The 114446-nt window shown below is 68.8% G+C and carries 107 protein-coding genes, 1 tRNA gene and 1 pseudogene (1 of these 109 running past the window's edge); 66 read left to right on the forward strand and 43 right to left on the reverse strand.

Annotated features, from left to right (window positions below):
* From QRN27_RS18385 to QRN27_RS16175, 3 genes are all read left to right on the forward strand, one after another.
* Nucleotides 1–224, forward strand: a 224-nt coding sequence (locus QRN27_RS18385; RefSeq protein ID WP_502929538.1) for an HNH endonuclease signature motif containing protein, incomplete at its 5' end; no start/stop codon positions are given.
* Nucleotides 225–584: 360 nt separating this feature from the next.
* Nucleotides 585–1316 (forward strand): TetR/AcrR family transcriptional regulator, encoded by a 732-nt coding sequence (locus tag QRN27_RS16170; protein ID WP_285043126.1) that lies wholly within the window; start codon nt 585–587, stop codon nt 1314–1316.
* Between the two features lie 66 nt (nt 1317–1382).
* Complete coding sequence (locus QRN27_RS16175; RefSeq protein ID WP_056005325.1) at nt 1383–1898, forward strand: CarD family transcriptional regulator; 516 nt, start codon at nt 1383–1385, stop codon at nt 1896–1898.
* Between the two features lie 115 nt (nt 1899–2013).
* On the opposite strand, the gene QRN27_RS16180 is transcribed toward QRN27_RS16175, so the two are convergent.
* Nucleotides 2014–2409, reverse strand: coding sequence for a hypothetical protein (locus tag QRN27_RS16180; RefSeq protein WP_285043127.1), 396 nt, complete (start codon nt 2407–2409; stop codon nt 2014–2016).
* 67 nt (nt 2410–2476) lie between these two features.
* Here QRN27_RS16180 and QRN27_RS16185 point away from each other — a divergent pair, with 67 nt between their 5' ends.
* A complete protein-coding gene (locus tag QRN27_RS16185; RefSeq protein ID WP_285043128.1) occupies nt 2477–3316 on the forward strand; it encodes a siderophore-interacting protein in 840 nt (279 codons plus the stop codon).
* Nucleotides 3317–3335: 19 nt separating this feature from the next.
* Here the strand turns inward: QRN27_RS16185 and QRN27_RS16190 are convergent, their stop codons facing one another.
* Nucleotides 3336–4334 (reverse strand): NAD(+)/NADH kinase, encoded by a 999-nt coding sequence (locus tag QRN27_RS16190; RefSeq protein WP_285043129.1) that lies wholly within the window; start codon nt 4332–4334, stop codon nt 3336–3338.
* A gap of 159 nt (nt 4335–4493) precedes the next feature.
* Here QRN27_RS16190 and QRN27_RS16195 point away from each other — a divergent pair, with 159 nt between their 5' ends.
* Nucleotides 4494–5267: an alpha/beta hydrolase gene (locus QRN27_RS16195; RefSeq protein ID WP_502929539.1), complete on the forward strand. Its 774-nt coding sequence runs from the start codon at nt 4494–4496 to the stop codon at nt 5265–5267.
* Nucleotides 5268–5312: 45 nt separating this feature from the next.
* Here the strand turns inward: QRN27_RS16195 and QRN27_RS16200 are convergent, their stop codons facing one another.
* Nucleotides 5313–5774 (reverse strand): DUF3817 domain-containing protein, encoded by a 462-nt coding sequence (locus tag QRN27_RS16200; protein WP_285043130.1) that lies wholly within the window; start codon nt 5772–5774, stop codon nt 5313–5315.
* 197 nt (nt 5775–5971) lie between these two features.
* Here QRN27_RS16200 and QRN27_RS16205 point away from each other — a divergent pair, with 197 nt between their 5' ends.
* Entirely contained in the window at nt 5972–7021 is a 1050-nt protein-coding gene (locus tag QRN27_RS16205; protein WP_285043131.1) for an LLM class flavin-dependent oxidoreductase, read from the forward strand.
* 28 nt (nt 7022–7049) lie between these two features.
* Here the strand turns inward: QRN27_RS16205 and QRN27_RS16210 are convergent, their stop codons facing one another.
* A complete protein-coding gene (locus QRN27_RS16210) occupies nt 7050–8273 on the reverse strand; it encodes a sensor histidine kinase (protein ID WP_285043132.1) in 1224 nt (407 codons plus the stop codon).
* Nucleotides 8274–8376: 103 nt separating this feature from the next.
* Between QRN27_RS16210 and QRN27_RS16215 the strand changes: the two genes are divergently transcribed.
* A complete protein-coding gene (locus tag QRN27_RS16215) occupies nt 8377–9111 on the forward strand; it encodes a LuxR C-terminal-related transcriptional regulator (RefSeq protein WP_285043133.1) in 735 nt (244 codons plus the stop codon).
* Between the two features lie 18 nt (nt 9112–9129).
* Here QRN27_RS16215 and QRN27_RS16220 read toward each other — a convergent pair whose 3' ends face one another.
* On the reverse strand, nt 9130–11574 hold the full coding sequence (locus QRN27_RS16220; protein ID WP_285043134.1) for an ATP-dependent DNA ligase: 2445 nt from the start codon (nt 11572–11574) through the stop codon (nt 9130–9132).
* A gap of 112 nt (nt 11575–11686) precedes the next feature.
* Here QRN27_RS16220 and ku point away from each other — a divergent pair, with 112 nt between their 5' ends.
* Together ku and QRN27_RS16230 are read left to right on the forward strand one after the other, a co-directional pair.
* Nucleotides 11687–12658: a non-homologous end joining protein Ku gene (gene ku, locus QRN27_RS16225; RefSeq protein WP_285043135.1), complete on the forward strand. Its 972-nt coding sequence runs from the start codon at nt 11687–11689 to the stop codon at nt 12656–12658.
* Between the two features lie 130 nt (nt 12659–12788).
* The gene (locus tag QRN27_RS16230; protein ID WP_285043136.1) at nt 12789–14972 is read left to right on the forward strand and encodes a RecQ family ATP-dependent DNA helicase; all 2184 of its coding nucleotides are present in this window, start codon (nt 12789–12791) and stop codon (nt 14970–14972) included.
* Nucleotides 14973–14978: 6 nt separating this feature from the next.
* On the opposite strand, the gene QRN27_RS16235 is transcribed toward QRN27_RS16230, so the two are convergent.
* From QRN27_RS16235 to QRN27_RS16265, 7 genes are all read right to left on the reverse strand, one after another.
* On the reverse strand, nt 14979–16481 hold the full coding sequence (locus QRN27_RS16235) for an MFS transporter (RefSeq protein ID WP_285043137.1): 1503 nt from the start codon (nt 16479–16481) through the stop codon (nt 14979–14981).
* A gap of 115 nt (nt 16482–16596) precedes the next feature.
* A complete protein-coding gene (locus QRN27_RS16240; protein WP_285043138.1) occupies nt 16597–17385 on the reverse strand; it encodes an ABC transporter ATP-binding protein in 789 nt (262 codons plus the stop codon).
* Nucleotides 17382–18203: an ATP-binding cassette domain-containing protein gene (locus tag QRN27_RS16245; protein ID WP_285043139.1), complete on the reverse strand. Its 822-nt coding sequence runs from the start codon at nt 18201–18203 to the stop codon at nt 17382–17384. Before QRN27_RS16245 ends, QRN27_RS16240 begins: the two co-directional genes overlap by 4 nt.
* Nucleotides 18200–19069, reverse strand: a complete 870-nt coding sequence (locus QRN27_RS16250) for an ABC transporter permease (protein ID WP_285043140.1) — start codon at nt 19067–19069, stop codon at nt 18200–18202. Before QRN27_RS16250 ends, QRN27_RS16245 begins: the two co-directional genes overlap by 4 nt.
* The gene (locus QRN27_RS16255) at nt 19066–20034 is read right to left on the reverse strand and encodes an ABC transporter permease (RefSeq protein ID WP_285043141.1); all 969 of its coding nucleotides are present in this window, start codon (nt 20032–20034) and stop codon (nt 19066–19068) included. The genes QRN27_RS16250 and QRN27_RS16255 overlap by 4 nt, the downstream gene beginning before the upstream one ends.
* Before the next feature lie 61 nt (nt 20035–20095).
* Entirely contained in the window at nt 20096–21589 is a 1494-nt protein-coding gene (locus tag QRN27_RS16260; RefSeq protein ID WP_285043142.1) for an ABC transporter substrate-binding protein, read from the reverse strand.
* 73 nt (nt 21590–21662) lie between these two features.
* Nucleotides 21663–22427 (reverse strand): DUF1684 domain-containing protein, encoded by a 765-nt coding sequence (locus tag QRN27_RS16265; protein WP_285043143.1) that lies wholly within the window; start codon nt 22425–22427, stop codon nt 21663–21665.
* A 126-nt stretch (nt 22428–22553) separates the two neighbouring features.
* Here QRN27_RS16265 and QRN27_RS16270 point away from each other — a divergent pair, with 126 nt between their 5' ends.
* Complete coding sequence (locus QRN27_RS16270) at nt 22554–23018, forward strand: GNAT family N-acetyltransferase (RefSeq protein WP_194670137.1); 465 nt, start codon at nt 22554–22556, stop codon at nt 23016–23018.
* Here the strand turns inward: QRN27_RS16270 and QRN27_RS16275 are convergent.
* From QRN27_RS16275 to QRN27_RS16285, 3 genes are all read right to left on the reverse strand, one after another.
* Nucleotides 23015–23761: a GTP pyrophosphokinase gene (locus QRN27_RS16275; RefSeq protein WP_285043144.1), complete on the reverse strand. Its 747-nt coding sequence runs from the start codon at nt 23759–23761 to the stop codon at nt 23015–23017. The two genes, QRN27_RS16270 and QRN27_RS16275, sit on opposite strands and share 4 nt — an antisense overlap.
* A 111-nt stretch (nt 23762–23872) precedes the next feature.
* A complete protein-coding gene (locus tag QRN27_RS16280; RefSeq protein WP_194670135.1) occupies nt 23873–24328 on the reverse strand; it encodes a VanZ family protein in 456 nt (151 codons plus the stop codon).
* 96 nt (nt 24329–24424) lie between these two features.
* Nucleotides 24425–24796 carry an RNA-binding S4 domain-containing protein gene (locus QRN27_RS16285; protein WP_194670134.1) on the reverse strand — a complete coding sequence of 124 codons (372 nt, stop codon included), beginning with the start codon at nt 24794–24796 and terminating at the stop codon, nt 24425–24427.
* 38 nt (nt 24797–24834) lie between these two features.
* Between QRN27_RS16285 and QRN27_RS16290 the strand changes: the two genes are divergently transcribed.
* The 5 genes and pseudogenes from QRN27_RS16290 to QRN27_RS16310 all read left to right on the forward strand — a co-directional run bounded on the left by QRN27_RS16290 (nt 24835) and on the right by QRN27_RS16310 (nt 27502).
* The gene (locus QRN27_RS16290; RefSeq protein ID WP_285043145.1) at nt 24835–24957 is read left to right on the forward strand and encodes a hypothetical protein; all 123 of its coding nucleotides are present in this window, start codon (nt 24835–24837) and stop codon (nt 24955–24957) included.
* 18 nt (nt 24958–24975) lie between these two features.
* Nucleotides 24976–25533 (forward strand): annotated as a pseudogene (locus tag QRN27_RS16295) (CDP-alcohol phosphatidyltransferase family protein); the annotation flags it as partial.
* The gene (locus QRN27_RS16300; RefSeq protein WP_285043147.1) at nt 25526–26047 is read left to right on the forward strand and encodes an FHA domain-containing protein; all 522 of its coding nucleotides are present in this window, start codon (nt 25526–25528) and stop codon (nt 26045–26047) included. The pseudogene QRN27_RS16295 and the gene QRN27_RS16300, both read left to right, overlap by 8 nt.
* On the forward strand, nt 26047–26751 hold the full coding sequence (gene ftsR / locus QRN27_RS16305) for a transcriptional regulator FtsR (RefSeq protein ID WP_285043148.1): 705 nt from the start codon (nt 26047–26049) through the stop codon (nt 26749–26751). Before QRN27_RS16300 ends, ftsR begins: the two co-directional genes overlap by 1 nt.
* Before the next feature lie 202 nt (nt 26752–26953).
* Nucleotides 26954–27502, forward strand: coding sequence for a MerR family transcriptional regulator (locus QRN27_RS16310; RefSeq protein ID WP_056005382.1), 549 nt, complete (start codon nt 26954–26956; stop codon nt 27500–27502).
* Between the two features lie 246 nt (nt 27503–27748).
* Here QRN27_RS16310 and QRN27_RS16315 read toward each other — a convergent pair whose 3' ends face one another.
* Nucleotides 27749–28615 (reverse strand): ParA family protein, encoded by an 867-nt coding sequence (locus tag QRN27_RS16315; RefSeq protein ID WP_082455728.1) that lies wholly within the window; start codon nt 28613–28615, stop codon nt 27749–27751.
* A gap of 73 nt (nt 28616–28688) precedes the next feature.
* Here QRN27_RS16315 and QRN27_RS16320 point away from each other — a divergent pair, with 73 nt between their 5' ends.
* Entirely contained in the window at nt 28689–32096 is a 3408-nt protein-coding gene (locus QRN27_RS16320; protein WP_285043149.1) for a pyruvate carboxylase, read from the forward strand.
* 93 nt (nt 32097–32189) lie between these two features.
* Nucleotides 32190–32681, forward strand: coding sequence for a peptide deformylase (locus QRN27_RS16325; RefSeq protein WP_056005388.1), 492 nt, complete (start codon nt 32190–32192; stop codon nt 32679–32681).
* A gap of 75 nt (nt 32682–32756) precedes the next feature.
* Here QRN27_RS16325 and QRN27_RS16330 read toward each other — a convergent pair whose 3' ends face one another.
* Nucleotides 32757–34586 (reverse strand): AMP-dependent synthetase/ligase, encoded by a 1830-nt coding sequence (locus QRN27_RS16330; RefSeq protein WP_285043150.1) that lies wholly within the window; start codon nt 34584–34586, stop codon nt 32757–32759.
* A gap of 186 nt (nt 34587–34772) precedes the next feature.
* Between QRN27_RS16330 and QRN27_RS16335 the strand changes: the two genes are divergently transcribed.
* The 3 genes from QRN27_RS16335 to QRN27_RS16345 all read left to right on the forward strand — a co-directional run bounded on the left by QRN27_RS16335 (nt 34773) and on the right by QRN27_RS16345 (nt 37902).
* Nucleotides 34773–35726 carry an ROK family protein gene (locus tag QRN27_RS16335; protein ID WP_285043151.1) on the forward strand — a complete coding sequence of 318 codons (954 nt, stop codon included), beginning with the start codon at nt 34773–34775 and terminating at the stop codon, nt 35724–35726.
* 26 nt (nt 35727–35752) lie between these two features.
* Complete coding sequence (locus tag QRN27_RS16340) at nt 35753–36436, forward strand: lysophospholipid acyltransferase family protein (RefSeq protein WP_056005397.1); 684 nt, start codon at nt 35753–35755, stop codon at nt 36434–36436.
* Nucleotides 36437–36555: 119 nt separating this feature from the next.
* Complete coding sequence (locus tag QRN27_RS16345; RefSeq protein WP_056005400.1) at nt 36556–37902, forward strand: class II 3-deoxy-7-phosphoheptulonate synthase; 1347 nt, start codon at nt 36556–36558, stop codon at nt 37900–37902.
* Nucleotides 37903–37994: 92 nt separating this feature from the next.
* Here QRN27_RS16345 and pknB read toward each other — a convergent pair whose 3' ends face one another.
* A complete protein-coding gene (gene pknB / locus QRN27_RS16350) occupies nt 37995–39941 on the reverse strand; it encodes a Stk1 family PASTA domain-containing Ser/Thr kinase (protein ID WP_285043152.1) in 1947 nt (648 codons plus the stop codon).
* A 167-nt stretch (nt 39942–40108) separates the two neighbouring features.
* Between pknB and QRN27_RS16355 the strand changes: the two genes are divergently transcribed.
* Nucleotides 40109–40450 carry an Rv2175c family DNA-binding protein gene (locus QRN27_RS16355; RefSeq protein WP_285043153.1) on the forward strand — a complete coding sequence of 114 codons (342 nt, stop codon included), beginning with the start codon at nt 40109–40111 and terminating at the stop codon, nt 40448–40450.
* 50 nt (nt 40451–40500) lie between these two features.
* Here QRN27_RS16355 and QRN27_RS16360 read toward each other — a convergent pair whose 3' ends face one another.
* Complete coding sequence (locus QRN27_RS16360) at nt 40501–41601, reverse strand: polyprenyl synthetase family protein (RefSeq protein WP_285043154.1); 1101 nt, start codon at nt 41599–41601, stop codon at nt 40501–40503.
* A 75-nt stretch (nt 41602–41676) separates the two neighbouring features.
* Between QRN27_RS16360 and QRN27_RS16365 the strand changes: the two genes are divergently transcribed.
* From QRN27_RS16365 to QRN27_RS16480, 24 genes are all read left to right on the forward strand, one after another.
* Complete coding sequence (locus QRN27_RS16365) at nt 41677–42054, forward strand: SCO2097 family morphological protein (RefSeq protein WP_056005410.1); 378 nt, start codon at nt 41677–41679, stop codon at nt 42052–42054.
* A 324-nt stretch (nt 42055–42378) separates the two neighbouring features.
* Nucleotides 42379–42810: a division/cell wall cluster transcriptional repressor MraZ gene (gene mraZ / locus QRN27_RS16370; protein ID WP_056005413.1), complete on the forward strand. Its 432-nt coding sequence runs from the start codon at nt 42379–42381 to the stop codon at nt 42808–42810.
* A 139-nt stretch (nt 42811–42949) separates the two neighbouring features.
* Entirely contained in the window at nt 42950–43903 is a 954-nt protein-coding gene (rsmH, locus tag QRN27_RS16375; RefSeq protein WP_285043155.1) for a 16S rRNA (cytosine(1402)-N(4))-methyltransferase RsmH, read from the forward strand.
* Entirely contained in the window at nt 43900–44493 is a 594-nt protein-coding gene (gene ftsL, locus QRN27_RS16380; RefSeq protein WP_194670125.1) for a cell division protein FtsL, read from the forward strand. Before rsmH ends, ftsL begins: the two co-directional genes overlap by 4 nt.
* Before the next feature lie 73 nt (nt 44494–44566).
* The gene (locus QRN27_RS16385; protein ID WP_285043156.1) at nt 44567–46339 is read left to right on the forward strand and encodes a peptidoglycan D,D-transpeptidase FtsI family protein; all 1773 of its coding nucleotides are present in this window, start codon (nt 44567–44569) and stop codon (nt 46337–46339) included.
* Between the two features lie 26 nt (nt 46340–46365).
* Nucleotides 46366–47913, forward strand: a complete 1548-nt coding sequence (locus QRN27_RS16390; protein ID WP_285043157.1) for a Mur ligase family protein — start codon at nt 46366–46368, stop codon at nt 47911–47913.
* Nucleotides 47910–49316, forward strand: a complete 1407-nt coding sequence (locus tag QRN27_RS16395; RefSeq protein ID WP_285043158.1) for a UDP-N-acetylmuramoyl-tripeptide--D-alanyl-D-alanine ligase — start codon at nt 47910–47912, stop codon at nt 49314–49316. Before QRN27_RS16390 ends, QRN27_RS16395 begins: the two co-directional genes overlap by 4 nt.
* Nucleotides 49313–50410, forward strand: a complete 1098-nt coding sequence (mraY, locus tag QRN27_RS16400; RefSeq protein ID WP_285043159.1) for a phospho-N-acetylmuramoyl-pentapeptide-transferase — start codon at nt 49313–49315, stop codon at nt 50408–50410. The genes QRN27_RS16395 and mraY overlap by 4 nt, the downstream gene beginning before the upstream one ends.
* Nucleotides 50407–51918, forward strand: a complete 1512-nt coding sequence (murD, locus tag QRN27_RS16405) for a UDP-N-acetylmuramoyl-L-alanine--D-glutamate ligase (RefSeq protein ID WP_285043160.1) — start codon at nt 50407–50409, stop codon at nt 51916–51918. The genes mraY and murD overlap by 4 nt, the downstream gene beginning before the upstream one ends.
* A 91-nt stretch (nt 51919–52009) precedes the next feature.
* Nucleotides 52010–53203, forward strand: a complete 1194-nt coding sequence (gene ftsW, locus QRN27_RS16410; RefSeq protein WP_285043161.1) for a putative lipid II flippase FtsW — start codon at nt 52010–52012, stop codon at nt 53201–53203.
* Complete coding sequence (locus tag QRN27_RS16415) at nt 53200–54297, forward strand: UDP-N-acetylglucosamine--N-acetylmuramyl-(pentapeptide) pyrophosphoryl-undecaprenol N-acetylglucosamine transferase (protein WP_285043162.1); 1098 nt, start codon at nt 53200–53202, stop codon at nt 54295–54297. Before ftsW ends, QRN27_RS16415 begins: the two co-directional genes overlap by 4 nt.
* A gap of 27 nt (nt 54298–54324) precedes the next feature.
* Nucleotides 54325–55737: a UDP-N-acetylmuramate--L-alanine ligase gene (gene murC / locus QRN27_RS16420; RefSeq protein ID WP_285043163.1), complete on the forward strand. Its 1413-nt coding sequence runs from the start codon at nt 54325–54327 to the stop codon at nt 55735–55737.
* A 10-nt stretch (nt 55738–55747) separates the two neighbouring features.
* The gene (locus QRN27_RS16425) at nt 55748–56815 is read left to right on the forward strand and encodes a cell division protein FtsQ/DivIB (protein WP_285043164.1); all 1068 of its coding nucleotides are present in this window, start codon (nt 55748–55750) and stop codon (nt 56813–56815) included.
* Between the two features lie 157 nt (nt 56816–56972).
* Complete coding sequence (gene ftsZ / locus QRN27_RS16430) at nt 56973–58226, forward strand: cell division protein FtsZ (RefSeq protein WP_285043165.1); 1254 nt, start codon at nt 56973–56975, stop codon at nt 58224–58226.
* A gap of 5 nt (nt 58227–58231) precedes the next feature.
* A complete protein-coding gene (locus QRN27_RS16435) occupies nt 58232–58942 on the forward strand; it encodes a YggS family pyridoxal phosphate-dependent enzyme (protein ID WP_502929543.1) in 711 nt (236 codons plus the stop codon).
* A 44-nt stretch (nt 58943–58986) separates the two neighbouring features.
* On the forward strand, nt 58987–59502 hold the full coding sequence (locus QRN27_RS16440) for a cell division protein SepF (RefSeq protein WP_285043167.1): 516 nt from the start codon (nt 58987–58989) through the stop codon (nt 59500–59502).
* 7 nt (nt 59503–59509) lie between these two features.
* Nucleotides 59510–59806, forward strand: a complete 297-nt coding sequence (locus QRN27_RS16445; protein ID WP_056005447.1) for a YggT family protein — start codon at nt 59510–59512, stop codon at nt 59804–59806.
* 175 nt (nt 59807–59981) lie between these two features.
* A complete protein-coding gene (locus QRN27_RS16450; protein WP_285043168.1) occupies nt 59982–60623 on the forward strand; it encodes a DivIVA domain-containing protein in 642 nt (213 codons plus the stop codon).
* Nucleotides 60583–61263: a signal peptidase II gene (lspA, locus tag QRN27_RS16455; RefSeq protein WP_350224105.1), complete on the forward strand. Its 681-nt coding sequence runs from the start codon at nt 60583–60585 to the stop codon at nt 61261–61263. The genes QRN27_RS16450 and lspA overlap by 41 nt, the downstream gene beginning before the upstream one ends.
* Nucleotides 61260–62183 (forward strand): RluA family pseudouridine synthase, encoded by a 924-nt coding sequence (locus tag QRN27_RS16460; RefSeq protein WP_285043170.1) that lies wholly within the window; start codon nt 61260–61262, stop codon nt 62181–62183. Before lspA ends, QRN27_RS16460 begins: the two co-directional genes overlap by 4 nt.
* A gap of 133 nt (nt 62184–62316) precedes the next feature.
* Nucleotides 62317–65835 (forward strand): DNA polymerase III subunit alpha, encoded by a 3519-nt coding sequence (gene dnaE, locus QRN27_RS16465; protein ID WP_194670110.1) that lies wholly within the window; start codon nt 62317–62319, stop codon nt 65833–65835.
* A gap of 60 nt (nt 65836–65895) precedes the next feature.
* Nucleotides 65896–67266 (forward strand): histidinol dehydrogenase, encoded by a 1371-nt coding sequence (gene hisD, locus QRN27_RS16470; RefSeq protein WP_285043171.1) that lies wholly within the window; start codon nt 65896–65898, stop codon nt 67264–67266.
* Entirely contained in the window at nt 67266–67754 is a 489-nt protein-coding gene (nrdR, locus tag QRN27_RS16475; protein ID WP_285043172.1) for a transcriptional regulator NrdR, read from the forward strand. Before hisD ends, nrdR begins: the two co-directional genes overlap by 1 nt.
* Nucleotides 67755–67757: 3 nt before the next feature.
* Entirely contained in the window at nt 67758–68795 is a 1038-nt protein-coding gene (locus QRN27_RS16480; protein WP_285043173.1) for a quinone-dependent dihydroorotate dehydrogenase, read from the forward strand.
* A gap of 68 nt (nt 68796–68863) precedes the next feature.
* Here the strand turns inward: QRN27_RS16480 and QRN27_RS16485 are convergent, their stop codons facing one another.
* On the reverse strand, nt 68864–69463 hold the full coding sequence (locus QRN27_RS16485) for a DUF3043 domain-containing protein (protein WP_056005465.1): 600 nt from the start codon (nt 69461–69463) through the stop codon (nt 68864–68866).
* 43 nt (nt 69464–69506) lie between these two features.
* Between QRN27_RS16485 and QRN27_RS16490 the strand changes: the two genes are divergently transcribed.
* The 6 genes from QRN27_RS16490 to QRN27_RS16515 all read left to right on the forward strand — a co-directional run bounded on the left by QRN27_RS16490 (nt 69507) and on the right by QRN27_RS16515 (nt 75093).
* Nucleotides 69507–70949: a dipeptidase gene (locus tag QRN27_RS16490; RefSeq protein ID WP_285043174.1), complete on the forward strand. Its 1443-nt coding sequence runs from the start codon at nt 69507–69509 to the stop codon at nt 70947–70949.
* Between the two features lie 109 nt (nt 70950–71058).
* Complete coding sequence (gene erpA, locus QRN27_RS16495; RefSeq protein WP_056005471.1) at nt 71059–71424, forward strand: iron-sulfur cluster insertion protein ErpA; 366 nt, start codon at nt 71059–71061, stop codon at nt 71422–71424.
* Between the two features lie 162 nt (nt 71425–71586).
* Complete coding sequence (ctaC, locus tag QRN27_RS16500) at nt 71587–72489, forward strand: aa3-type cytochrome oxidase subunit II (protein WP_056005474.1); 903 nt, start codon at nt 71587–71589, stop codon at nt 72487–72489.
* The gene (gene ctaD, locus QRN27_RS16505) at nt 72486–74213 is read left to right on the forward strand and encodes an aa3-type cytochrome oxidase subunit I (RefSeq protein ID WP_285043175.1); all 1728 of its coding nucleotides are present in this window, start codon (nt 72486–72488) and stop codon (nt 74211–74213) included. The genes ctaC and ctaD overlap by 4 nt, the downstream gene beginning before the upstream one ends.
* Nucleotides 74214–74218: 5 nt before the next feature.
* Entirely contained in the window at nt 74219–74641 is a 423-nt protein-coding gene (locus QRN27_RS16510; protein ID WP_194670102.1) for a cytochrome c oxidase subunit 4, read from the forward strand.
* A complete protein-coding gene (locus QRN27_RS16515; protein WP_285043176.1) occupies nt 74641–75093 on the forward strand; it encodes a GNAT family N-acetyltransferase in 453 nt (150 codons plus the stop codon). The genes QRN27_RS16510 and QRN27_RS16515 overlap by 1 nt, the downstream gene beginning before the upstream one ends.
* Nucleotides 75094–75866: 773 nt before the next feature.
* Here the strand turns inward: QRN27_RS16515 and qcrB are convergent.
* Genes qcrB through ctaE form a run of 4 tightly spaced genes read right to left on the reverse strand, consistent with a single transcriptional unit; the run spans nt 75867 to nt 80151 of the window.
* Nucleotides 75867–77501 (reverse strand): cytochrome bc1 complex cytochrome b subunit, encoded by a 1635-nt coding sequence (qcrB, locus tag QRN27_RS16520; RefSeq protein WP_285043177.1) that lies wholly within the window; start codon nt 77499–77501, stop codon nt 75867–75869.
* Nucleotides 77498–78583 (reverse strand): cytochrome bc1 complex Rieske iron-sulfur subunit, encoded by a 1086-nt coding sequence (gene qcrA / locus QRN27_RS16525; protein ID WP_285043178.1) that lies wholly within the window; start codon nt 78581–78583, stop codon nt 77498–77500. Before qcrA ends, qcrB begins: the two co-directional genes overlap by 4 nt.
* A 35-nt stretch (nt 78584–78618) precedes the next feature.
* Nucleotides 78619–79464 (reverse strand): cytochrome bc1 complex diheme cytochrome c subunit, encoded by an 846-nt coding sequence (qcrC, locus tag QRN27_RS16530; protein ID WP_285043179.1) that lies wholly within the window; start codon nt 79462–79464, stop codon nt 78619–78621.
* Nucleotides 79465–79482: 18 nt separating this feature from the next.
* Nucleotides 79483–80151 (reverse strand): aa3-type cytochrome oxidase subunit III, encoded by a 669-nt coding sequence (gene ctaE / locus QRN27_RS16535; protein WP_082455740.1) that lies wholly within the window; start codon nt 80149–80151, stop codon nt 79483–79485.
* A gap of 143 nt (nt 80152–80294) precedes the next feature.
* Between ctaE and trpD the strand changes: the two genes are divergently transcribed.
* The 5 genes from trpD (at nt 80295) to QRN27_RS16560 (ending at nt 84144) form a co-directional block, all read left to right on the forward strand.
* Nucleotides 80295–81356, forward strand: a complete 1062-nt coding sequence (gene trpD / locus QRN27_RS16540; RefSeq protein WP_285043180.1) for an anthranilate phosphoribosyltransferase — start codon at nt 80295–80297, stop codon at nt 81354–81356.
* Nucleotides 81357–81474: 118 nt separating this feature from the next.
* A complete protein-coding gene (gene dhaK, locus QRN27_RS16545; protein ID WP_285043181.1) occupies nt 81475–82476 on the forward strand; it encodes a dihydroxyacetone kinase subunit DhaK in 1002 nt (333 codons plus the stop codon).
* 4 nt (nt 82477–82480) lie between these two features.
* Nucleotides 82481–83125, forward strand: coding sequence for a dihydroxyacetone kinase subunit DhaL (gene dhaL / locus QRN27_RS16550; protein ID WP_285043182.1), 645 nt, complete (start codon nt 82481–82483; stop codon nt 83123–83125).
* A complete protein-coding gene (dhaM, locus tag QRN27_RS16555) occupies nt 83122–83829 on the forward strand; it encodes a dihydroxyacetone kinase phosphoryl donor subunit DhaM (RefSeq protein WP_285043183.1) in 708 nt (235 codons plus the stop codon). Before dhaL ends, dhaM begins: the two co-directional genes overlap by 4 nt.
* 90 nt (nt 83830–83919) lie before the next feature.
* The gene (locus QRN27_RS16560) at nt 83920–84144 is read left to right on the forward strand and encodes a hypothetical protein (protein WP_285043184.1); all 225 of its coding nucleotides are present in this window, start codon (nt 83920–83922) and stop codon (nt 84142–84144) included.
* A 23-nt stretch (nt 84145–84167) separates the two neighbouring features.
* Here the strand turns inward: QRN27_RS16560 and QRN27_RS16565 are convergent, their stop codons facing one another.
* Together QRN27_RS16565 and QRN27_RS16570 are read right to left on the reverse strand one after the other, a co-directional pair.
* Complete coding sequence (locus tag QRN27_RS16565) at nt 84168–84746, reverse strand: TetR/AcrR family transcriptional regulator (RefSeq protein WP_285043185.1); 579 nt, start codon at nt 84744–84746, stop codon at nt 84168–84170.
* 275 nt (nt 84747–85021) lie between these two features.
* Entirely contained in the window at nt 85022–87394 is a 2373-nt protein-coding gene (locus tag QRN27_RS16570; protein WP_285043186.1) for an ATP-binding cassette domain-containing protein, read from the reverse strand.
* Between the two features lie 171 nt (nt 87395–87565).
* Here QRN27_RS16570 and QRN27_RS16575 point away from each other — a divergent pair, with 171 nt between their 5' ends.
* Entirely contained in the window at nt 87566–88159 is a 594-nt protein-coding gene (locus QRN27_RS16575) for an HdeD family acid-resistance protein (RefSeq protein ID WP_285043187.1), read from the forward strand.
* Nucleotides 88160–88228: 69 nt separating this feature from the next.
* Here QRN27_RS16575 and QRN27_RS16580 read toward each other — a convergent pair whose 3' ends face one another.
* Nucleotides 88229–88993 (reverse strand): SDR family oxidoreductase, encoded by a 765-nt coding sequence (locus QRN27_RS16580; protein ID WP_285043188.1) that lies wholly within the window; start codon nt 88991–88993, stop codon nt 88229–88231.
* A 195-nt stretch (nt 88994–89188) separates the two neighbouring features.
* Here QRN27_RS16580 and QRN27_RS16585 point away from each other — a divergent pair, with 195 nt between their 5' ends.
* From QRN27_RS16585 to QRN27_RS16600, 4 genes are all read left to right on the forward strand, one after another.
* The gene (locus tag QRN27_RS16585; RefSeq protein ID WP_285043189.1) at nt 89189–89686 is read left to right on the forward strand and encodes an NfeD family protein; all 498 of its coding nucleotides are present in this window, start codon (nt 89189–89191) and stop codon (nt 89684–89686) included.
* Nucleotides 89683–90708, forward strand: a complete 1026-nt coding sequence (locus QRN27_RS16590) for an SPFH domain-containing protein (RefSeq protein WP_285043190.1) — start codon at nt 89683–89685, stop codon at nt 90706–90708. The genes QRN27_RS16585 and QRN27_RS16590 overlap by 4 nt, the downstream gene beginning before the upstream one ends.
* A gap of 13 nt (nt 90709–90721) precedes the next feature.
* Complete coding sequence (locus tag QRN27_RS16595) at nt 90722–91498, forward strand: glycerophosphodiester phosphodiesterase family protein (RefSeq protein WP_285043191.1); 777 nt, start codon at nt 90722–90724, stop codon at nt 91496–91498.
* Nucleotides 91499–91633: 135 nt separating this feature from the next.
* Entirely contained in the window at nt 91634–91996 is a 363-nt protein-coding gene (locus QRN27_RS16600; RefSeq protein WP_056005533.1) for an RNA polymerase-binding protein RbpA, read from the forward strand.
* An 87-nt stretch (nt 91997–92083) separates the two neighbouring features.
* Here QRN27_RS16600 and lnt read toward each other — a convergent pair whose 3' ends face one another.
* From lnt to QRN27_RS16645, 9 genes are all read right to left on the reverse strand, one after another.
* On the reverse strand, nt 92084–93643 hold the full coding sequence (gene lnt, locus QRN27_RS16605) for an apolipoprotein N-acyltransferase (protein ID WP_285043192.1): 1560 nt from the start codon (nt 93641–93643) through the stop codon (nt 92084–92086).
* An 8-nt stretch (nt 93644–93651) separates the two neighbouring features.
* Nucleotides 93652–96072 carry a DEAD/DEAH box helicase gene (locus tag QRN27_RS16610; protein ID WP_285043193.1) on the reverse strand — a complete coding sequence of 807 codons (2421 nt, stop codon included), beginning with the start codon at nt 96070–96072 and terminating at the stop codon, nt 93652–93654.
* Nucleotides 96069–96830, reverse strand: a complete 762-nt coding sequence (tatC, locus tag QRN27_RS16615; RefSeq protein ID WP_285043267.1) for a twin-arginine translocase subunit TatC — start codon at nt 96828–96830, stop codon at nt 96069–96071. Before tatC ends, QRN27_RS16610 begins: the two co-directional genes overlap by 4 nt.
* 138 nt (nt 96831–96968) lie before the next feature.
* The gene (gene tatA, locus QRN27_RS16620) at nt 96969–97238 is read right to left on the reverse strand and encodes a Sec-independent protein translocase subunit TatA (protein ID WP_056005540.1); all 270 of its coding nucleotides are present in this window, start codon (nt 97236–97238) and stop codon (nt 96969–96971) included.
* 81 nt (nt 97239–97319) lie between these two features.
* On the reverse strand, nt 97320–98330 hold the full coding sequence (locus QRN27_RS16625; protein ID WP_285043194.1) for a helix-turn-helix transcriptional regulator: 1011 nt from the start codon (nt 98328–98330) through the stop codon (nt 97320–97322).
* Nucleotides 98323–99363: a helix-turn-helix transcriptional regulator gene (locus QRN27_RS16630; RefSeq protein WP_285043195.1), complete on the reverse strand. Its 1041-nt coding sequence runs from the start codon at nt 99361–99363 to the stop codon at nt 98323–98325. The genes QRN27_RS16625 and QRN27_RS16630 overlap by 8 nt, the downstream gene beginning before the upstream one ends.
* 80 nt (nt 99364–99443) lie before the next feature.
* On the reverse strand, nt 99444–100400 hold the full coding sequence (locus QRN27_RS16635; RefSeq protein WP_285043196.1) for an FKBP-type peptidyl-prolyl cis-trans isomerase: 957 nt from the start codon (nt 100398–100400) through the stop codon (nt 99444–99446).
* A 71-nt stretch (nt 100401–100471) separates the two neighbouring features.
* Nucleotides 100472–101536: a tRNA (adenine-N1)-methyltransferase gene (locus QRN27_RS16640; RefSeq protein WP_285043197.1), complete on the reverse strand. Its 1065-nt coding sequence runs from the start codon at nt 101534–101536 to the stop codon at nt 100472–100474.
* Nucleotides 101533–102237 carry an HAD family hydrolase gene (locus QRN27_RS16645; RefSeq protein ID WP_285043198.1) on the reverse strand — a complete coding sequence of 235 codons (705 nt, stop codon included), beginning with the start codon at nt 102235–102237 and terminating at the stop codon, nt 101533–101535. The genes QRN27_RS16640 and QRN27_RS16645 overlap by 4 nt, the downstream gene beginning before the upstream one ends.
* An 81-nt stretch (nt 102238–102318) precedes the next feature.
* On the opposite strand from QRN27_RS16645, the gene QRN27_RS16650 reads away from it, so the two are divergent.
* Nucleotides 102319–103245 (forward strand): PAC2 family protein, encoded by a 927-nt coding sequence (locus QRN27_RS16650; protein WP_285043199.1) that lies wholly within the window; start codon nt 102319–102321, stop codon nt 103243–103245.
* A gap of 43 nt (nt 103246–103288) precedes the next feature.
* On the opposite strand, the gene mshC is transcribed toward QRN27_RS16650, so the two are convergent.
* The 3 genes from mshC to QRN27_RS16665 form a co-directional block, all read right to left on the reverse strand.
* Nucleotides 103289–104527 carry a cysteine--1-D-myo-inosityl 2-amino-2-deoxy-alpha-D-glucopyranoside ligase gene (gene mshC, locus QRN27_RS16655; protein WP_285043200.1) on the reverse strand — a complete coding sequence of 413 codons (1239 nt, stop codon included), beginning with the start codon at nt 104525–104527 and terminating at the stop codon, nt 103289–103291.
* On the reverse strand, nt 104524–105348 hold the full coding sequence (locus tag QRN27_RS16660; RefSeq protein WP_285043201.1) for an undecaprenyl-diphosphate phosphatase: 825 nt from the start codon (nt 105346–105348) through the stop codon (nt 104524–104526). Before QRN27_RS16660 ends, mshC begins: the two co-directional genes overlap by 4 nt.
* A 135-nt stretch (nt 105349–105483) precedes the next feature.
* On the reverse strand, nt 105484–106803 hold the full coding sequence (locus QRN27_RS16665; RefSeq protein WP_285043202.1) for a M20/M25/M40 family metallo-hydrolase: 1320 nt from the start codon (nt 106801–106803) through the stop codon (nt 105484–105486).
* 171 nt (nt 106804–106974) lie between these two features.
* On the opposite strand from QRN27_RS16665, the gene QRN27_RS16670 reads away from it, so the two are divergent.
* Nucleotides 106975–107058 (forward strand) — tRNA-Leu (locus QRN27_RS16670).
* 127 nt (nt 107059–107185) lie between these two features.
* On the opposite strand, the gene QRN27_RS16675 is transcribed toward QRN27_RS16670, so the two are convergent.
* Complete coding sequence (locus tag QRN27_RS16675) at nt 107186–109003, reverse strand: DEAD/DEAH box helicase (protein ID WP_285043203.1); 1818 nt, start codon at nt 109001–109003, stop codon at nt 107186–107188.
* A 147-nt stretch (nt 109004–109150) separates the two neighbouring features.
* On the opposite strand from QRN27_RS16675, the gene QRN27_RS16680 reads away from it, so the two are divergent.
* Nucleotides 109151–109960 (forward strand): SGNH/GDSL hydrolase family protein, encoded by an 810-nt coding sequence (locus tag QRN27_RS16680; RefSeq protein ID WP_285043204.1) that lies wholly within the window; start codon nt 109151–109153, stop codon nt 109958–109960.
* A gap of 33 nt (nt 109961–109993) precedes the next feature.
* Here QRN27_RS16680 and QRN27_RS16685 read toward each other — a convergent pair whose 3' ends face one another.
* Both QRN27_RS16685 and QRN27_RS16690 read right to left on the reverse strand, forming a co-directional pair.
* Complete coding sequence (locus QRN27_RS16685) at nt 109994–111238, reverse strand: D-alanyl-D-alanine carboxypeptidase family protein (protein ID WP_285043205.1); 1245 nt, start codon at nt 111236–111238, stop codon at nt 109994–109996.
* Between the two features lie 82 nt (nt 111239–111320).
* Nucleotides 111321–112124: a TrmH family RNA methyltransferase gene (locus QRN27_RS16690; RefSeq protein ID WP_285043206.1), complete on the reverse strand. Its 804-nt coding sequence runs from the start codon at nt 112122–112124 to the stop codon at nt 111321–111323.
* A gap of 138 nt (nt 112125–112262) precedes the next feature.
* On the opposite strand from QRN27_RS16690, the gene QRN27_RS16695 reads away from it, so the two are divergent.
* On the forward strand, nt 112263–113165 hold the full coding sequence (locus QRN27_RS16695; RefSeq protein WP_285043207.1) for a Sir2 family NAD-dependent protein deacetylase: 903 nt from the start codon (nt 112263–112265) through the stop codon (nt 113163–113165).
* A gap of 3 nt (nt 113166–113168) precedes the next feature.
* Here QRN27_RS16695 and QRN27_RS16700 read toward each other — a convergent pair whose 3' ends face one another.
* Complete coding sequence (locus tag QRN27_RS16700; RefSeq protein WP_285043208.1) at nt 113169–114071, reverse strand: alpha/beta fold hydrolase; 903 nt, start codon at nt 114069–114071, stop codon at nt 113169–113171.
* Nucleotides 114072–114174: 103 nt separating this feature from the next.
* Between QRN27_RS16700 and QRN27_RS16705 the strand changes: the two genes are divergently transcribed.
* A protein-coding gene (locus QRN27_RS16705; protein WP_285043209.1) for a 3'-5' exonuclease crosses the window boundary here: on the forward strand, nt 114175–114446 show its 5' end (the start). It continues 502 nt past the right edge of the window; only the first 272 of its 774 coding nucleotides appear in the window; its start codon is at nt 114175–114177; its stop codon lies off the right edge, out of view.

The following is a 114446-nucleotide window of genomic DNA, read 5'->3' on the forward strand; positions in this document are numbered from 1 at the left end:
CCGGCTGCGGGAGGCGAGCCCGAGCCTGCGACCTGGACCATTCGGTCGCCTGGCAAGATGGCGGAACGACAGAAGTCGGGAATCTCGCCTGCCTCTGCCGACACCATCACCGCATGAAGCACCTCCCAGGATGGAACCTCGACCACGGGCCCGGCGGAGTCCTCGACTGGACGACACCCGACGGGAAGCGCCACCGAACCGAGCCGGACCCTGCGCCGTTCTAACCTCCGATGGCCCTTGAGCTGCGCCGAACTGAGCCTGTCGAAGTGTCGAAGGGTTCCTCGTGGGCACTTCGACAAGCTCAGTGACCGGAAGAAGTGTGTCCGGAACGCTCGGGTCCCTGGGCCTGTCGAAGGGTTCCTCGTGGGCACTTCGACAAGCTCAGTGACCGGAAGAAGTGTGCCCGGAACGCTTCGGTCCCTGAGCCTGTCGAAGGGTTCATGGTGGGTACCTCGACAAACTCGGTGACCGGGCTGGGTATGTTCGCAATGCCTCGGCCCCCGAGCGTGTCGAAGGGCGACGCGCTCGGGCCGTCATCTGCCGTCTCGGACAGCTGTCCGAGAAGTCGTGGTATACTGATCTGAATGCCTCGCACATCAGGAGTTCCCGCCCTCGGTGTCGAGCAGTCCACCACGCAGCGTCCCGCTCCGCCCTCGCGCGTCGAGCGCTTCGCTCCAGTCCTCCGAGTGACGGGCGATCCCCGTGCCGAGCGCACGAGGCAGACGATCTTCGACGCCGTGGCCACCATTCTGGCCAGCCGGCCGGAACGCGTGTCCGTCGGCGACATCGTCCGGGTCGCCGGCATCAGCCGCAGCTCGTTCTACGCCCACTTCTCCAGCCTCGACGACCTCACCGCCGCCTACCTTCGTGTGCAGTTCGCCGGCCTTGCCGCGTCCGGTGCCTCGGTACGTTCCGTGGGGGACTCGCTCGGCAGCGCGGAACGTGCCCGCGAAGCCTATCGACGCCTCGTCGCCCAGCTGCTCGAAGATGCGCCGCTGTACTCGAGCGTGCTCGAACTCCCCGTCGCCCGCAGCGCCTTCGACGACCTCGTCGGCGAGCACGCCGACCACCTCATCGGCTCGTTGCTCGAGCGCACCGAGGTTCCGGTCGGCATCCCGGCGGGACTGGTGTCCGCCTACGTCGCCGGCGGCACGCTCTCCCTCGTCGACGGCTGGCGCCGCGGCCGCATCGACGTCTCGGACGACGAGCTGGTCGAGGCCCTGGTGGCGCTGCTGCCGGCCTGGCTGCTCGAGCAACGACCCACCGGTGCGTCGCCTCCTGCGCCCGCACCCACCCCCGAACCATCCGGCAGCTAAGCGCGCCGGAGCACGACGACGCCGGTGCGAGAGCGCCGGTGACGACCTGAGAAGAGAAGAGGAACCATGCAGTTCATCGTTGGAGAGACCCTGGTCTACCCGCACCACGGAGCGGTCACCATCACCGAGTTGTCGAAGGTGACGATCAAGGGTGTCGAGCAGGACGTCATGACGCTTCGCGTGCACACGTCCGAGCTCACCATCAAGCTGCCGATCGCGAACGCCGACCTCGTCGGTGTCCGCGACGTCATCGACCACGACGGCGTCCAGGCCGTCTACGGCGTCCTGCGCGAGCCGTTCGTCGAGGAGCCCGGCAACTGGTCGCGTCGGTACAAGGCCAACCAGGAGAAGATGGCGAGCGGAAACGTCCACCGCGTCGGCGAGGTCGTCCGCGACCTGTGGCGCCGCGACCAGGACAGCGGTGTGTCCGCCGGTGAGAAGCGCATGCTGCAGAAGGCCCGCCAGGTGCTCGTCTCCGAGCTGGCCCTCGCCCAGGCGATGACCGACGAAGAGGCCTCCGCCGGCCTCGACGAGGTGCTCGCCTCCTCGATCGCGACGCCAGAGGCCGTCGCAGCCAAGTAACGCGGTTCCAGCAGAGCGCCCCGCCGGTTCGGTGGGGCGCTCTGCTGCGTCACGGGTCGGACGACGACGCGGGTGCTCCGTCCGTGCGGAGAACGCCGCGCTCGGTGACCTCGGGTCAGTTGCCGCCGCCGGAGACGATCGCCAGGACACCGACGATCGCGATGGCGACGATCGGACCGAACGACAAGACCGTCTTGGTGATGGTCCAGGCGCGGTTCTCGCGCTCGGGCGCCGGCAGCTCAGCCGTCGAGACGTACACCGGAGCCTGCTCGCTGTCGCCGGAGGCGGCACCGGTCAGTTGGAGGACCCGCGAGTCGTCCCAGGCCCGGCCGTCGAAGTGGACCTGGCGTTCGTCATCGGTCGGGTGGGGATACCAGCCGGTGGCTTCCGTCTGTGCCGGCTTGTCCCGCTGGAACCGCAACACCCGGGAATCGCCCCAGGCCTCACCGTCGAAGTGGAGTTCCTTCGTCGGGTCGTCGGGGTTCGGGTACCAGCCTGCGGTCGTAGCCATTGATCCAGTATGACAGCGGGATCCGCCCTGCCGAGACCGAGCGATCGACGGCAGAATGGAGACAATCATGACGACGACACCTGCACCTCGAGCCCCACGCCCGCAGACGATCCTCGAGGTGGTCCGAACCGCCTGGGTCACCCCGCACCTGGTGCGCCTCACCCTCGGCGGACCCGGATTCGCCGATTTCCAGCCCAAGGATGCCACCGACAGCTACGTGAAGCTGTACTTCGCGAAACCCGAGCTCGGCCTGGAACCGCCGTACGACCTCGCCGCGCTGCGAACGACCCTCGCGCCCGAGGACCTCCCGGTCACCCGCACGTACACCGTGCGGCGGGTGGACAGTGCAGCGCGCACCATCGACATCGACTTCGTCGTGCACGGCGACGAGGGATTGGCCGGCCCGTGGGCGGCTGCAGCCCAGCTGGGGGACCGCGTCGTTTTCGCCGGTCCGGGCGGTGCCTATCGCCCCGATCCGTCCGCCGACTGGCACCTGTTCGCCGGAGACGAGTCCGCGGTTCCGGCGATCGCCGCGGCACTCGAGGTCTTGCCCGCTGAGGCGACGGGGCTCGCGTTCGTCGAGATCGGCGGCCGCGACGACCTCATCGAGCTCGACCGCCCGGCGGGTGTGCAGCTCATCTGGGTCGGGCGCGCCGCTCGCGACGAGTCGACGGCGTCCCTGTTGGCGACCGCCATCGCCGGTCACCCCTGGCCCGCCGGGCGCGTCCAGGTGTTCGCGCACGGGGAGCGGGAGTCGATGAAGGCCCTCCGCGAGTTGTTCCTCACCCAGCGCGGCCTCGACCGATCGCAGCTCTCGCTCTCCGGGTACTGGGCATACGGCCGGACCGAGGACCGTTTCCAGGCGGAGAAGCGCGAACCGATCGGGGTCGTCCTGCCGACCTCGTGACGCCGGTTCCGGCTGATCGTCAGTGCGACGGGTCGGCCGGTTTGCTCCTCGACCTCCGGACGCGAGACGGCCGTTCGACCCTCGCACGGATGTCGGGTGGGACGAGGTCGAGCAGTTGATCGCGTCGGAGCGGCAGATCGAGGAGGCTGAGCTTCATCCTGCCCTTGCGTGAATGTCGGCTCGGATCGAGTCGGACGACGTTCGCCGCGTCGCGGACCAGCCGGACGGAGACGACCGCGCCGCCCGCGACGTCCGCCAGCACCTGGCCGTCGATCTCCACCGCGGCCTGCTTCGTCGCCGCGCCGATCGAGAACTGCAGGCGTTCTGCCGGGCCGAGGATGAAGGAGCGGTCGATGCCGGACATCGGCGCCACCGGCGTGACGACGGTTGCCGCCACGGCAGGGGAGAGGACCGGTCCGCCAGCCGCGTAGTTGTAGGCGGTGGAACCGGTCGGGGTGGCGACGACGATCGCATCGGCCTTGAAGTACCCGTACGCGGTCCCGTCCACCGCGAGGTCCGCCATGACGACGCCAGTACCGGGCCGGCGCGCGATGGAGATGTCGTTGAACGCCAGGAGGTGGGTGACGTCGTCACCGGTGGTGATCGTGACCTCGAGACCGTGGTGCGGCTCGAGCGAGAACTCGTGGTCGCTGACCCGCTGGAGGGCCGCCGACAGCGCGCTCGGCTCGACCTCCACGAGGAAGCCGACGTTGCCGTAGTTGACGCCGAGCACCGGTGCCGACCTGCCGGCGAGCAGGCGCATCGCGCCGAGCATCGTGCCGTCGCCACCCATCGCCACGGCGACGTCCACCGACGAGGCGAAGGCGTCCTCGTCGAGCAGCTCGACGTCGTCGCCGAGGCGGTTCGCCTCCGCGCGGAGGCCGACGAGGCGGGCGCCATGCTCGAGTTGCCAGGCGCGGAGGATGCGGACGGAGTCGTCGATGTTCTTCGTGGGGTGGGTGATGAGGCCGATCGTCATCGACGGCCCGGCCGGGTGCTTCGTGCGAGTGGTGGTCACCCGACGAGCATAGGCCGACCGCCTGACAGCCGGACCGGGAGGTGCGGCGGCTGTGGAAGGCACCTGTCCATGCGTCCTGCGGCGCTCGTTCGACGTTTGGGATACTGGAGGGCACCGTCCACCGTGACCCTCGCGGGACGAGGTGCGCGGAGGAACCACATGAGCGACACCGGCGGACACATCGGACGACCACGGCGAACTGGGCGGCTGAAGGCCACGCTGCTCGGCGTGCTCGCTGCGCTCGTCGTCCTGATGCTCGGATTCGTGGTGTGGACGCAGATCGTGATGCCCGGAACCCGCTCCGCAGCGCTCGAGGTGTGGGAGGACCCGGCCGTCTCCGTCACCGACGTCGGCGACGCCATCGTGCTCGCACCGACGGCCGACGCCGAGGTTGAGGCCTCGGGGACGGGGCTCGTCTTCATCCCCGGGGCGAAGGTCGACCCGTACGCCTACCTCCGCAAGCTGTCCGGTGTGGTCGAGGAGGCGGGGGCGACGGTCGTGATCACGAAGCCGACGCTGAACCTGGCCTTCTTCGATCAGCGGTCCCTGGAGACCTTCACGGCGGCGGCTCCCGATGTCGACACCTGGTTCGTCGGCGGCCATTCCCTCGGTGGGGTGCGGGCCTGCCAGCTCGCGGAGGACCCGGCGGTGGCCGGACTCGTGCTGTTCGGCAGCTACTGCGCGAACGATCTCTCGGAGGCTTCGCTCGCGGTGCTGAGTCTCTCGGGCAGCGACGACGGTCTGAGCACGCCGGAGAAGGTCGCCGACGCACGCGTCCGCCTGCCTGCCGACGCGACGATGGTCGAGATCGACGGTGCGAACCACGCCAGCTTCGGCGACTACGGCGTGCAGCCCGGCGACGGCGAGGCGACGATCTCGAGCGACACCGCGCGAGCGGCGATCACCCGCGAGTTGGTCCGGCTGCTCGGCTGATCCAGTCCCCGGGATCAAGCTCGTGCGTCACCGGTCCGATGGTGTTCAGGCCTTCGGGACCGGAGACCCGACGACGAGGAGCGCGGTGAACACAGCGACGACCGCGAAGCCGCCGACGACCAGGAGCAAAACGGGGTGGCGGACGAGCCAACGGGTCGTGCGGTCGAGCACCCGCTGGTCCCGGGGGTCTGAGCCGGCCTCGCGTCGCCAGGCGCCGTCGAGTCGACCCGTGCGATGCGCCCAGACGTCGAACGGGATGGTGGCGTAGGGCACGACGGCGCTCACGAGACCGATGAGGATCGTTCCGACGCTCCAGCGTTGGTTGATCCCGATGAGGAGCACGGTCGCGCCGTAGACGAGGAACACGAAACCGTGCAGTGCCCCGCCGATGCTGACGCCGAGCTCGGTCGTCTTGGTGCCGTATTTGAGGATCATCCCGACGATGAGGAGGGTCCAGGTGATCGCCTCGGCGATCGCGATCAGGCGGAAGAGGCGGCGCGGCGACACAGGGGCTCCAAGGCTCGGGGTGCAGGTCCTCCAGCTTGTCAGGGACGGCTGGGAGGGTCCTCCCAGGGACCGTCACGTTCTGGCACCCTGGAGTCGTCGGGAATAGTCGCCACACGGACGAGGTTCACCGATGTGTATGCAAACGTATACAACCGTCGCGATCGCCCGCGGCGAGCCACACGACGTTGGAGAGCCCCATGACCACATCCCTCGAGTTCGGCATCGACACCTTCGGTGACGTGACGGTCGACGCCGACGGCACGCCGTTGTCGCAGGCCCAAGTCCTCCGGAACGTCGTCGAGCAGGGGGTGCACGCCGAGGCGGTCGGCCTCGACTTCATCGGCGTGGGGGAGCACCACCGGGAGGACTTCGCCGTCTCCTCACCCGAGGTCGTGCTGGCGGCGATCGCCGCGAGGACCGAGCGCATCCGCCTCGGATCGGCCGTCACGGTGCTGAGTTCCGACGACCCGGTCCGGGTCTACCAGCGGTTCGCCACGCTCGACGGCATCTCCGGCGGACGCGCTGAGGCCATCCTCGGGCGCGGTTCCTTCACCGAGTCCTTCCCGCTGTTCGGGTACGAGCTCTCGCAGTACGAGGAGCTCTTCGAGGAGAAGCTGGAACTCTTCGTCGCGATCCGCGAGCAGGAGCCGGTCACGTGGTCGGGGAAGACGCGTGCACCGTTGCGCGAACAGTCGGTCTACCCCCGGGTCGAGCACGGCAAGCTGAAGACCTGGGTCGGTGTCGGCGGGAGCCCGGAGTCCGTCGTCAGGACGGCTCGCTACGGACTCCCGATGATGCTCGCGGTCATCGGCGGCGGGCCGCTCCGGTTCGCGCCGTTCGTCGACCTGTACCACCGCGCGCTCGCCCAGTTCCAGCTGCCGACGCAGCCGGTCGGGATGCACTCGCCGGCCCACATCGCCGAGACCGACGAACTCGCGCAGGAGCAGCTGTGGCCCCACTACCGGGCGATGATGGACCGGATCGGTCGCGAGCGCGGGTGGAGCCCGATGACGCGTGGCCACTTCGAGCAGGAGGCCGGTCCGGAGGGTGCGCTGTTCGTCGGCTCCCCGGAGACCGTCGCGCGCAAGGTGGCGACCGCGGTCGACGGCCTCGGGCTGTCGCGAGTCGACCTGAAGATCAGCAACGGTTCCCTGTCGCACGAGCACCTCATGGACAGCATCGGGCTGTACGGCTCCGAGGTTGTCCCGCGCGTGCGTGAGCTCCTGGCGGACAGCTCGGCCGCCTGATCCGTTCGGATATCGCGCCCCGGCCGCCTCAGCGGACGGCCGGGACGCGGTAGGGCATGCTCAGCCGGAGGACTGCGCCGCCCTCGGGCGCGTCGCCCGGCGCCGAGCTGACCCGGAGGGCCCCGCCGAACGCTGCTGCGCGGCGATCCAGCTGGAGGAGACCGCCGGCCGGTTCCGCTCCGTCAAGAAGCCCGGTGCCGTTGTCGATCACCCGCAGCTCGACGGTCCCGCTCGCCACCGGAGCACCATCGTCCTGCGACGCCGGCCTCGCGATCCGCAGCTCCACGACGAGCCGGTCCGCCGCACCGTGGGTCAGCGCGTTCGTCACCCCTTCTTCAAGCGTCCGCACGACCACGGCCCGTTCCGCCGTTGTGAACACGTTGTCGATCGGGTCGTCGAGGAGCCGGAACTCCGGCGAGACGTCGAGGGTGGTGGTGATCGACGGCGGCAGGCGCTGCAGAATGGCTCGGATGCTCGGTGCGATGCCGACCTCGAGCAGTGGTGGGGACAGCAAGCGGCTGAGCTCTCGGACGTCCCGTTCGCGCACGGTGTGGAGGTCCTCGCCGAGTGACCGCAGGCGTCGGGTCGCGTCGGTGACGGCTGCCGCGCCGTCGCGTTCGAGCGCGGCGGTGACGGATGCGAGCTGCGCGCTGATCAGCACGAGGTGCTGCTGGAGGGTGCCGTGCAGACCTTCTGCGACCTCGCGCTTCACGCGGAGCTCCTCGCTCTGCAGCGACTGGAGGGCGACGTCGGCGCGGTGGCGTTGGTCGGCGTGGGCGCGTTCCTCTTCGCGTGCGCGACGCCGGGCCGCGCTCAGACTGAACCCGAAGGTGGCGCACACGGCGAGGGCGATCGCCGTGGTCCCCGTCTCGACGAGGACGGTCTGCAGGCTCGGATCGCGGTAGACGCCGAGGAGGATCTGGAGGCCGCTGCGCAGCAGGCCGGTCGCCAAGGCGACGAGGAGGACGCCCGCGAGCACCTTCGGGCGCCACCACTCGTGGAGGGAGGGACCCCATCTCGACCAGAGCAGGAGCGCGAGGACGATGATCGCAGCGCTCAGGGAGACGAGGTTGGCGGTGACGCGCTCCACGAGCATGCCGCGGGTGCCGCCGGGCGCGACCCAGGTGTAGATGTACACGCTCTGGAACGAGACGGCGAGTCCGAAGACCGCAGCCATGGCCCCGCTGGCGGTGATGAAGGCCCGACTGTCGCGCCAGCGTTCGGCGCGGGCGGTGAGGGCCTCCTGGGTCATGGCTCCATTCTGACCTGCCGGGCGGCGCGGCGGGCGCATCTTCCGGCGGAAGTCGGGAGCTTCCCCCTCGGGCCACGGGCCGTCAATCCGGGATACTCGGACCATGCACCACCAGCCGCAGTCCGACCGCTCGTCCGGCACCGTCCCCGTGGTGGGCGGGGCGACGCTCGACGTCGCGCCGCCCGCCCCACTCCGGGTCGGTGTCGTCGAGGACCAACCGCTGCTCGGCGGGATGCTCGCCGATCTGCTCCGGGGGACGCCGGGAGTGACGTTCGTCGGTCATGCCGCCACCGTCGCCGAGGCTCGCAGGACGTTCCTCCCCGGGACGGTCGACGTCCTGACGATGGACATCGAGCTGCCGGACGGCAACGGGGTGAGTCTCGGCGTCTCCCTGCGTCGCGCCCAGCCGGGTCTCGGGATCGTCCTGCTGTCGGCCTACGACCTGATGGACATGCTCCTCGAGATGCCGGCAGACGTCAGAGACGGCTGGAGCTACCTCTCGAAGACCTCGTCGCTCACCCGCGACGTCCTCCTCGAGGCCATCCGCGTGTCGGCGCGCGGCGAGACCATGTTGGACCCCGAGCTCATCGACCGGGCGCGGCCCCGTGCGGGTTCGAGCCTCGAGTCGCTCACCGATCGCCAGTACGCCGTCCTCCAACTGCTGGCGACCGGTCGCTCGAACACGGGGATCGCTTCCCGGCTCGGGATCGCCGAGAAGTCCGTGCAGAACCATCTCACAGCGATCTACGCCGCGCTCGGGATCGAACACGACGCCGCGAGCAACCCGCGGGTGTCCGCCGTGCTCGCGCTCCTCGCCGAGTCAGGACGACTCGCCTGAGCCGGTGCGGTCGACCGCTCACCGGCCCCGATCCGGCACCTCGAGGTCGTCCACGGTGCGGTCAGGACGCCAGCCGCGCCAGACCGGGTGCCTGAACCGGCCGTCGGGGGTCCATTCGCTGAACCGCACCTCACCGATGAGGACGGGATCCAGCCAGTTGGCGTCAGCTGCATCGGCCGGCGGCACGCCCACGAGCGACGTCGACGAGCGCGCCAACCGCTCGAACCGCACGGCGGTCGCGGCGAGCTCCCGGTCGGTGAACCCGCTGCCGACCCGCCCGGCGTAGTGCAGGCGGCCGTCGGGCCCGGGCACGCCGAGGAGGAGCGATCCGATCCCACCTGCGCGCCCACCACGCCCCGGTCGCCAGCCCGCGACGACGACCTCCTCCGCCCGCTCGTGCTTGAACTTCATCCACGTGCTGCTGCGTCGCCCCGGCCGGTAGCGACCGTCGAGTTCCTTCGCGACCACCCCCTCGAGTCGCAGCGCCCGACTCACCTCGAGTGCATCGTCGAGGGAACCGTCGATGCGCGGTGGAACCTGCACGACCACTCCGGAGGTGACGGTCTCCTCGAGGAGTTCGCGCCGCTCTCGGTAGGGCAGTCCCGTCCGGTCCTCGTCGTCGAGGGCGAGGAGGTCGAAGAGCAACAGCCGGACCGGCGTCAGTCGACGCTCCCGATCGACGTCGCGGTCCGACGTCAACTGCATACGTCGCTGCAACAGCGAGAAGTCGGGACGGCCGTCGGGCCCTGACGCGACGATCTCGCCGTCGAGGACGACGTTGCGCTCCCCGAACGACGCCCCGAGCTCCTCCACCACCTCGGGGTAGGCCGCAGTTAGGTCGTTGCCGTTGCGGCTCGACAACCGCACCCGCCCGCTTGCGCCGTCGATGCTCGCGATCGCACGGATCCCGTCCCACTTCATTTCGAACGCCCACGACCCGTCGTCGACGACCTCACCGGGAGCGGCCGGGCTCGCGAGCATCGGGGCGGGTACCTCGCGGGAACGCGCCACTGGCGGGGCCGGCGGGTCTCCCGGGGCGCGCATCCGATGGATGAGCCAGGAGGGTGCGTCCCGCCCCGAGCCGCCGGTGGTCCGGATGAGCGCGAACCGTGCCGGGCGCTCCAACGGGCCACCCGCCCGGCCGTGCAGGGTCGCGATGACCTCGTCGTCCCGCCACTTCTCCAGCTCGTAGGTGCCCGCGTCCCAGATCGTCACCTCGCCCGCCCCGTACTCCCCGGCCGGGATGGTGCCCTCGAAGCTCCCGTACTCCAGGGGATGGTCCTCGGTGCGGACGGCCAGGCGGTTGCTGCTCGGATCCGTCGGGACGCCCTTCGGCAACGCCCAGGACACGAGCACCCCGTCATGTTCGAGCCGGAAGTCGTGATGCAGCTTGCGCGCCTCATGCCGCTGGATGACGAACGACGGCGCCGTCCCCGCAGCAGACGGCGGCGGGGACGCCTCCGGAACCGGCTCCGGCGTCTTGGAGGCATCGCGTTTCCGCCGGTACTCCGACAGCCGATCCTCGTGCTCCGACGGTCTGATCGTGATCGACGGACGCGGATCGCCGAGCACCGCCAGCGGATCGACGTCGTCGGCCAGCCGTTCGAGCACCGCCGGGAACTCCAACTGGGAGAGCTCGGGATCGTCGAGCTCGTCCCACGACCGCGGCGCCGCGACCGTCGGACGCAACCGCCCCCGCAGGGAGAACGGGGCGATCGTCGTCTTCGACCCGTTGTTCTGGCTCCAGTCGACGAACACCTTGCCCCTTCGCCGATCCTTCGCCATCTCGCTCACCACCAACGTCGGCGCATCCGCCGCGAGCGCCCGGGCGAGTTCATGCGCCACGAGCGACACCTCGTCCGAACGCTGCCGACCGTCCAATGCCGCATAGAGGTGGATCCCCTTACTGCCACTCGTCACCGGGACCGGTTCAAGCCCCATGTCGACCAACACCGCGCGTGCCATCCGAGCGACCCCGGCGCACTCGGCGAGCGACACCCCCTCGCCGGGGTCGAGGTCGAGCACGAGCCGGTCGGGCGGACGGCGCTCGCCGGACCGGTCGAAGCGCCACTGCGGCACGTGCAGTTCGAGCGCGCCGAGCTGTGCCAGCCAGGTGAGCGTCGCGAGGTCGTCGACGACCGGGTACTCGTTCGTGTGATCGCTGTGCTCGATGGGGAGACGCTGCACCCAGTCCGGAGCCGACGCACCCAGGTCCTTCTGGAAGAAGCCGGACTCCGGCGCTTCGGCCGTCCCGACCCCGTGCACCCAGCGTTTCCGGGTCACCGGCCGGTCGGCGACGTGCGGCAACAGGTGCGGAGCGACGGCCGCGTAATACGCGAGGACCTCCGCCTTCGTCGTGCCGGTCGAGGGGTAGAGGACCTTGTCGAGATGGGTGAGCTGGATGCGCCGACCGTCGACCGTCACCCACTGCGCCCGCGCGCCGCCGGAGCTCGTCCTCGCCATGGCGTTCAGCCTGCCGTCCGAGCCCGTCAAGGGCTAGCCCTTGACGCCGATCCGGGTGTCTACTGGTGCGATCGACGGCGTGGGCCGGCCCACCGAACGGACAGGAGAGATCATGCGCGCGATCTGGAAGGGCGCCGTCACATTCGGTCTCGTCAACGTCCCGGTGAAGGTGTACAGCGCGACGGAGGACCACGACCTCTCGCTGCATCAGGTGCACGACGCCGACGGCGGGCGTATCCGGTACCAGCGCAAGTGCGAGGTCTGCGGCAAGGTCGTCAGCTACGACCACATCGACAAAGCCTTCCAGGACGGCGAGCAGACGGTGGTCCTCACCGCCGACGACCTCGCGTCGCTCCCCGAGGAACGCAGTCGCGAGATCGAAGTCGTGGAGTTCGTGCCGAGCGACGACCTCGACCCGATCATGTTCGACCGCAGTTACTTCCTGGAACCCGACTCCTCCTCCTCGAAGGCCTACGTCCTGCTCCGGCGGACGCTCGAGGAGACCGACCGCACGGCGATCGTGCGGTTCGCCCTCCGCCAGAAGACGCGGCTCGGCGCCCTCCGGGTGCGCGAGGACGTCATCCTGCTACAGACCCTGCTCTGGGAGGACGAGGTCCGCGAGGTGCGGTTCCCGGCCCTCGAGGAACGCGTCCGGATCTCCGCCAAGGAACTCGAGATGTCCGAGGCGCTCGTCGAATCCTTCTCGTCCCGCTTCCGCCCGGACGCGTTCGTCGACGAATACCAGGCACAGCTCCGGAAGCTCATCGAGGCGAAACTCGAGCAGGGCGACGCCCTCGACACCGCCGCCACCTTCGGCGAGCAGCCCGAGCCCGACGACGACAAGGGCGCCGAGCCGATCGACCTCATGGAGGTGCTGCAGCGCAGCATCGACCGGCAGCGAGGCGGGAAGGCCCCGAAGGCCGCCACCGGGGCCAGTGGATCCTCGAAAGCCGACTCGTCAAAGAGCACGCCGTCGAAGAGCACGACCCCGAAGCGCAGCGCCTCGAAGCGCAGCACGACGAAGGCCGGATCGTCGAAGGACGAACCGTCGTCGACCCCGGCCAAACGCAAGAAGAGCGCCTGATCCACCTCCCGCCGGTCGGGCCCACGCGACCTTCGGGGAACCCTCCTCCACAGCGACCACCCACCAGCCGACCCACCCACCATCTCCACCGCAGCGACCCGCCGTCGGCGGCTCCTGACAGACTTGCCCCATGTCCGACGTCAGCGCGCCAGCCCTCACCCACCACGAAGCCGCCACCACCGGGTCGGTCGCCGAAGCGACGGCGGCGCTCGCCGCACTGACGGGCGTTCCGGGGGCCCGATTCCACGACGGCCAGCTCGAGGCGATCCTCGCCCTCGTCGACGAGCACCGTCGCACCCTCGTGGTGCAGCGCACCGGTTGGGGCAAGTCGGCCGTGTACTTCATCGCGACGGCGCTGCTCCGTCGGCGCGGCGCCGGGCCCACGCTGCTCGTCTCCCCGTTGCTCGCCCTCATGCGCGACCAGGTGGCTGCAGCGGCGCGCGCCGGTGTGCGGGCGGTCGCCATCAACTCGGCGAATGCGCACGAATGGGACGACGTCCGCGCGCAGCTCGACGCCGACGAGGTCGATGTGCTGCTCGTGTCGCCCGAGCGGCTCAACAATCCGCGCTTCCGCGACGAGCAGCTTCCGACGCTCGTCGCCCGGACCGGCATGCTGGTGGTCGACGAGGCCCACTGCATCTCCGACTGGGGTCACGACTTCCGTCCTGACTACCGGCGGCTGGCCGAACTGATCGGTCGTCTGCCGGTGGAGGTCCCGGTCCTGGCGACGACCGCGACGGCCAACGCCCGCGTCGTCCGCGACATCGCCGAGCAGCTCACCGCGCCGGCCGCTTCCGGCTCCACGGCGGCAGAGGTCCTGACCATCCGCGGTTCCCTCGCGCGGGCGTCCCTCCGGCTCGGCGTGCTCCGGCTTCCAGAGTCCAGAGACCGCCTCACCTGGCTGCTCAGCCACCTGGACGGACTCACGGGGTCCGGCATCATCTACACCCTCACCGTCTCCGCCGCGGAGGACACCGCGCGGCTGCTGCGCGAGGCCGGTCACGAGGTGCGGGCGTACACGGGCCGGACCGACCCCGACGAACGTGAGGAGTCCGAGCGGCTCCTCAAGGAGAACCGGCTGAAGGCCCTCGTGGCGACGAGTGCGCTCGGGATGGGCTTCGACAAGCCCGACCTCGGGTTCGTCGTGCATCTCGGCGCGCCGTCATCGCCGGTCGCGTACTACCAGCAGGTCGGGCGTGCCGGGCGCGCGACCGAGCACGCCGACGTCCTCCTGCTGCCCGGCGCGGAGGACGAGGAGATCTGGCAGTACTTCGCGACGGCGTCGATGCCGGACGAGGCTCGGGCCACGGCCGTCCTCGACGCGCTCGACGACCGACCGCGGTCGACACCGGCACTCGAAGCACTCGTCAACCTGCGCCGGACCCCGCTGGAACTCCTGCTCAAGGTGCTCGACGTCGACGGCGCCGTGCAGCGGGTCGCCGGGGGATGGGTGTCCACGGGTGAGCCGTGGGTGTACGACCGCGAACGGTACCGCCGGATCGCCGAGGCGAGGGTCGCGGAACAGCAGGCGATGCTCGCCTACGAGCGGGGCGAGGAGTGCCGGATGCTCGTGCTCCAGCGCGAACTCGACGACGCGACCGCCGAACCCTGCGGACGGTGCGATCGCTGCGCGGGTGCCTGGTTCCCCACCGAGCTCGACAGCGCGGCGGCCGCCTCGGCGTCCGAGGCGCTCGGGCGGGTCGGTGTCGAGCTCGAACCTCGAGCGCAGTGGCCCACGGGCGCAGGCAAGCTCGGCGTCACCAGCGACGGAGCACCGGTCAGCGGTCGCATCTCGCTCGAGGACCGTCTGGAACCGGGACGGGCGCTCGCGCGCTTGACCGATCTCGGCTGGGGCGGCGTCCTCCGTGAACTCTTCGCCGCCGGCGCGACGGACGCGCCCGCGTCCCGTGCGGTGATCGACGCGAGCGTCCGGGTGCTCGCCAACTGGCCGTGGGCGAAGCGGCCGGCCGCGGTCGTGAGCGTCCCCTCACGATCACGTCCGCAACTCGTCGACTCGGTCGCCCGGGGTATCGCCTCGCTCGGACGACTGCCCTACCTCGGTGAACTGGACCTCGTCGGCGACGGGCCTCGCGGTGGGCCCGGCGGGAACAGCGCCTATCGCCTCGCCGGGGTCTGGGACGCGTTCAGCGTCGGTGCCGAACTCCGTGCACAGTTGGCGACGCTCGAGGGTGCGCCGGTGTTGCTCGTCGACGACCGGGCGGACAGCCGGTGGACGCTCACCGTCGCCGGACGAGCGCTCCGGCTCGCGGGCTCCGGCCCGGTCCTCCCGTTCGCCCTCGGCATCGTGGGCTGAGCCCCGTCACCCCTCGTGGAGGCTCGACCGCGTGTCCTTCGCGAGGTGCTTCGGTAGCAGGAGGGTGCAGACGAGGCCGACCACGGCGGCCGCCGCGCAGATCGCGAAGCTCAGCCGGAACGCGTCGGTGCTCGGTGTCGTAACGGCCCCGTCCGTGACCACCTGCGACGCCAGGATGGCCCCGATGACCGCGCTGGCGATCGTGGAGCCCAGGGTTCGCATGACGGAGTTGAGGCCGTTGGACGCCGCCGTCTCGCTCGGCGGGACGGCGCCCATGATCAGCGTCGGCATCGCCGCGTACGCGAAGCCCACCCCGAAACCGACCGCGGTCGCCGTGAGGACCGTGTGCCAGACCTCCGTCATGAGCCCGATTGCGACCGCGTACCCGATCGCGATGATCGCGATGCCGATGAGCAGGCTCAGCCGCGCACCCTTCGCGGCCGTCAGCCGGGCGGCGACCGGCGACATCGCCCACATGATCAGACCGCTGGGCATGAGGCAGAGGCTCGCGATGAGCATGTCCTGCCCGAGCCCGACCCCAGTGCCCACCGGTGCTTCGAGGATGCCGGGGAGGACCACGGTGCTGCCGAAGAAGGCGAATCCGACGGTGATCGACGCGAGGTTCGTGAAGAGCACCGTCCGGCGTGCGGCGATCCGCAGATCCACGAGCGGGCTCGAGGAACGCACTTCGAACCAACCCCAGAGGAGCAGGACGACGACCCCGCCGATCAGGCACGCGAGCGTCCCGACGCTCGTCCAGCCCCACTCGTTGCCCTTCGAGACGGCGAGGAGGATCGGCACGAGCCCGGCAGCGAGTCCGATCGCCCCGATCCAGTCGAAACCGCCCTCGCTCCGCAGCGTGCTCACGGGGACGAAGCGAGCCACGAGCAGGAATCCGACGAGTCCGAGCGCACCGGCCACCCAGAAGAGCACGTGCCAGTCCAGGAACTGTGAGATGACGGCGGAGATCGGCAGGCCGACGGCTCCACCGATGCCGAGCGTGGCGCTCACGAGGGCGACCGCCGGACCGAGCCGCTTCGCATGGAGCACGTCGCGCAGGATGCTGATGCCGAGCGGGATCACGCCCATCGCCATGCCCTGCAGGGCGCGAGCGACGATCAGGGGCACGATCGTGGACGAGAACGCGGCCAGCACCGAACCGGCCATCATGATCCCGAGCAGGATCAGGACCATCCGGCGCTTCCCGTAGAGGTCACCGAGACGACCGGAGATCGGCGTCGCCACCGCAGCGGAGAGCAGCGTGGCCGTCACGACCCACATGCTGTCCGAGGCGTGCACACCGAGGATCGTCGGGAGGGAGGGCACGAGCGGGGTGACGAGCGTCATCATGAACGCCGCGACGAGACCGGTGAACGCCAGACTGGCCACGACCGCCCGCTCGGGCAGCGGCTTGCTGAGTGCAGCGCGCTCCTCGTCGCTCAGCCACGGTCGCTCCTGCGACTCCGGTCCGTCGTCATGGTCGTCGGGCTGCGCTGAATCCTGCGTCACGGGTCCTGTTCCTGTGGAGAGTGGATGCGGCTGGAGCCACTCGGAGTCGAACGCCCGCGCGCGGCCTGGCATTCCCGTCTCCCGGAACCGATGGTCCTCCGGGGTCGACCGCGACTCAGCGGGGCAGTCGGGGGATCGCCGCGACGAGCTGCCGGGTGTACGCCTCGGCCGGCTGGTGGAGGACCTGAGCGGTGGCGCCGGCCTCGACGACGCGCCCGTCGCGGAGGACGAGGGTGCGCTCGCACAGGGCCGCGACCGTGCCGAGGTCGTGCGACACCATGACGAGTGCGAGACCGTTCGAGGCGCGCAACTCGGCGAGCAACTCGATGATCTGGATCCGGGTGCTCATGTCCAGGGCACTCACCGGCTCGTCGGCCAGGAGGAGTCGGGGGTTCGGGACGATCGCACGGGCGATGGCGATCCGTTGACGTTGGCCACCGGAGAACTCGTGCGGGTAGCGGGACGCGGCCTCGGGCGGAAGACCGACGGCTTCGAGCGCGTCGGCGGCTCGGTTCGCGGCCTGTTCCGCCGAAGCCAGCCGCAGGGAGCGGAGCGGCTCCGCCACGGTCCGCCCCACGCGCTGGCGTGGGTCGAGGGAGGAGTACGGATCCTGGAAGACCGCCTGCACCGACGCCCGGAAGGTCCGGACGCGGGCCTTGTCCCGCGGATCGAGGGTGCTGCCGTCGAATCGGACGGACCCGGTGGTCGGGCGGTCGAGCCCGAGCAGGAGCCGGAGGAGGGTGCTCTTCCCGGCGCCGGACTGGCCGACGACGCCGACCGCCTCACCGGTGCCGACGGACAGCGAGACGTCGTCGAGCGCGTCTTGGCCGCCGCGGTACCGGAAGCCGACCGCGTCGAGTTCCAGGATCGGCGCAGCGGCATCCGAAGTGGGTCCGTCGATCATCGCGGGTCCTCCAATGCGTCGTCGATCGCGCGGGCGCTCGCGACGAGACGTCGCGTGTCCTCGTGCTGCGGGTCCGTCAGCACCTGCGCGACCGGGCCTCGCTCGACGGCTCGGCCCGAGCTCAACACGATCACCTCGTCGACCATGGTCGACACCACGGCGAGATCGTGACTGATGAACAACAGCGCCATGCCGCGTTCGCGGACGAGCCGGTCGAGGAGCGAGAGCACCTCGGCCTGCACGGTCACGTCGAGCGCGGTGGTCGGCTCGTCGGCGATCAGGAGCTGCGGTCGTCCGGCGAGGGCGATGGCGATGGCGACCCGCTGTCGCTGGCCACCGGACAACTCGTGCGGGTACGACCCGGCGATGCGGGCCGTGTCGGTGAGCGAGACCTCGGTGAGCGCCGCATCCACGGCGTGCCGGAGCTGGTCCCGCCGGAGCCCGTGGTGACGGCGGAGTGGTTCGGCCAGCTGAGCGCCGACGCGCATGAGCGGGTCCAGGGCGGTCAGCGGCTCCTGGAAGACGAGGCCGGCCACCCGGCCGCGGAGGGGACGCAGCGAGCGGTCCGTGGCGCCGACGACCTGCGTGCCGGCCAGCTCGATGCTGCCGCTCGCGGTGAGCTGGTCGTCGAGCAACCCGATCGCGGCGAGGGAGGTCAACGACTTGCCGGACCCGGAGCCGCCGATGAGACCGAGTCGGTCGCCGGCGGCGATCATGAGGTCGAGGCCGTCGACCAGTGGTCGCTCGGTGGCGTGCGATGCTCCGCGCCGCGTACCACGGGTGATGGTCAGGCCGGTGATGTCGAGCAGGGCCGTCATGCGCTGCGCCTCCTCGTCGGATCGCCGAGATCGCGCAGACCGTCCGCGATGAAGTTCACGCCGACGACGAGCATGACCACCGCGACACCGGGCGCGACCGCTCCGATCGGTGCCGTCGTGACCGTGGCCTGTGCCTCTTGGAGCAGTCGTCCCCAGGACGCGTTCGGTGGTGGGGCTCCGAGGCCGAGGTAGGACAGGCTCGCCTCCGCGAGGACGGCGATGCCGAACTGCAGGGCGAGGTTGACGCTCAGCGTCGGCCAGATGTTCGGCAGCACGTGCTGGCCGATGATGCCGGGCCAGCTCGTCCCGGCGGTGCGCGCGGCGACGACGTACTGCTCGCCGAGGACGCGTTTCGTGAGGATCCTGGTCAGCCTGGCGACGATGGCCGACATGGCGAGCCCGATCGCGACGATGGCGGTGCCGAGCGAAGCGCCCTGGGCGGCGACGATCAGCATGGCCAACAGCAGGACGGGGAAGGCGATCACGACGTCGAGGGCGGCGGAGATCGTGTCGTCCAGCCAGGCGGCCGCGAACGCCGCGGCGAGACCGACGGCGATCCCGATGACCGCGCCGACCGCGACGGCCCCCGCCCCCGTGACGAGCGCGATGCGGGCACCGATCATGAGTTGGGTGAAGAGGTCCCGTCCCAGCTTGTCCGTGCCGAGCCAGTGCGTACCGCTCGGTCCTTCGAGACGGCCGCCTGCCGTGTCCGTCGGCGCGAAGGGCGTCCAGAAGAGGGAGACGAGCGCCAGCGCGGCGATGACCCCGACGAGGACCAGCCCGACCGTGAGGGTCACGGAGCGTCCGCGGCGTCTCCCGCCCTGCTCGGGGGTGGGGATGGCCGTTCGGGCGTCGATGGCGCTCATCGGAGCCCGCTCCCGGCGATGGAGGTGCGCAGGCGCGGGTCGATGAGGCGCTGGGCGATGTCGGCCAGGAACCCGGTCACGAGGACGACGAGGGTGGAGACGAGGAGGATGCCCTGGATGTTCGGGTAGTCGTGCTGCTGGATCGCCGTGAGGAGCATCGACCCGAGCCCCGGCAGGCTGAAGACGCTCTCGACCACGACGGCCCCGAGGAACGTGGTCGCGAGTTCGATCCCGAGGATCGCGACGACGGGGACGGCCGCGTTGCGGACGCCGTGTCGGAGGAGCGCCTCGCCGAGTCCGGCACCCTGCGCCCGGGCGGAACGCAGGAAGTCGCTCCCGAGCACGTCGAGCGTGGCGGAGCGGACGTACCTGGTGATGGACGCGCTCATGACGATGGCGATGGTGATGACCGGGAGCGCCAGACTCGTGAGCGCCGCCGCCGGGTCTGCCCAGTCGTCGCGCGGGAACCCGCCGGACGGGAACAGACGGAGCGTGACCGCGAACACGCTGACGAGCAGGATGCCGACCCAGAACACCGGCACGGCGATGCCGAACTGGGACAACCCCGACAGGGCGATGCCGTACCACCGATCGGCTCGGAGTGCGGCGATGACGCCCGCCAGGCTGGCGAGCACGACGGCGAGGAGGAAGGCGAGGAGTGTCAGCGGGACGGTGACCTGCAGGCGCGAGGCGATCTCGGGGCCCACGGGGAGACTGCTCACGAAGGACGAACCGAGGTCGAAGGTGAGGACACCACTGAACCAGGCCAGGAACTGCTCGCCGACCGGTCGATCGGCTCCCACCTGTGCGCGTGCCGCCTCGATCTGCTCCTGCGTGGCGTTCACCGAGAGCAGGGCGTTCGAGGGGTCACCCGGCAGCAACCGGAGCAGCACGAACAACACGGTCATGGCGACGAGGAACGACACCACCAAGAACGCGGATCGACGCAACAGGTAGGGGAGCATGGTGGACCTCAGCGTAGCGAGGCCGGGCCGACCGGGCGGTCCCGGTCGGCCTCGGCGACGACTACTTCCGGACGATGTCCGCCACGAAGAACTGCGAGTTCAGGCCGTTCACGCCGTATCCCGACACGTCACTCGCGGCGACGACGATCTGGGGGTAGAGGTACAGCCAGACGCTTGCTGCGTCCTCGGCGATCTGCTCGTTGACGAGCTTGAGCTTCGCCGTCTGCTCGTCCGTCGTGGTCGCCTGCTCCGCCTCGGAGACCCACTGCGTCACCTCAGGGTTGTCGTAGCCCCAGTAGAAGTCGGGGTTGCCGTACCAGACGACGTCGCGGTCGTTGACGTGCTCCTGGAGCGTCGCCTGGAAGTCGCGCTCCTTGAACACCTTCGAGTACCACTCGTCCGCGCTGATCGTGTTGATCTCCACGGTGATGCCGACCTTCGCGAGTTCGCTCTGCAGGAACTCCGCGACGGCCGGGTGCGGGTCGTAGCTCGGCGTGTCGAGCGTGAACGTGAAGCCGTCGGCCAGACCCGCCTCGGCGAGCTGCTGCTTGGCGAGCTCGGGGTCGTAGGGGTTCACCTGCGTGAGGTCCTCGTACCACGGGTCCGTCGGCGGGACCATGGACCCGATGAGCGTGCCGTAGTCACCCCAGATCGACGACAGGAGTTTCTTCGTGTCGATCGCGGAGTACACGGCCTTCCGGACGAGGGCCTGGTCGAACGGCGCGACGCGGTCGTTGAACGCCAGGAGTTCCTTGGTGGTGGAGTCGCCGTCGGACACCGTGTAGTCGGCGTTGTCGGTGAACTGCGTCAGCTGGTCGGGGCTCTGCACACTCGTGATGATGTCGATCTGCTTCGTCACGAGGGCGTTGCTCAGCGCGGTCGCGTCGGTGAAGTAGGTGAAGACGACTTCCGCGTTCTTGGCGGGATCCCCCCAGTAGCCGTCCCAACGCTCGAGGCTCAGGGTGCTGCCGCGCTTCCACTCGCCGAGCGTGTACGGGCCGGTGCCGTCCTCGGAGGTCTTCAGGTCCTTCGCGGCGTCGTTCACGATCCAGACGTAGCTCAGGTTGTACAGGAAGGAGATGGAGCGCTCGGAGAGGGTCACGACGACGGTGCGGTCGTCGGGGGTGGCGATGTCGGAGACCACGGCGAAGCTGCTCTTCCGGGCCGACTGCGAGTCCTCGGCGGTCACGGCTTCGATGCTCGACTTGACGTCGGCCGAGGTGAGCGGGTCGCCGGAGTGGAAGGTGACGCCGTCCTGGAGGGTGAAGGTGTAGGTGAGGCCGTCGTCGCTCACGGTGCTGTCTGCGGCGAGCACGGGTTCGACGTCGCCGTCGTCCGTCAGGCGGTAGAGCCCCTCGTACACGTTGCCGGTGAGCGCTTCGGTGACGCCCTGACCGCCGCCGCCGGTGTTGCTGAGGTTCTGCGGCTCGTAGAGGGAGCCGACGGCGATGGTCGCGTCGTCACCCGTCGCGGAGCTGCTGCTGCCGCCGGCACAGCCCGCCAGTGCGACGGCAGTGGCGACGGACAGGGCGACGAGCCCGATGGTTCTCTTCACGGATACTCCTGTGGTGTGGGGGTGGTGGTGATGCGGGAGGTGCAGCTGGTGGGGTGGGGCGTCGTGCCGTCGGTCAGACGGCGTAGAGGTCGAAGCCGTCGCGGAACCGGACGAGGCGTTCCCCGGCGCGGACCTCCTCGGCGAACCGGTTCTGCGCCGGCGGCATCGGACAGTTGTACTGCACCGAGAAGCCGCACGGCGGCACGAAGGCTCGGTTGAAGTCGAGGACGACCTCGCCCGCGGTGCCGAACCCGCCGTCGTCGGTCCGCTCGACGAACAGGAACCGGCCTGCGCCGTAGGTGCCGGTCTCTCCGTCGAGGCCGTTCGTCGCGTCGCCGAACACGAGGAGGAGGGTTCCGCCGTCGTCGAAGGCGCTCATCGTGTAGGTCGTCCCGTCCCTCGTGAACGTGATGTCGCCCGGGACGACCAGCTCGCGCGAGCCGCCGTTGTCGCGGATGTGCTCGAAGGGGACGGTCCGCGAACCGTCGACCGGCGTGAAGTGGGCCGTCTGCACCCAGGAGGGGTCGTACGGGAAGACGGGGACGTCGACGAACGCCTCGACGGCCGGGGCTGCGGCGTCCCACCTGCGGATGCCGACCTCGTCCGCGCCCGTTTCGAGGTGGGTGCGGCGGAGGGTCGTCACGGTGACCCCGTCCGGCTGTTCGGCCGCGATGGCCGCCGCAGCCTCGTCGAGGGTGGCCGGGGTCTCGTCGGGGAGCCAGCGGGTCTCCACGAGGGCGAGGTTGCCGAGCGGTGCCGTCACGGCGGCGCGACGGTCCTTCCGCCAGGCGTCGTGCTCGGCGGGCGCGTCGTGGTGCGGTGCGGTGTCGATCGGCATGTCTCGATTCTCCGGATGACGACGGGCGGGTCCCAATCGTGTGTCCTTCGGAGTCCAGCACGGTTCGGGTGTGAAGTATTCCCGTCACGGACCGAGGACGCCGCGGCCGTCTGGGAGGATGTCCTCATGAACGCCACGCTCGTCCGCATGCCAGCCGATCGACTGCGGGGGTGGATGCTCGCGGCGAACGCGCAGTACCGCCTCGAGCGCATCGAGGCGGGGGAGACGGAGGCTGAGGCGACGGCGAAGGCGGCGCAGTCCCTTGCGGAGACGTTCCCCGCCGGTCGCCTCCAGGTCGGCCATCTCGTCTTCGAGGTCGTCCTCGAGGAGACGGCGGTCGGCGTCCTCTGGATCGGACCGCGCAGCACGAGCCACCCGGATGAGTGGTGGATCTGGGACGTGGAGATCGACGAGCCATTCCGCGGACGAGGGCTCGGCCGGGAGGCCATGCAGCTTGCCGAGACGGCGGCCAAGGAACAGGGGGCGAAGACGCTCGGGCTGAACGTGTTCGGGTTCAACCGCATCGCACGAGGACTCTACGAGTCCCTCGGGTACGAGACGATGGCCGTGCAGATGCGGAAGGCGCTCTAGCGGGTCTCGAGCCCGTCGATGAGTTCGGTCATGACGCGGTCGGCGAGTGACGGCGGCCTCGGGTGTCCGTCGCGAGTGGTCTGCGGGCCGGTCGCGCTGTCGAGGGCGAGGACCTCGCCGTGGAGGTGCTCCATCTTCGCGTCCAGCCGTGAGGCCGCCTCCGCGGCGTGCTTGAGCTCCGCGAGCAGGGTGTCGGGAACGGCTTTGTCGTACTTGTAGTAGATCTTGTGCTCGAGGCTGGCCCAGAAGTCCATCGCGATCGTCCGGAACTGGATCTCGACCGGGACCTGGACGACACCGTCCGACATGAACACGGGCACCTCGACGATGGCGTGGAGACTCTGGTAGCCGTTCGGCTTGGGGTTCGCGATGTAGTCCTTGACCTTCACGACCGTGATGTCCTGCTGGCTGGTGAGCAGCTCGAACACCTTGTAGGTGTCGGAGATGAAGCTGCAGGTCACGCGGATCCCGGCGATGTCCGTGATGTGTTCGCGGATGTCGTCAATGTCCTGTCCGTACTGCTTCCGCTCGATCTTCCCGATGATGCTCTCGGGCGATTTCAACCGCGAGCTGATGTGCTCGATGGGGTTGTAGTCGTGGATCTGCGTGAACTCCTCCTTGAGGATGTTCAGCTTCGTCGTGATCTCGTCGATGCCGAACTTGTACAGCATCATGAACCGCGTGAACTCGTCCTTGAGCCGTTTCAGCTCTTCGAGGTTCCCCGACGACGATGGTCCACTCATGGCTTGCACTCCAGCTCGGTATCCGACGGGCCGACGGCCCGCTCGCACTCTACTGAAAGGGCCTTGGAACCACTCTCAGCCTGGACCCGGTCGACGGGCACGTCCGTCCGATCAGTGCTGCAGGGCCGGACGCCGCCGGGCCGAGGCGCGCGCTCGGCGCCCGCTCCCGGCAGTCAGGACGAGGCCGACCACCACGCCGGCGACGGCACCGGAGGTGTTGGCGAGGAGGTCGCGGGGATCGCTCACCCGTCCGGGGATGGTGAGCTGCGCCGTCTCGATGGCGACGGTGAGGGTCGCGGCGATCAGCACGGCGAGCCACCACCGGCGTCGGCCGAGCAAAAGGAGGAAGAAGACGCCGATCGGAACGAACATGGCGACGTTCGCTCCGAACTCCAGCCGCTCGTACGTGATCCAGGCGGTCGTCTCCCACCGCGCGAGGACGTCGACGATCCGGTACACGAGCGACTCGGTCCGTCCGTCGAACGGCCGGGGGCCGAGCGTGATCATCGCGACGAGTCCCAGGTACACCACGGTCAGGGTGCTGAGGACGGGATGGCGACGGAACATCCGTCAAGCATGCACCAACCACCTTGGCGGTACGTGGGTGCCGTCTGAACCGTCAGCCGCGACGGCTGAGCGCCGCCCGATGGTGCGCTCCGTGCCTCAACGACCTCGGAGTCGCTCGATGTCACGGCGTTCGCGCTTGGTCGGGCGGCCGGCCCCGCGGTCACGGACGGCGACGACCTGGCGCTCGGCGGGGGTCGGAAGCGGGGGAGAGCGGTCGATCAGGCACTCGGCCGCCACGTCGGCGCCGACCCGTTTCGCGATGAGGCGTCGCACCTCCACGACACGATCGAAGCCGGCCACCCGGAGACGCACCTCGTCGCCGATGCGGACGGGCTGAGCCGGTTTCGCGCGGTCGCCGTTGACCCGCACATGGCCGGCGCGACAAGCGGAGGCGCCGGCGGAGCGGGTCTTCGTCAGGCGGACGGCCCACACCCACGCATCGACGCGCACGCTCGAAGGGCTCTCCATCCTCCGATGCTAGAGCAGCCGCTCGGTAGACTCGACCCGTGACGGACGGGGTGGGACGAGGGCATCGACGGACCGGCGAGGACCGCCTGGTCACGATCCCGAACGCGCTCAGCGTCCTCCGCATCCTGCTCGTCCCGGTCTTCCTGATCCTGCTCGTGTAGGGCGAGGCCCTCTGGGCGCTCGTGACGCTCGCGTTCTCAGGCGTCACCGACCTCCTCGACGGATGGATCGCCCGGCGGTTCGACCAGATGACGCGACTCGGACGTCAGCTCGATCCCGCGGCCGACCGGCTCTACATCATCGCGGCGCTCATCGGCCTGGCCGCCCGCGACCTCATCCCGTGGTGGTGGCTGATCGTCGTCGTGGCGAGGGACGTGCTGCTGGTCGGATTGGCGGTCGTCCTCCACCGGTCCGGCTCGGGGATGCTGCCCGTGACACGGGTCGGGAAGTGGGGCACGGCGCTGCTCTTCATCGGGCTCCCGGTCCTCATGCTCGGAGCGGCGTTCCCTGCCGTGGCGATGGTCGCGACGCCACTCGGTTGGGTCTCGTGGATCGCCGGAGCGGCGCTCTACTGGTGGGCGGGTGTCCTGTACCTGCTGCAGACCGTCCGCATCGCGGGTGACCGCCGTCCGGGGCGGCCGGACGGTGCCGGATCCGTCACGTCACCCTCGTCCGGGCGGCTCGACAGGCACGCCACATCGGATACGCTTGACGGAGAGGAGGTCGACGGTGGCTGAGCACGATGAGAAGTATCCCGCGACCGGGGCGTACACGCCGGGATCCGTCACTGACGGAGCACCGACGAGCGGCTCGGGCGAACGGGAAGTCGACACGACACTCACCTTCGGTGAAGACCTCGGAGCAGCCCTCGCGGCGATCGACTCCGACGTCACCGCTGAGGAGCATGAGGCGATCGCGGCACTCCCTTCCGGGTCTGCGCTGCTGATCGTCCGTCGCGGGCCGAACGCCGGAGCGCGGTTCCTCCTCGACGCCGACGTCACGACCGTCGGCCGACACCCCGAGGCCGACATCTTCCTCGACGACGTCACCGTCTCGCGTCGCCACACGGAGTTCCACCGTCACGGCACGGCCTTCGAGATCCGCGACCTCAACTCGCTGAACGGCACCTACTTCGACGGCGTCCGCATCGACAAGGCCATCCTGCGCGACGCCGCGGAGGTCCAGATCGGCAAGTTCCGCCTCACCTTCTACGCGTCGCGGATCGACCTCGCCTCCCAGCTGGGAAGCTAGTGGCGGCAGCCAGCGCGAACGCGCGAAGCGATGCTGCTCCGCTGCTCAGCATCGGGCAGGTCCTCGCGCGTCTCACTCCGGAGTTCCCCGAGCTGAGCAATTCGAAGCTCCGCTTCCTCGAGGAGCAGGGCCTCGTCTCGCCGGCGCGCACGAAGTCCGGCTACCGGAAGTTCTCGGGCGACGATCTGGAGCGGCTCCGGCTCATCCTGTCGATGCAGCGCGACCACTACTTCCCGTTGAAGGTCATCCGCACCTACCTCGTCGAGGTCGACGCAGGCCGGTCTCCGATGTTCCCCGGCTCGGGGCAGTCGGTCGGCGCACCGTCGATCCACCCGAGCGCCCGCAGGTTCTCCCGGAACGAGCTCATCCGTGAGGCCGGAGCCACGCCGATGCTGTTCAACGACGCGGTGAGCGCCTCCCTGATCCTCCCGGCGGAGAACTACGGCGAAGACGTGGCGTCGTTGCTGCGCATCCTGGTCGAGTTGCAGCGGTCCGGCATCGAGCCTCGCCATCTGCGCGGGTTCCGTGCCTCGGTCGAGCGCGAGGTCGGACTGATCGAGAGCGCGCTGAGCGCCGTGTCCAAGCGGAACGACGCCGCGGGGCGCGCCCGCACCGCCGACCGCGCCGTGGAGATCGCGGCCCAGCTCGAGGGGGTGCGGTCGAACCTCGTCCGCACCGCGCTCGAACGACACCAATCCTCCTGACGAGCCGTCCAGGGCGTAGACTGCCCTCATCCATCACGGCCAGGTCACAGTTCGGTCACTCGTCACGACACGCCGCCCGTTTCGAACGGATGTCGCAACGTTGGCAGCGGCTGATCGATACCGTGGTGGAAGCGGCCGAGCCGTTCCGACGCCCCCGTCAGGACCACGCAGACCGTGAAGCGAACATCGAGGAGAAGCAGACATGAGTGAACTCAGTCGCGACGGTGCGTCACGATACGGTGACCTCGGGCTGCTGTTCACCGATGGACTGCCGGAACTCGAAGAGGGCCAGGGCTACCGCGGAGCCATCGCCGCCCGCGCCGCCGGCATCAGCTACCGCCAGCTCGACTACTGGGCTCGCACCGGTCTCGTCGAGCCCACCGTGCGCGGAGCATCCGGGTCCGGGACGCAGCGTCTCTACGGGTTCCGCGACATCCTCGTCCTGAAGCTCGTCAAGCGTCTCCTGGACACGGGGATCTCCCTCCAGCAGATCCGCACCGCGGTCGACCAGCTCCGAGAGGCCGGCATCGTCGACCTCGCCCAGACCACGCTGATGAGCGATGGGGCCAGCGTCTACCTGTGCACGTCCAACGATGAGGTCATCGACCTCGTCAGCCGCGGGCAGGGCGTCTTCGGCATCGCCGTCGGCAAGGTCCTCCGCGAAGTGGAGTCGACCCTCATCGAGTTCGACGCCCAGTCGGCCGACCCGATGGACGAGCTCGCCGCGCGTCGTTCCGCCCGCACCGCGTAACCATCGCTCTCGCGCGTCCCGGTCCTCGAGGCCGGAGCCGTGCTGTACCCATCACACCGGACCCTGAGCCCGTCGAAGAGCCTGCTACCGGTCCCTGAGCTTGTCGAAGGGCCTGCTACCGGTCCCTGAGCTTGTCGAAGGGCCTGCCATCGGTCTCTGAGCCCGTCGAAGAGCACGACACTCAGGCCGCCGAACGACCGTCCGCCGATGCCCGACGTCGCGCCGACGAGATCGGCGGCGCCGCGATCAGCCTTCGGTGACGGGCGTCTCGACGGTGGACGTGCTGGTCACGGCCGCAGGCTCCGGGGGAGCGCCGTCGGCGTACTCGCCGACCCGGCCGGTGCGGAGCACGCGGTCGAGGAGCGAGTCGAAGTTCTTCGCCATCTCCTGCGCCGTGTCGCCCGGCCAGACGTGGACGGGCTTCGCCGCGCCCTGGGCCTGCTGCAGCGAGGTGCGCTCGAGGAGCTGCGGATTGAGGATGAGGGGGCCGAACATGTCGCGGAGTTCCTTGATGCGGAACTGGTGCTCCATGGACTGCGGACGCACCCGGTTGACGATGATGCCGAGCGGCTGGAGCCGGGGGCTCAGCCCGCGGCGGATCTCCTCGACGGCGCGGAGCGCGCGGTCGGCCGCGGAGACGGAGAAGAGGCCGGGCTCGGTGACGACGGCCACGCGGTCGCTGGCGGCCCAGGCCGTGCGGGTGAGGGCGTTGAGCGAGGGGGCGCTGTCGATGAGGACGAGGTCGTACTCCTCCTCGACGTGTGCGAGTGCCTCTTCGAGCCGCCAGATGTCGCGGATGCTCGGGTGCGGGCCGTCGAAGTTGATCGCGGATGGACTGCCGATCATGACGTCCATCTTGCCCGGGTGGATCTTCGTCCAGCCGCTCGCCACGATCGCCTGCTCGACGATCTTCTTCTTCGGCGAGGTCAGCACATCCGTCACCGTGAGGTGACCGGCGACGTCGACGGCCATGCCGGTCGAGACGTCGGATTGCGGGTCGAGATCCACGACCAACGTGCGGATGTCCTTCGAGAACGCGGCGGAAGCCAGGCCAAGGGTGACGGTGGTCTTGCCGACGCCCCCCTTCAGGGAGCTAACGCTGAGTACATGCACAAGGCTCAACGTTACCGTGACTAGGCTAGGGAATCTCAACGTTTGCTGAGTTGGCTGTTGTGGAAAGGGTTCCATGTTCAGGAAGATTCTTGTCGCCAATCGCGGAGAGATCGCCATCCGGGCGTTCCGTGCCGCGTATGAGCTGGGGGCGAAGACGGTTGCGGTGTTCCCGTATGAGGACCGCAACTCGATGCATCGGTTGAAGGCCGATGAGGCCTACCAGATCGGTTCCGAGGGTCATCCCGTGCGGGCCTACCTCGACGTCTCGGAGATCATCCGGGTCGCGAAGGAGTCGGGCGCCGACGCCATCTACCCCGGGTACGGCTTCCTCTCGGAGAACCCCGAGCTCGCCGAGGCGGCCCGTGCCGCGGGCATCACCTTCATCGGCCCGCCGTCGTCGGTGCTGGAGATGGCCGGGAACAAGGTCACCGCGAAGGAGCACGCGATCGCCGCCGGCGTCCCGGTGCTGAAGTCGACCCCGGCCAGCCGCGACATCGAGGAGCTGCTGGCGGGAGCCGCCGAGATCGGGTTCCCGATCTTCGCGAAGGCGGTCGCTGGCGGTGGCGGCCGCGGTATGCGCCGCGTCGACACCGAGGCCGACCTCCGGGGCGCCCTCGAGGCGGCCATGCGTGAGGCGGACAGCGCCTTCGGCGACCCCACGATGTTCCTCGAGCAGGCCGTCGTCCGGCCGCGCCACATCGAGGTCCAGATCCTGGCCAGCGCCGACGGTGAGACCATCCACCTGTTCGAGCGTGACTGCTCGGTGCAGCGTCGGCACCAGAAGGTCGTCGAGATCGCTCCGGCCCCGAACCTCGACGAGGACACCCGCCAGGCGATGTACCGCGACGCCATCGCGTTCGCGAAGTCGATCGGATACGTCAACGCCGGAACGGTCGAGTTCCTGCTCGACACCGCCGGTGAGCGCAAGGGCCAGCACGTCTTCATCGAGATGAACCCGCGCATCCAGGTCGAGCACACGGTCACCGAGGAGGTCACCGACGTCGACCTCGTGCAGTCGCAGATGCGGATCGCTGCGGGCGAGTCGCTGACGGACCTCGGGCTCACCCAGGACTCGCTCCACCTGCGGGGCTTCGCGCTGCAGTGCCGCATCACCACCGAGGACCCCACGGCGGGCTTCCGACCCGACACCGGCAAGATCACGACGTACCGGTCCCCGGGTGGCGGTGGCATCCGCCTCGACGGCGGCACGGTCGCGTCCGGTGCCCAGATCAGCCCGCACTTCGACTCGATGCTCGCCAAGCTCACCTGCCGAGGCCGCACCTTCGAAGCCGCGGTCACGCGGGCGAAGCGCGCCCTCGCGGAGTTCCGCATCCGCGGCGTCTCCACGAACATCCCCTTCCTCCAGGCGGTGCTCGAGGACGACTCCTTCGTCGCCGGCGACCTCAGCACCTCCTTCATCGACGAGCGACCGCAGCTGCTGCGCGGACACGTCTCGAAGGACCGCGGGACGAAGATCGTCAACTGGCTCGCGGACGTCACGGTGAACCAGCCGAACGGCTCCCGCCCGCCCGGACCGGACCCTGTCGACAAGCTCCCGTCCATCGACATCACCGCCGACGCTCCGGCCGGTTCGCGCCAGCGGCTGCTCGAGCTCGGCCCGAAGGGCTTCGCCGAGGCGCTCCGTGCGCAGACGGCGCTGGCGGTCACGGAGACCACGTTCCGAGACGCGCACCAGTCGCTCCTGGCCACCCGTGTCCGGACGAAGGACCTCCTCGCCGTGGCGCCGTTCGTCTCCCGGCTCACCCCCGAGCTGCTGTCCGTCGAGGCCTGGGGCGGTGCCACCTACGACGTCGCCTTGCGTTTCCTCGGCGAGGAGCCCTGGGAGCGACTCGCCTCCCTGCGGCAGGCCATGCCGAACATCGCGATCCAGATGCTGCTCCGCGGACGCAACACCGTCGGGTACACGCCGTACCCCACCGAGGTGACCAACGCCTTCGTGCGCGAGGCCGCCGACACCGGGATCGACATCTTCCGGATCTTCGACGCGCTCAACGACGTGTCGCAGATGCGACCGGCCATCGACGCGGTCCTCGAGACCGGGACGACGATCGCGGAGGTCGCGGTCTGCTACACGGGAGACCTGCTGAACCCCGCCGAGGACCTCTACACCCTCGACTACTACCTGCGACTCGCGGAGAAGATCGTCGAGTCCGGCGCGCACGTGCTCGCCATCAAGGACATGGCAGGCCTGCTCCGCCCGTCGGCGGCGGCGAAGCTCGTCGCGGCGTTCCGCGAGCGGTTCGATCTGCCGGTCCACGTGCACACGCACGACACGCCGGGCGGACAGCTCGCGACGCTCCTGGCCGCGAGCAACGCCGGCGCGGACGCCGTCGACGTCGCGAGCGCCCCCATGGCCGGCACCACCAGCCAGCCCTCGGCGTCGTCGCTCGTCGCCGCGCTGGCCCACACGGAGCGCGACACCGGCATCTCGCTGCAGGCGATCGCCGATCTCGAGCCGTACTGGGAGGCCGTCCGGGCGATGTACCGTCCGTTCGAGTCCGGACTCGCCGGCCCGACCGGTCGCGTGTACACCCACGAGATCCCCGGTGGCCAGCTGTCGAACCTCCGCCAGCAGGCGATCGCCCTCGGACTCGCCGACCACTTCGAGCTCATCGAGGACATGTACGCGGCGTCCAACAAGATCCTCGGCCGCGTGCCGAAGGTCACCCCCTCCAGCAAGGTCGTCGGCGATCTCGCCCTCCACCTCGCCGCCGTCAAGGCGGACCCGGCCGACTTCGAGGCGAACCCCGACAAGTACGACGTCCCGGATTCGGTCGTCGGCTTCATGGCGGGCGAACTCGGCGAACTGCCCGGCGGGTGGCCGGAGCCGTTCCGGTCGAAGGTGCTGGCCGGACGCTCCGTCGACATCGGGATCACCCCGATCTCGGCTGAGGACCAGGCCGCGTTGGACGGCGAGTCGGCCGAGCGTCGCTCGACCCTCAACCGCCTGCTGTTCCCTGCGCCGACCAAGCAGTTCGAGCAGCAGCGTGACCTGTACGGCGACCTCTCCGTCGTGGACACGGCCGACTACCTCTACGGTCTCGAGCCGGGCACGGAGCACGTCGTCGAGATCGACAAGGGTGTCCGGCTGTTCGTCGGCCTCGAAGCGATCGGTGCGGCGGACGAAAAGGGCATGCGGACCGTCATGGCGACGCTCAACGGCCAGCTCCGTCCGGTGTTCGTCCGCGACCGCAGCGTCGAGGTCGACGTCCGGACGGCCGAGAAGGCCGACACCTCCGTGTCGGGCCAGGTCGCCGCGCCGTTCTCCGGCGTCGTCACCGTGAAGGTCGCCATCGGCGACCGCGTCGAGGCCGGCCAGCCGGTCGCCTCGATCGAGGCCATGAAGATGGAGGCGGCCATCACGACCGCCGTCGCGGGTGTCGTCGAGCGGCTCGCGATCCCGGCAACCCAGCAGGTGGAGGCGGGCGATCTGCTCGTCGTCGTGAAGCCGAACGCCTGATCATCCCCGAGACCGGTCGTGTCCCTCCCCGGAGGCGATGCGGCCGGTCTCCGCTGCCACCACCACCGCCATCCGCCCGGAAGGACCCCACCCGTGACGACACGCCCCATCAGACTCTTCGGTGACCCGGTCCTGAAGGCCCAGACGACCGAGGTCGGCGCGATCGACGACGACATCCGAAGCCTCGTGCGCGACCTCGTCGACAGCGTCGAGCTCCCGGGACGGGCCGGCGTCGCGGCGACCCAGATCGGCGTCGGTCTGCGGGTGTTCAGCTACAACGTCGACGGCGTGATCGGGTATCTCATCAACCCGAGGCTCGTCGAAGTCCGCGGTGAACCCGAGGAGATCGGCGAGGGATGCCTCTCGGTCCCAGGTCTCTGGTTCCCGACGCCGCGCCATCCCTACGCACGTGCGGTCGGTGTGGACCTCGACGGCGAGGAGCTGGTCGTGGAGGGCGAAGGTCTGCTCGCGCAGGCGTTGCAGCACGAGACCGACCACCTCGACGGGATGCTCTACCTCGACCGCTTGTCGAAGGAACACCGGCGCGAGGCGATGCGGCAGGTCCGCGAGAGCGACTGGTTCTAAGCGCCCCGCGAGACGCACGAGGCGCAGCACTGCGGGCCCGGCGAACGGAGGTCCGGACGCCGACCCCCAGACGGGTCACTTCAGGGACATCCCCTGGGTCTCGGGGGAGCCCGCTCCGAGGTACATGCCCTCGATCGTCTCCGCGAAGTCCTTCAGGATCACGTTGCGCTTGATGCTCAGCTTCGGGGTGAGGTGCCCGCTCGCCTCCGTGAGTTCCTCGTCGAGGATCACGAACTTCCGGATCGACTCCGCGCGGGACACCTTGGTGTTCGCCTCGTCGATGGCGCGCTGGACGGCGGCGAGGACGGCGGGGTTCCGTGCCGCGTCCTGAGCGCTCATCGACGCGTCCTGCCCGTTGTTGGCGAGCCAGGAGGGCAACATCTCGGTGTCGAGGGTGATGAGCGCGCTGATGAACGGCTTCTGGTCGCCGACGACGACCACCTGGCCGACGACCGGTGTCGCGCGGATCGGGTCCTCGAGCGCGGCCGGGGCCACGTTCTTCCCGCCCGCGGTGACGATGATCTCCTTCTTGCGGCCCGTGATGGTCAGGAAGCCGTCGGTGTCGAACGACCCGATGTCGCCGGTGCGGAACCAACCGTCGTCGAAGGCCTCGGCCGTCGCCTCGGGGTTCTTCCAGTACTCCTTGAAGACGTTGATACCGCGGACCTCGACCTCGCCGTCGTCGGCGATGCGCAGGGAGACTCCGGGCAGTGCGGGGCCGACGGTGCCGATCTTCGACTTCTGCGCGAGGTTGACGGTGGCCGGCGCGGTGGTCTCGGTCAGGCCGTAGCCCTCGAGGATCACGATGCCGAGCGCGTGGAAGAAGTGGCCGAGTCGCGGGCCGAGGGGAGCGCTCCCCGAGACCGCGTAGCGGACGCGGCCACCCATCGCCGTGCGGATCTTCGACAGCACCAGGCGGTCGAGGACGCGGAACTTGAGCTTCAGACCGAGGGGGACCGTCCCGGACTCGAGCGCCTTCGAGTAGGCGATGCCCGTCTCGGCTGCCGCGCGGAAGATCTTGCCCTTCCCGCCCGCCTCCGCCTTCTGCTCCGAGGAGTTGTAGACCTTCTCGAACACGCGTGGCACGGCGAGCAGGAAGGTGGGCTTGAAGGTGCCGAGCGAGGGGAGGAGCTGCTTGGTGTCGGGCTGGTGCCCCGTCTTCACCCCGGAGTGCACGCACAGCACCGCGATGAACCGAGCGAAGATGTGGGCGGTCGTGATGAAGAGGAGGGTCGAGGCGCCGGGAGCGGACACGACGTCCTTGAGCGCTACCGCGGAGTTCCGAGAAAGCTCGACGAAGTTCGAGTGGGTGAGCACACAACCCTTCGGACGACCGGTCGATCCCGAGGTGTAGATGAGGGTCGCCATGTCCGAGCCCACCGCGAGGTTGCGACGGCGTTCGATCTCGGCGTCGGGGACGTCGACTCCGGCGGCGGAGAGCTTGTCGAGGTCGCCGAGGTCGATCTGCCACACCCGCGTCACCTCGGGGAGGTCGCCGTGGACCTCGTCGAACCGGGCGAACTGGTCGGGGGTCTCGACCATGACGCTCGTCGCGCCGGAGTCGCCCAGGATCCACTGGACCTGGCTCGGCGAGCTCGTCTCGTAGATGGGGACGAGCAGTGCGCCCGCGAACCAGGCGGCGAAGTCGATGAGCGTCCACTCGTAGCGGGTCTTGCACATGAGCCCGATCTTGCTGCCGGGCTCGATGCCGGCCGCGACGAAGCCCTTCGCGAGCGCGACGACCTGTGCGTGGAACTCGGCGGTGGTCACATCCACCCACTCCGAACCACGTGGCACGGCGAACAGTGGGGCGTTCGGTGCAGCGGCCAACCGCTTCACGAGCAGATCGGTCGCATTGGCGGATGGGTCTGCTGCGACGACTGCAGGGACGTCGAACTGTTCCACGGCAACTCCTTCGGTACCAGGTCGGCAAGATGTGGCTCCATCCTAGGGCACCGGTATTCACGCGGTTTCTGTGGCGCGCAGCGGCTCAGTAGACTCGACTGCGGCGTGCGGAGGACCGACGCTCGAGCCGACGGATCTGCGCATGGCAGCGACGTCGGCGCCACAGGACAGGGAGACGGCATCGTTATGGCCAACGCGATCGGCATCGACATCGGCGGGACGAAGATCGCGGGCGGTGTCGTCGACGACGAGGGCCGGATCCTCGCGGCCGGGCGCACGCCGACGCAGGCCGCCGATCCCGACGCCATCATCGAGGACGTCGTCGCCATGGTCCGGTCGCTGGACGACGGCAGCATCAAGAGTGTCGGCGTCGCCGCGCCGGGGTTCTTCGACGCCACCCGCTCCACGGTCTTCTACTCACCGAACATCGCCTGGCGGAACGAGCCCTTGCAGGCGCGACTCGCGGCCCGCTTGCCCGACAAGATCGTCACGATCGAGAACGACGCGAACGCCGCAGGCTGGGCCGAGTTCCGCTTCGGCGCCGGTCGCGACGAGCGCAGCATGGTCATGGTCACGATCGGTACGGGTGTGGGCGGGGCGATCGTCCTGGACGACCGGCTGCTCACGGGCGGCTTCGGCAGCGGGGCGGAGCTCGGACACATGCGGCTCATCCCCGACGGGCTGCCCTGTGGCTGCGGTGCCCGCGGCTGCGTCGAGCAGTACTGCTCGGGGAACGCGCTGTTGCGCCTCGCCAACGGCGCCGCGGACGCAGGCGGCGACGGTGCCGCCCTCGCGCGGGCACGCGCTGCCGCAGGAGGCGTCTTGAACGGTCACCACGTCTCCGCCCTGCTGGAGGCCGGTGACCCCGGTGCCCTCCGGTGCCTCCGCGAACTCGCCGGCCTGCTGGGCCAGGCCCTCGCGAGCATGTCGGCCATCCTCGACCCGAACGTGTTCGTCATCGGTGGTGGCGTCGCCCAGGCCGGAGACCTCCTGCTCGACCCGGTGCGCGAGGCGTTCCTGGCCCACCTCCCGGCGCGCGGCTTCCACCCCGAGCCGAGCTTCAGCATCGCCGAGCTCGTGAACGACGCCGGTGTCATCGGTGCCGGGGATCTCGCCAGGAGCGCCCTCGTCGTCGGCTGACGGCTGCGGGCAGACGGAGGAGCACGATGTTCTACTGGTTCATGAAGTACCTGGTCGCCGGTCCGATCCTCAAGACGATCTTCCGTCCCTGGGTGATCGGTGCCGAGAACATCCCGGAGCACGGTGGCGCGATCATCGCGAGCAACCACCTGTCCTTCATCGACTCGGTCATCCTGCCGCTGTGTGTCGACCGGCGCATCTCCTTCCTGGCCAAGAGCGAGTACTTCCGCGGGAAGGGGTTCGGTGGCTGGGCGACGAAGACCTTCATGCTGGGCACCGGGCAGCTCCCGATCGACCGCTCGGGCGGCAAGGCCTCCGAGGCGTCGCTCAACACCGGCTTGGCTGTCCTCGGTGGCGGCAACCTCCTCGGGATCTACCCGGAGGGCACCCGCAGTCCCGACGGCACCATGTACCGCGGACGCACCGGGGTCGCGCGCATGGTGCTCGAGGCGGGCGTGCCCATCGTCCCCATCGCGATGATCGACACGGAGAAGGTCATGCCGATCGGGACGAAGCTGCCGCGCATCCGCCGGATCGGCATCGTCATCGGGAAACCGCTCGACTTCTCGCGGTTCGCCGGGATGGAGGGCGACCGCTTCATCCTCCGGAGCGTGACCGACGAGCTGATGGTCGAACTCCGGAAGCTCTCCGGTCAGGACTACCGCGACGTCTACGCGACGAGCGTCAAGGAGCGCGCCGCGTCGGCGTGACGCTAAGCTGAAAAACCGGGCCGCGATCGCGGCCCGTTCCCCCGTCCGGGCGAGCTCCGGAGCGCGTCCGGTCGAAGAGAGACAGGAAATCCGTGTCCCACGCTACAGAACCAGTCGTCATGGCCGAACCCTCGGTGATCGCCGGACTGGACTATTGGCGTGAGCTGCCGATCAAGCAGCAGCCGTCGTGGCCGGACCAGGCGGCAGTGGCCCGCGCGTCGGCCGAACTCGCCACGCTCCCGCCACTCGTCTTCGCCGGCGAGGTCGACATCCTGCGCGACCGGCTGGCCCGTGCGGCGAGCGGGAACGCGTTCCTGCTACAGGGCGGCGACTGCGCCGAGACCTTCGCTGGTGCCACGGCCGAGCAGATCCGCAACCGGGTGAAGACGGTCCTCCAGATGGCCGTCGTCCTGACGTACGGTGCGTCCATGCCCGTCGTCAAGATGGGCCGGATGGCCGGTCAGTTCGCCAAGCCGCGCTCGAACGACTCCGAGACGCGGGGCGACGTCACCCTGCCCGCCTACCGCGGCGACATCGTCAACGGCTACGACTTCACACCGGAGTCGCGGACCGCCGACCCTGCACGCCTCGTGAAGGGGTACCACACCTCGGCCTCCACGCTGAACCTCATCCGTGCGTTCACGCAGGGTGGGTTCGCCGACCTCCGCGAAGTGCACAGCTGGAACAAGGGCTTCGCGGCCAACCCGGTGAACCACCGCTACGAGGGGCTCGCTCGCGACATCGACCGCGCGATCAAGTTCATGGAAGCGGCGGGTGCCGACTTCGATCAGCTGCGCGGCGTCGAGTTCTACTCCAGCCACGAGGCGCTGCTCATGGACTACGAGCGTCCGATGACGCGCATCGACTCCCGGACGGGGACGCCGTACAACACCTCGGCGCACTTCGTGTGGATCGGTGAGCGCACGCGCGAGCTCGACGGCGCGCACGTCGACTTCCTCTCCCGGGTCCGCAACCCGATCGGCGTGAAGCTCGGCCCGACCACCTCGGCCGACGACATGCTCCGACTCATCGACAAGCTCGACCCGGAGCGCGAGCCGGGACGCCTCACGTTCATCACGCGCATGGGCGCCGGCAAGATCCGGGACGCCCTCCCGCCGTTGCTCGAGGCGATCAAGGGCGCCGACGCGACGCCCTTGTGGGTGACCGACCCGATGCACGGCAATGGACTCACGACGCCGACCGGCTACAAGACCCGTCGTTTCGACGACGTGGTCGACGAGGTCAAGGGCTTCTTCGAGGCGCACCGCGCCGCGGGGACCCACCCCGGCGGCATCCACGTCGAGCTCACCGGCGACGACGTGACGGAGTGCCTGGGCGGCTCGGAGCAGATCGACGAGGCGACCCTCGCGACCCGATACGAGTCCCTCTGCGACCCGCGCCTGAACCACATGCAGTCGCTCGAGCTCGCCTTCCTCGTGGCGGAGGAGCTCGCCGCCGCGAAGTAGTCCTGATCGACGAAGCGCCCATGCCTGGGAGACCGGGCATGGGCGCTTTGTCGTGCAACGTGCGGCGGACGCCGTACCGCTCGTGGTCGTGACTAGAGACCGAAGTCCGTGATGTTCACGGTCGAGCCCTTCTTCACCGACTTGCCTGCGGGTGGGTCCGTCTTCTTCACCTTGAAGAGGTCCCTGAACGACTCGTTCACCGCGATGTCGCCGACGGTGAACCCCGCGTCCTGCAGGGTCTTGATGGCCTGGTTGATCGTCTGACCGGTGGTGTCCGGGATCGCGACGAGCTCGACACCCTTCGAGACGATGAGGGTGACATCGTCGCCCGGGATGAACGCCGTCTCGTTGCCGTCGGCATCGGTCTTCGCCTGGATGCCGATCACCTGCCCGGACGGGATGGTGTCGTCGAATGCCTCCTCGGAGGTACCGACCCCAAGCCCGACGGCTTCGAGCGCGTCACGTGCCTGGTCGGGCGTCATGCCGGAGACCGACGGCACCTGGCCGGCGGAGACGAGCAACGTCACGGAGGAGCCCTGGAACGACGGCCCGCCCTGGCCGTAGTCGGCGCCGGAGGTCGTGTCGGACGCGGCCAGGACGATGTCCTTGGCGATGCTCGGGTCGAACTGCTGGTTCACGGTCGAGACCGTGACGCCCAGCGCTTGGAGCTGCTGCTCGGCGTCCGACTGGGTCAACCCGGCGAGCACTGGGATGTCCACGGGCTGTGGTCCTTGCGAGACCAGGACGGTCACGGTCGCACCCTTGTCGATCTTCGAGCCTGCCGGCGGGTCGCTGCCGGCGACGGTACCGGCTGGGACGGTGAGACTGTAGGTCGCGCCCTGGGCCGGGACGAATCCGAGCTCGGTGAGCTTCGACGCCGCTTGGTCGTAGTTGAGCTCCGTGACCCCGGGGACCTCCACGAGCGAGCCGGGGCCCTGTCCGAAGTACCAACCGGTGCCGCCCGCGAGTGCCGCGAGCATGAGCACGATCGTGAACAGGGCGACACCCACCCGGCTGCGCTTGCGAGTCTTCACGGCGAGCTTGCCGGGTCCGTCCGTCGCGTCCGCACGCACCGGGACCTGTTGCGGCTTGGTCCCGCGCCCGATCACCTGCGTGACGTCGTCGGCGTGCTCGCTGGAGTAGGAGGCGGGCATGACGATGGTCGGCTGTGCCCCCGTGGCGACGGAGGTGAACCCGAGGTTCGACTCGATCGACCGCAGTCGCTCGAGCATCTCACCGGCGTTCGACGGGCGGTCGTCCGGCTCGCGTTCGGTCGCCCAGAAGACGAGGTCGTCGAGCTCCTTCGGTACCGCCGGGTTCTTCGCGCTCGGAGCCGGCACCGACTCGTTCGCGTGCTGGTAAGCGATCTGCATCGGCTGCTCGCCCTTGTACGGCTGCTCACCGGTGAGCATCTCGTAGAGCATGATGCCGAGGGCGTAGATGTCGCTCCGGGCGTCGGCCTGTCCGCGGGTGACGAGTTCGGGGGAGAGGTAGGCGATCGTCCCGAGGAGCGCCTGGCCGGTCGCCGTGTTCGCACTCGCCGCCCTCGCGAGTCCGAAGTCGCCGATCTTGATGCGTCCGTCGTCGGCCAGGAGGACGTTCTCGGGCTTGACGTCGCGGTGCACGATGCCGGCCCGGTGCGCTGCCGCGAGACCCGAGAGCACGGCGTCGAGGATGTCGGCCGCCTGACGCGGGGTGAGGGTGCCGTTGTCGCGGATGAGGTCGCGGAGGGTGATGCCCGGCAGGTGCTCCATGACGAGGTACGCCATGTCGGAGTCCTGGCCCTGGTCGAACACGCTCACGACGTGCGGGTTCGCCAGTCGGGCCGCCGAGCGCGCCTCCTGGATGAAGCGGTTCTTGAACGTGGTGTCGTCGGACAGGTGGCCGTGCATGACCTTGATCGCGACACGCCGTTCCAGGCGCAGGTCGGTGGCCAGATAGACCGTGGCCATGCCGCCCCGGGCGATTCGTGAGCGCACCTGATATCTCCCGTCGAGGAGACGCCCGATCATCGGATCGGTCTGCTGATTGCTACTCACCAGTCGAGTGTATGGAACGACGACCACGAAGAGCTGTCAACACCCCGGGATGGGGCGGAGGCGGGGCGATCGTTACCCGAACGCGATCCACCGCGCGGGCGGAGCACCCGGCGGGACGTCGACGTGGACGGTGCCGAGCGGGCCATGGTCGTGGCAGACTGCTCTGCGTGACTGAGCAGAATACCGAACTCGTGTGGTTCACCCTTCCCGACCTGGCGACCGAACTCGGGCTGCCGATCCGACGCATCCGTCAGTACCTCGAGGAACGCGACCTCCTGGCCGTGCGTCGCGATGGCGTCCTGCAGGTGCCGTCGTCGTTCATCTCGGACGGTGGACCGGTCCACAACCTCCGTGGCACCCTGACCCTGTTGTCCGACAACGGGTTCGACGACGAGGCTGCGATGGTCTGGATGCTCGAGGAGGACGACGCCATCGGGACGTCGCCGATCGAGGCACTGCGTGCTGGCCGCCGTTCCGAGGTCCGTCGCGTCGCCCAGGCGCTCGCCTGACGAACACCGTCTGAGGATCGCCGGCATGACCGCCGACGGTCCGGCGCGGCTCAGGTCTCGCGGCGGGCCACCGAGACGGCGAGGCCGCGCAGGTGGGCTCGTGCGTCATCGTTGATCGGGGCTTCGCCCAGTGCTGAGAGCGCACGCGCGACGTGATCCTGGATGAGCTTCTCCACCTGGTCGACCGCGCCGCTGTCGCGGATCGTCGCCTGGAGCAGACCGATCTGGTCGTCATCCAGCTCCGGGTCGCCGAGCATCTCGTCGAGGATGGTCCGAGCTCCCGGCTGCAGCGCCTCCCGCGTGAGGGCGATGAGGATGGTCCGCTTCCCCTCACGGAGATCGTCGCCGCTCGGTTTGCCGGTCACGGCCGGGTCGCCGTAGACACCGAGCAGGTCGTCTCGGAGCTGGAAGGCGATGCCGAGCGGGAGGCCGTAGGCGCGCAAGGACGCGAGTTGTTGTTCGCTCCCTCCGCCGAGGAGGGCGCCGAGGGCGAGCGGCGACTCGATGCTGTACTTGGCGGACTTGTAGATCAGGACCCGCTCGGCCCGACGGCGCTGCTCGTCGTCCGCGGCGTCGCGCCACGCGCGCTCCTCGAGGATGTCGAGGTACTGTCCCGCCGTGACCTCGGTCCGCATGCGGTTGAACTCGGTACGCGCGGCGCGCGCGGCGCGTCGGTCGTCGAGGAGGTCGAGTCCGTCGTCGAGCAGTTCGTCGCTCCACCCCAGCAGTAGATCGCCGAGGAGCGTGGCCGCGCCGGTGCCGAAGGTGTCGGGGTCGCCGTCCCACCGGCTGCGACGGTGCAGTTCGGCGAAGGAGACGTGCGCGGACGGGCCGCCGCGGCGGGTGTCCGAGTTGTCGATGATGTCGTCGTGGACGAGTGCCGCCGCGTGGAAGAGCTCGAGGGCTCCGCAGGCCGCGATGACGGTGTCGATACCGCCCTGACCACCTGCGTGCCGACCGGTCGAGACGGCTTGCCAGCCCCGGAAGCAGAACTGCGCCCGGAACCGCTTCCCACCGCTGAGAAATTCCCGGGAGAAGTCGAGGAACGGGGAGAGCTCCGGGCCGATCTGCGCGACAATGGAGCTTCGCGAGGAGAGAAAGTCGGAGAGCCCGCGGCCCACCAGGGTGGCGAGTTCATTGCTTTCGATCACGCACCTAGCCTAGTCATGCTTCGGTGACTAGACTCGATCAACAACGTCGCGTCGTGTGACCTTGAGGGGAATCAGATGCCACTTTCTGAGCAGGAGCAACGGCTCCTCGACGAGATGGAACGCCACCTCTACCGCAGCGATGCCGAATTCGTCTCCAAGGTCAGCGCTGGCGCAGGCAAGCCGAGTTATCGCGGGATCGCGCTCGGCTCCCTCATCGCGGTGGTCGGGGCGATCGGCCTCGTACTCGGAGTCGTGATCCAGCAGCCGCTCGTCGGCCTGCTCGGGTTCGCGATCATGCTGACCGGCGTGCTGGTGGCGACGAAGCCGACCCGCGCACCGCTCGAACAGCCGAGCCCTCGTCAGACGGCGCCGGCTGGCGGCCAGAAGTCGTCACGGCTCATGGACCGCTTCAACGACCGCTGGGACAAGCGGCAGTCCGGCGACGAGCGGTAGCTAGGCCCTGGCGGTCCCGCCGGACAGCGGCCCTCCGCTCGCGTCCACGCGACTCCACTTCCCTCCCTCGCGGCTCCGCCGCACCACGACCCAGAACGGGGTCGATCTTCGGATCGGCCCCGTTTCGTCGTTAACGCGGCGCAGAAGTGCTCCCCGGTCGTCCTGAACCCTCCATTTCCCTCCACCCCGTGAAGCCCAGTCTTCCCGGGGTTTTTTGCGCGTCCAGCGAGGCAAAACACCCCAATATGCTGCGGCGGTGGTGCAAAGTGGAGTAAAGTGGAGCCCAACCAAGATGTTGGCCGAAACGATTGGGGGCGGGGGCGTATGTTCCTCGGTAGTCACGCCCCCAAACTCGACGAAAAAGGCCGCATCATCCTGCCGGCGAAGTTCCGCGAGGAACTCTCCGGCGGGGTCGTCATGACCAGGGGCCAGGAGCACTGCATCTACGTCTTCAGCACTCGGGAGTTCGAAGCCCTCCACGAGAAGATCCGGCAGGCCCCGGTCACCAGCAAGCAGGCGCGTGACTACCTCCGCGTGTTCCTCTCCGGAGCCAGCGCCGAGACGCCCGACAAGCAGCACCGCGTGACCATCCCTTCGAACCTCCGTCAGTACGCCGGGCTCAGTCGCGACCTCGTCGTCATCGGAGCCGGGAGCCGTGCGGAGATCTGGGATGCCGAGGCATGGGAGTCCTACCTCGCCGAACAGGAGAGCGTCTTCTCCGAGACCGCCGAGGAGGTGATCCCCGGACTCTTCTAGTGCCCTGCCCCCTGACTCCCAGCCGTCACGCCCTGACACACTTCCCCGGTGCCAGGTCGGATCCCGCCCTGACACACTTCCCCGGTGCCAGGTCGGAACGGATGGGGATCAGGGGCCAGGGACCGTCCGGACGACGCATATGGCCATCAACGACATCCACACCCCAGTCCTCCTCGAGCGCTGCATCGAGTTGCTCGCTCCCGCCGTGTCCCACGAGGGCGCGGTCCTCATCGACGCCACGCTCGGCATGGCCGGTCACGCCGAGGCCATGCTCGAGCGGTTCCCCCAGCTCACGCTCATCGGCCTCGACCGCGACCTCGACGCGCTCGACATCGCCCAGGAGCGGCTCGCCAGGTTCGGCAACCGCGCCCGCTTCGTCAAGGCCGTCTACGACGACATCGACGAGGCCAGCGAGGAGCTCGGTTTCCCCGAGGTCGACGGCATCCTCTTCGACCTCGGTGTCTCCTCGCTGCAGCTCGACCGGACGGAACGCGGGTTCTCCTACTCGCAGGACGCTCCACTCGACATGCGGATGGACGCATCGAGTGAGCTGACCGCCGAGACGATCCTCGCGACCTACGACGAGGTCGCGCTGCGGAAGATCTTCTGGGAGTACGGCGACGAGAAGCTGGCGCAGCGCTACGCACGACGCATCGTCGAGGAACGTCAGCGCAGTCCGCTGACGAGTTCCGGCCAGCTCGTCGACCTCATCGACCGAGCCACGCCTGCCGCTGCGCGCCGCACCGGACACCCCGCCAAGCGCGTCTTCCAGGCTCTCCGCATCGAGGTCAACGCCGAGCTGTCCGTCCTCGAGTCCGCGGTGCCGCGGGCGCTCGACCTGTTGCGGGTCGGCGGTCGGATCGTGTTCCTGTCCTACCAGTCGTTGGAGGACCGGATCGTCAAGCGCGAGCTCCAGGCACGGGCGAAGTCGACCACGCCGGCCGGCCTGCCGGTCGAACTCCCCGAACACAGCGCGGAGCTGAAGCTCCTCGTCAAGGGCGCGGAACTCGCCACCGACGCCGAGATCGATGAGAACCCCAGAGCGAAACCCGTGCGACTCCGCGCGGCCGAACGGCTGAGGAGGCCAGCATGAGCGGAGCGACCGCAGCACTCGATCTCGCACCGGAACGACTCGGACGCGCACGGCCGCAGCCGAGCCGTGTCGAGCCGGAGCGTCGGCACATCCGTGCCGTCGTGCCGAGCGCGCGCCCGACGTTGCGCCCTCGACCGATGTACGCGGTCGTCGTCGTCGGTGCCGTCGTGGCGATCGTCGCCGGTCAGCTCCTCCTGAGTGTCGGACTGAGCCAGGGTGCATACCAGATCCAGCAGCTCGAGGGGCAGCAGGTCGAACTCGGCCGCACCTCGGCCGCGCTGGCGGAGGACCTCGACCGCCTCGCGTCGCCCCAGTACCTCGCGGTCAACGCGCAGGCCCTCGGCATGGTCGGCAACTCCCTCCCGACCTACCTCCGGCTCTCCGACGGTGCCGTCCTCGGCACCCCGACGCCCGCGTCGGCTGCCAAGAGCCCCATCTTCAACGCCGCCCTCGTGCCGAACGCCCAGACGGCGACGATCCCTCCAGTGAGCGGCCAGAACGCGCCCGCCGCCGACGGCGCGTCGGGCCAGGAAGCGACCACCCCGCCCGTACCGTTGCAGGACGGGTTGCCGTCGCCCACCACGCGATGACCGGACTGTTCACGGTGCAGGACGGCTCGCCCACATGCAGGGCGAGGCCAGGAGAGGACGCGGCGACGACATCATGGTGAGGCACACGAAGACCACACGGCGCCGCTTGGCGTTCACCATCGTCGCAGTGTCGATCGTCATGACCCTCTTCGTGCTCCGGCTGGTCGACATCCAGGTCGTCCGAGCGAGTGCACTGAGTGCCGAGTCCCTCGAGAAGACCGAGACCGGCGACACGATCCTCGCGACGCGCGGCAGCATCCTCGCCTCCGACGGTTCCGTCCTCGCCGAGGCGGTCATGCGGTACAGCATGGCCGCGTCGCCGAAGGACGCCGGCCCGTTCGAGCGCGACGTCGACGGTACCGAACAGACGATCACGCTCGAGCAGGCCACGAACGAGATCGGCGCCATCATCGGCAAGCCCGGTCCGGAGGTCCTGGCGCTGATCACGGACGCCCTCGCGGCCGACAAGGACTCGCTGTACGCCCTCATCGCCAAGAAGCTCGACCTCGATCAGCTCCGAGCGCTCAAGGCGCTGGAGATCCCGTGGACCACGTTCACCGAGGACCCCTACCGCGTGTACCCCAACGGTGCCGTCGCCGGTAACGTCGTCGGGTTCGTCGGTGAAGAGGGGGAGCCGCAGGCCGGCGTCGAACTCATGGAGGACTCCTGTCTCGCCGGTGCGAACGGCCGCACCACCTACGAGAAGGGCAGCGGGGGTCTGCCGCTGCCCGGCACCACGGTGACGAAGCCCGCGAAGGACGGCGGCGACGTCGTCCTGACGATCGATAAGGACATCCAGTGGTTCTCGCAGCAGTCGCTGGCGGCGCAGGCTGAGGCGGTCGGCGCGAGCTGGGGCATCGTCACCGTCATGGAGGTGAAGACGGGCAAGCTGCTCGCCGTCGCCGAGTACCCGTCCGTCGATCCCGGCAACGTCAGCGCGACGCCCGCCGAGGACCGCGGATCCCGTGCGTTCGCCGCGCCCTTCGAGCCCGGATCGACGTACAAGTCGCTGACCGCTGCGGCCCTGATCGACCAGGGTGTCGCGAGTCCCAACTCGCAGGTCATCGCGCCCTTCCGCTACAAGCCCTCGAACGGTGCGGACATCAACGACAGCGAGTTCCACGCGGACATGCGGCTGACCCTCTCCGGAGTCATGGTGCAGTCGTCCAACACGGGTATCTCGCAGTTCGGCGAGAAGATGAGCGCCGACACCCGGTATGCCTACTTCCAGAAGTTCGGTCAGCTGCAGAAGACTGAGGTCGGATTCCCCAGCGAGTCCGGCGGCCTCATGGCCGACCCCGAGGACTGGGACAACCAGACGGACTACGCGACCATGTTCGGCCAGGGGTTCTCGACGACCGCCGTCCAAGGCGCCAGCCTCTACCAGACGATCGCCAACGGCGGCGTCCGCATGCCCGTGCAGCTCGTCGAGGGCTGCCGGAACGCCGACGGCACCATGACGGACGTCCCGGATGCCAAGGGGACGCAGGTGGTCTCCCCGGATGCGGCCAAGCAGGTCAGCGAGATGCTCGAGATGGTCGACCAGCAGAGCTGGGTCGCGGAGAACGTCGACGTTCCCGGCTACCGGGTCGCCATGAAGACCGGGACGGCGCAGCAGCCCGACGGCGACGGCGGATACAGCTCGAGCTACCTCGTGTCGATGGCCGGATTCGCGCCCGCGGAGGCGCCGCAGTTCGTCGTTTCGGTGAACCTGGCGGACCCGGTTAAGATGAATTCATCGGCTGCGGTCGCTCCCATCTTCCGGGACGTGACCACCCAAGTGCTGAAGAGCAGGGGAGTGCAGCCCTCGACGGAGCCGGCACCGAATCTGCCGCTCGACTTTTGAACGACCTCATGAAGGATGGGCTCAGCGTGAACAATCAGGGCCCGATCAGCCTCAGACCGGAGCATCCCCAGCGACGGGCGCTCTCGCAGCTGGTGACCGATTTCGACCTCGACCTCCACGGCTCCTCCGACGGCGTGGAGATCAGCGGCGTCAGCCTGAGCTCCGGCTCGGTGGAACCGGGTGACCTCTACATCGGTATGCCGGGTGTCCGCACCCACGGAGCCGCGTACGCCGCCCAGGCCGCCGAACGCGGTGCGGTCGCCGTCCTCACCGATGCCGACGGCCTCGACCTGGCCACAGCGGCCGGTCTGCCGATCATCGTCGTGCCGGAGCCGCGTGCAGCGCTCGGGCACCTCGCCGCCTGGGTGTACCGCACGGCTGAGGAACCGCCGACGCTCTTCGGCGTCACCGGCACCAACGGCAAGACGAGCGTGGTGTACCTCCTGAGCGGCATGCTCGCCCAGCTCGGGATCGTCTCCGGGCTGAGCTCCACGGCGGAACGGCGCATCGGCGACCTCGCGGTCACCAGCTCCTTGACCACGCCGGAGGCGAGTGAACTGCACGCCCTGCTCGCTCGCATGCGCGAGTCCGAGGTGCGCGCCGTCGCCATCGAGGTCTCGGCGCAAGCGTTGACGAGGCACCGTGTCGACGGGATCGTCTTCGACGTCGTCGGCTTCACCAACCTCAGTCACGACCACTTCGACGACTACGGGGACTTCGACGAGTACTTCGCCGCCAAGCGCGAACTCTTCGAACCCGACCGCGCACGCCGCGGCGTCGTCACCATCGACTCGGAGTGGGGAGCTCGGCTCGTCGAACAGAGCCGCATCCCCGTGACCACGCTGACGGCACGTCCCGAGGTCGACGCCGACTGGCGGATGACGATCCTCGAGGAGGCCGCCGGCTCGACCACCTTCCGACTGGACGGTCCGGAGGACCGCACCCTCGTGACGAGTGTGCCGCTCCTCGGATGGTTCATGGCCGCGAACGCGGCCCTCGCGATCGTCATGCTCGTCGAGTCCGGTGTGGAGTTCGACATGATCGCGGGAGCGCTCGAGCGCGACGGCGGCATCGACGCCTACATCCCCGGGCGGGCCGAGCGCATTAGCGGCGATCGAGGGCCCGTCGTGTACATCGACTACGGACACAGCCCGGACGCCTTCCTCAACACCCTCGCGGCGATCCGAGCCGTCACGCCAGGACGCGTGTTCATGGTGTTCGGCGCCGACGGCGACCGCGACACGACGAAGCGCCGCGACATGGGCGCGATCGCGGCCCGCGGTGCCGATGTCGTGGTCGTCACCGACTTCCATCCGCGGAGCGAAGACCCGGCGGCCATCCGGCGGGTGCTCCTGGAGGCCGCCCGTGAGGCTTCGCCCGACGGCGAGCTGCACGAGGTGGCCGACCCGGCGACCGCGTTCCGTACGGCGCTCGCGCTGGCCGGGCCGGGCGACACGATCCTCTATGCCGGACCAGGGCACGAGGACTACCACGAGGTCGCCGGCGTGAAGATCCCGTACTCCGCCCGCGACGATTCGCGCGAGGCACTGCGTGAGGCCGGGTGGCTCTCATGATCGACCTGACCCTCACCGAGATCGCCGCGGCGACGAACGGTCGGCTGCTCGCCGGTTCCGCGCACGCGGACCTCGTCGTCTCCGGCCTCGCCGACACCGACTCCCGACTCATCACCCCGGGCGACATCTTCGTCGCGAAGCCGGGCGAGGAGACCGACGGACACCTGTTCGCCGACGCCGCCGTCGCGAACGGCGCCGCGTTGCTCATCGTGGAGCGGGAACTGCCGGTCGCCGTTCCGCAGATCCTCGTCGAGGACTCCGTCACCGCCCTCGGGGCCCTCGCCACCGAGGTCATCCGTCGGGTCCGCTCGCACGGCGTGCTCCGGATCGTGGGCATCACGGGCTCCAACGGCAAGACCACCACCAAGAACCTCCTCGCCGCCGTCCTGGAACGGGTCGGGGAGACCGTCAGCCCGAAGGCCTCGTTCAACAACGAGGTCGGCGCGCCGATCACGATGCTCCGGGTCACGGACTCGACGAGGTTCCTCGTCGCAGAGATGGGTGCGAGTGGCATCGGCGAGATCGCCCGGCTCATCCGCATGGCGAAGCCCGACATCGGCGTCGTCCTGAAGGTCGGCCTCGCCCATGCGGGCGAGTTCGGCGGCATCGAGGCGACCGTCACGGCCAAGACCGAGATGGTCTCCGATCTCCTCCCGGACGACGTCGCCATCCTCAACCTCGACGACGCCCGCGTCGCCGGTATGGCCGACGCGACCCGGGCGCGTGTGCTCTGGTTCGGTCTCGACGACCGGGCTGCGGTGCGGGCGACCGACGTGGTCGCGACCGCTTCCGGGACCGCCTTCACCCTGCACCTCCCCGACGGCTCGTCGGCACCGGTCAGCTTCAAGGTGCTCGGCGAACACCACGTCATGAACGCTCTCGCCGCTGCGGCGGCGGCGCACGACCTCGGGGTCCCGATCGACGTCGTCGTCGACGCGCTCGAGAGCGTGAGCCGCGCGGAGCGCTGGCGCATGGAACCGCTCGGCGGCCGCGACGGCGTCTCCATCATCAACGACGCGTACAACGCGAGCCCCGACTCGATGTCGGCCGCGATCAGGACCCTCGCGCAGATCGGGGCGGAGCGCGGTCGGACGATCGCCGTCCTCGGCGCCATGAGCGAACTGGGCGACTGGGCGGGGGAGGAGCACGATCGCATCGGGCTGCAGGTCGTGCGTCTCGGCATCGGTCGCCTCGTCGTCGTCGGACCGGAAGCCCGGCGGATGCACATCACCGCCATCAACGAGGGTTCCTGGGACGGTGAGTCGGTGTACTTCCCGACCGCGGACGAGGCGTTCGACTATCTGAGCACGGAGATCGCCGCCGGCGACACCGTGCTCGTGAAATCCTCCAACGCGGCCGGTCTCCGGTTCCTGGGGGATCGACTGGGGGAGCTGTACACATGAGAGTCCTCTTGGCGGCTGGAGCGATCTCGCTCGCGTTCTCCCTCTTCCTGACACCGCTCTTCATCAAGGCGTTCCGCAAGCTCGCGTGGGGCCAGTTCATCCGCGATGACGGGCCCCAGAGCCACCACACCAAGCGTGGTACCGCCACCATGGGTGGGGTCATCATCATCGTGGGCACCCTTGTGGGGTTCTTCGCGAGCTACCTGATCTTCCAGGAGCAGGTCGGTGTCTCCGCGCTGCTCGTGCTGTTGATGATGGTGGGCCTCGGCATCGTCGGTTTCATCGACGACTTCCTCAAGGTCCGCAAGAAGCAGAGCCTCGGTCTCGGCGGGTGGGCGAAGGTCGCCGGACAGCTGATCGTGGCGACGGTCTTCGCCGTCCTCGCCATCAACTTCCCGAACACCGAGGGGTTCACCCCGGCCTCGACGAACATCTCGGTGATCCGCGACATCCCGATCAACTTCATGGCGATCGGCATCCCGATCATCGGTGTCCTGCTCTACATCCTCTGGACCTCGGTGATCGTGGCGGCGACGTCGAACGGCGTGAATGTCACCGACGGCCTCGACGGACTCGCGACCGGCGCCTCCATCCTCGCGATCGGCTCGTACATCATCATCGGGTTCTGGCAGTTCAACCAGTCCTGCTTCAGCTCCTCCCTCGCCTCCGACGTGGCCTACAAGTGCTACGACGTGCGGGACCCCCTGGACCTGGCCGTGGTGGCGGCGGCGATCGTCGGTGCCCTCATCGGATTCCTCTGGTGGAACACCTCGCCGGCGCAGATCTTCATGGGCGACAGCGGCTCGCTCGCCCTCGGTGGAGCACTCGCGGCCCTCGCCATCCTCAGCAAGACCGAGCTGCTCCTCGTGCTCGTCGGCGGACTCTTCGTCATCGAGGCCGGTTCGGTCATCGTGCAACGTGTGTACTTCAAGGCGACCCGTGGCAAACGGATCTTCCTCATGAGCCCCATCCACCACCACTTCGAGCTCAAGGGCTGGGCAGAGGTGACGGTCGTCGTGCGCTTCTGGATCATCGGCGGACTCCTCGTCGCGGCCGGTGTCGGTTCCTTCTACCTCGAGTGGCTGAGCCGATGAGCGCCGACCGCCTCGACGATCTGCACAGCTGGCACGCCGACTGGCGAGGCCTGCGGGTCGCGGTCCTCGGCCTCGGTATGACCGGCTTCTCGGTGGCCGACACCCTGACCGAACTCGGCTCGGAGGTCCTCGTCCTCGCCGGCGAGGCCGCCGACGAACGGTCGGAGCTCGTCGGGGTGATCGGTGCCCGGCTGGTCCAGCGCGACCTCACGAGCGTGCCGGCCGAACTCGTCGAGTTCGGTCCGGAGCTGGTCGTCGTCTCTCCGGGATTCCATCCCGACCACCCGGTGGTGCTCTGGGCCCACGAGACGGGTGTCCCCGTGTGGGGCGACATCGAACTCGCCTGGCGCGTCCGCGACAAGGTGGGCACACCGGCCGAGTGGATCTGCGTCACCGGCACCAACGGCAAGACCACGACCGTCCAGCTCACGGCGTCGATGCTCGTGGAGGCCGGGTTCCGGGCCGCCCCCTGCGGCAACATCGGGGTTCCGGTCCTCGACGCGGTCCGCGACCCGCAGGGGTTCGACTTCTTCGTCGTCGAGTTGTCGAGCTACCAACTGCACACGCTGGGTCTGCAGGGCGGGCGGAGCATCGTGACGCCGCTCGCGAGCGTGTGCCTGAACGTCGCCGACGACCATCTCGATTGGCACGGCTCGGCTGAGGCCTACCGTGCGGCGAAGGCCGTCGTCTACGAGAACACCACGGTCGCCTGCGTGTACAACCGCGCCGACGCCGCGACGATGTCGATGGTCGAGGACGCGGAGGTGACCGAGGGGGCTCGCGCCGTCGGGTTCGGCCTCGACGTCCCGGGACCGAGCGATTTCGGTGTGGTCGACGGGATCCTCGTCGACCGCGCCTTCCTCGACGACCGCCGGACGAGCGCCCTCGAGATCACCACGGTGGAGGCGCTCGCGCAGCGGGGTCTCGCAGCTCCGCACATCGTCGCGAACATCCTCGCCGCTGCGGCGCTCGCCCGTGCTGCGGGCATCCCGCTCGAAGCGGTGCGCGACACCCTGCTGTCGTTCGGTCTCGACGCCCACCGGATCCAGCTCGTCGCCCGCAGCCTCGAGGTCGACTGGGTCGACGACTCCAAAGCCACCAACCCGCATGCGGCCGACGCCTCGCTGGCCGCCTACCGTTCCGTCGTCTGGATCGTCGGAGGACTCCTCAAGGGCGTCTCGATCGATCGGCTCGTCGAGCGGCACGCGGATCACCTCCGCGCCGCGGTCGTGATCGGGGCGGACCGTTCGGAGGTCCTCGACGCATTCGCGCGACACGCGCCGACGCTGACCGTCATCGAGGTCGACGAAGCGGAGACTGAATCCGTGATGCCGGAGGCCGTTCGACGGGCCGCCGAGGTCGCGCAGGCGGGGGACACCGTCCTCCTCGCTCCTGCCGCAGCCTCGATGGACCAGTTCTCCGACTACGGCCACCGTGGTCGCCTGTTCCAGGCCGCCGTCGAAGCAGAGCTGGGAGGTGAGGCGGATGATCGATCCGCCTCGCGCTGACCCGCGCCGCTCGCGGTCTGCATCGGCGTCCGGACGGTCGGCCGACGCGCCGAGCGGTGGAGGTCCGGAAGCGTCGGTGTCGCCGAGAGGCATGTCGAGTGCGCGCATCTCCCTCGGCAAGGTGCTCCGACCGGAGTCGAAGAACTACTTCCTCCTGCTCGGAGTGACCCTCTTCCTCGTCGGGCTCGGACTCGTGATGGTGCTGTCCTCCTCGTCCGTCGAATCGTACGAGGCTGGAGACGGTTACTTCGGCCTCTTCTGGCGGCAGGCGACCTTCGCGATGATCGGTGTCCCGCTGATGCTCATCGTCAGCCGCTTCCCGGCGAAGTTCTGGAAGAAGTGGGCGTGGGTCTTCCTCGTCATCGCGATGGGGCTCCAGCTGCTCGTGTTCACCCCGCTCGGGTACGAGATCGGCGGGAACCGTAACTGGATCGAGATCGGCGGCTTCACGGCGCAGCCCTCCGAGGCGGTCAAGCTCGCCCTCGTCGTGTGGCTCGGCCTGGTCCTGACGGTGAAACAGCCGCGGTTGCTCGAGTGGAAGCACGCGTTGATCCCCGTCATCCCGTTCGCGGGTCTCTCGATCGGTCTCGTCCTGCTCGGTGGCGACCTCGGAACCGTCGTCATCATGGCGCTGATCGTGTTCTCCGCCCTCTACTTCGCCGGCGTCCGACTCCGGTACATCGCGATCCCGGTGGTCGCCGGCGCCGTGCTGTTCCTCATCATGGCCATCACGAGTGCGAACCGCATGCAGCGCATCATGGCGTTCTTCGGGGACGGCAAGGGTGACTACGAGAACGCCGACTGGCAGTCGACCCACGGCACCTGGGCCCTCGCGAACGGCGGGCTCTGGGGCGTCGGCCTCGGGAACTCCCGGGCCAAGTACGGTTGGTTGCCCGCGATCTCGAACGACTTCATCTTCGCCGCGATCGGCGAGGAGCTGGGCCTCATCGGCGCCGTCCTCGTCCTCGGCCTCTTCGTCTTCCTCGCGGTCATGTTCATCCGCGTCATCCGCTCGAGCGACGACTCGTTCGTCCGGATCACCACCGGCGCGGTCATGGCGTGGATCATCGGTCAGGCGCTCGTCAACATCGGCGTCGTCCTCGGTGTCCTCCCGGTCCTCGGCGTCCCGTTGCCGTTGCTCTCCTCTGGTGGTACCGCTCTGCTGACGACCCTCGTCGCGATCGGGATCATCCTGTCCTTCGCCCGAGAACGCGGCCGGACGGGCCAACCGCAGCCCCGTCGCGCTCCCGTCAGACGCCCCCAATCCTCCGGAGTCGCCCGATGACCACCTACCTCCTCGCCGGTGGCGGCACGGCAGGGCACGTCAATCCATTGCTCGCCGTCGCCGACGGCCTCCGAGCCAGGGACCCCGAGGCGACCATCCTCGTGGTCGGCACTGCCGAGGGGCTCGAGGCCAGGCTCGTCCCGGAGCGCGGCTACGAGCTGCTCACGATCCCCAAGCTGCCCTTCCCCCGACGCCCGAACCTCGACGCCGTGCGGTTCCCCGGACGACTGCGGCGAGCGGTCGCCGAGGTGGTCGCGATGATCCGCGAGCACGACGTCGACGTCGTCATCGGGTTCGGCGGCTACGCGGCTGCACCGGCGTACACCGCGGCGAAGCGGGCGGGCGTCCCGCTGGTCATCCACGAGGCCAACGCGCGGCCGGGTCTCGCGAACCGACTCGGCGCGCGATACACGCCGTACGTGGGTGTGGCGTTCCACCGGACGCCGATCAAGCACGCCCGGTTCGTCGGCATGCCGCTGCGTCGCGAGATCGAGGACCTCGACCGCGATGCGCTGCGGCCGTCGGCGATCGCCGAATTCGGCCTCGATGCCGATCGTCCGCTGCTCCTCGTCACCGGTGGATCGCTCGGGGCGAGGCGCCTCAACGCGACCATGAGCGAGAGCGCGCAGGACGTCGTCGGTGCCGGCTGGCAGGTCCTCCACATCACCGGTGCGAAGAGCGAGATCCAGGACCCCGGCGTCGAGCATTATCACCTGCTCGAGTACTGCTCGCGGATGGATCTCGCCATCGCCGCGGCCGACTTCGCCGTCTCGCGGGCGGGAAGCGCGACCGTGAGTGAACTGTGCGCCGTCGGACTCCCGGCCGTGTACGTCCCGTACCCGGTGGGGAACGGCGAGCAACGCTTCAACGCGGCCGATGTCGTGCGTGCCGGCGGAGCGGTTATGGTTGATGACGCGCAGTTCGTGCCGGCCTGGGTGCGTGAGCACCTCGTCCCGCTGCTGAACGATCGGCACCGGGTCGACGACCTGGCGGCCCAGTCCAAGAGCGTGGGCGTCGCCGACGGGACGTCTCGCGTCGTCGCCCTCATCGATGAGGCGCTCCAATCATCGGTGCAGCCCTCGCGCGGCCGGTGACCCAGTCCTCTCAGAAAGCGTGACACCGTGATCAAGCCAGACCCCACCGTCGAGATCCCAGCCGACCTCGGCGTCGTCCACTTCGTCGGCATCGGCGGCAGCGGCATGAGCGGGATCGCACGTCTGTTCGTGAGCGCCGGTGCCCGCGTGACCGGCTCCGACGTCCGCGAGTCGAAGAACATCGAGGCGTTGCGCGCCCTCGGCGTCCCCGTCGCCATCGGTCACGATGCCGCCAACGTCGGTGACGCCGACAGCCTGGTCGTGACCGGTGCCCTGTGGGCGGACAACCCGGAGTACCTGCTCGCCAAGGAGCGCGGACTCACGATCCTGCACCGCTCGCAGGCGCTCGCCTGGTTGACGTCGGAGACCCGCCTCATCGCGGTCGCCGGCGCTCATGGCAAGACGACGTCGACCGGCATGATCATCACCGCACTCCTCGAGCTCGGTGCCGACCCCAGCTTCGTCAACGGCGGGGTCATCGAATCCCTGGGCGTGAGCTCGGCCCGTGGCGACGGTGAACTGTTCGTCGTGGAGGCGGACGAGTCCGACGGGTCCTTCCTGCTGTACGACACGGCCATCGCGCTGATCACCAACATCGACCCTGACCACCTCGACCACTACGGATCGTTGGAGGCCTTCGAGCAGGCGTTCGTGACCTTCGCCGGTCAGGCGCGCGAGCTCGTCGTCATCTCCTCGGACGACGCCGGCGCCGTGCGCATCACCCCGGCGCTCCGTGCGGCCACGGACGGCAAGCGGGTCCTCACCTTCGGTGAAGCCGCGGACGCCGACGTCCGTCTCCACGACGTGGGCTCGACCGGTCCGGTCTCGTTCCAGCTCAGCTACCAGGGCGGCACCTACGCCGCGACGCTTCGCGTGCCCGGCCGACACAACGCGATCAACGCGGCGGGTGCGTTCGCCGTCCTCGTGGGTGTCGGGTTCGACCCGGCGGAGGCCCTCCAGGCCATCACCGCGTTCGGCGGGACCCAGCGACGCTTCGAGCTGCACGGCGTCGTGAACGGCGTCAGCGTCTACGACGACTACGCGCACCACCCGACCGAGGTCGCCGCCGCGCTGGCGGCGGCACGGACGGTGGTGGGGGAGGGACGGATCATCGCCGTCCACCAGCCGCACCTGTACAGCCGGACCCGGCTGTTCGCCCAGGAGTTCGCGGACGCCCTCGAACGCTACGCCGACCACACCGTGGTCCTCGAGGTCTACGGCGCTCGGGAGGATCCGGAGCCGGGCGTGACCGGTGCCACGGTGTCGACCCGGTTCGCGGACGCCGACCACGTCGCGTACATCGACGACTGGGCGCGGGCGGCGGACTACACGGCCTCTGTCGTGCAGCCGGGCGACTTCGTGATCACCCTCGGGTGTGGAGACGTGTACCGCATCGTGCCGCAACTCCTCGAGGCCATCGCCGGTCGCGAGTCCGTCTGATGGGCGTCCGGTGAAGCGCCCGGACGGCTTCGATCCCGGGGCGCGACCGGGTCCCGACCGCACCCAACGGACGACGCCGGCGGCCTCCAAGCCGACGCGGGACCGCCCGGAAGCACCCGTGACGGAGCAGGAGACGGACGTGCTCGAGCTCGACGCCGCTCGGCTGACGTCGAAGCGGGGTGCCCCGAAGGTCACGACCGGCCCCCGGTCGTCCTCGACGGGTCGAGCATCGGTCACGGCGACCGATCGCGCGGCGAAGGCCGACGACCGTGCGTCGACGGCCGAGGAGGGCGATCGTCCCGGGCAACCGTCCGACGAGCACCTGCTCTCCCCACGGGAGGCTGCTCGGCTGCGACGGCGGCACGAGCGACAGGAGATCCGCCGGTTCACCGCCCGCAAGCGTGGGCGTCACCGGCCCTGGGTGTTCGCGGCCGCCATCCTGGCCGCACTGGTCGTCGTGTCGCTCGCCGGTGCCTACTCACCGCTGCTGGCCGTGCGGAGCATCGAGGTCGTCGGTGCGACGCGGGTCGACCAGGCGGAGATCACGAAGGCGCTCAGCGGCCAGATGGGTCGCCCGCTCGCACTCGTGGATCCCGGGGCCGTCAAGGCGGTGCTCGTCGGATACCCGCTCATCGCCAGCTACTCCCTCGAGTCGCAGCCGCCGAGCACCCTGGTGGTCCGGATCGTCGAGCGTGAGCCGGTCGGTGTGCTCCAATCCGGCACGGTGTACACCCTCGTCGACGCCGCGGGGGTCACGATCGAGCGGAGCGACCAGCCCATCGCCGGGTACCCGACACTCATGGTCGCCGGCGGTGCGACTTCCAAGGGCTTCGTCGCCGCGGCTGCGGTCATCCGAGCCCTTCCGGCGGACCTGCGCGCGCGTGTCGCGTCCGTGTCGGCATCGACGGCCGACGACGTCACGCTGACGCTCGTCGACTCGCCGGCCGAGGTCGTGTGGGGGAGTGCCGAGCAATCCGCCGAGAAGGCGATGATCCTGGCGAAGACGATGGCGGCCACCGACCCGTCGCAGGTGAACCAGTACGACGTGTCGTCGCCCTCGGCCGCGATCGTCCGCTGACGGTGTGCGGGGATATTCCCGTCGATGTGCCGACACGCCCGGACGCGTCCCATCAGGGATGGGGCTGGGCCCTAACGTCGTGCTCAGGACAGAAAATGCATACGCAGCATAACTTTAAACCTTAACTTGAGGTTGAGAGTTCACACGGAGGCCTGAAGTGACTACAAACCAGAACTACCTCGCCGTCATCAAGGTCGTCGGTATCGGCGGCGGTGGCGTGAACGCGGTCAACCGGATGATCGAGCTCGGCCTCCGAGGCGTCGAGTTCATCGCCATCAACACGGACGCTCAGGCGCTGTTGATGAGCGACGCCGATGTGAAGCTCGACGTCGGCCGGGAGATCACCCGCGGCCTCGGCGCCGGTGCCGACCCCGAGGTGGGTCGACGCGCAGCCGAGGATCACGCCGAGGAGATCGAAGAGGCCATCGCCGGCGCCGACATGGTGTTCGTGACCGCGGGCGAGGGTGGCGGTACCGGAACCGGTGGCGCACCCGTCGTGGCGCGTATCGCGAAGTCGATCGGTGCGCTCACCATCGGTGTCGTGACGAAGCCCTTCGGCTTCGAGGGACGTCGTCGCCAGGCGCAGGCGGAACTCGGCGTCGCGCGCCTGAAGGAAGAGGTGGATACCCTCATCGTCGTGCCGAACGACCGCCTCCTCGAGATCAGCGATCGCGGCATCAGCATGCTCGAGGCGTTCGCCACGGCCGACCAGGTGCTCCTCGCCGGTGTGCAGGGCATCACCGACCTCATCACCACGCCCGGCCTCATCAACCTCGACTTCGCGGACGTCAAGTCGGTCATGCAGGGTGCCGGATCGGCACTCATGGGCATCGGCTCGTCCCGTGGCGCGGATCGCGCGATCAAGGCCGCGGAACTCGCGGTCGCCTCGCCGCTGCTGGAGGCCAGCATCGAGGGCGCCCACGGGGTCCTCCTCTCCATCCAGGGTGGTTCCAACCTCGGCATCTTCGAGATCAACGACGCGGCGAAGCTCGTCCAGGAAGCCGTGCACCCCGAGGCCAACATCATCTTCGGTGCGGTCGTCGACGACACGCTCGGCGACGAGGTGCGCGTGACCGTCATCGCAGCCGGCTTCGACGGTGGCGAGCCGCTCACCCGCACGGCGGCCTCCCCGGCAGACGCCGTCATCTCCGGCGGGGTCATGAGTTCCTCCGACGAGACCGCCGGGGCGCCGATCAGCACCGCTGCGAACGCCGCGTCCGAGTCCTCCGAGCACCGGTCGACCGCGGCAGCGCCCGTGTCCTCAGGCGGCGACTGGGGATCGAAGCCGAGCGCGTCCTCGCCGTTCTCCGGAGCGACGCACCGTCAGCCCGAGACGGTCGTCGAGACCGCCGTCCAGGACCCCTCGTTCGACGACGAGGGCGAGCTGGACATCCCCGACTTCCTCAAGTAGTAGTGATCGACGAGTCGACCACCTCGGCCGGATCGGGCTCCTCGGAGCCCGGTCCGGCATTGCTCGATCGCCTCGCGGACATCCGCGGGCGAGTCACCGACGCGACGCGAGCCGTGGGCCGGGACACGGAACCGACGCTGATCGTCGTGACGAAGTTCCACCCGGTGACGCTCGTGCAGGCGCTGGCGGCCGCCGGCGTCACGGACGTGGGGGAGAGCCGGCACCCTGAGGCGCGCGACAAGGTCGCCGCAGCCGAGGGACTGGGATTGCGCTGGCACTTCATCGGTCAACTGCAGACGAACAAGGCCAAGCAGGTCCGACGATACGTCGACGCCGTCCACTCGGTCGACCGACCTGAGCTGCTCGACGCGCTGTCGTCCACTGAGCGGCAGCTCGAGGTCTTCCTCCAGGTCAACCTGACCGACGATCCCGGCCGGGGTGGCGTCGCGGGTGATGCGGCCCTCGAGGCGCTCACGACCGCGGCACTCGAAGCGGAGGGCATCGTGCTGCGCGGCGTCATGGCCGTCGCCCCGCTCGACGAGGATCCAGCGGCGGCCTTCGCCAGGGTCGTCGCTGCGTCCGAGCGCATGCGCGCACTCGCTCCGCACGCCGATGGGCTGTCGATCGGCATGAGCCACGACTACGTCGAGGCCATCGAAGCGGGCGCGACACACCTACGCATCGGCACGGCAATCACCGGGAATCGCCCGGTGTGACGTTAATCTCGGAGAAGCAAGGACCGCAGATCACGGAGGAAACGATGTCGAACCCACTGAAGAAGACCATGGTGTACCTCGGGCTCGCCGACGATGATCTCGAGTACGAGCAGCAGCACGCTGCTCAGGCCGAGCCGACGCAGCAGGCCGAGCCCCGTCGCACCGAGCGCGCTGAGCGGGTCGAGCGCGTGGAACGCGTCGAGAAGGCCGCTCCGGTGACGCCGTTGCGCAAGCCGGTTCCCGTGCGACAGCCCGTCGCACCGAGCTCGGACCTCAACGAGATCCTCACCGTGCACCCCAAGCAGTACCGCGACGCGCAGATCATCGCCGAGAGCTTCCGCGACGGCGTCCCGGTCATCATCAACCTCTCGCAGATGAGCGACGGCGATGCTCGCCGGCTCATCGACTTCGCCAGTGGCCTCTCGCAGGGTCTCTACGGCAAGATCGAGCGCGTGACCAGCAAGGTGTTCCTGCTCTCTCCCGAGCACGTCGCCGTCTCCGGCGACAACGGGCAGGGTGCTCCGGAAGCGACCGAGGCGACCTTCTTCGCTCAGTCATAATCGAGGGGTGGCTTCTCTCATCTCCGTGATCGGCACGATCCTCTATCTCGCGCTGCTCCTGTACTTCTTCGTCCTCTGGGCGAGGTTCATCCTCGACCTCGCCCGAGTGCTCCGTCCGCAATGGCGGCCCACGGGCGTCGGGCTGGTGCTCGCAGAATTGAGCTTCACGATCACGGATCCTCCGATCCGGTTCTTCCGCCGTGTCCTCCCGCGCGTCGCCGTCGGTCCGGTGGCGCTCGACTTCGGGTGGACCCTCACGATGTTGTGCTGCATCATCGCGATGACGCTCGTCCAGCTCCTCTAGCGTTCGAACGGGACCGCCCGCGAACAGCTCGCCACGATTGTGTGGCTACGATAGAACGTCCGTCACCTGACGGTCGCCTCCGACGTCGCGAACATGTCTCACCCATTGGGTCAGACTTTGCTAGCGTGGGGGCGTTGTACACAGATTTTCGATTCGACAGTGAAGGTGGTTCGCTATGGCGCTCACTCCCGAAGACGTGGTCCAGAAGCGGTTTCAGCAGACCAAGTTCCGCGAAGGCTACGACCAGGACGAGGTGGACGACTTCCTCGACGAGGTCGTCGTCGAACTCCGTCGCCTAATCCAGGAGAAGGACGAGGTCCAGCAGAAGCTGACCGCGGCCGAGTCCAAGATCGCCGAACTCCAGAAGGGCGGCTCGTCGGCCCCGGCAGCGCTGGCAAAGGCCGAGCCTGCTCCGGCGCCCGCGCCGGTCGCCGCTCCCACCCCGGCTCCGGCTGCGGAGTCGACCGACAACACCGCCGAGAGCTCGAACAACCTCCTCCAGCTGGCGCGCCGTCTCCACGACGAGCACGTCGCCGAGGGGGCTCAGCGCCGCGACGCACTCATCGCCGAAGGCCACGCCACCGCAGCGCGCGTCGTCGCCGAGGCTGAAGCCAAGCAGCGTGCCCAGATGCAGATCCTCGAGCAGGAGCGTTCGGTGCTCGAACACAAGATCGACGAGCTCCGCAACTTCGAGCGTGAGTACCGCTCGCAGCTGCGCGGCTACATCGAGGGTCAGCTGAAGGACCTCGACGCCTCGTCGTCGAGCTCCGCTCCCGATGCGAAGGCCGGCGTCACCGCCGACAGCGCAGCGGTCTAGCGCAGACACCCGGTTGTCTCCCGCATCACCGTCGAAGGCCAGCGCCAGGACTCTTGCAGTCCTGGCGCTGGTTGCCGTCGTGGCCTATTCGGCCGATCAGTTCACCAAGTTCCTCGTCACGACCAACCTGACCGTCGGTGAGTCCGTTCCCGTGCTCGGTCAGGCACTCGTGCTGTACTTCGTCAAGAACTCCGGCGCCGCCTTCTCGCTCGGCGCGGGGTACACCTGGATCTTCTCGATCCTCGCTGCGGTCGTCGTGGTGGTCATCGTCTGGTTCGCCCGCCGTATCCGCTCGCGAGCCTGGGCGATCGTGTTCGGCCTGCTGCTCGGTGGTGTGCTCGGGAATCTGACGGACCGGCTCCTCCGCGAGCCGTCCTTCGGTCTGGGGCACGTGGTCGACTTCATCTCCACCCCGTGGATGCTGCCCGCGATCTACAACGTCGCCGACATCTGCATCGTCGTCAGCATGGCGCTCTTCATCCTCCTGACGCTCTTCGGTGTGAACCTCGACGGCACCCGCACGACGCGTGCGAGCGAACGGGCCGCCCAGGAGGCGGAGGACCGCGAGGCCGAAGCGGACGCGGCCACCCTCGATCCGGCGGAGCCGGGCGACGCGAGCCCGGACGCAGGTCGCCCGTGAACGAGTCCCGCAGCCTGTACGTCCCCGACGGACTCGACGGCGAACGGGTCGACGCCGGCCTGGCCAAGCTCCTCGGCTTCTCCCGGAGCTATGCAGCCGAGGTCGCCCTCGGAGGCGGCGTCACCATGAACGGCAAGTCGGTCGACAAGTCCGACCGACTGCTCGCCGGTGCCTGGCTCGAGATCGAGTGGACGTCCCGCCGCGAGGCCGTGATCGTGCCGATCGCCGTCCCCGACCTCGGCATCGTCCACGATGACGACGAGATCGTGGTCGTCGACAAGCCGGCCGGCGTCGCCGCCCACCCCTCCGTGGGGTGGGAGGGCCCGACGGTGCTCGGTGCCCTCGCCGCAGCCGGCTTCCGCATCTCGACCTCCGGAGCCGCTGAGCGGGCCGGGATCGTGCACCGGCTCGATGCCGGGACGAGCGGCCTCATGGTCGTCGCGAAGACCGAGCGGGCGTACACCTCCCTGAAGCGTGCCTTCCACGACCGCGAGGTCGAGAAGATCTATCGTGCCGTGGTCCAGGGACATCCCGACCCGCTTGCCGGCACCATCGACGGGCCCATCGGGCGCCACCCGCGTCACGACTGGCGCTTCGCCGTCACTGCCGACGGGAAGCCTTCCATCACCCACTACGAGACCCTCGAGGCGTTCCCGTACGCCTCCCTGCTCGACGTGCACCTGGAGACCGGCCGCACGCATCAGATCCGCGTGCACATGGCAGCCCAGCGGCATCCCTGCGTGGGCGACACGATGTACGGCGCCGACGCGGCGCTCTCGGCCCGTCTGGGGCTCACGCGGCAGTGGCTGCATGCGACGAAGCTCGGATTCGCGCACCCGGCTGACGGTGAGTTCGTGCGATTCGAGACCGCCTACCCGGCGGATCTGCAGCACGCCCTTTCGATCCTCGAACTCGACTGACACCCCGTCGCCGATCGACCACCGAGTGCCTTCGCAGGCCGGGGTCGATGGTCGGTGGCGACGATTAGGCTTGTCCCAGACCACCTCGGCGTCCGCGCCGTTCCCCCCAGCACGATCCCCGGAGGCGCCGTCCGTGCCCACGTCCACCGATTCGTTCGTCCACCTGCACGTCCACAGCGAGTACTCGATGCTCGACGGCGCGGCGCGGGTGAAGCCCCTCATCCAGGCCGCGGTCGAGCAGGGCATGCCCGCCGTCGCGGTCACCGACCACGGCAACATGTTCGGCGCGTTCGACTTCTGGCGGACGGCCACCGATGCGGGCATCAAACCGATCATCGGGACCGAGGCGTACATCACGCCGGGGACTGCACGTGGCGACCGCACTCGCATCAAGTGGGGCGACGGCGGGGGAGACGACGTCTCCGGAGCCGGGGCCTACACGCACATGACCCTGCTCTCGGAGACGACCGAGGGCATGCACAACCTCTTCCGGTTGTCCTCGAAGGCGTCGATCGAGGGGTACTACTTCAAGCCGCGCATGGACCGCGAGATCCTCAGCGAGTACGGCGCCGGCCTCATCGCCACGACGGGATGCCCGAGTGGTGAAGTGCAGACGAGGCTGCGCCTCGGTCAGTACGACGAGGCGGTCAAGGCGGCCGCCGACTTCCGCGACATCTTCGGTGCGGAGAACTACTTCTGCGAGATCATGGACCACGGTCTCGGGATCGAACGCCGCATCATGGGCGACCTCATCAGGCTGTCGAAAGACCTCGGCTTGCCGCTCCTCGCGACGAACGACCTGCACTACACGCACGCTGCCGACGCTAAGGCGCATGCGGCGTTGCTCTGCGTGCAGTCCGGTTCCACCCTCAACGACCCGAACCGCTTCAAGTTCGACGCCGACGAGTTCTACCTGAAGTCGGCCGACGAGATGCGTCGGTTGTTCCGCGAGTACCCCGAGGCCTGCGACAACACGCTGGCGATCGCCGAACGCTGCGAGGTCGCCTTCGACACCTCAGCGAACTACATGCCGCGGTTCCCGGTCCCCGAGGGGGAGAACGAGGAGAGCTGGTTCATCAAGGAGGTCGAGGCAGGCCTCCACCAGCGATACCCGAACGGCATCCCAGCCGACGTCCGCGACCGCGCGAACTACGAGACGGGCGTGATCGTCCAGATGGGGTTCCCCGGCTACTTCCTCGTCGTCGCCGACTTCATCCAGTGGTCGAAGCGCAACGGCATCCGGGTCGGTCCCGGCCGTGGTTCCGGTGCCGGCTCGATGGCCGCGTATGCCATGCAGATCACCGACCTCGACCCACTCCGCCACGGACTCATCTTCGAGCGGTTCCTCAACCCCGACCGCGTCTCCATGCCCGACTTCGACGTCGACTTCGACGACCGTCGTCGTGGCGAGGTGATCAAGTACGTCACCGAGAAGTACGGCGACGAGCGCGTTGCGCAGATCGTCACCTACGGCACGATCAAGGCCAAGCAGGCGTTGAAGGACTCCTCCCGGGTCCTCGGCTTCCCGTTCGGCATGGGCGACAAGCTGACGAAGGCCATGCCGCCGGCGGTCATGGGGAAGGACATCCCGCTCGAGGGCATCCTCGACACGAAGCACCCGCGCTACAAGGAGGCCGTCGACCTCCGCGGCATCCTCGACACGGATCCCGAGGCGCGCACCGTCTTCGAGACCGCCCTCGGCATCGAGAACCTCAAGCGCCAGTGGGGTGTGCACGCGGCCGGTGTGATCATGTCGAGCGACCCGCTCATCGACATCATCCCGATCATGAAGCGCGAGCAGGACGGCCAGATCGTCACCCAGTTCGACTACCCCGCGTGTGAGTCGCTCGGACTGATCAAGATGGACTTCCTCGGGTTGCGCAACCTGACGATCATCAACGACGCCCTCGACAACATCAAGAGCAACCGGAACATCGACCTCGTCCTCGAGGACCTCGAGCTCGACGACCGCGGCGCGTACGAGCTGCTCTCCCGGGGCGACACGCTCGGCGTGTTCCAGCTCGACGGCGGACCGATGCGCGCGCTGCTGCGCCTCATGAAGCCCGACAACTTCGAGGACATCTCGGCACTCATCGCGCTGTACCGTCCGGGCCCCATGGGCGCGAACTCGCACACGAACTACGCCCTCCGGAAGAACGGCCTGCAGGAGATCACCCCGATCCACCCGCAGCTCGAGGAGCCGCTGTCCGAGATCCTGTCGACGAGCTACGGGTTGATCATCTATCAGGAGCAGGTGATGGCGATCGCGCAGAAGGTCGCCGGCTTCTCCCTCGGACAAGCCGACATCCTCCGACGAGCGATGGGCAAGAAGAAGAAGTCCGAACTGGACAAGCAGTTCGAGGGCTTCTCCGGCGGCATGGTGGCCAACGGGTTCTCGATGGAGGCCGTCAACAAGCTGTGGGAGATCCTGCTCCCGTTCTCCGACTACGCGTTCAATAAGGCGCACTCCGCTGCGTACGGGGTCATCTCCTACTGGACGGCCTATCTCAAGGCCCACTACCCGGCGGAGTACATGGCCGGGCTGCTGACGAGTGTCGGCGACTCCAAGGACAAGATGGCGCTCTACCTCAACGAGTGCCGCCGGATGGGCATCCAGGTCCTGCCGCCGGACGTCAACGAATCGATCGGGTTCTTCGCGGCTGTCGGCGAGGACATCCGTTTCGGCCTCGGCGCGGTCCGTAACGTCGGGTCGAACGTGGTCGAACTCATCCGTCAGGCACGCGAGCGTGAAGGGCGGTTCACGTCGTTCCACGACTTCCTGCGCAAGGTGCCGCTGCCCGTGGCGAACAAGCGGACGATCGAGTCGCTGATCAAGGCCGGTGCGTTCGACTCCATGGGCGACAGCCGACGTGCGCTCTACGAGATCCACGAGGACGCGGTCGATTCGGTCGTGAAGGACAAGCGCGCCGAGGCGTCGGGGAGCATCGGCTTCGACTTCGACAGCCTGTTCGCCGAGGTCGGCGAGGTACCGCTCGCGAGCGTTCCCGAACGACCCGACTGGAGCAAGCGCGACAAGCTCAACTTCGAGCGCGAGATGCTCGGGCTGTACGTCTCCGACCACCCGTTGGCCGGTCTCGAGATCGAACTCGCGAAGCATGCGACGACGACCATCACCGACCTCATGACCGCCGAGAACATGGACGGCGAGACCGTCGTCATCTCGGGGCTCGTCACGAGCGTCCAACATCGCATCGCGAAGGCGTCCGGCAATCAGTACGGCATGATCCAGGTCGAGGACTTCGGTGGCGAGATGACCGCCATGTTCATGGGCAAGGCCTACCAGGAGTTCGCGTCAGAACTCGTCGGCGACTCCATCGTGGTCGTGCGTGGCCGCGTCAGCGTCCGCGACGACGGGATGAACCTGCACGCCTACAGCATCTTCTCGCCCGAGCTCCCGGAGGCGGGTGCCGATCGCATGCTCCAGCTGACGATGGCGGACGCCCGCGCGACGACCGAGACGGTGATGACCCTTCGCGACATGCTCTCGAGACACGCAGGTTCGACCGAGGTCCGACTGAAGCTCTTCCGGGGCGATGTCGCGCGGGTGTTCGAGTTGCCGCATCGGGTCAGCGTGTCTTCCGGGCTCTTCGGGGAGCTGAAGTCGTTGCTCGGCCCGAACTGTCTCGGTTGACGCGTTGCGGTCCACGTCGCCGGCGGGACACGACGCCGTGAACGGTAGGCTGTGACGGCCATGATCACCACCATTGACCTCAGGGGCGTGCGGCCGAGCCGCACCGAACTCCTGGAGATGCTGCCCCGTCCCGTCGTCGACGTCACCGCCGCAGCCCATGCGGCGCAGTCGCTGATCGACGCCGTACGGACCGAGGGTTCCGCTGCGTTGTCGGCGCAGTCCGACCGCTTCGACGGCGGACGGCCGGAGCACCTCCGCGTGCCGCAGTCCGAGATCGACGCTGCGGTGGCCGCACTGGACCCGGCGGTGCGCGCCGCACTCGTCGAGGCCATCGACCGGGTTCGCGAGGCGACGCGAGCGCAGGTCCCGCCGGAGCGCACCACCACGCTCGGCGAGGGAGCGACCGTCGTGCAGCGGTGGGCGCCCGTCGGGCGGGTCGGGCTGTACGTGCCAGGGGGCAAGGCCGTCTACCCGTCGAGCGTCGTCATGAACGTCGTCCCGGCGCAGGAGGCCGGGGTCGGCTCCGTCGCGCTCGCGTCCCCACCGCAGCGCGAGTTCGACAACCGTGTGCACCCCACCATCCTCGGAGCCGCCGGTCTCCTCGGGGTCACCGAGGTGTACGCCATGGGTGGGGCCGGAGCCATCGGCGCGTTCGCCTACGGGGTCCCCGACATCGCGCTGGATCCGGTCGACGTCGTGACGGGTCCCGGGAACATCTTCGTCGCGGCCGCGAAGCGCCTCGTGAAGGGGCAGGTCGGCATCGACGCCGAGGCGGGCACGACCGAGATCCTGGTCATCGCAGATGCCTCCGCCGACGCCAGAATCGTCGCCGCCGACCTCGTCAGCCAGGCCGAGCACGACGAGGCGGCGGCGTCGTTGCTCGTCACCGACGACGAGCCCCTGGCCCTGGCCGTCCAGGAGTGGTTGAGTCGCTACGCCGCCGGCACCCGCCACGGCGCCCGCGTCGTCCAAGCCCTCGCCGGTCCGCAGTCCGCCATCGTGCTCGTCGACGACTTGGAGGCCGCCGTCGCGTTCAGCAACGCCTACGGACCGGAGCACCTCGAGGTCCAGACCGCCGACCCGGAGGCGCTGCTCGGCGCCATCACGAACGCCGGCGCCATCTTCCTGGGGGAGCACACCCCGGTGAGCCTGGGGGACTACCTCGCCGGCTCCAACCACGTCCTCCCGACGGGAGGACAGGCCCGCTTCTCGTCCGGCCTGGGCGCCTTCACCTTCCTCCGCCCGCAGCAGGTCGTCCGGTACGACGAGTCCGCGCTCCGCCAGGTCTCGAACCACATCGTCGCCCTGTCGTCGTCCGAGGACCTCCCCGCGCACGGGGAGGCGGTGACGGCGCGCTTCGGCCTCGTCGACGCCGAGACCCGCGCCGCTGAGGAGCACACCGAGCACGCCACACCCGAGGGAGCCGTCTGATGTACTGCCCGTTCTGCCGCCACCCCGACTCCCGCGTCATCGACTCCCGGACGAGCGACGACGGGCTCGCGATCCGTCGGCGCCGGCAGTGCCCGGAGTGCGGGCGGCGGTTCAGCACGATGGAGACTTCGAGCCTCGGCGTGATCAAACGCTCCGGTGTCGTGGAGCCGTTCAGCCGGGAGAAGGTCGTGAGCGGCGTCAGGAAGGCGTGCCAGGGTCGTCCGGTGACGGACTCCGATCTCGCGGTGCTCGCGCAGCGCGTCGAGGAGTCCATCCGCGCGACGGGTGCTTCGCAGATCGACGCGAACGACATCGGTCTGGCGATCCTCGCGCCGCTGCGTGAGCTCGACGAGGTCGCGTACCTCCGGTTCGCCAGCGTCTACCAGGCGTTCGAGTCCTTGGATGACTTCGAGTCGGCCATCGCGCTCCTCCGGGTCGAACACGCCGCGGGCACGTCGACTGCCGACGAGCCGATCGTGGAGCGCTGAGTCGTGTACCGGTTCCTCTTCACCCACGTCCTGGCGAAGCTCGACCCGGAACGCGCCCATCACCTCGCGTTCGACGTGATCCGTGCGCTTCCGTCCACCGGTCTCGGATCCGTCATCAGGCGGTGGACCGCACCCCGGACCGATCAGTCCGTTGAGGCGCTCGGCCTCCGGTTCGAGACCCCGTTCGGTGTCGCCGCCGGGTTCGACAAGGACGGCAAGGGGGTGCTCGGGCTCGGGCTCCTGGGCTTCGGCCACGTCGAGGTCGGCACCATCACGGCGATCCCGCAGGCGGGCAATCCGAAGCCACGCCTCTTCCGCCTCGTCCCGGACCGCGCCGTGATCAATCGCATGGGCTTCAACAACGAGGGTGCCGCATCAGCAGCGCCACGACTGGCGCGGACGGCCCGCGTCGCCAGGCGTCCCGTCCTCGGGGTGAACATCGGCAAGAGTCGGGTGGTGGACGTCGCCGACGCCACGGCCGACTACGTCTCGAGCGCCACCCTGCTGGCACCCACGGCCGACTACCTCGTGGTCAACGTCAGTTCACCGAACACCCCTGGTCTCCGAGGTCTCCAGGAGCTCGAGCAGTTGTCGCCCCTCCTGGACGCGGTGCGTGCAGCCGCCGGAACGACACCGCTCCTCGTGAAGATCGCCCCGGACCTCACGGACGCCGAAGTGGACCGCATCGCTCAGCTCGTCGTCGACCTGGGGCTCGACGGGATCATCGCGACGAACACGACGATCTCCCGCGACGGCCTCGAGACCGACCCGGAGACCGTCGAGGCGGCCGGTGCCGGCGGGCTCTCCGGCGCACCACTCGCCGACCGGTCGATCGCGGTCCTGCGGCGCATCCGCGCCGTCGTCCCGCCGGAGCTGTGCGTGATCTCCGTCGGCGGTGTCGAGACCGCCGCGGACGTCCAGGAACGCCTCGATGCCGGCGCCACGCTCGTCCAGGGCTACACGGCGTTCCTGTACCGCGGTCCGCTCTGGGCGCGGCAGATCAACCGCGGTCTTGACCGCCTCGCTCGCGCCGGCCGCTGACCCGGTCGAACGCCGCTGACGACGAACGCCCGCCGGTCTGAGACCGGCGGGCGTTCGTGGTGCTGGACCTACTTGTTGGGGAACTGGCCGCGCTTGACCTGCGGCTTCGGCAGGCGGAGCGGGCGCAGCTGCAGTGCGCGCATGGCGGCGTACCAGCGCACGCGCGGCTCGTCCTGTCCGAACTTCGCACGGAGCGCCTTCCGGACGCGGAACCCGAGGAAGAAGCAGTCGGCGATGGCGATGATGAAGAAGACCCAGAGGGTCAGCATGCCGTAGACCTGGATCTCGGGCACCGGCATGAACGTGAGGATGATCACGAGGAACATGACGGGGATCATGAACTCGCCGATGTTGAACCGGGCGTCCACGTAGTCGCGGACGAACTTCTTCTGCGGGCCGCGTTCGCGAGCCGGGAGGAACTTGTCGTCGCCCGCCGCCATGCCGGCCTGTGCTCGGCGTCGAGCCTCGGCCTGCTGCGCCTTCGCCGCTCGCGAGGCCTCCTTGCGGTCGGAGGGGACGAGCGGACGCTTGTTCTGCGCCTCGCGTTCGGCGCGCGACGGCGTCGGGCGGCCCTTCGCCTCCTTGGCGCCGCGGGCGAGGCGTTCGGCGGTCTGCGCCGCGGTCTCGACGAGGGGCTCTGATGCTGGGGTGCTCTGCTGTTTGGCCACGGTGGAACGTCCTTGATCGGGGGATTCGCTTAAGATTACTCGCATGACGACAGGTACCACGACGGAATCGGCCCAAGATCCACACAACGACCAGGAACTCCTCGACCGGCTCCGCGAATCGGTCGCGGGCGCGCTGCCCTCCTCGATCGCCGACCTGTCGGCACTCGTGCGGATCCCCTCCGTGTCCTGGTCGGCGTTCGACGCCGCCGAGGTCGCCCGGAGCGCCGAGGCCGTCGCCGAACTCGCCCGCGGTCTCGGTGTCTTCGACGAGGTCTCGGTGAGCCGCGCCGCCGTCGACGGAGGGACGGAGCTCGGGCAGCCGGCCGTCCTCGCCCGGCGCGAGGCCCGCAACGGGCGCCCCACCGTGCTGCTCTACGCGCACCACGACGTCCAGCCGCCCGGGAGTGACGACAAGTGGGAGTCGCCGCCCTTCGAGCCGACCGTCCGCGATGGCCGCCTCTACGGGCGGGGCGCCGCCGACGACAAAGCCGGTGTGATGTCCCACATCGCGGCGATCCGGGCCGTCACCGAGGTGCTCGGTCCCGACCTTGACCTCGGCATCGTCCTGTTCATCGAGGGGGAGGAGGAGTTCGGGTCGCGATCGTTCGGCTCGTTCCTGGAGGAGCACCGCGAGACCCTCGCGGCCGACGTCATCGTCGTCGCCGACAGCGACAACTGGGACGAACGGACCCCGGCGCTCACGATCGGCCTGCGTGGCAACGTGACGTTCCGGTTGCGCGTGAAGACGCTCGACCACGCCTCGCACTCGGGCATGCTCGGGGGAGCGGTGCCGGACGCCATGCTTGCGGCCGTCACCCTCCTCGCGAGCCTGTGGGATGCTGACGGTTCCGTGGCGGTCGAGGGGCTCACCTCCCACGACGCGGTCACCCCCGAGTTCGACGAGGCGCAGCTCCGCGCGGAGTCAGGCCTCTCCGACGGCGTCTCGCCCATCGGCCGGGGTTCCATCCTCAGCCGGATCTGGTCCCAGCCCGCGATCACCGTCACCGGGATCGACGCACCGACCGTGGCCAACGCCTCGAACACCCTCATCCCGGAGGTGGCCGTCCGCATCAGTGCGCGGATCGCCCCCGGTCAGGACCCGGCGGACGCCTACAGAGCCCTCGAGGCGCACCTCCTTGCCCACGCGCCCTTCGGAGCGCAACTGGCCATCGACGAGGTCGACCAGGGGAGTCCGTTCCTCGTCGACACGGGCGGCTGGGCCGTCGCCGAGGCGAAGCGCGCCATGCACGACGCCTGGGAGGTCGAGCCGGTGGAGATGGGTGTCGGTGGGTCCATCCCGTTCATCGCCGACCTCGTCCGGGTCTTCCCGGAGGCCCAGATCCTCGTGACGGGCGTCGAGGACCCGCACTCGCGGGCCCACAGCCCGAACGAGTCGCTGCACCTCGGGGTGTTCCAGAAGGCGATCCTCACGGAGGCGGTCCTCCTCGGACGGCTGGCCTCGGCACCGAAGCCTTCGGCAGGCTGACCCGCGGCGGTGGGAACACCCCCGGCATCATGGGGGTGCGCCCGCCGCCCCGAGCGGTAGAATGACTCACAGGCGTCGTCCGGCGCCGCCAGACCTCGCGAGGAGCATCATGAGCGACACCATCCTGACCGAGACCAAGATCGACGCGGCCCACGGCGTCGGCCTCTCCGACACGGCGGCGCAGAAGGTCAAGAGCCTCCTCGAGCAGGAGGGTCGCGACGACCTCCGCCTGCGTGTCGCCGTCCAGCCCGGGGGCTGCTCCGGACTCATCTACCAGCTCTACTTCGACGAGCGCATGCTCGACGGAGACGCCACGGTCGACTTCGACGGCGTCGAGGTCATCGTCGACAAGATGAGCGTCCCGTACCTCGACGGTGCCTCGATCGACTTCGAGGACACCATCCAGAAGCAGGGGTTCACCATCGACAACCCCAACGCCGAGGGCAGCTGCGCCTGCGGCGACAGCTTCCACTGAGGCAGATTCTTCCTGAAGGGGAAACCACCCGGTCCCGGGTGGTTTCCCCTTCGACATTCCGGTCACGATCCGGCACCGCGGACGCGAATGGTCCGGCGTTCACCACCCATCCCCACTAGACTGGGAGGCGATCCACAGGTGTGTATTCGAAAGGTTTCAGAGGTGCGCTCGACTCGTCGTCTCAGATGGGCTGCCATTCCGGTCGCAGCCACACTCGCCATAGTCCTGGCGGGTTGTACGCAGGCGGAACTACATGGTTACCTGCCGGGATTCGTCGAGGGCGAATCTCCCGTCACGAACCACACGGACCGCATCGCGGGCCTGTGGGTGACCGCTTGGCTGGTGCTGCTGGCCGTCGGCGTGGTGACGTGGGGGCTCATCATCTGGGCCGTCATCGTCTACCGCCGCCGCAAGGGCCAGACGGGCCTCCCCGTGCAGCTCCGGTACAACATGCCGATCGAGATCTTCTACACGGTCGTCCCGCTCATCCTGGTCCTCGGCTTCTTCGCCTTCACGGCGCGCGACCAGAACGCGATCGAGACCCAGTACGAGGATCCCGACGTCGCGATCGAGGTCTTCGCCAAGCAGTGGGCATGGGACTTCGTGTACGACGAGGCCGTCAACGGCCAGGACGTCTGGACCGCAGGCGTGCAGGCCGATGAAAAGCCCGGCGGCGTCATCGACCAGGACGCGCTCCCCACGCTGTACCTGCCCGTCGGCAAGACGGTGAAGATCGCGCTGCAGTCGCGCGACGTCATCCACTCCTTCTGGGTCATCGACTTCCTCTACAAGAAGGACATGTTCCCGGGGAAGACCAACTACATGTCCTTCACGCCCGAGCGTGAGGGAACCTACGCCGGCAAGTGCGCCGAGCTGTGTGGCGAATACCACTCGCTCATGCTCTTCAACGTGAAGGTCGTCTCGCAGGCCGAGTACGACAAGCACCTCGAGGACCTCGCCGACTCCGGCAACATCGGCGACTACGGCACCGAATACGACCGCAACAGCAACCTGCCCGGCACCAAGGCGCCGGCAGGTCTCGAAGAGCACGGAGACGGGGAATGACCTCCACCACGCTTCCTGCAGGCCAAGCGAGCGTCGTCGGACGCAGCTCGGTCGAGCGCAAGGGCAACATCCTGGTCAAGTGGATCACCTCCACCGACCACAAGACCATCGGGTACATGTACCTGATCGCCTCGTTCATCTTCTTCTGCCTCGGTGGCGTCATGGCGCTCATCATCCGTGCGCAGCTCTTCGAGCCCGGCGGAACGATCGTCGAGACGAAGGAGCAGTACAACCAGCTGTTCACGATGCACGGCACGATCATGCTGCTCATGTTCGCGACGCCCCTCTTCGCCGGCTTCGCGAACGCGCTCATGCCGCTGCAGATCGGTGCACCGGACGTCGCCTTCCCGCGACTGAACGCCTTCGCGTTCTGGCTCTACGCCTTCGGTAGCCTCATCGCCGTCGGTGGCTTCCTCACCCCGCAGGGTGCAGCGGCCTTCGGCTGGTTCGCGTACGCGCCATTGTCGAGTACGACCTTCTCGCCAGGTCTCGGCGGGAATCTCTGGGTACTCGGTCTGGCCCTCAGCGGGTTCGGCACCATCCTCGGTGGCGTCAACTTCATCACCACGATCATCACCATGCGCGCTCCCGGCATGACGATGTTCCGCATGCCGATCTTCACGTGGAACGTGCTCGTGACGTCGATCCTCGTCCTCATGGCGTTCCCGGTCCTCGCGGCCGCGCTCTTCGGTCTCGCCGCCGACCGCGTGTTCGACGCCCACATCTACGATGCGGCGAACGGTGGCGTCATCCTCTGGCAGCACCTGTTCTGGTTCTTCGGTCACCCTGAGGTCTACATCATCGCGCTGCCGTTCTTCGGCATCGTGTCGGAGATCTTCCCGGTGTTCAGCCGCAAGCCGATCTTCGGCTACAAGACACTCATCTACGCGACGATCGCGATCGCAGCCCTCTCCGTGACCGTGTGGGCACACCACATGTATGTCACCGGCTCCGTGCTGCTCCCGTTCTTCGCGCTCATGACGATGCTCATCGCGGTTCCGACCGGTGTGAAGATCTTCAACTGGCTCGGCACCATGTGGCGTGGCTCCGTCACCTTCGAGACCCCGATGCTCTGGTCGATCGGCTTCCTGATCACCTTCGTCTTCGGTGGACTCACCGGTGTCATCCTCGCGTCTCCGCCGCTCGACTTCCACGTCTCAGACTCCTACTTCGTCGTCGCGCACTTCCACTACGTCGTCTTCGGCACGGTCGTGTTCGCCATGTTCGCCGGCTTCTACTTCTGGTGGCCGAAGTGGACCGGCAAGATGCTCAACGAGAAGCTCGGCTACTGGCACTTCTGGCTGCTGTTCATCGGCTTCCACACGACGTTCCTCATCCAGCACTGGTTGGGCGTCATCGGGTTCCCGCGTCGGTACGCGACGTACTCGCCGGAAGACGGCTTCACGTGGATGAACCAGCTGTCCACCGTCGGGTCGTTCATCCTGGCGATCTCGCTGCTGCCCTTCTTCCTGAACGTGTACGTCACGATCCGGAAGGCTCCCCGGGTGACCGAGGACGACCCGTGGGGTTACGGTGGATCGCTCGAGTGGGCGACCAGCTCGCCGCCCCCGCGTCACAACTTCGTGTCGATCCCGCGCATCCGTTCGGAGCGCCCGGCGTTCGACCTCCACCACCCCGAGGTCGGTATCCCGGTCGGTGTCGGTCCCGCCAAGGACGCACCTGACGCACCCACGCTCGATGTCGACTCCGGAAAGGTGAAGTAGCCGCCATGCGCGCCAATATCATCCTCTTCACGATCCTCACGGTGTTCTGCGCGCTGCTCTGCGCGGTCTACACGGTGTGGTCGATCATCGACCCGCTGCACGGCCGCGTCGAGTGGGTCGGGACGGTCACGCTGGCTCTCGCAGCCATCCTGAGCGCTTTCCTCGGCTTCTACCTCAGCCGCGTCCACAAGAGCCAGGGAGCCGAGCTCCCCGAGGACACCCTGACGGCGAACATCGATGACGGCGACCCGGAGATCGGGCACTTCAGCCCGTGGAGCTGGTGGCCGATCATCCTCGCCGGCGCCTGTGGTCTGCTCGTGCTGGGTCTTGCTGTCGGCTTCTGGATCGCGATCATCGGTATCCCGCTGGTCGTCATCGCGGTCGTCGGTTGGAACTACGAGTACTACCGCGGATACTTCGCTCGCTGATGGTCGACTCGTTCAGCATCCGACGTGGCCAGCCCGACGACCGGTCCGCCGTCTTCGCATTGGCCGGCCAGCTCATCACGGGTTCGATTCCACCGGCCGCCGATGACTTCATGGCTGCATACAACAACGTGATGCGTCCCCGCGAGGACGAGACGAATGTGCTGTATGTCGCCATCGATCAAGACGACCGCGTGGTCGGCTACACGCTGATGACCGTGTCGCGCCTGTTGCACGCTGCGGGCCTCACCGCACATCTGCAGGAGCTGGTCGTCGACGAGAGTGCTCGTGGCGCAGGTATCGGTTCGGCGTTGGTCGAGGCGAACGAGCACTACGCCGTCGAACGCGGCGCTCGTCAACTGACGATGTCGACGTCGCGGGCCGGAGACTTCTACCGTCGCCTCGGTTACAACGTCACCGCAGAGTTCTACAAGAAGATCCTCCCGCTCGGCTGAGATCCGAAGCGGTACCGAAGAGCCCTCGAGCACACCGCTCGGGGGCTCTTTCGCGTTCCCTAAAGGGGATTGTCGCGTGCGCCGCACGAGCGGACGTTCGGGCTGTTTTCCGCTTGCCCCATGATCTCCCGGTCGGTTCGACTGAGCGCTGGGCCGATGCGCGATGCCGCTCATGTGTGCGCTCAGAGCGAGGTACGGGCGCGGCCGCCTGCGGAGCGCAGGCAGCCGCCGGGTGTGCAGCTGCCTGCGCTGCGATTCAGGACGTCCGGGCCACGGAGGGAAGCTGGTGCCTCTGGGGGGGCCGAGAGAGCCCGGCAGGATCGCAGAAACAGGGTCAGGAGATCGACACCCACAGCGGAGGCCACCAGCAACTCGAGGCGTCGGAGGGCAAGGCCAGGGAGGGGACGGGATGAGCGCCTGCTGCAGAGGCCCACTCACGATTGCGCTGGCAAACCGCGACGCAGAGGCAGCCCGCACCGCCGTCACGCTCTGGGGGAGCGGTCCACCGGCGAGACACGAGGTTTGCCCCGAACCGAGACGCGATGTCGTCCTCAAGGCTCTCGCTGAAAGACGCGTCCCTACCTGCGCCGTTGCCACGAAGGTCGTGGATGAGACCCGCCTGCAGGCTTGTCATGGGCGTCCTGGGGGTCGTGAGCGTCTCGTCATCGAGGTGAGAAGCTGCCGGCGGCCCAGGGCATCACGCTGTCGGTGCTGGGGGAACGAGAAGAGCCCCGCAGTCCGTGGACTGCGGGGCTCTCGTCGTGAGGCGTCGACTAGTGGTGGTCGCCGTGGGAGCGTTCGATCTCCGTGTTCGTGACCGGAGCGATCCGGTCCTCGAAGAACCACCGCGACATCGCGGCGCGGGCCTTCTGCACGCCGGTGATCTTGCCCTTCGCGTTCGGACGGATCATCAAGGGCTTGTGGTCGTCGTAGCTCGCCAGACGCCAACGCTCGTACTCGTCCACCGGTTCGTGGACCTCGATGAACTCGCCACCGGGGAGCCGGACGATGCGTCCGGTCTCGTAGCCGTGGAGGAGGATCTCGCGGTCCTTCTTCTGCAGCGCCAGGCAGGTCCGCTTGGCGAGGAAGTACGCGATGACCGGCCCGAGGATCAGGATGGCCTGCAGCGTGTGGATCACGCCTTCCATCGTCACCTTGAAGTGGGTCGCGATGATGTCCGAGCTCGCGGCTGCCCACAGGGCGGCGTAGAACGTCACGCCGGCAGCACCGATGGCGGTGCGGGTCGGCGCGTTCCGCGGACGGTCGAGGATGTGGTGTTCGCGCTTGTCACCGGTGATCCACGCCTCGACGAACGGGTAGATGAACACCGTGACGATGAACAGACCCAGGACGAGGACGGGAAGGATGATGTTGAACGAGAACGTGTGGTCCAGCAGGACGAACTCGAGGTGCGGTGGCACCAGACGGAGCGCCCCGTCGGCGAAGCCGATGTACCAGTCGGGCTGCGTACCCGCGGAGACCGGTGAGGGGTCGTACGGGCCGTAGTTCCAGATCGGGTTGATCGTGAACAGCGACGCGATGAGCATCACCACACCGAAGACGATGAAGAAGAAGCCACCCGCCTTGGCGGCGTACACGGGGAGGACGGGGAACCCGACCACGTTCTGCTCGGTGCGACCGGCGCCGGGGAACTGCGTGTGCTTGTGCACGACGACGAACACCAGGTGCAGGGCGATGAACAGCAGCACCAGCGCAGGGAGCAGGAGGATGTGGAGGGTGTAGAGCCGGCCGACGATGTCGGTGCCAGGGAACTCGCCGCCGAAGAGCAGGAAGGTCGTCCAGGTGCCGATGATCGGCAGACCCTTCACCATGCCGTCGATGATCCGCAGGCCGTTACCGGAGAGCAGGTCGTCGGGGAGCGAGTACCCGGTGAAGCCCTCGGCCATCGCGAGGATGAAGAGGACGAAGCCGATCACCCAGTTGAGCTCGCGCGGCTTCCGGAACGCCCCGGTGAAGAAGATGCGGAGCATGTGGAGGCCGATGGACGCGACGAACAACAGCGCGGCCCAGTGGTGCACCTGACGCATCAGGAGACCACCGCGGATGTCGAACGAGATGTCGAGGGTCGACGCCATGGCGACCGACATCTCGATGTTCTTCAGCGGGACGAACGACCCGTCGTAGTGCACCTCGGCCATGGAGGCCTGGAAGAAGAAGGTGAGGAACGATCCCGACAGCAGGATGATGACGAAGCTGTAGAGGGCCACCTCACCGAGGAGGAACGACCAGTGGTCGGGGAAGATCTTGCGACCGAACTCCTTGACGGCGACCGAGATGGACGTCCGTTCTTCGAGGTAGTTGGCTGCAGCGCCGGTGAAACCACCGGAGCTCTTCGCCGGAGCGGCCTTGGCCTGCTCAGGGGCGCGTGTTGCGGTCGAGGTGCTCAATGACGCTCCCAGAAGCTCGGGCCGACAGGTTCGTGGAAGTCGCTCCGCGCGACGAGGTAGCCCTCGTCGTCGACGGTGATCGGCAGCTGCGGGAGCGGCCGGGCGGCCGGTCCGAAGATGACCGCGCAGTGGTTCGTGACGTCGAACTGCGACTGGTGGCAAGGGCAGAGGAGGTGGTGCGTCTGCTGCTCGTACAGCGCCACCGGGCACCCGACGTGGGTGCAGACCTTGGAGTAGGCGACGATGCCGTCGTAGGACCAGTCCTTCTTCGACTCCTCCTCGACGAGGTCCTCAGGCTTCAGCCGCATGAGGAGGACGATCGCCTTGGCCTTCTCGTTGAGGACGTGCTCGGCCTCGTGGAGGTTCTCCGGGATGACGTGGAAGGCGCTTCCGAGCGTGACGTCGGATGCCTTGATCGGGGTGCCGGAGGGGTCGCGAGCGAGACGCGTGCCTTCCTTCCACATCGTGTGCTGCATGAGCTCGACCGGGTCCTCGTCGTACGGCGCGAGGCCGCGGAAGAGGGCGATGCCGGGCAGCGGGAACACGATGAGTGAACCGATGAGGCTGTTGCGGATGAGCGCACGGCGTCCAATGCCGGACTCGACGTTCGCCTCGTGCATGATCTCGACGGCACGATCGCGGCTGACCTGGTTCCCGCCGACCTTGTGGCGGTAGTCGATGCCCTCCTCGTCGTGCATGAGGGCCTTGCCCCAGTGCACAGCGCCGATACCGATCGCGAGCAGGGCGAGCGCCATACCGAGACCGATGAAGAGGTTGTTCAACCGGACGGACCCGATGTCCTCGGGCTCGATCGGGAACGCCATGTAGGCGGCGACCGCCCAGACGCTGCCGGCGATCGACAGGTAGAAGAGGGTGTAGACGGCGCGCTCGGCCCGCTTGTCCTTCTTGGGGTCGAGGTCCGTGACGCGCTTCCGGTGCGGAGGCAGACCAGGGTCGGCGATGGCATCGCGGGCGATGACCCCGGTACCGGTCGCGACCTGCAGCTCCTGCCCGTGGGCGGACGGATCGGCAGACGAGTCGGCGGTCGGGTGACCCGAATCGCTCGAGTTGTCGTGAGCCATTGTGCTCCTTCTTACGTGTTGTCGATCCGCGTCGGTCAGTTCGACTTCGCGGTGATCCAGACGGTGAGGGCGACGATCGAGCCGAGGCCGAAGATCCAGAGGAACAGGCCCTCGGAGACGGGGCCGAGCGAGCCGAGGTCGTTACCGCCCGGTGACGGGTTCGCCTCCATGAACTTGAGCGCGGTGATGATGTCGCGCTTGTCCTCGGGGGAGAGGTTCATGTCGTTGAAGACCGGCATGTTCTGCGGGCCGGTGACCATGGCCTCGTAGATGTGCGCTTCGCTGACGCCCACGAGCGACGGCGCGTACTTGCCCTCGGTCAGGGCGCCACCGGCTGCAGCGACGTTGTGGCACATGGCGCAGTTGATCCGGAAGAGCTGTGCTCCGTTGGAGGAGTCGCCGGCGGCGTCGAGGTACTGCTCGTCGGGGATCTCCGGACCGGGGGCGACCGATGCGACGTACGCAGCCAGCGAGGAGATCTGCTCCTCGGTGAACTGCACGGGCTTCTCAGGAGCCTGCGGGCCCTGGTTCTGCAGCGGCATGCGTCCCGTGCCGACCTGGAAGTCGACAGCGGCCGCGCCGACGCCGAGCAGGCTCGGTCCGGCGGTCGTGCCCTGCATGTCGAGTCCGTGGCAGGTGGCGCAGTTGGCCGAGAACAGCTTCTCGCCCTCGTCGACCGAGGCCTGCGACTTCGCGGCGGCGACGGGCTCGGCACTGGCGGTGCTGACGCTGACGGCCGCGTACGCTCCGCCGGTCACGAGCAGGCCGATGGCGAGGAGTGCCGCCGAGGCGAACGGGCTGCGTCGGCCGCTCTTGCGGTTCGCGCGAGCGCTCTTCTTGGACGACGCGGTGGCCGTCTGCTGGGTGGGGTCAGTCTTCATGGAGTCAGTCATTCCGGGTTAGCGCAGGATGTAGATGACGAAGTAGAGGCCGATCCACACGACGTCGACGAAGTGCCAGTAGTACGAGACGACGATGGCGCTCGTCGCCTCCTTGTGGCCGAATCGCTTGACCGCGAAGGCGCGGCCGATCACGAGGAGGAAGGCGATGAGCCCGCCGGTCACGTGCAGGCCGTGGAAGCCGGTGGTGAGGTAGAACGCCGAGCCGTACGCGTTCGAGCTGAGGGAGATGCCCTCGCTGACGAGCGTGGCGTACTCGAGCACCTGACCGGCGACGAAGACGGCGCCCAGGGCGTAGGTGAGGAAGAACCACTCGACCATGCCCCACTTGCGCGGGCTCCAGCCCGTCATGCGGGGCTGCATGCGCTCCGCGGCGAAGACACCGAACTGGCACGTGAACGACGAGGACACGAGGATGATCGTGTTGATCGTCGAGTACGGGACGTTCAGGCGGCCGGCTTCGGCCGCCCACAGCTCGGGAGCCATCGATCGCAGCGTGAAGTAGATCGCGAAGAGGCCGGCGAAGAACATGACCTCGCTGCCCAGCCAGACGATCGTTCCAACGGCGACCGTGTTCGGTCGGTTGATCCGGGGCGCGCTCGGCGCAAGGTTGATTGAGGTGCTCGTCACCCCTCCATTATGGCCGATAGCGCGAGCGGTTTTTCGCATTTCGGGGGCGACGATGGCCTGCGGAGCAGTAAGGCTATCCTTATTTCCTGACCGGGATCTTCGGTTCTGCTGCGGAATTCATGTGATCCTCGCCGGGTGGATCGCCCCGGGCCACGGCGGGTCGCGCTTGTAAGATCGTCGTCATGCCTCTCACGACCTGGCCGACGCTCATCGGCGACCTGATCGCCGGAACCGACCTCAGCGTCTCCGAGTCCACGTGGGCCATGGAACGCATCATGACGGGGCAGGTCACCGACGCCCAGCTCGCCGGGTTCCTCATCGCGCTCCGTCGGAAGGGGGAGACGGTCGACGAGATCGTCGGGTTCCGTGACGCGATCCTCGACCACGCGATGCCGCTCGTCGCGCCGTCCCGCGCGCTCGACATCGTCGGCACCGGCGGCGATCGGTTCGGGACGGTGAACATCTCCACCACGGCGTCGATCGTCGCCGCCGCGACCGGCATCCCCGTCATCAAGCACGGCAACCGCGCCGCGAGTTCGGCCTCCGGCTCGAGCGACGTGTTGTCGGCCCTCGGCGTCGACCTCGCGTTGCCGACGGACCTGGTGGGGGAGGTGCTCGCGTCCACGGGGATCACCTTCGCCTACGCCGCCGCGTTCCACCCGGGGTTCCGGCACGCCGGCGCGGTGCGTGCGGAGCTCGGCGTCCCCACCGTCTTCAACTTCCTCGGCCCGCTCGTGAACCCTGCTCGGCCGGAGGCCTCCGCCGTCGGTGTGGCGCATGCCGACCGGATCCCGCTGTTCGTCGGGGTGTTCCAGACGCGCGGGGCGACCGCGCTCGTCTTCCGTGGCGACGACGGCCTCGACGAACTCACCACCACGGGACACAGTCACCTGTGGGAGGTCACCCGCGGTGCCGTCACCGAACACGACCTCGATCCACGCGAGCTGGGTATCCGGCGCGCCGCGATCGACGACCTGATCGGCGGCGACGCGCAGCACAACGCCGGCGTCGTCCGCGCGACCCTCGCCGGCGAGGAGGGCCCCGTCCGCGACATCGTGCTGTTGAACGCGGCCGCCGGGATCGTGGCGTTCGAACTCTCGGAGGATCCGACGCAGGCACAACGGCCGATCCTCGACCGGTTCGCCGCTGCGTTGCTGTCCGCGGCGGACGCGATCGACTCCGGCGCGGCGACGGCCAGACTCGACGCCTGGGTCGAGGCGACCCGAGCCCTCGGTTCGCGCTGATCGACGTGGCGTCCACGGTCGACCGGACCCTACCGGCGGCGCGGCCCAGCGCGTAGGTTGAGACCCGATGCCGGCGCACCCGGCCGGCGGTCCCGAACCGATCTTGCAGGAGGATTCAATGAAGAAGCTCATCAATGATCCGAAGGACGTCGTCGCTGAGGCGGTGGCCGGCTTCGGAGCCGCGCACGCCGATCTCGTCTCCGTGTCCCTCGACCCCGTCTTCATCACGCGCGCGGACGCACCCGTCGCCGGGAAGGTCGGGATCGTGAGCGGCGGAGGCAGCGGACACGAGCCCCTCCATGGCGGATTCGTCGGGTTCGGCATGCTCGACGCGGCGGTCCCCGGACCGGTCTTCACCTCACCGACGCCCGACCCGATCGTCGCCGCGACCAAGGCCGTGGACGGCGGCGCCGGGGTGCTCCACATCGTCAAGAACTACACGGGCGACGTCCTCAACTTCGAGACTGCAGCCGACCTCGCGCTGGCCGAGGGGATCGAGGTCCGATCGGTGATCGTCGACGACGACGTCGCCGTCAAGGACTCGCTCTACACCGCCGGGCGCCGGGGCGTCGCCGGGACCGTCCTCGTGGAGAAGATCGCAGGTGCCCGCGCGGAGGCCGGGGGAGGGCTGGACGAGGTCGCCGAGGTCGCCCTCAAGGTCAACGCACGGACGCGCACGATGGGTGTCGCGCTCACCCCCTGCGTCGTCCCGCACGCGGGGGAGCCCAGCTTCACCCTCGCCGACGACGAGATCGAGATCGGCATCGGCATCCACGGCGAGCCGGGTCGGGAACGCATCCCGTTGGAACCGGCGGACCGCATCGTCGACCGCTTGCTCGGTGCCATCCTCGAGGATCTGCCGTATGCACCGGGGGAGCGGGCACTCGTCCTCGTGAACGGGATGGGCGGAACGCCGCAGCTCGAACTCTTCATCGTGTTCCGCCGCGTCGCAGAAGCCCTGGGGGAGCGCGGGATCGAGGTCGCACGATCCCTGGTCGGCAACTACACGACGAGCCTCGAGATGCAAGGGGCGTCGATCACCCTCCTGAAACTCGACGACGAATTGACCGAATTGTGGGACGCGCCGGTGCAGACCGCCGCGCTCCGGTGGGGACGGTAGACGGATGGGACTGGACGGAGCCTGGGCGGTCGCCTGGATGCGGCGGAGTGCTGCGGTGATCGCGGATCGCCGCGTCGAGCTGATCACGCTCGACCGCGACATCGGCGACGGCGACCATGGCGAGAACCTCGACCGGGGGTTCTCGGCGATCCTCGAGAAACTGGACGGGCAGCCCGCCGACGCGACGCCCTCGGACATCTTGAAGCTCGCGGCGACGACGCTCATCTCCACCGTCGGCGGCGCCAGTGGGCCGCTGTACGGGACGGCCCTGCTGAAGGCGTCGATCGCCGTGGCGGGGAGGGCCGAGTTGGATGCGGACGGCGTCGTCGCGTTGCTGACGGCGGCACGCGACGGGATCGTGCTCCGAGGCAAGGCGACGACCGGGGACAAGACCATGGTCGACGCTTGGACACCGGCCGTCGACGCTGCCGCGGCTGCTGCCGCTGCGGGGGAGACCCCGGGCGGCGTCCTCGCTGCGGCCGCTGCGGCGGCCGAGGCCGGCGCCGTCGCGACCGAACCGCTCGTGGCACGGAAGGGACGAGCAAGCTACCTCGGAGAGCGTGCGATCGGCCATCGCGATCCCGGCGCACAGTCGACCGCGTATCTGCTCGGCGCGGCGTCGGCCGCAGCATCGGGGGAGGCTGCATGAGCGGCGGACCCGTCGGACTCGTCTTCGTCTCCCACAGCGCGCTGATCGCTGAGGGGCTCGTCGACGTTGCCCGCCAGATGGCCCCCGACGCCGCTCTGGCCGCGGCCGGCGGCACCGACGACGGTGGGATCGGCACCAGCTTCGCGCTGGTCTCCGCCGGGATCGCCGCCGTGGATGCCGGAGTCGGCGTCGTGGTCCTGTGCGATCTCGGTTCGGCGATCCTGACGGCCGAGACCGCGCTCGACTTCCTCGGCGACGCCGTGCGCGCGCGCGTCCGCATCGTGGACGCCCCGCTCGTGGAGGGCGGCGTCGCCGCGGCCGTCGCCGCCCAGACCGGTCGGTCGCTCGACGAGGTCGTCGCAGCCGCCCAGTCGGCTGCCGGCCGACCGGACGCCGACGCCTCGACGACGGAGGCCGGATCGGCGGACGCCGGGCCGACGGACACGCCCCACGCCGCGGCGACGGTCACCCTGCGCAACAAGGACGGTCTGCATGCCAGACCCGCCGCGGAGTTCGTGCGGTCCGCCAGCAGGTTCGCGGCGAACGTCGTCGTCAACGGCAAGGACGCGAAGAGTCTGCTCGGAATCATGTCGCTCGGCCTCGTGAAGGGGGCCGAGGTGCGCCTCCAGGCCGACGGGATCGATGCCGTCGAAGCCGTCCAGGCGCTCACGTCGCTCATCGAGTCCGGCTTCGGCGAGGCCTGAGGTCGGGTCGCTGGGCGGCGGGCCGAGCACCTTGTGTGCTCCGACGCAAGTGGGTGGGCGGTCGGGGAGTGGCGGCGTAGCATCGCCCGCATGGATGAACAGACGAAGACGTCGGACACCGATGACCGCCTCTGCACGGTCTGCGGCCACCCGCTGGCCGAGCACACCTTCGATCGGTCCTCGGAGCACGATCACTTCATGACCTGCCCGACGCAGGATCGACTGCCGGACCCGGCGGAGTCCTCCATCCCGGTCAACGAGTTCGGGATGCCCCTGTGGGAAGAGGACCCGGACCGCCAGGCTCCACCCGCCTGACGAAGCAGCGGGCCGCGACCGGTTCACCCCAGGTCGAGGAGCGACCGGACAGCGGCGCTCAGGCGGCCGACAGTTTGCCGCTCGTCGTCGTCGATCGCCTCGCCGTCGATGATCCACCGGGTCCATCGGGCGAGGTGCTCCGGTGGGACATCCGTGCGCGCGGCTCGGGTGCGCACCGCTTCGGTGATGTGCTCGAGCAGGAAGCGGTCGACGAGCTCCGCCTCCTCGACGAGGACGGCTCTCACCTCGGGGAGGTGCGCGGCACCATGGACCGCTCGGGCGAAGCCCACCTGCCGGTCTGCGTCGTGCTCGCGATCGAGAGTTGTGAGGTACTTCTCTAGGGCCGCCTTCCCGCGGCCGCTGCGCGCGGCCCGATGGAGATGTTCCTCGGTCCACGCGGCACTCGCTCGGAGCAGCGTGAGCAGGATGTCGATCTTCGTCGGGAAATAGTGGAACAGCGTTCCGGAGGAGACCCGAGCCGCTCGACAGACGTCGGCCGTCGACGTGCCTTCGAACCCCTGTGCGGCGAAGCACCGGTACGCGGCAGCGAGAATCACCGTCTGCCGTTCGGTGAAGCGCTGCTGGTCCACGACACGGGGCATGAGCGCCTTCCTGATTGATAGAGCGTGCACTCTAGAGTGACCGCTCTAGAAATTCTATCCTGGTGAAACGGAGATTACGGTGTGGGAGCCGGCGTACCGGGACGGCACGCTCGCTCCGCCTGCGCTGCGGTACGTGTGGAAGGGAGAGGGGTCCGCGGTCAACGAGTTGACATAATGTGCATTATCAGCTCTTTTCAGCCCGCCGCGAGCGGGGTCGGATCGGCTCACCAGGTCACGACTACCGGTCCGGACGTCGCTGGGACGGCCGGGGTGCGTCAGGTGCCCACGTACCGCGCGAGGTGCTCTCCGGTGAGCGTTGATCGCGACTCGATGAGCGCTGCGGGCGTCCCAGCGAACACCAGGCGCCCGCCGTCGTGACCTGCGCCTGGTCCGAGGTCGACGATCCAGTCCGCGTGAGCCATCACCGCCTGATGGTGCTCGATGACGATGACCGACTTGCCCGAGTCCACGAGTCGGTCCAGCAGTCCGAGCAGTTGCGCGACGTCGGCGAGGTGCAGGCCCGTCGTGGGTTCGTCCAGGATGTAGACCTCACCGTCGTCGGCCATCTGCGTCGCCAGCTTGAGCCGCTGGCGTTCACCGCCGGACAGGGTGGTCAACGGCTGGCCCAGGCTCAGGTATCCGAGGCCGACATCCGCGAGGCGCGCCAGGATCGCGTGCGCAGCCGGCGTCCGGGCCGGACCGTCCGCGAAGAACGCCTCGGCTTCGACGACGGACATCGCGAGCACCTCGCTGATGTCCCGCTCCCCCAGGTGATATTCCAGAACGGAAGCAACGAACCGGCGGCCCTCGCACACCTCGCAGACGCTCGAGACACTCGCCATGACGCCGAGATCCGTGAAGACCACACCCGCGCCGTTGCAGTTCGGACAGGCCCCGGCCGAGTTCGAACTGAACAGCGCCGGCTTCACACCGTTCGCCTTCGCGAACGCCTTGCGGATGGGCTCGAGCAGGCCCGTGTAGGTCGCCGGGTTGCTGCGACGCGAACCACGGATCGGGCTCTGGTCAACCGTCACGACGCCCGGGCGCCCCGCGACCGAACCGTGGATGAGCGAGCTCTTCCCCGAGCCGGCCACGCCCGTGACGACGACCAGGACGCCCAGCGGCACGTCGACGTCGACGCCCTGGAGGTTGTGCCGGTCGGCTCCGCGCACCTCGATGACGCCCGTCGGACGGCGCACCTCCGGTTTGAGCGCCGCCCGGTCGTCGAGATGGCGTCCGGTGAGCGTGTCGCTGGCGCGCAGGCCGTCGACCGTCCCCTCGAACATCACCTGTCCCCCGCTGGTTCCGGCTCCGGGGCCGAGGTCGACGACGTGGTCGGCGATCGTGATCGTCTCCGGTTTGTGTTCCACGACGAGGACCGTGTTCCCCTTGTCGCGGAGCCGCAGGAGGAGCTCGTTCATCCGCTGGATGTCGTGCGGGTGCAGTCCGACGGTCGGCTCGTCGAAGACGTACGTCACGTCGGTGAGCGACGACCCGAGATGGCGGATCATCTTCGTGCGCTGTGCCTCGCCACCCGAGAGGGTACCGGTGGCGCGGTCGAGGGACAGGTACCCCAGCCCGATGGCGACGAAGGAGTCCAGGGTCTCCTGGAGGACCGTCAGCAGCGGACGCACCGACGGCTCGTCGAGCGCCCGGATCCAGGCCGCCAGGTCGCTGATCTGCATCGCGCACAGCTCCGCGATGTTCCGTCCGGCGATGCGCGAACTCCGAGCACCCTCGCTCAGACGGGTCCCCTGGCACGCGGGACACGTGGTGAAGGTGACGGCGCGGTCCACGAAGGCGCGGATGTGTGGCTGCATCGCCTCACGATCCTTCGAGAGGAACGACTTCTGCACCTTCGGGATCAGGCCCTCGTAGGTCATGTTGATGTCGCCGACCTTGACCTTCACCGGCTCCTTATGGAGGAAGTCGTGGAGCTCGCGCTCCGTGTAGTCCTGGATGGGTTTGTCCGCGTCGAGGAAGCCGGATCCGGTGAAGATTCGGACGCCCCACCCGTCCGGGGTGTAGCCCGGGATGGTGAGCGCACCCTCGTTGAGCGACTTCGTGGCGTCGTAGAGCTGGGAGCGGTCGATGTCGTTCACCGTTCCCATCCCCTCGCATCGCGGGCACATGCCGCCGGTGATCGAGAAGCTGCGTCGCTCCTTCGTGCTCTGTCCGCCGCGCTCGATCGTCACCGCTCCGGCTCCGCTGATCGAGGCGACGTTGAAGGAGAACGCCTGCGGGGAGCCCACGGCCGGGTCCCCGAGACGACTGAACAGGATGCGCAACATGGTGTTCGCGTCGGTCGCCGTGCCCACCGTCGACCGCGAGTTCGACCCCATCCGCTCCTGATCCACGATGATCGCGGTGGTGAGGCCTTCGAGGACGTCGACGTCCGGGCGTGCCTGCGAGGGCATGAAGCCCTGCACGAAGGCGCTGTAGGTCTCGTTGATCATGCGCTGGGACTCCGCCGCGATCGTCCCGAAGACGAGCGAGCTCTTCCCCGAGCCGGACACGCCGGTGAAGACCGTCAGGCGGCGCTTCGGGAGCTCGACGTCGACGTTCCGAAGGTTGTGCTCCCGGGCGCCTCTGACCCGGATCACGTCGTGGGTGTCGGCGACCCGGGTGTCCTGCGATGCGGCGTCCATGGCGATCAGCGTAGCCGCCGTCGTCGGTCGACGTCCGACGGGCTCGGGCTGCCGTCGCAGGTGACTTCCGAAGTCATGCTGTGAAACACCTGTGCGGATGCGTCACACTGATGGCATGCCGACCGATCACTCGGAGGCATCGCCGCACCGTCCACCTGTCAGGAGCCGACCATGACCGAACCGTCCGTCACCACGTACACCTTGAACTCGGCGCGACTGACCGCCGGCCAGATCTCCGGCGTCCGCTGGGCGTTCGCCGTGGGTGGTGTCCTCACCATCCTCCTCGGGGTCTTCCTGCTGGTCGCCCCGAAGGCGTCGCTCGTCGCCGTCGCTTGGATCTTCGCGAGCTACTTCCTCATCGCGGGGATCGCCCGCATCACCCGCGGCGTCCTCGCCCGTGAGCACCGTGGAGGCTGGCGGATCCTCACCATCGTGTTCGGCGTGCTGCTGTTCGCCGCAGGCGTCTACATCATCCTCGACCCACTGCTCGGCATCGGTGCGCTCGTCTTCGTGATCGGCCTCTCCTGGATCGTCGAAGGCGTCGCCTCCCTGTTCGACTCGGCACCGGACGTGTCGCGGTGGGTCACCGTCCTCTATGGCGTGATCAGTGTCGTCGCCGGGGTGTTCGTGCTCGCGAACCCGCTCCTCGCAGCCGTCACGCTCCTCCTCGTCACCGCGTTCTTCCTCATCGCGGCCGGCGTCGTCGAGATCGTCCAGGCGGTCACCTTCGGCAAGCAGGTGAAGCGGGCCGGTCTCGCCGGGTGAATCCGGCCGGAGGACGACGGACGCCCGGGCCCATGTGGGCCCGGGCGTCCGTCGTCCGATCGTCGTCGACTACTCGGCGATGAAGTCGCTCGTGTCGCCGACGTACCGGGTGTGGTTCTCGGGGATCGGCTCCACCGCGGCTGCGGCGACCTCCGCGGCGAACTCGCCGACGTTGTAGAGGCGTCCGGCCGACTCCTTGCGCGAGCTGATCGCGCCGGGGTTCGCGCGTTCCAGCAGGGTCGCGGTGATGGTCCCCTCGATCATGTCGCCCGACACGACGACGAAGTCGACCCCGGCGGCGTCGAAGGTGTCCTGCTTGGCGCGGAGGGCGTCCTCGCCGGCCCGCTTGGAGGTCGCGACGGGCACGTACTCGGGCATCGTCGGGGTGGTCCGGATGAAGTGCGCCTGGTGGCTCGTGACGAAGACGATCCGCGAGCCCGGCCGCAGCATCGGCATGGCGTGCTCGACGACACTCACCTGCGCGTCGCGGTTGAGCTGCATGGCGTAGTCCTCGGCCATGCCGCTCTCCATGCCGCCTGAGGCGTTCAGGACCAGGACGTCGAGGTCGCCCAGCTCGGCCTTCGTCGTCGCGAACATCGCGCCGACCGAGGCGGGGTCCGTGAGGTCGGCTCCGACGACGACGGCCTGCACGCCGAGCGCCCGCACCTCGTCGGCGAGCTTGACGGCGCGCGCCTCCTTGTTGCGGTAGTTGATGACCACGTTCGCGCCGGCGCCGGCGAAGTACCGGATGGTGTCTGCGCCGATGCCGCGCGAAGAGCCCGTCACGAGGACGTTCTTCCCGGCGAGGGATCCGGCGGCCAGAGGGTTCGTCACGGGAGGGCTCCTTCAGATCTGGGGCCGCTCGTCGGCGGCTGGTTCCAGCCAACGACCCTATCAACAACCGGACGGACGGATCCGGTCGCGCCCGCGGTCGAGCTGATAGCGTTGACGATGACCGGCGCACCGTCTCGCGCTCCCCCGGGTCACGAGGCGGCAGTCGCACGAGCCGATCCGGGAGGAATCCGCATCATGGACGTCATCACCGAGTACGCCTGGATCGCCTGGCTGGTGGTGATCCTCGTGTTCGTCATCATCGAGATCCTCTCGCTGGAGTTCACCTTCCTGATGCTCGCGGTCGGCGGGGTCGTCGGGTTGCTCTCCGGCCTGGTCGGAGCCCCGTGGTGGTTGCAGCTGCTCATCGCCGCGGCCGCCGCCGTCCTCCTGCTCCTCGCCGTCAGGCCGCCGCTGCTCCGCGCATTGCAACGCGGTGCGGACCCGGCCAGGAGCAACATCGACGCGCTGCTCGGCATGCCAGGGCTCGTCATGTCCACGGTCACCCCGCACGGTGGCCAGGTCAAGCTCGGCAACGGCGAGGTCTGGACCGCCCGTACCCCCCTTGACTCCCCCGCGTCCTCGCTGGAGCCCGGCACCCGCATCATCCTGTCCGTCGTCGACGGTGCCACCGCCGTCGTCGTCCCCGTCCCAACCCACCCGACCCCGTCGGGCGAGCAGAAGGAGCAGTCGTGAACGACATCTCATCAGGAGCGATCATCGGCTGGGTGATCGCCGCCATCGTCGTCATCTTCGTGCTGGTGGTGCTGTTCCGCTCCATCCGCATCATCCCGCAGGCCAGTGCAGGCGTGGTCGAACGGCTCGGGAAGTACCACAAGACCCTCCTGCCGGGGCTGAACCTCCTCATCCCCTTCATCGACCGCCTGAGGCCGCTCATCGACCTCCGCGAGACCGTCGTGTCGTTCCCGCCCCAGCCGGTGATCACCGAGGACAACCTCGTCGTCTCGATCGACACGGTCGTCTACTTCCAGGTCACCGACGCGCGTGCGGCCACCTATGAGATCGCGAACTACCTGGGTGCCGTCGAGCAGCTCACGACGACGACCCTCAGGAACGTCGTCGGCGGGTTGAACCTCGAGGAGGCGCTCACCAGCCGGGACGAGATCAACAGCAAGCTCCGGATCGTCCTCGACGAGGCGACCGGCAAGTGGGGCATCCGCGTCGGCCGCGTCGAGCTCAAGGCGATCGACCCGCCGCTCTCGATCCAGGACTCGATGGAGAAGCAGATGCGCGCCGAGCGGGATCGCCGCGCGCTCATCCTCACCGCGGAGGGTACCAAGCAGTCCGCGATCCTGACCGCGGAGGGTGCCCGACAGGCGGAGATCCTCCGCGCCGAGGGTGACGCTCAGGCCGCCGTCCTGCGGGCGCAGGGTGAGGCCTCGGCCATCCAGACGGTCTTCAAGGCCATCCACGACGGCGACCCGGACGAGAAGCTCCTCGGGTACCAGTACCTGCAGATGCTCCCGAAGCTCGCCGAAGGTCAGGCCAACAAGCTCTGGGTGATCCCGAGTGAGCTGACGGAAGCACTGAAGGGCATCGGCTCCGCGTTCGGACCGGGCAACACGCGTGACCCCGCGGCCGCCGCTCGGTCTGCTGCAGCCGCCGCCGCGGCGCCGCCCTTCACCCCGTCGACGTCGTCGGCCCAGGCGCCGTCGCCATCGGCGGCGACGCAGGTACCCGGTCACCCGGAGTCCTGAGCACACGGTGGCGGTGTCGAGCCTCACCTTCTTCCAGCCGGCCGGTCCTCGCGTGTTCGCGCATCGAGGGCTGGCCGGTTCCGGTGTTCCGGAGAACACCCTCTCGTCCTTCCGCCGGGCCCTCGCCGCGGGCGCCGACTATCTCGAGACCGACACGCACCGTACGCGCGACGGGCATGCGGTCCTCTTCCACGACGCGTCCTTACGCCGGATCACCGGCGACCCGAGGCCGATCGCCGAGTTGGACCTGGCGGAGCTCCAGCAGATCGACCTCGGTGGTGACCACGTCCCGACGCTCCACGAGGCGCTCATGGCCTTCCCCGAGGCGCGCTTCAACCTGGACGTCAAAGACGCTGCCGCTGCGCTGCCGGCCGCCGAAGCCATCCTCCGGGCCGACGCGCGCGACCGGGTCCTCGTCACCTCGTTCGACGAAGGTCGGCGCTCGGCGGTGCTGGACGCGCTCGGCGGCGACGCCGGATCGGCGGACATCCCCACCTCGGCGTCGGCGGCGATCCTGCTCCGGGTGCTGCCGACGGTCGCCCTCCACCTCGGCGACACGGCGCTCCGGCGGGCGCTGGGCGGTGTGCACGCCCTGCAGATCCCCGAGCGGTATCGCGGCGTCCCCGTCGTCACCGGACGGCTCCTGCGGCGGGTACACGCCCTCGGCGTCGAGGTGCACGTCTGGACCGTCAACGACCCGGCCGACATGCGGCGTCTCCTCGATCTCGGTGTCGACGGTCTCGTCACCGACCGGTGTGACCTCGCCCTCGAGGTGCTGGGCTCGCGCTGAACGACGCCTGACCGGAGTGGTCGCGCTCCATCGGCTGCGAGCTGGGCGTGACCTGGGAGCCGGGTGGGTGAACGGAACACTTTACCCAGCTTGTGGGTTTATAACTGTGCATGCCGAGCGAGAGGAGACCACACAATGGCAGATCGCAGTTTGCGCGGAATGCGCTTGGGCGCCCAGAGTCTACAAACGGAAGAGGGCGTCATATTCTCGGCGCGGAGCAACCACACCTACCGGTGCCAGAGTTGCGAGCGCGAGACCACGATGACGTTCGCCGCCGACGCGGAAGTCCCCGAGTTGTGGGAGTGCCGGCACTGCGGTGCCGAGGCGGTCCTGCTCGTCGACTCACAGCCGGTGGTCGTCGACCGCGGCGATGTGAAGATCCCGAGGAGCCACTGGGACATGCTGCTCGAACGTCGCTCGCGCGATGAGCTCGAGGAACTGCTCGAAGAGCGACTCTCGTACTTGCGCGCGCGTCGCGGCCAGCAGAAGAGCGCGTAGCCCCGAGCCCCCAGGCCTCCCCTCGATCGGCTGATCCGACTTCGGATCAGCCGATCGTCATGTCCGGGCATGGACCGGCTGGAGCCGTCACCGCGCTCGTCGTCGGACCCGTGCCGCGAAACCGGCGAGCAGGAGGGACGCGAGACCCATGCCCCCGATGAACCCCTCGAGCTGGTGCCCGAACGCCATCGACGGCGTCACCGTGTCGGCGAGCGGCACATCCGACACCATCGAACCGGGCCGGAACGCCGGGATGCTGTCGATCGTCGCCCCGTCCGGACCGATGATCTGACTCGTGCCGACGGTGGAGATGTTCACGACCGAGCGCGCGGACTCGATCGCACGCAGCCGGGCGATGGCCAGCTGCTGCTGATTCTCGTCCGTCTGGCCGAAGTCCGCGTTGTTCGTCTGCGCGAAGACGACGCGCGCCCCGCCTGCCACGGCGTCGCGGGTCAGCTGGTCGTCGGCGATGTCGAAGCAGATGCTGATGCCGGCGAGCACGCCGTCGATGTCGAAGACGTTGTCCTTCGTGCCCGGCGTGTACTCGCGCTGGATGAGACCGATGAGGTCGGGCGCGAACGGCTCCCAGAAGTCGCGGTCGGGGACGTACTCCCCGAAGGGCACCGGGTGCTTCTTGTCGTAGACGTCGCGGACACCGTCGCCAGCATCCCAGAGCAGCGACGAGTTGAAGTAGCGGTCGCCCCGTTCGGAGATCGCCCCGACGACGAACGGTGCATCCATCCGTCGGCTCAGAGCGTCGAGTGCGGCTGCGGACTGCGGGACCCGCTGCGGATCGAGGTCGGCGCTGCCCTCCGGCCAGACCACCACATCGACGTCCGCATCGATGACGCGCAGGGTCTCGTCGATCTGGGTCTGCATGACCGTCCCGGGGGCCGCCGCATCGAAGTACCCCGCGGGGCCGTTCCCCTGGATCGCGGCCACCCGGATGCTCCCGGTCGTGGTGGTGGGCCAGGCCGGCACGAGCAGGACCGCGAGGACGGCGAGGACGGCGGTCCCGACCCGGGTGACGGCGGGGAGATCGGCCGTGGCGGCCAACTGGAGCGCCAGCGCGACGAGGAGCACCATGAGGAAGGTCAGGCCCGAGAACCCCACCCACGCGACCAGTGGTGCGAACGGGCTCTCCGACTGGCTGAGCGACATCCTCGCCCACGGGAACCCGCCGTACGGCCAGGTGCTCACGAGCGTCTCCCTGGCTGTCCAGAGCGCGGCGACGACGGCTGCCGTCAGCCAGACCCGCCCGGCGACACCGGGGAACGCCCGAGGGACCCAACGGTAGGCGAGCGTCACGAGGACTGCTCCCAACCCGAAGAACATCGCTTCCAGGGTCGACAACGCCGCCCACGGGACGGGGCCGAGGTACGCCGTCGCCCACTCGATGTGCACCAGGTAGAACGACTCCCCCGCCAGGAACCCGACGAGCAGGGCACCCCAGACGCTGCGACCCATGAGGGTCAGGAGGACGAGCGCGATGCCCACGAAGGTCAGCGGCCAGACACCCCGATCGGGGAACCCGCCGTCCAGGATGGGACCCGCGGCGATGGCAACCACGACGGCGAGCCACAAGGGCAGCGCCGGGCGGCTGTCATCTGGTGCTTCGATCGGGATGTGCCGCGCGCTCCGATGCATTCCAGCGATCACAGCGAGCTGTACGCGACGATGCCGCGGCGGATCGAATCGAGCGCTTGGCGCGAGGTCCGACCGACCGGCCCGTCGACGATGCGCAGCTGGTCGAGCAGGTCGATGGTCTGCTTGCACCACCGCACGAAGTCACCCGCGGCGAGTTCCGCCTCGATCAACACCGTGTCGAGGCTGGCGCCCTTCGCCCACTGGTGCATCGCGAGGGAGAGCCCCGTGGAGATCGGGTTGCTGCCCGGGAGCCGGTGCTCGCGTTCGCTGTCGTCGAGCCGGCTCCAGATGTCCTGCGTCCGCTCGAGCGCCGAGCGGAACGGTCCACGAGGCAGGAAGCGCTCGGGCGTGTTCTGCTCCTCGCGCCGCGGCTCGTAGACGATCGCCGCCGCCATCGCCGCGAGTGATGCCGCGTCGAGCTCGTTCCAGGCACCCGTCCGCAGGCTCTCCGCGACGAGGAGGTCCCGCTCGCCGTAGATCCGCTTCAAGGTCCGTCCGGGGGCGGCGACGACGACGACCCCGTGCTCGTCCCGGGTGAGGTACCCGTACTCGAGGAGCACGTCCACGACGCGGTCGAACACCCGGGCGACGGCGCCCGTGCGCGTCTGGATCTGCTGCCGCAGTTGGTCGGTCTGCTTCTTGAGTTTGAACCACCGCTCCGCCCAGCGCGCGTGATCCTCGCGATGCGGGCACACATGGCAGGCGTGCGCGCGCATCCGCTTCCGGAGCTCGGCGAGCTTACGCTGCCGCCGGTCTTTGGCCGCCCGGGAACCGTTCGGTTCGCCCTTGCGCTCGAGGTCGGTGAGTTCGCGTCTGATGCCGGCGTACTCGATGAAGTCGCCGAGGTGACAGGACATCGACCGCTCGTACCCCGCGAGGGAGGACTCCTGCTCGCGCACCTTCCGGGCGATCCCCACGACGGCGCGGTCGGCCTGGAACTGTGCGAACGACGACTCGAGGATCTGACGCGTCCGCTGCCGTCCGAACTGGTCGATGAGGTTCACGGCCATGTTGTAGGTCGGGCGGAAGCTGGAGTTGAGCGGGTAGGTGCGTCGCGAGGCGAGGGACGCGACCGATTGCGGGTGCAGCCCCTCCGCCCACTGGATCACCGCATGACCCTCGACGTCGATGCCGCGACGACCGGCCCGCCCGGTGATCTGCGTGTACTCCCCCGGCGTGATCGGCACTCTGGCTTCGCCGTTGAACTTCTCGAGCTTCTCCAGCACGACCGTCCGTGCCGGCATGTTGATGCCGAGTGCGAGGGTCTCGGTCGCGAAGACGACCTTGACGAGCTTCCGACGGAACAGTTCCTCGACGACCTCCTTGAACGCCGGGAGGAGGCCGGCGTGGTGGGCGGCGACGCCGCGCTCGAGGCCGTCGAGCCACTCCCAGTACCCCAGCACGGCCAGGTCCTCGTCGAGCAGGGTCCGGCAGCGTTCGTCGACGATCTGACGGATCTCGTCGCGCTCGTGCGCCTCCGTCAGGCGGATGCCCGAACGCAGAACCTGCTTGACCGCCTGGTCGCAGCCGACGCGGCTGAAGACGAAGAAGATGGCGGGGAGCAGATGGTGGTCGTCGAGCATCTGGACGAAGTGCCCGCGGTCGAGTTTCTCGGTGCGGTGCGGAGCGCGCCGCTGGTTGTAGCGGCTGACGTCCTTGTACTGGCGGCTGTTGGGCGCTCGTCCGCCGAACTGGGCCATGCGCACGAGCTCCGGGTTCACCTGGTGGGTGTCGGCGAGGCTCGGTGCGGCGAACAGGTCGACGAGCTTGTTCCGCATCAGCACGTGTTGGGTCAGCGGCACCGGGCGTTCTTCGGACACGATCACCGCGGTGTCGCCGCGGACCGCCTGGAGCCAGTCGCCGAACTCTTCGGCGTTCGACACGGTCGCGCTCAGCGACACCATGCGGACCGACTGCGGGAGGTGGATGATGACCTCTTCCCAGACCGCCCCGCGGAAGCGGTCCGCGAGGTAGTGGACCTCGTCCATGACGACGAAGGCGAGGTCGGTCAGGGCGTCGGAATCCGCGTACAGCATGTTGCGCAGGACCTCGGTGGTCATCACGACGATCCGGGCGTTCCCGTTGACGTTCGTGTCGCCCGTGAGGAGTCCGACGTGCTCCGAGCCGTACTCGGCGGTGAGCTCCTGGAACTTCTGATTGCTGAGCGCCTTCATCGGCGTCGTGTAGAAGACCTTGCCACGCGCTCCGTGCATGGCGAGGGCGATGGCGAACTCGGCGACGATGGTCTTGCCGGCCCCCGTCGGCGCAGCGACGAGCGCACTGCTCCCCTGCTCGATCCGTTCGCAGGCCTCGAGTTGGAACGCGTCGAGGTCGAAGCGCTGCCGTTCCCGGAACTCCTGGAGCCGTGGGGTCGCGTTCCGGACCGCCGCCGCCCGATACCGTTCGGCGGGGGAAGCGGCGTCAGTCATACGAGGCCCTTACTGCCGAGTTCGGCGTCGATGCGCAGCTGCCGCCTGGCCGCGCGTCGGTCGTGCAGCCAGGCGACGCCGTACGCGGCGAAGTACAGGACGACCATCGGGATCGCGAGCACGAACATCGAGACAATGTCGGCGGCGGGTGTGGCGATGGCAGTGAAGAGCACGATGACGAGGATCGCCACGCGCCAGGCCTTGATGATCGCTGCCGCGGAGAGGACGCCGACGAAGTTGAGGAGCACCAGGAACACCGGGAGGACGAACGCGACCCCGACGGCGAGCACGAGCTTCAGGACGAAGTCGTAGTACGTCGTGGCGTCGAGGAAGTTGGCGGCGGCGGCGGGTGTGAAGCCGAGCATGAGTTCGACGATGTGCGGCAGCACGAACCAGCCGGCGTAGCAGCCGGCGAGGAACAGTGGCACGGCCGTGGCGAAGAAGCCGACGGCGTACTTGAGCTCTTTCCGCGTGAGGCCAGGGACCAGGAACGCCCAGATCTGGTACAGCCACACGGGGCTCGAGAGGACGACGCCCGTGGTCAGGGCGATCTTCATCCGCAGGTCGAAGGCACTCGTGACGTTCGTGAAGTTCAGGAAGGCCTGACCGCGGTCGTCGGCGATGACGAGGATCGGTGCGCTCATCGCGTCGATGATCCACTCCGAGGCGATGAAGCCGGCGACCATGCCGACGATGATGCCGATGGCGGAGTAGAAGAGACGCTTCCGCAGCTCGACGAGATGCTCGCCCAGGGACATGCGCCCCTCGCGGTTCTGCTTCTTCGGGCGCCGTTCGGTCACCGCCATGACGGTGTCATCCATCGCTGGACAGCGGTTTCGAGGCGCACTCGTCGGGTGCCAGGTGCTGGCGTCATCGGGTTCGCGTGGTCCTCGGGGTTACGGCTTGACGGGCGGGTCGGTCGGCTTCTGCGGGGCCGTGGCGGCCGGAGTCGGCTCGACGGGCGTGGTGCCCGCCGGCGGGACCGGCGTCGTGGCGTCGCCCGCAGCGGGCTCGTCGTCGCGCATGCTCTTGACCTCGCTCTTGAAGATGCGCATGGACTGACCGACGCTCCGGGCGAGCCCGGGGAGCTTCGGTGCGCCGAACAGGAGCAGGACGATGAGGAGGATGATGACGAGGTGCCATCCGGTGAATGCGTTGCCGAACATAGTCTTCGTTCCTGATCTTCGAGGTCGAGGTTCCCCCACTCTACCCTGCATCGGCCTGCATGCCGCCGGAAGTGTGCGCAGTCACTCCGTGGCGACGGCGGGGTACTGTGCGAGCCCGGCAGCAGCCCAGTCCGCGACGGCGTCCCGAGCGTCTGCCGGCCCCAACACCGTGATGAGTCCGGGATGGGCGGCGACGAGCCGTTTGAGTCCGTGGTGGTGCGCGAGACGAAGGGTGGCGGTCACCTCGCCGTCGGCTTCGTCGGACCCCGCCGGGGTGTTCGCCGCGCTGTCGACGGAGACGACGTAGTCGTCGATGAGTGGGAGGACGGAACGACGCACGAGGACGGTGACGTTGCGATCGGAATCACTCGGCTCGAACAACGCCGTCGGGACGACGACCTCGGCCTCGTGGAACACGACCTCGGCCTCGCTTTGTCGAAGCTCCGTCATCCGATCCAGTCGGAAGCGTCGCGTCGCCTCTCGGAGGTGGCACCATCCGTAGAGGTACCAGTCCTGATCCTGGGACTCGAGACGGAGCGGGTCGACGAGCCTCGCCTCGGTCGAACCACTCGCATCGACGTAGTCGAACGCCACGCTGCGTCCGGCGGCGAGTGCGGCGCGGATGATGCCGACGGCCCGGGCCGAGTACGACTCCGTGACGGCGAGCTGGCCCGGCGCCGACGATGCGCCGCGCGCGAGCTTCGCCATCACCCCGCCGATGACGTCGCTGTCGACGAACTCGGGGAGCCGCTGCAGGGACTGGAGACCGGCGATGAGCGCCGACGCCTCTCTCGCTGAGAATCGAGGACTGTCGTCGAGGGCGACCCGGTGGGTGAGGACGATCTCGTCGTCCTCCTCGAAGCTGCCCCAGTCGATGTCGAACAGGTCGCCCGCCAGATACTGCCGGGTGTCGCCCGGGACGCCCGACACGGTGAGGAGTTCGACCGCCTCACGGATCTGGCGCGGTGAGAGGCTGAAGTGTCTGGCGGCCTCCTCGACCGTCACCCGCTCACGGTCGATGAGGTACGGGACGAGCGACAGGAGGAAGATCAGTTTGTCTTGAGCGCGGGGTGCTGCCGGTCGCTTAGCCACGGGCGGCCTCCTTCGGCTCCGGTGCGTCATCGGTCTCCGTGTGTCGGGCGACGACGAGCCGGAGTCTCGCCGCGACGGCGTCCGCGAGCGCGGGCGGGTCGATGACGAGGACCTCGGGACCGAAGCCGGCGAGTTCGTCGGCGAGGATGTGGTGGTCGAGGTAGGGGATCGTGAGTTCCGCGTGGTCGGCGTCGGCCACGCCGTATCGATTGCCCAGACGCGCTGCGGCATCGGTCCCCGGTCGGACGCGGACCACGGCGCGCTGCGAGGAGGAGACCCGCCGAAGACCCTCGATGGCGTCGGCCGCGTGGTCGACACCGTCCGCCGGGAACGACTCACCCGTCGGCTTCACCGGACCGACGATCCGCGACAGCAGGAAGGTCCGCGGTTGGTCCACCGAGCGGTCGGTCGCGAACAAATGCCAGCGCCCCTCGTGCTGGACGAGCGCGAGGGGAGCCACCGTGCGGACGCGCGGTCGCTCCTCCCCCGGCTTTAGGTACGGGAACGTGACGACGGCGCGCCGTTCCAGCGCGGCGTCGAGGGGTTCGAACGAGGCCTCGCGTGTGCGCAGCCGCGGGGCGTAGCCGATGATCGGTTCGTCCGGCTCGATGCCGAGCGACCGCAGTTTCGTCATGGCTCGCTGCGACTGACCGGAGAGTGAACCCTCGCGCCACACCGTCGCTGCGAGCGACAACAGGGACAGCTCCGCCGGGGTGAACCGGACGTCGGCGGGCAGCTCGTAGGCACCCTTCGGGATCCGGTAGCGCATCGACTGGTTGTTCCCGGGCTCGCCCGGCTGTTCGATCGTCTCGAGAGGCACGCCGAGTTCGCGGATGTTGTCCTTGTCCCGCTCGAACTGGCGCTCCAGGCTGGCGTTGCCACCGCCGCTCGAGTACTGCTGACGGTATCCCTGCACGGTCGACAGGATCTCGTTCTTCGTCAGGCCGGTCTGGGTGGCGAGGAGGGCGAGCACAAGGCTGAAGAGCCGCTCCTCGACCGGCACGGGCTTCGGGGACTCGCGGGCTGAGGACACCGCTCCAGTCTACCGACGGACGGCCCGCCGCCCACCTGCGACGCGGGCGGGAGACGGGCCGTCTGGGCTGTGAGCAGCGGTTACTGCGTCGGGCGCTGCGTCCCCAACACGTCGATGACGAACACGAGCGTCGCGCCACCGGGGATGGTCCCGGACCCCTGGTCGCCGTAGCCGTCCTTCGGTGCGACGACGAGGATGATCTGGGAACCGACCTTCGCGCCCACGACCGCGTCGTTGAACGCCTTGATCATCTGGCCGCCGTCGGCCTGGAAGACAAGCGGCTGCCCCTTCTCCCAGCTGCTGTCGAACACGCTCTTCTGATCCCAGAGGACGCCCGTGTAGTTGACCATGACCTGGTCGCCGGCCTTCACGGTGGCTCCGTCGCCCACGCGCGACAGCGTCTGCTTCGTCTCGGTCGGCGCCGAGGCCGCTGGGATCGTGATCCCGGGCTGACCGCTCGGCGCGGTCACGACGGACGGGAACCCCGACGGGATCGGTCGCTCCGCGCCGTCCGCCTTCGGGAGCGCGGCACTGTGGATGTCGGCGACGAGGATGATCGTGTCGTCCTTCTTCAGGCCGATCGCCTCGTTGGCGCCGGCCGGGCCGAAGGCGTCCTTCGAGGAGATGGCCGCGACGACACGTGATCCCACCGTCGTGCAGGCGAGGGCCTTCGCGAACCCCGTGGGGTTGCCGGCCAAGGCGATGAGCGAGGCCCCTGGACCGTTGAAGTCGGTCTGCTGCAGTACCTCGCCGGTACGGCCGTTGAGGAGCATCAGGTTCACGCCCACCGTGCCGTCGGCCTGGACCAGTGCGCCGTCGCCAGTGATCACGACGTCCCGCTCGGTGGTCTTCGTGTACAACGGCTTCGGCAGCTCGACCGACGGCTTCGCGCCGAAGTCGCCCGAGACGGAGATGAGCTTGGTTGCGGAACCGGCGGACGCCGCCGAGTCGCACGATGCCGAGCCAGGAGTGCTGCACCCGGTGAGGGAGACGAGCAGGAGACCTGCTGCGGCGATGAGAGCTGGTGCAGTGCGCACGGATCCTCGTTTCGGTGGTACGGGTGGGACGGCAGGTCGCCGTCGCACAGTTTAGTCGACGCGGAGGGCGGTCAGCGCTCGTCGCCGTCGACCGGCTCGGTGGGCTGCGATCCCACCGTGTCCTCCGGGTCATCGGCTCCGGCGTCGAGGCCACGGGCGCGGGACAGTTCGGCACTCGCACCGGCGCTCCTGGCGCGCTTCCGCAGGATCTTCGCGCTCGCCGACCGTTCGCCGAGGGCTCCCGGCGTCCACAGCTCGACGTCCTCCGCGCTGAAGTCGCTCTTGGACGCCCGGCGCTTGAGCTCCGGGAGGACCGTCCCCGGTGCGAGCTTCCGAGCGGTGATCAGGAATCCGGTGTGGCCGATCATCCGGTGGTCCGGCCGCACGGCCAGCCCTTCGACGTGCCAACCGCGCATCATCGTCTCGTTGGACTGCGGGTTCGTGAACCCGCCGGTCCCCCGGATCGCCTCGGCGACGCGGGACAGCTGGGTGACGGTCGCGACGTAGCAGAGGATGACCCCGCCAGGCTTGAGGGCCTCCCACGCGACGTCGAGGCATTCCCACGGCGCGAGCATGTCGAGCACCACACGGTCAACGGACTCGGCCGGCATCGTCTCCGGCAGGGTCTCCTGCAGGTCACCGACCGTGACCGACCAGTTCTGGGGGTCGTAGCCGAAGAAGGTCGCGACGTTGCCCCTGGCGACGTCGGCGAACTCCTCGCGCCGCTCGAACGACGCCAGGCGGCCGGACGGTCCGATGGCGCGGAGGAGCCAGAGCGACAGGGCGCCGGAACCGACGCCGGCCTCGACGACCGTGGCACCCGGGAAGATGTCGGCCTGACCGATGATCTCGGCGGCGTCCTTCGGATAGATGATGGCGGCCCCACGAGGCATCGACATGACGAAGTCCACGAGCAGGGGGCGGAGGGCGAGGTGTTCGATGCCCTCGGTGTTGGCGACCACGCTGCCGTCGGGCAGACCGATGATGTCCGTGTGCGCGATCATCCCGCGGTGGGTGTGGAAGACCTTGCCGGCTTCCAGGGTGATCGTGTTCCGCCGCCCCTTCGGCCCGGTGAGCTGGACGCGGTCGCCCTCGCGGAACGGACCGCTGTTCGCCGGCTGGTGGTTGGAGCTCATCGCTGTACTGCCTCTGTCTCGGGGTGGTGGGTGGCGGGCGCCGCGTGCGCGCGGAGCGTTGCGAGGTCGGTGACCGTCCGCCCGGCGAGGGTGTCCCAGGTGGTGTGGTGCGGGCCGGCCGGGATCGGCACGATGTGCGGGACGGACACGGCGATCGTGCCCGCAGCGAGGGCGGAGGCGAGCCCGGTCGCCGAATCCTCGATCGCGACGCACTCGGCCGGATCGACGCCGAGGGCGCGGGCGGCCCGCAGGTAGGCGTCGGGGTGCGGTTTCGGCTGGTCCACCTCGTCGCCGGCGACGATCAGGTCGAACGCGTCGAACGGGATCCCGGCGGCGATGTCCTCGGCCATGGACCGGATGGACATCGTCACGAGCGCGGTCGGAACGCCGGCCTCTCGGAGCTCACGCAACAGCTCCTGCGCACCGGGACGGAAGGGCACACCGCGTTCTTCGATGAGCCGCCGGACATGATCCGTGAGGTGCGCGACGATGGTGTCGGCGTCCAGTGCCACGCCGCGACCCTGCAGGATGGCCGCGGAGTCCCACAGGCCGTTGCCCACGAGGAGCAGACCGTCCTCGTGTGTCCAGGTCCCGCCGTGGGCCGCGACCAGCTCGGTCTCGGCCTCCATCCAGTAGGGCTCGGTGTCGACGACGGTGCCGTCCATGTCCCAGAGGACCGCGGCGGGGAGGAGAGTGGTCACGGGGTGCCATGCTACCGGGTGGTGGAGCGCCTATCCTGGATGGATGGTCGCGGGAGGTCCCCGAGCATCGAGGAGTGAGACGTGACGGAACACACCAAGGAGCCACTGGGCGGTCGCCTGCTCGTCGTGGCGTTCGAGGGCTGGAACGACGCCGGCGAGGCGGCCAGCGGGGCCGTGCGCGTCCTGCGGGATTCGCTGGCGCTCCGCCCCCTGCTGGAGATCGACCCCGAGCCCTACTACGACTACCAGTTCAACCGGCCGACCGTCGGCGTCGACGAGGACGGCAAGCGGTCGCTGACCTGGCCGGGGACGACGATCTCCGGGCCGGAACCTGAGGCGTCCCGACCCGCGACCCCGCTGGCCGAGGACGCCGCACTGCGTGTCAGCGAAGGCGGTGGTGAGCACGTCTACGTCCTGCTCGGCGCGGAACCGTCGCGTGGCTGGAAGGCGTTCGTGGATGAGATCCTCACGGTGATCGCCCAAGAGCGGATCACGACCATGGTCATGCTCGGCGCGATGCTCGCCGACGTCCCGCACACGCGGCCGATCTCCGTCTTCGCCTCGAGCGAGAACGCCGGGCTGCGCCAGGCCCTCCAGCTCGAACGCAGCACCTACGAGGGCCCGGTCGGGATCCTCAGTGTGCTCGCGGACGCCGCGGAGCGCCAGGGCGTCCAGAGCCTGTCGGTCTGGGCGTCGGTCCCCCACTACGTCCACAGCGCGCCGTCACCGAAGGCCGTCCTCGCCCTCATCGACAAGCTCGAGGAACTCATCGACGTCGTCATCCCGCGCGGAGCGCTCATCGAGGAGTCGGGCGAATGGCAGAACGGGATCGACACGCTGGCCGCCGAGGACGAGGACATGGCCGCGTACATCCAGCAGTTGGAGCAGGCGCGGGACACGGTCGAGTCACCTGAGGCGAGCGGTGAGGCGATCGCGAAGGAGTTCGAACGCTACCTTCGCCGTGACGAGGGCAAGGGCGACGAGCCCTGGCGCAAGGACCGCGACTAAGTCGCAGTCCCGGGTGACCGTGGTGCCGCGAAGGTGCCCGACGTCAGCTCACGCCGAGCAGCGCATCGATGGTCGAGCGCACCAGCGCGGCATCGTCGACCCCGGTGGTCGCCGCGTCATCGACCAGCGCGATCGCGCTCGGCGTGTCGAGGTCGTCCGCGAGCCGGACGCGGATGGCCTGCAGGAGTCCGTCCGCTGAGGCGCCGTCCACGGCGTTCGCCACGAAGGACGAGCGCCAGGTCGCGAGTCGTCCGTCGGCCCGGGTGAGGTCCTCGTCGTGCCACTCCCAGTCGCTGCGGTAGTGGTGCGCGAGGATCGCCAGCCGGATCGCCGAGGGATCGGCGCCGTCGGCGGCCAGACGGGACACGAGGACGAGGTTGCCGAGCGACTTGGACATCTTGGTGCCCTCGTAGGCGACCATCCCCGCGTGGTTGAACACCTTGGCGAGCGGCCGACCGGACAGCGCGGCCGCGTGGCCGGCGCTCAGGTCGTGATGCGGGAAGACGAGGTCCGAGCCGCCGCCTTGGACGGTGAAGTCGGAACCGAGGTGTTCGAGGGCGATGACCGAACACTCGATGTGCCAGCCCGGTCGTCCTCGGCCGACGACGGAGTCCCAGCTCGGCTCGTCGGCGCGTTCCGACCGCCAGAGCAGCGGGTCGAACGCGTCGCGCTTGCCCGGCCGGTCGGGGTCTCCCCCGCGCTCCGCGAAGAAGGCCGCCATCGTCGCCTCATCGAGACCGCTCTCGGCACCGAGGTGCCAGACGTCGTCTGCCGCGGCGCGGACGTCGAAGTAGATGTCGTCACCCGCAGCGCTGTCCGGGGTGTCGACCGCGTAGGCGACACCGCGCTCGACGAGGAGCGCGACGGCGTCGGCGATCGGTCCGATGACCTCGGTGACCGCGACGTAGTCCTCGGGCGGGAGGATGCGGAGCCGTTCCATGTCGCTCCGGAAGAGCTCCACCTGGCTCGCCGCGAGCTCGCGCCAATCGACACCCGTCGCGTTCGCACGCTCGAGGAGCGGGTCGTCGACGTCGGTGATGTTCTGGGCGTAGTGCACCTCGTATCCGGCGTCGAGCCAGACCCGCTGCAGCGTGTCGTACGCCAGGTAGCTCGAGGCGTGACCGAGGTGGGTGGCGTCGTACGGCGTGATGCCGCAGACGTACAGGCGTGCGGTACGTTCCGCCGAGGCCTCGATGAGCCCGCCACTCGGCGTGTCCCAGAGGCACGGTGCCGTGCCGGACCCCGGCAGCTCGGGGATGACGGGAGCGGACCAGGCCCTCATGCGGCGATCACGCCGGTGCCGAGCAGGACCAGCAGGACGACGCCGAGCACGATGCGGTAGACGACGAAGGGAAGGAAGCTGCGCTTCGAGATGTAGCTCATGAAGAAGGCGATGACGGCGAGGCCCACGACGAAGGCGATGACCGTCGCGATGAGGGTCTCGACCGGCCCGTAGGGGCTCGGTTCGCCGATGCTCTTGAACACCTGGTAGAAACCGCTGCCGAAGACGGCGGGGATGGCCAGCAGGAACGCGTAGCGCGCAGCGGCGCGTCGTTCGTATCCCATGAAGAGGCCGGCGGTGATGGTTCCGCCGGAGCGGGAGACGCCGGGGATGAGTGCGAGCGCCTGAGCCCCGCCGAAGATCGCCCCGTCGCCGTAGGTCAGGCTCTTCAGCCGACGCTTCTTCGCGCCGACCGCGTCGGCGACGCCGAGCAGGACACCGAAGACGATGAGCATGACGGCGACGATCCACAGCGAGCGGAACGTCGTCTCGATCTGGTCCTGGAACAGGAGGCCGAGGACGACGATCGGGATGCTGCCGATGATGATGAGCCACCCCATGCGGGCGTCGGCGTCGTCGCGTGGGATCTTGCCCACGAGGGCCTTACACCAGGAGGAGATGATCCGGACGATGTCGCGCCAGAAGAAGACCACGACGGCGGCCTCGGTGCCGATCTGGGTGATCGCGGTGAACGCCGCCCCGGGGTCCTTCGCACCGGGGAGGAACTCACCCAGGATGCGCAGGTGCGCGCTCGAGGAGATCGGGAGGAATTCGGTCAACCCTTGGACGAGTCCGAGGATGATGGCGTTGATGACGTCCACAGCGCACCTTTCTGAAGCCGTACGGCTCAGTCTGCAGCCGGATGGCTGGTGTTCGGCCGGATCCGGCGTTCGTCGGCGGGGCGGCTCCCGGAGCGCCCCGCAGCGCAGTCGGCGCGGGAGCGGTCCGTGGTTTTCTCAGTAGTCGAGGAGGAGGTCCGTGAAGACCTGCCTGCCAAACCCTAGCGCGTCGAGCGGCACCCGCTCGTCGACGCCGTGGAACATCGCAGGGAAGTCCAGGTGTTCGGGCAGCCGGAGCGGTGCGAAACCGTACCCCGTGATGCCGAGCAACGACAGCGCCTTGTTGTCGGTCCCTCCGGAGAGCATGTACGGCAGGACCGGAGCCCCGGGGTCGTGGCGTCCGAGCGTCTCCACCACCGCATCCACGAGCGGCCCGGAGAACGGCGTCTCGAGCCCGATGTCGCGGTGCATCACGATGATCTCGATGTCCTCCCCCACGATCTCCGCGACCCGCGCGAGGACGGCGTCCTCCTCGCCGGGGAGGGTGCGGATGTCGACGAGCGCCTCCGCGCGATCGGGGATCACGTTGTGCTTGTACCCCGCCTGCAGCAGGGTCGGGTTGCTGGTGGTGCGGAGGGAGGCCTGGATGAACCCGGAAGCCGTGCCGGTCGCCAGGGCGAGCTCGTCCGGCCCCAACCGCTCCGGTGTGGTGCCGAGGATGGTCGCGATCTCCCGGAGCAGCTGCTCCGTGGTGTCCGTCAGGCGGATGGGCCACTCGGTCCGGCCGATCGCGGCGACGGCCTCGGCGAGACGCGTCACGGCGTTGTCCTGGACGTACCGGGAGCCGTGGGCCGCGCGGCCCGTCGCGACCAGCTTGATCCAGACGAGGGCCTTCTCGGAGGTCTGCAGCAGGTAGGAGCGCCGGCCGCCGAAGGTGATCGAATAGCCGCCGACCTCGCTGATGGCCTCCGTCGCGCCGGCGAACAGCTCGGGTCGCTCCGTCACGAGGTGGTGCGAGCCGAACACGCCGCCGTTCTCCTCGTCGGAGAACATCGCGACGACGAGATCGCGTTCCGGGCGACGGCCGCTGCCGAGGATCTCCCGGAGGGAGGCGAGGATCATCGCGTCCATGTTCTTCATGTCGACGGCCCCGCGCCCCCACAACAGGCCGTCCTTGATCTCGCCGCCGAACGGGTCGACGGACCAGTTCGCCGGATCGGCGGGCACCACGTCGAGGTGGCCGTGCACGACGAGCGCAGGCTTCGACGGGTTCGCGCCTGCCACGCGGGCGACGACGCTGGTGCGGCCGGGCGCCGCGTCGATCAGCTCGGGCTCCAGGCCGAGGTCCCTGAGGTACGCCTCCACGTACTCGGCGGCCTCCGTCTCGCCGTTGGAGCGGCCCTCGCCGTAGTTCGTGGTGTCCATGCGGATGAGGTCCCGCGCGATCCGCGTGGTCTCGTCGAGCTGGGGAGCGGATGCGTCTGAGCCGGAGGTCATGCCTCCACGCTACCCGCCGTTCCGGTCGGCTGCACTCGCGGGCTCCGGTGCCCGGTCCGCTCCGAACGGTGGTGCCCCAGGTGCCGTCGGCGACGGGGTGGTGAACAGGTGCCGAAATCCGTGCTAGAGTTTCTTCTCGTGCCCAGCGAAAGCCGGACACGATCACAACACGCGCGGGTGGCGGAAATGGCAGACGCGCTAGCTTGAGGTGCTAGTGCCCTTACGGGCGTGGGGGTTCAAGTCCCCCTTCGCGCACACCGTGTTGAGACGGCGAACGGCCGGAGCGAAAGCTCCGGCCGTTCTTGTTTTCCCGCCGGACTCCACGAGACGCCGACACCCGAGATCAACGCTCCGTGACCGGCAGACGCCTGAGGTCTCGTCCTCAGTGACCGTGCCCGAGACGCCGCCGGAGTAGGTCGATCCGCGCCTGCAACTGCGTGACACTGGCCTGGGCCACCGCGGGCCCGCCGCAGACGCGTCGGAGCTCGGCGTGGACCAGCCCGTGCGGTTCCTTCGTGTGCTTCGCGTAGAGCCCGACGAGCGTGTTGAGGACCTGACGCTGCTCCTTGAGCGTGCGGTACAGGGGCGCCGGGATGTCCGCCTCCGGCTTCGGCGATCCGGCGTTCTTGTCGACGAACGCACCACGCTTGGCCTGACGGCTCTGACGTTGGACGAGGAGCTCGTGCACCTGCTCCGGTTCGAGCAGTCCGGGGAACCCGATGAAGTCGAACTCCTCCTCCGTGCCGGGCTGCGCGAGTTCTCCGAACTCGTCCCCGTCGAACACGACGCGATCGAAGTGCGCGTTCGACGACACCGCCTGCCAGGTGAACTCCTCGAGGAGGGAGTCGGACGCCTTGTCCTCGCGCTCAGCGGCCGCCATCATGGCGTCCTCCGGATTGAAGAGGTCGCCTTCCGCCTCCGGGTCGCTCGGCCGGTCGAGGGCGTGGTCGCGCTCGAGTTCGAGCTTCTCCGCGAGGGCCATGAGGTTCGGGACGTTGGGCAGGAAGATGCTGGCGATCTCACCGCGGCGTCGGGCCCGCACGAACCGCCCGATGGCCTGGGCGAAGAACAGCGGGGTGGCCGAGGAGGTCGCGTACACGCCGACCGCGAGTCTCGGGACGTCGACGCCTTCGGACACCATGCGGACGGCGACCATCCAACGCTTCGTGTTCGAGGAGAAGTCGGCGATCCGATCGCTGGCCTCCTTCTCGTCCGACAGCACGACTGTCGGCGCTTCGCCCGTCAGTTCGTGGAGGATCGCCGCGTACGCACGGGCGGTCGTCTGGTCGGTGGCGATGACGAGTCCGCCGGCGTCCGGGACCGCCTGACGGACCTCGGACAGCCGAAGGTCGGCCGACTTCAGCACCGCCGGAATCCAGTCGCCCTGCGGGTCGAGGGCGGTCCGCCAGGCCGCCGAGGTGATGTCCTTCGTGTTGCCTTCGCCGAGCCTGGCCTCCATCTCGTCGCCGGCCTTGGTACGCCAACGCATGTGCCCGGCGTAGACCATGAACAGCACCGGGCGGACGACGCCGTCCTGGAGGGCTCGTCCGTACCCGTAGTTGTAGTCCGTGACGGAGGTCCTGATGCCCTGATGATCGGGCTGGTACACGACGAACGGGATGGGGGCGGTGTCCGAGCGGAACGGCGTACCCGTGAGGGAGAGCCGCCGCGTCGCCCGCGAGAACGCCTCGTGGATGCCGTCGCCCCAACTGAGTGCATCTCCCCCGTGATGGACCTCGTCGAGGATGACGAGGGTCCGGGCGGAATCGGTTGCGCGCTGGTGCACGGGCGGGTTGGCGGCGACCTGGGCGTAGGTGACGGCCACGCCGTGGTAATGACGGCCGAACACCTGGTCGCGATTCGCGAAGTTGGGGTCGAGCCGGATGCCGACGCGGCTGGCGGCCTCGGCCCACTGACGCTTCAGGTGGTCGGTCGGCGCGACCACGGTGATGCGGTCGACGGTACCGCGATGGAGGAGCTCGGACGCGAGTCGCAGCGCGAAGGTGGTCTTGCCTGCCCCGGGCGTCGCGGCCGCGAGGAAGTCGCGGGGTTCCGTCGTGAAGTACTGCTCGAGGGCCTCGGCCTGCCAGGCTCGAAGCTTGCTCGCCGTGCCCCACGCTGCCCGCTCCGGGAAGGCCGGGGAGAGGTGTTCGGCTGCGGACCCGCCCAGGTGCTGGGGAGAAGAGATTTCCGCGTTCACTGGAGACCAATGTACCCGACCGGACCGACGCTGCCGACCACGGAGGATGCTGCTCGGGAGGACCGGATCTCCGACTCACGACTGATCCGCGGGCGCGGGGCCAGGCGTACCCTGGAGAGTCCAGAGGGACAGCAGGAGGAAGCACGCATGACCGAACAGCACCATCCCTGGTCGAGGTACGTCGCCATCGGTGATTCGTTCACGGAGGGGATCGGCGATCCCGAGCCGGGTGTACCGGGCGGTCACCGCGGCTGGGCGGACCGCGTGGCCGAGGTGCTCGCCGCTCAGCATCCGGAGTTCGCGTACGCGAACCTCGCGGTCCGAGGCAAGCTCGCGCGCCAGATCCTCGACGACCAGGTCGAGCCGGCCCTCGAGCTGCATCCTGACCTCATCACCATCTCCGCGGGCGGCAACGATGTGATCCGACCGGGCACCGACCCGGACGACATCGCCAGACGTCTCGAGCAGGCGATCATCCGGCTGCGGAGCGATGGCGCGACGGTCGTGCTGTTCACGGGTGTCGACGTCGGCTTCTCCCCCGTCTTCCGGAGCATCCGGGGCAAGGTCGCGATCTACAACGAGAACCTGCGGGCCATCGCCGCTCGTCACGGGTGCGTCATCGCCGATCAGTGGGCGCTCCAGACGATCCAGGATCCGCGTATGTGGTCACCCGATCGCCTCCACCTGAACGCACTCGGGCATCACGAGGTCGCTCGGCTCGTCCTCCATGCGCTCGACGTGGACAACGACCTCAAGCCCTTGCAGCCGGAGCCGCTCCCCGCGCGCCGGTGGCGCCAGGCGCGGACCGAGGACCTCGCCTGGGCGCGGGAGTACCTGGTGCCCTGGGTCATGCGACGGGTGCGGCACCAGTCGTCGGGCGACCACATCAGTGCGAAGCGACCCCTCGCGGGCCCGTTCGCCGCGGCGGTCGCTCAGGACCAGGAGCTCGACGTCTGACGGGCACCGCGTCACCAGGTGACCGCGCGCCGGTCACGGGTTGGTCAGGCGCCACCACGGGGTGACGGGGGCGACGTCCGCCTCGAGGGCGATCGGGACCTCGATGGTCGTTGCACCGCCCTCGGCACCGGCTCCGACGATGTAGCTGAGCGTCCCGACGGTCGATCCTGTGGCACCGGCGTCGATCGCCCGCGCGCGCGGCTCCACCGTGATCGGCGTGTCCTGCCAGACGAGGACCGATGCGTCGGAGGCGACGACGACCTTGGCGGCCTGGCCCCACGCCGTGTCGTACGACCCGACCGGGGTACCCGCGGTGGCGAGCTGCACCTGGTGGAATCCGGCGGGCACGCTCTGGAGGAGCGACACGACGGCGTCGTTCAGCACAGTGTGGTTGTCGGCGCCCAGGATGACGCCGACGACCGTGACCGTCCGGCCCTCGACCTGGAGGTCCGCGGAGAAGAGCAGGCATGCTCCGGACGCGTCGTCCGTGCCGGTCTTCAGGCCGGTCACGCCGTACCGTCCGAGGAGCGCGTTGGTGTTCTCGACTTCACCGATCGCCGGCAGGATGGCCGTCGGTTCGCTGACGATGGACGCGAGCGCGGGGTCGGCGAGGACGAGCTTGCCGATGGTCACGAGGTCGCTCGGGGTGCTGACGTTCGTCTCGCCGAGGCCGCTCGTGTTGGTGACCGTCGTACCCGTGAGGCCTCGGGCGTCGAGCCAGGCGCGGGCCGCTTCAAGGTAGGCGTCCACTGAACCGAACGCCCAGACGGCCAGCGAGATGCTGTAGTTGTTCGCGGACGGCAGGAGGAGGGCCTCGAGCATCTGACGCTGTGTGAAGACGGAACCGGCGACGACGGGCGCGGCCGAGCCGTTCTCCGCGATGGTGTCGTAGTAGAAGCCGACGTCCGCGTCCGTCAGGGTGATCGACGGGCCCTGATCTCCCGCGGCGAGGGGCTTGGCGTCCAACACCACGAGGGACGTGATGGTCTTCGTGATACTGGCGATCGGGAACGGTGTCTGTTCACCACTCGAGGCCAGGACACCGTCGAATCCGACGGCGCCGAGTGCCCCGCGCCCGAATCCCGGCCAGGACACCGGCGTGGCCGGATGCACCAGCGTGGACGTGAGGGTTTCGGGAGCCTCCAGGGTCGCCGCGGCTGCGGGGATGGGCCGGAGGAGCGCGCCGCCGCTGTAGCCGAGGATGCCGATGACGATGGCGAGGATGCCGAAGACGGCGAGACGGCGGCGGCGATAGATCTGTCGTCTCGTGAGTGGCACCCGGTCATGGTACCGGGCATGTCTGCGCATCTCCTGCGGCGCCGTGCCGGTCGCGTCGGTGCGCCAGCGTCCCGCGGGACCCTCAGCGCGTGCGCAGCTCCCACAGGGCGACGGCGCTGGCGGAGGCGACGTTCAGCGAGTCGACGCCGTGCAGCATCGGGATGGTGACGATCGTGTCGGCGGCTGCGAGAGCGGAGGCGCTCAGCCCATCGCCCTCCGCACCGAGCACGATGGCGAGCCGGTCCGGAGCGGTGCGCGCGTACGTGTCCAGGTCGACGGCGTCGTCGGACAGGGCGAGCGCCGCGGTCTGGAACCCGGCGTCGTGCAGGATGCCGGACGCGACGTCCCATTCCGGGAGACGGGTCCACGGCACCTGCAACACCGTCCCCATGCTCACGCGGACGCTCCGACGGTACAGCGGGTCGGCGCAGCGCGGGGTGATGAGGACGGCGTCGGCCCCGAGGCCTGCGACGGACCGGAAGATCGCGCCGACGTTGGTGTGGTCGACGATGTCCTCGAGGATGACCACGCGCCGGGCGTCGGCGAGGAGTTCGGCGGGGTCCGCGAGCGGTGGGCGGTGCATCGCCGCGAGGGCGCCACGGTGGAGGTGGAAGCCCGTCAGCTGTTCGAGGAGTTCAGGCTCGCCGACGAAGACCGGGACGTCGTGGTCGGCGAGGAGTGGAGAGACGTCCTCGAGCCACTTCTCCTGCAGCAGCACCGAGCGTGGCCGGTGACCGGCACGGAGCGCGCGCTCCATGACCTTCGTCGACTCGGCGATGTACAGGCCACCCGCCGGTTCGGACACGCGACGCAGGGCCACGTCCGTCAGGCGTGCGTAGTCGTCGAGTCGTCCGTCGTCGAGATCGGTGATGCGGATGACCTGCATGGGAGACGTCCTCTCGACGCGATGTACGACCTCCACCTTGCCAGAGTGGGAACACGATCGAAAACGAGGCCGTTTAGACTCAGGAGCAGTGATGGCCCGGAGCGCTCCGGGCGTCGCGGACCGACGGGACGGAACAGGATGAGCACGCTGACCGCAGCAGGGGATCCCGCCGACGAGACGGCCGAAGCCGGGCTCGACCGGGTGATCGATTTGCTCGCGGACCGACGTCTCGCGTTCCTCACCGGGGCCGGCGTGAGCACGGACTCGGGGATCCCCGACTACCGCGGCCAGGGCGCGCCGGTGCGGACGCCGATGACGGTCGACCAGTTCCTCTCGAACGACGACGCTGCGCGCAAACGCTACTGGGCCGGCAGTCACCTCGGGTGGAAGCGGTTCGACGGCGCGCGCCCCAACGCGGGCCACCGGGCGATCGCGCTCCTCGAGGAGGCCGGGATCGCCGACGGCGTCATCACGCAGAACGTCGACGGCCTCCACGTCCGCGCGGGCTCCCGCCGCGTCGTCGACCTGCACGGGTCGATGGACCGGGTCAGTTGTCTCTCCTGCGGGCAGAGCTACGCGAGGTCGAGCATCGCCGAGCGCATGACCTCCCTCAATCCGTGGCTCGACACCGAGACGGACGTCACGATCAATCCCGACGGTGACGCCGAGGTCGGGCGGGTGGACGAGATCGTCGTCCCGGTGTGCACGGTCTGCGGTGGCATGTTGAAGCCGGACGTGGTCTTCTTCGGTGAGTTCATCCCGACGGAGAAGTACGCCGAGGCCGCGGCGCTCGTCAGGGGTGCCGACGCCCTGGTGATCGCCGGATCGTCGCTCGTCGTGAACTCCGGCATCCGACTGCTCGAGCTCGCGCGTCGGAAGCGACTCCCGATCGTGGTGATCAACCGGGGTGTGACGAAGGCCGACGGCCGTGCCGACGTCAAGCTCGACGCCGGCGCGAGCGAGACCCTGACGGCGATCGCGGCACGACTCCTGCCGGACGGGTTCACCAGTGTCGTCTCCCAGGAGGCGACGGACGCCTGAGCGTCAGCGTCCGTCCCGCTCCTCCGCGAGGAACGCGGTGAGCCGCTCGGCGGCGTTGTGCGGCTCCTCGTAGTGGATCAGGTGGCCAACGGCCGGGATCACGTGGAGCTGAGCGTCGGCGAAGCGTTTCGCGAGCGCGAACTGCGCCGCCACCGGCGTGATGTCGTCGCGCTCGGCGGCGATGAGCAGGGTGCGGCTCGGGATCCGGTCGGCGTATTCGCTGACGTCATGACTCACCGAGGCCGTGAACGACTCGAGGACGACCTCGCGGTCGGCGAAGGCGCTGAAGTACTGGTCGTGCTGGGCGTGGATCCACCGCCGGAGCACCGGGTCCTTGGTCTTGGACATCGCGACGCTCATGATCCGGACGACACCCCTGTTGCGGAGGAAGGCGAATCCCAGGCGCTTCGGGAGCTTCGCGGACGCCCAGTAGTAGAACACCGCGAGCCTCGTCAGGACGCCTCTGGGGCCTTGGAGTGCCGGCGCGGCGATGGGATTGATGAGGACGAGGTCGTCCGGTCGGAGCCCACCGGCGACGGCGGCACTCGACACGATCGAGCCGAACGAGTGCCCGAGCAGGACGACGCGCCCGGAGAGGTGCAGTTCCTCGAGGAATCGACCCAACCAGGCGGCGTAGCCCTCGACGGAGTGCGTGCCGTCCGGGAAGGGCGCGGAGCTGCCGAAGCCCGGGAGATCGGGGGCGATGATGCGGAAGCCGGAGAGTTGGGCGACCACCGGTTCGAGGCCGTGGTGGTCACCACGGAACCCGTGCACCATCACGATCGTCGTCGAGGCCGCTTCGTCGCCGTAGTCCCAGAATCGCGTCTCCGCGCCGTCCACGATGAGTGAGCGCTCCTGGACGGGGATGCGGTCGAGCTGGTCGGCGTACGGTGATTCGACGGGCATCCCCTCAGTGTACGGAGTCAGACTCCGCGTTCCCGGAGGAAGGGGACCGAGCCGGCTCGGCGTGGCACGGCCCCCTGTCGGAGGTGCGTCATAGGGTGAAGGCGTGAACACGGTCGACGCGAATCCCCACTGGACGGACCGCCTCGCGGTCTTCGATCTCGAGACGACGGGGATCGAGGTGGAGACGAGTCGCATCGTGACCGCCTTCGTCGGTGTCATCGCGGCCGACGGTTCGATCGAACGGTCCTGGTCGTGGATGGCGGATCCGGGAGTCGAGATCCCCGCTCGTGCCGCCGAGATCCACGGTGTCACCACGGAACGTGCTCAGGCGGAGGGGCGGCCGTCACCGGTCGTCGTCGGTGAGATCGTCGCCAC

It is taken from the genome of Plantibacter sp. LMC-P-059a (assembly GCF_030209505.1).
Classification (GTDB): Bacteria; Actinomycetota; Actinomycetes; order Actinomycetales; family Microbacteriaceae; genus Plantibacter.

Excerpts from the sequence above, each read along its gene's own strand:
- QRN27_RS16180 (WP_285043127.1), bottom strand. The coding sequence starts at position 2,409 with ATGGCTACGACCGCAGGCTGGTACCCGAACCCCGACGACCCGACGAAG.
- QRN27_RS16285 (WP_194670134.1), bottom strand. The coding sequence starts at position 24,796 with ATGGAGAGCCCTTCGAGCGTGCGCGTCGATGCGTGGGTGTGGGCCGTC.
- erpA (WP_056005471.1), top strand. The coding sequence starts at position 71,059 with ATGAGCGACACCATCCTGACCGAGACCAAGATCGACGCGGCCCACGGC.
- QRN27_RS16695 (WP_285043207.1), top strand. The coding sequence starts at position 112,263 with ATGAGCACGCTGACCGCAGCAGGGGATCCCGCCGACGAGACGGCCGAA.
- QRN27_RS16450 (WP_285043168.1), top strand. The coding sequence starts at position 59,982 with ATGGCGCTCACTCCCGAAGACGTGGTCCAGAAGCGGTTTCAGCAGACC.
- QRN27_RS16205 (WP_285043131.1), top strand. The coding sequence starts at position 5,972 with ATGACCACATCCCTCGAGTTCGGCATCGACACCTTCGGTGACGTGACG.
- rsmH (WP_285043155.1), top strand. The coding sequence starts at position 42,950 with ATGGCCATCAACGACATCCACACCCCAGTCCTCCTCGAGCGCTGCATC.
- trpD (WP_285043180.1), top strand. The coding sequence starts at position 80,295 with ATGCCTCTCACGACCTGGCCGACGCTCATCGGCGACCTGATCGCCGGA.
- QRN27_RS16345 (WP_056005400.1), top strand. The coding sequence starts at position 36,556 with ATGGCCGAACCCTCGGTGATCGCCGGACTGGACTATTGGCGTGAGCTG.
- QRN27_RS16565 (WP_285043185.1), bottom strand. The coding sequence starts at position 84,746 with ATGCCCCGTGTCGTGGACCAGCAGCGCTTCACCGAACGGCAGACGGTG.
- QRN27_RS16340 (WP_056005397.1), top strand. The coding sequence starts at position 35,753 with ATGTTCTACTGGTTCATGAAGTACCTGGTCGCCGGTCCGATCCTCAAG.
- QRN27_RS16185 (WP_285043128.1), top strand. The coding sequence starts at position 2,477 with ATGACGACGACACCTGCACCTCGAGCCCCACGCCCGCAGACGATCCTC.
- nrdR (WP_285043172.1), top strand. The coding sequence starts at position 67,266 with ATGTACTGCCCGTTCTGCCGCCACCCCGACTCCCGCGTCATCGACTCC.
- QRN27_RS16665 (WP_285043202.1), bottom strand. The coding sequence starts at position 106,803 with ATGACCTCCGGCTCAGACGCATCCGCTCCCCAGCTCGACGAGACCACG.
- ftsL (WP_194670125.1), top strand. The coding sequence starts at position 43,900 with ATGAGCGGAGCGACCGCAGCACTCGATCTCGCACCGGAACGACTCGGA.
- QRN27_RS16415 (WP_285043162.1), top strand. The coding sequence starts at position 53,200 with ATGACCACCTACCTCCTCGCCGGTGGCGGCACGGCAGGGCACGTCAAT.
- QRN27_RS16610 (WP_285043193.1), bottom strand. The coding sequence starts at position 96,072 with ATGACTGACGCCGCTTCCCCCGCCGAACGGTATCGGGCGGCGGCGGTC.
- QRN27_RS16310 (WP_056005382.1), top strand. The coding sequence starts at position 26,954 with ATGAGTGAACTCAGTCGCGACGGTGCGTCACGATACGGTGACCTCGGG.
- QRN27_RS16490 (WP_285043174.1), top strand. The coding sequence starts at position 69,507 with ATGACGACAGGTACCACGACGGAATCGGCCCAAGATCCACACAACGAC.
- QRN27_RS16585 (WP_285043189.1), top strand. The coding sequence starts at position 89,189 with ATGGACGTCATCACCGAGTACGCCTGGATCGCCTGGCTGGTGGTGATC.
- QRN27_RS16175 (WP_056005325.1), top strand. The coding sequence starts at position 1,383 with ATGCAGTTCATCGTTGGAGAGACCCTGGTCTACCCGCACCACGGAGCG.
- ctaD (WP_285043175.1), top strand. The coding sequence starts at position 72,486 with ATGACCTCCACCACGCTTCCTGCAGGCCAAGCGAGCGTCGTCGGACGC.
- qcrA (WP_285043178.1), bottom strand. The coding sequence starts at position 78,583 with ATGGCTCACGACAACTCGAGCGATTCGGGTCACCCGACCGCCGACTCG.
- QRN27_RS16640 (WP_285043197.1), bottom strand. The coding sequence starts at position 101,536 with ATGAGCTCCAACCACCAGCCGGCGAACAGCGGTCCGTTCCGCGAGGGC.
- hisD (WP_285043171.1), top strand. The coding sequence starts at position 65,896 with ATGATCACCACCATTGACCTCAGGGGCGTGCGGCCGAGCCGCACCGAA.
- QRN27_RS16320 (WP_285043149.1), top strand. The coding sequence starts at position 28,689 with ATGTTCAGGAAGATTCTTGTCGCCAATCGCGGAGAGATCGCCATCCGG.
- ku (WP_285043135.1), top strand. The coding sequence starts at position 11,687 with ATGCGCGCGATCTGGAAGGGCGCCGTCACATTCGGTCTCGTCAACGTC.
- QRN27_RS16515 (WP_285043176.1), top strand. The coding sequence starts at position 74,641 with ATGGTCGACTCGTTCAGCATCCGACGTGGCCAGCCCGACGACCGGTCC.
- QRN27_RS16365 (WP_056005410.1), top strand. The coding sequence starts at position 41,677 with ATGCCACTTTCTGAGCAGGAGCAACGGCTCCTCGACGAGATGGAACGC.
- QRN27_RS16680 (WP_285043204.1), top strand. The coding sequence starts at position 109,151 with ATGACCGAACAGCACCATCCCTGGTCGAGGTACGTCGCCATCGGTGAT.
- mraY (WP_285043159.1), top strand. The coding sequence starts at position 49,313 with ATGAGAGTCCTCTTGGCGGCTGGAGCGATCTCGCTCGCGTTCTCCCTC.
- mraZ (WP_056005413.1), top strand. The coding sequence starts at position 42,379 with ATGTTCCTCGGTAGTCACGCCCCCAAACTCGACGAAAAAGGCCGCATC.
- QRN27_RS16385 (WP_285043156.1), top strand. The coding sequence starts at position 44,567 with ATGGTGAGGCACACGAAGACCACACGGCGCCGCTTGGCGTTCACCATC.
- QRN27_RS16215 (WP_285043133.1), top strand. The coding sequence starts at position 8,377 with ATGCACCACCAGCCGCAGTCCGACCGCTCGTCCGGCACCGTCCCCGTG.
- dhaK (WP_285043181.1), top strand. The coding sequence starts at position 81,475 with ATGAAGAAGCTCATCAATGATCCGAAGGACGTCGTCGCTGAGGCGGTG.
- QRN27_RS16560 (WP_285043184.1), top strand. The coding sequence starts at position 83,920 with ATGGATGAACAGACGAAGACGTCGGACACCGATGACCGCCTCTGCACG.
- QRN27_RS16275 (WP_285043144.1), bottom strand. The coding sequence starts at position 23,761 with ATGAGTGGACCATCGTCGTCGGGGAACCTCGAAGAGCTGAAACGGCTC.
- lspA (WP_350224105.1), top strand. The coding sequence starts at position 60,583 with ATGCGAAGGCCGGCGTCACCGCCGACAGCGCAGCGGTCTAGCGCAGAC.
- QRN27_RS16240 (WP_285043138.1), bottom strand. The coding sequence starts at position 17,385 with ATGATCGACGGACCCACTTCGGATGCCGCTGCGCCGATCCTGGAACTC.
- QRN27_RS16220 (WP_285043134.1), bottom strand. The coding sequence starts at position 11,574 with ATGGCGAGGACGAGCTCCGGCGGCGCGCGGGCGCAGTGGGTGACGGTC.
- QRN27_RS16575 (WP_285043187.1), top strand. The coding sequence starts at position 87,566 with ATGACCGAACCGTCCGTCACCACGTACACCTTGAACTCGGCGCGACTG.
- QRN27_RS16170 (WP_285043126.1), top strand. The coding sequence starts at position 585 with ATGCCTCGCACATCAGGAGTTCCCGCCCTCGGTGTCGAGCAGTCCACC.
- QRN27_RS16255 (WP_285043141.1), bottom strand. The coding sequence starts at position 20,034 with ATGCTCCCCTACCTGTTGCGTCGATCCGCGTTCTTGGTGGTGTCGTTC.
- QRN27_RS16280 (WP_194670135.1), bottom strand. The coding sequence starts at position 24,328 with ATGTTCCGTCGCCATCCCGTCCTCAGCACCCTGACCGTGGTGTACCTG.
- mshC (WP_285043200.1), bottom strand. The coding sequence starts at position 104,527 with ATGAGGGCCTGGTCCGCTCCCGTCATCCCCGAGCTGCCGGGGTCCGGC.
- tatC (WP_285043267.1), bottom strand. The coding sequence starts at position 96,830 with ATGTCCCTGGGCGAGCATCTCGTCGAGCTGCGGAAGCGTCTCTTCTAC.
- QRN27_RS16270 (WP_194670137.1), top strand. The coding sequence starts at position 22,554 with ATGAACGCCACGCTCGTCCGCATGCCAGCCGATCGACTGCGGGGGTGG.
- QRN27_RS16265 (WP_285043143.1), bottom strand. The coding sequence starts at position 22,427 with ATGCCGATCGACACCGCACCGCACCACGACGCGCCCGCCGAGCACGAC.
- QRN27_RS16510 (WP_194670102.1), top strand. The coding sequence starts at position 74,219 with ATGCGCGCCAATATCATCCTCTTCACGATCCTCACGGTGTTCTGCGCG.
- QRN27_RS16230 (WP_285043136.1), top strand. The coding sequence starts at position 12,789 with ATGTCCGACGTCAGCGCGCCAGCCCTCACCCACCACGAAGCCGCCACC.
- QRN27_RS16395 (WP_285043158.1), top strand. The coding sequence starts at position 47,910 with ATGATCGACCTGACCCTCACCGAGATCGCCGCGGCGACGAACGGTCGG.
- dhaL (WP_285043182.1), top strand. The coding sequence starts at position 82,481 with ATGGGACTGGACGGAGCCTGGGCGGTCGCCTGGATGCGGCGGAGTGCT.
- QRN27_RS16245 (WP_285043139.1), bottom strand. The coding sequence starts at position 18,203 with ATGACGGCCCTGCTCGACATCACCGGCCTGACCATCACCCGTGGTACG.
- murD (WP_285043160.1), top strand. The coding sequence starts at position 50,407 with ATGAGCGCCGACCGCCTCGACGATCTGCACAGCTGGCACGCCGACTGG.
- QRN27_RS16335 (WP_285043151.1), top strand. The coding sequence starts at position 34,773 with ATGGCCAACGCGATCGGCATCGACATCGGCGGGACGAAGATCGCGGGC.
- QRN27_RS16700 (WP_285043208.1), bottom strand. The coding sequence starts at position 114,071 with ATGCCCGTCGAATCACCGTACGCCGACCAGCTCGACCGCATCCCCGTC.
- ctaE (WP_082455740.1), bottom strand. The coding sequence starts at position 80,151 with ATGCGAAAAACCGCTCGCGCTATCGGCCATAATGGAGGGGTGACGAGC.
- QRN27_RS16195 (WP_502929539.1), top strand. The coding sequence starts at position 4,494 with ATGAGCGACACCGGCGGACACATCGGACGACCACGGCGAACTGGGCGG.
- QRN27_RS16690 (WP_285043206.1), bottom strand. The coding sequence starts at position 112,124 with ATGCAGGTCATCCGCATCACCGATCTCGACGACGGACGACTCGACGAC.
- QRN27_RS16600 (WP_056005533.1), top strand. The coding sequence starts at position 91,634 with ATGGCAGATCGCAGTTTGCGCGGAATGCGCTTGGGCGCCCAGAGTCTA.
- ftsW (WP_285043161.1), top strand. The coding sequence starts at position 52,010 with ATGTCGAGTGCGCGCATCTCCCTCGGCAAGGTGCTCCGACCGGAGTCG.
- dhaM (WP_285043183.1), top strand. The coding sequence starts at position 83,122 with ATGAGCGGCGGACCCGTCGGACTCGTCTTCGTCTCCCACAGCGCGCTG.
- QRN27_RS16440 (WP_285043167.1), top strand. The coding sequence starts at position 58,987 with ATGTCGAACCCACTGAAGAAGACCATGGTGTACCTCGGGCTCGCCGAC.
- qcrC (WP_285043179.1), bottom strand. The coding sequence starts at position 79,464 with ATGAAGACTGACCCCACCCAGCAGACGGCCACCGCGTCGTCCAAGAAG.
- QRN27_RS16250 (WP_285043140.1), bottom strand. The coding sequence starts at position 19,069 with ATGAGCGCCATCGACGCCCGAACGGCCATCCCCACCCCCGAGCAGGGC.
- QRN27_RS16570 (WP_285043186.1), bottom strand. The coding sequence starts at position 87,394 with ATGGACGCCGCATCGCAGGACACCCGGGTCGCCGACACCCACGACGTG.
- tatA (WP_056005540.1), bottom strand. The coding sequence starts at position 97,238 with ATGTTCGGCAACGCATTCACCGGATGGCACCTCGTCATCATCCTCCTC.
- lnt (WP_285043192.1), bottom strand. The coding sequence starts at position 93,643 with ATGCATCGGAGCGCGCGGCACATCCCGATCGAAGCACCAGATGACAGC.
- QRN27_RS16210 (WP_285043132.1), bottom strand. The coding sequence starts at position 8,273 with ATGACCCAGGAGGCCCTCACCGCCCGCGCCGAACGCTGGCGCGACAGT.